This window comes from Pseudomonas sp. FBCC-B1667 (genome assembly GCF_059133255.1).
The window spans coordinates 6,329,508-6,444,850 of the sequence record NZ_CP101437.1 but is presented as its reverse complement, the minus strand read 5'-3'; the positions used below and the strand labels follow the sequence as shown (position 1 = coordinate 6,444,850).

92 protein-coding genes, 2 tRNA genes, 3 pseudogenes and 1 riboswitch (2 of these 98 cut by a window edge) are annotated in these 115,343 nt (G+C 59.3%); of the genes and pseudogenes, 70 read left to right on the top strand and 27 right to left on the bottom strand.

All coding sequences use genetic code 11. The features are described 5' to 3' along the window. From NL116_RS29750 to NL116_RS29725, 6 genes are all read left to right on the top strand, one after another. Positions 1-3,223 carry the 3' portion of an RHS repeat-associated core domain-containing protein gene (locus NL116_RS29750; RefSeq protein ID WP_494375171.1) on the top strand. It extends 1,559 nt beyond the left edge of the window, so only the last 3,223 of its 4,782 coding nucleotides appear in the window; its start codon lies beyond the left edge, outside the window; the stop codon is at positions 3,221-3,223. Continuing rightward, positions 3,223-3,582: a hypothetical protein gene (locus tag NL116_RS29745; RefSeq protein WP_494375170.1), complete on the top strand. Its 360-nt coding sequence runs from the start codon at positions 3,223-3,225 to the stop codon at positions 3,580-3,582. Before NL116_RS29750 ends, NL116_RS29745 begins: the two co-directional genes overlap by 1 nt. After that, on the top strand, positions 3,569-4,054 hold the full coding sequence (locus tag NL116_RS29740; protein ID WP_494375169.1) for a hypothetical protein: 486 nt from the start codon (positions 3,569-3,571) through the stop codon (positions 4,052-4,054). The genes NL116_RS29745 and NL116_RS29740 overlap by 14 nt, the downstream gene beginning before the upstream one ends. A gap of 201 nt (positions 4,055-4,255) precedes the next feature. After that, positions 4,256-4,891, top strand: a complete 636-nt coding sequence (locus NL116_RS29735) for a hypothetical protein (RefSeq protein ID WP_494375168.1) — start codon at positions 4,256-4,258, stop codon at positions 4,889-4,891. 366 nt (positions 4,892-5,257) lie between these two features. After that, complete coding sequence (locus tag NL116_RS29730) at positions 5,258-5,581, top strand: hypothetical protein (RefSeq protein ID WP_494375167.1); 324 nt, start codon at positions 5,258-5,260, stop codon at positions 5,579-5,581. Between the two features lie 385 nt (positions 5,582-5,966). Then, positions 5,967-6,803, top strand: coding sequence for a 23S rRNA (adenine(2030)-N(6))-methyltransferase RlmJ (locus tag NL116_RS29725; RefSeq protein ID WP_222589481.1), 837 nt, complete (start codon positions 5,967-5,969; stop codon positions 6,801-6,803). Positions 6,804-6,929: 126 nt separating this feature from the next. Here the strand turns inward: NL116_RS29725 and msrA are convergent, their stop codons facing one another. The 5 genes from msrA to aceE all read right to left on the bottom strand — a co-directional run bounded on the left by msrA (position 6,930) and on the right by aceE (position 16,819). After that, on the bottom strand, positions 6,930-7,577 hold the full coding sequence (gene msrA, locus NL116_RS29720; RefSeq protein ID WP_208670384.1) for a peptide-methionine (S)-S-oxide reductase MsrA: 648 nt from the start codon (positions 7,575-7,577) through the stop codon (positions 6,930-6,932). Positions 7,578-7,672: 95 nt separating this feature from the next. Further along, positions 7,673-10,366, bottom strand: a complete 2,694-nt coding sequence (locus tag NL116_RS29715; RefSeq protein WP_494375166.1) for a putative bifunctional diguanylate cyclase/phosphodiesterase — start codon at positions 10,364-10,366, stop codon at positions 7,673-7,675. 192 nt (positions 10,367-10,558) lie between these two features. Next, positions 10,559-11,953, bottom strand: coding sequence for an alkaline phosphatase D family protein (locus NL116_RS29710; protein ID WP_494375165.1), 1,395 nt, complete (start codon positions 11,951-11,953; stop codon positions 10,559-10,561). 271 nt (positions 11,954-12,224) lie between these two features. Further along, positions 12,225-14,162 carry a dihydrolipoyllysine-residue acetyltransferase gene (gene aceF / locus NL116_RS29705; RefSeq protein ID WP_494375164.1) on the bottom strand — a complete coding sequence of 646 codons (1,938 nt, stop codon included), beginning with the start codon at positions 14,160-14,162 and terminating at the stop codon, positions 12,225-12,227. A gap of 11 nt (positions 14,163-14,173) precedes the next feature. Further along, positions 14,174-16,819: a pyruvate dehydrogenase (acetyl-transferring), homodimeric type gene (gene aceE, locus NL116_RS29700; RefSeq protein ID WP_494375163.1), complete on the bottom strand. Its 2,646-nt coding sequence runs from the start codon at positions 16,817-16,819 to the stop codon at positions 14,174-14,176. Between the two features lie 383 nt (positions 16,820-17,202). Here aceE and glnE point away from each other — a divergent pair, with 383 nt between their 5' ends. The 15 genes from glnE (at position 17,203) to NL116_RS29625 (ending at position 35,205) form a co-directional block, all read left to right on the top strand. Beyond that, a complete protein-coding gene (glnE, locus tag NL116_RS29695) occupies positions 17,203-20,142 on the top strand; it encodes a bifunctional [glutamate--ammonia ligase]-adenylyl-L-tyrosine phosphorylase/[glutamate--ammonia-ligase] adenylyltransferase (protein WP_494375162.1) in 2,940 nt (979 codons plus the stop codon). Positions 20,143-20,274: 132 nt separating this feature from the next. After that, complete coding sequence (gene waaF, locus NL116_RS29690) at positions 20,275-21,309, top strand: lipopolysaccharide heptosyltransferase II (RefSeq protein ID WP_494375161.1); 1,035 nt, start codon at positions 20,275-20,277, stop codon at positions 21,307-21,309. A gap of 1 nt (position 21,310) precedes the next feature. Continuing rightward, on the top strand, positions 21,311-22,372 hold the full coding sequence (gene waaC, locus NL116_RS29685) for a lipopolysaccharide heptosyltransferase I (RefSeq protein WP_494375160.1): 1,062 nt from the start codon (positions 21,311-21,313) through the stop codon (positions 22,370-22,372). After that, entirely contained in the window at positions 22,372-23,493 is a 1,122-nt protein-coding gene (locus NL116_RS29680; RefSeq protein ID WP_494375159.1) for a glycosyltransferase family 4 protein, read from the top strand. Before waaC ends, NL116_RS29680 begins: the two co-directional genes overlap by 1 nt. Continuing rightward, positions 23,493-24,299 carry a lipopolysaccharide core heptose(I) kinase RfaP gene (gene rfaP, locus NL116_RS29675; RefSeq protein ID WP_494375158.1) on the top strand — a complete coding sequence of 269 codons (807 nt, stop codon included), beginning with the start codon at positions 23,493-23,495 and terminating at the stop codon, positions 24,297-24,299. Before NL116_RS29680 ends, rfaP begins: the two co-directional genes overlap by 1 nt. Then, the gene (locus tag NL116_RS29670) at positions 24,299-25,033 is read left to right on the top strand and encodes a lipopolysaccharide kinase InaA family protein (RefSeq protein WP_494375157.1); all 735 of its coding nucleotides are present in this window, start codon (positions 24,299-24,301) and stop codon (positions 25,031-25,033) included. The genes rfaP and NL116_RS29670 overlap by 1 nt, the downstream gene beginning before the upstream one ends. Next, the gene (locus NL116_RS29665) at positions 25,030-25,782 is read left to right on the top strand and encodes a lipopolysaccharide kinase InaA family protein (protein WP_494375156.1); all 753 of its coding nucleotides are present in this window, start codon (positions 25,030-25,032) and stop codon (positions 25,780-25,782) included. Before NL116_RS29670 ends, NL116_RS29665 begins: the two co-directional genes overlap by 4 nt. Next, positions 25,782-27,233: a lipopolysaccharide kinase InaA family protein gene (locus NL116_RS29660; RefSeq protein WP_494375155.1), complete on the top strand. Its 1,452-nt coding sequence runs from the start codon at positions 25,782-25,784 to the stop codon at positions 27,231-27,233. Before NL116_RS29665 ends, NL116_RS29660 begins: the two co-directional genes overlap by 1 nt. A 221-nt stretch (positions 27,234-27,454) precedes the next feature. Continuing rightward, positions 27,455-27,790: a YceK/YidQ family lipoprotein gene (locus NL116_RS29655; protein ID WP_494375154.1), complete on the top strand. Its 336-nt coding sequence runs from the start codon at positions 27,455-27,457 to the stop codon at positions 27,788-27,790. Between the two features lie 164 nt (positions 27,791-27,954). Next, on the top strand, positions 27,955-29,712 hold the full coding sequence (locus NL116_RS29650) for a carbamoyltransferase family protein (protein WP_494375153.1): 1,758 nt from the start codon (positions 27,955-27,957) through the stop codon (positions 29,710-29,712). Continuing rightward, the gene (locus NL116_RS29645; RefSeq protein ID WP_494375152.1) at positions 29,696-30,826 is read left to right on the top strand and encodes a glycosyltransferase; all 1,131 of its coding nucleotides are present in this window, start codon (positions 29,696-29,698) and stop codon (positions 30,824-30,826) included. The genes NL116_RS29650 and NL116_RS29645 overlap by 17 nt, the downstream gene beginning before the upstream one ends. Then, positions 30,826-31,722: an antimicrobial resistance protein Mig-14 gene (locus NL116_RS29640; RefSeq protein WP_494375151.1), complete on the top strand. Its 897-nt coding sequence runs from the start codon at positions 30,826-30,828 to the stop codon at positions 31,720-31,722. The genes NL116_RS29645 and NL116_RS29640 overlap by 1 nt, the downstream gene beginning before the upstream one ends. A gap of 8 nt (positions 31,723-31,730) precedes the next feature. Further along, positions 31,731-33,173, top strand: coding sequence for a PIG-L deacetylase family protein (locus tag NL116_RS29635; RefSeq protein WP_494375150.1), 1,443 nt, complete (start codon positions 31,731-31,733; stop codon positions 33,171-33,173). Then, on the top strand, positions 33,170-34,324 hold the full coding sequence (locus tag NL116_RS29630) for a glycosyltransferase family 4 protein (protein WP_494375149.1): 1,155 nt from the start codon (positions 33,170-33,172) through the stop codon (positions 34,322-34,324). Before NL116_RS29635 ends, NL116_RS29630 begins: the two co-directional genes overlap by 4 nt. Continuing rightward, positions 34,321-35,205, top strand: a complete 885-nt coding sequence (locus NL116_RS29625) for a glycosyltransferase (RefSeq protein WP_494375148.1) — start codon at positions 34,321-34,323, stop codon at positions 35,203-35,205. Before NL116_RS29630 ends, NL116_RS29625 begins: the two co-directional genes overlap by 4 nt. A gap of 49 nt (positions 35,206-35,254) precedes the next feature. On the opposite strand, the gene NL116_RS29620 is transcribed toward NL116_RS29625, so the two are convergent. Beyond that, complete coding sequence (locus NL116_RS29620) at positions 35,255-36,472, bottom strand: acyltransferase family protein (RefSeq protein WP_494375147.1); 1,218 nt, start codon at positions 36,470-36,472, stop codon at positions 35,255-35,257. Next, on the bottom strand, positions 36,469-38,334 hold the full coding sequence (locus NL116_RS29615; protein WP_494375146.1) for an O-antigen ligase family protein: 1,866 nt from the start codon (positions 38,332-38,334) through the stop codon (positions 36,469-36,471). Before NL116_RS29615 ends, NL116_RS29620 begins: the two co-directional genes overlap by 4 nt. Before the next feature lie 156 nt (positions 38,335-38,490). On the opposite strand from NL116_RS29615, the gene msbA reads away from it, so the two are divergent. Then, positions 38,491-40,293: a lipid A export permease/ATP-binding protein MsbA gene (gene msbA / locus NL116_RS29610; protein WP_494375145.1), complete on the top strand. Its 1,803-nt coding sequence runs from the start codon at positions 38,491-38,493 to the stop codon at positions 40,291-40,293. A 204-nt stretch (positions 40,294-40,497) separates the two neighbouring features. Beyond that, positions 40,498-41,922, top strand: coding sequence for a bifunctional D-glycero-beta-D-manno-heptose-7-phosphate kinase/D-glycero-beta-D-manno-heptose 1-phosphate adenylyltransferase HldE (gene hldE / locus NL116_RS29605; protein WP_494375144.1), 1,425 nt, complete (start codon positions 40,498-40,500; stop codon positions 41,920-41,922). 34 nt (positions 41,923-41,956) lie between these two features. Here the strand turns inward: hldE and NL116_RS29600 are convergent, their stop codons facing one another. From NL116_RS29600 to NL116_RS29585, 4 genes are all read right to left on the bottom strand, one after another. Beyond that, the gene (locus NL116_RS29600; protein ID WP_494375143.1) at positions 41,957-42,925 is read right to left on the bottom strand and encodes a metal ABC transporter ATPase; all 969 of its coding nucleotides are present in this window, start codon (positions 42,923-42,925) and stop codon (positions 41,957-41,959) included. Between the two features lie 32 nt (positions 42,926-42,957). Next, complete coding sequence (locus NL116_RS29595) at positions 42,958-43,770, bottom strand: aldo/keto reductase (protein ID WP_494375142.1); 813 nt, start codon at positions 43,768-43,770, stop codon at positions 42,958-42,960. Then, positions 43,767-44,942, bottom strand: coding sequence for an NAD(P)/FAD-dependent oxidoreductase (locus NL116_RS29590; RefSeq protein WP_494375141.1), 1,176 nt, complete (start codon positions 44,940-44,942; stop codon positions 43,767-43,769). The genes NL116_RS29595 and NL116_RS29590 overlap by 4 nt, the downstream gene beginning before the upstream one ends. Positions 44,943-45,075: 133 nt before the next feature. Next, positions 45,076-45,408 (bottom strand): DMT family transporter, encoded by a 333-nt coding sequence (locus NL116_RS29585; RefSeq protein WP_092274228.1) that lies wholly within the window; start codon positions 45,406-45,408, stop codon positions 45,076-45,078. 103 nt (positions 45,409-45,511) lie between these two features. Here NL116_RS29585 and NL116_RS29580 point away from each other — a divergent pair, with 103 nt between their 5' ends. Beyond that, positions 45,512-46,408, top strand: coding sequence for a LysR family transcriptional regulator (locus tag NL116_RS29580; RefSeq protein WP_494375140.1), 897 nt, complete (start codon positions 45,512-45,514; stop codon positions 46,406-46,408). 11 nt (positions 46,409-46,419) lie between these two features. Next, entirely contained in the window at positions 46,420-47,697 is a 1,278-nt protein-coding gene (gene waaA, locus NL116_RS29575; protein WP_494375139.1) for a lipid IV(A) 3-deoxy-D-manno-octulosonic acid transferase, read from the top strand. Positions 47,698-47,732: 35 nt separating this feature from the next. Here waaA and NL116_RS29570 read toward each other — a convergent pair whose 3' ends face one another. Then, positions 47,733-49,175, bottom strand: coding sequence for a TolC family outer membrane protein (locus NL116_RS29570; protein ID WP_494375138.1), 1,443 nt, complete (start codon positions 49,173-49,175; stop codon positions 47,733-47,735). A gap of 193 nt (positions 49,176-49,368) precedes the next feature. Further along, positions 49,369-49,474: riboswitch (TPP riboswitch) on the top strand. 168 nt (positions 49,475-49,642) lie between these two features. Here NL116_RS29570 and thiC point away from each other — a divergent pair. Together thiC and cytX are read left to right on the top strand one after the other, a co-directional pair. Beyond that, positions 49,643-51,532, top strand: coding sequence for a phosphomethylpyrimidine synthase ThiC (gene thiC, locus NL116_RS29565; RefSeq protein ID WP_494375137.1), 1,890 nt, complete (start codon positions 49,643-49,645; stop codon positions 51,530-51,532). Between the two features lie 151 nt (positions 51,533-51,683). After that, positions 51,684-52,976 carry a putative hydroxymethylpyrimidine transporter CytX gene (cytX, locus tag NL116_RS29560; RefSeq protein ID WP_494375136.1) on the top strand — a complete coding sequence of 431 codons (1,293 nt, stop codon included), beginning with the start codon at positions 51,684-51,686 and terminating at the stop codon, positions 52,974-52,976. Here the strand turns inward: cytX and NL116_RS29555 are convergent. Beyond that, the gene (locus tag NL116_RS29555; protein WP_494375135.1) at positions 52,945-53,691 is read right to left on the bottom strand and encodes an RsiV family protein; all 747 of its coding nucleotides are present in this window, start codon (positions 53,689-53,691) and stop codon (positions 52,945-52,947) included. The two genes, cytX and NL116_RS29555, sit on opposite strands and share 32 nt — an antisense overlap. A 228-nt stretch (positions 53,692-53,919) precedes the next feature. On the opposite strand from NL116_RS29555, the gene NL116_RS29550 reads away from it, so the two are divergent. From NL116_RS29550 to NL116_RS29505, 10 genes and pseudogenes are all read left to right on the top strand, one after another. Further along, a complete protein-coding gene (locus NL116_RS29550) occupies positions 53,920-54,537 on the top strand; it encodes an NUDIX domain-containing protein (RefSeq protein ID WP_494375134.1) in 618 nt (205 codons plus the stop codon). Next, positions 54,528-54,980, top strand: coding sequence for a DUF1249 domain-containing protein (locus tag NL116_RS29545; RefSeq protein WP_027922011.1), 453 nt, complete (start codon positions 54,528-54,530; stop codon positions 54,978-54,980). Before NL116_RS29550 ends, NL116_RS29545 begins: the two co-directional genes overlap by 10 nt. A gap of 99 nt (positions 54,981-55,079) precedes the next feature. After that, the gene (gene cpdA / locus NL116_RS29540) at positions 55,080-55,895 is read left to right on the top strand and encodes a 3',5'-cyclic-AMP phosphodiesterase (protein WP_494375133.1); all 816 of its coding nucleotides are present in this window, start codon (positions 55,080-55,082) and stop codon (positions 55,893-55,895) included. 937 nt (positions 55,896-56,832) lie between these two features. Continuing rightward, positions 56,833-57,003: pseudogene (locus NL116_RS29535) on the top strand (DUF6124 family protein); the annotation flags it as partial. A gap of 165 nt (positions 57,004-57,168) precedes the next feature. Beyond that, entirely contained in the window at positions 57,169-57,777 is a 609-nt protein-coding gene (locus NL116_RS29530; RefSeq protein WP_494375132.1) for a YqiA/YcfP family alpha/beta fold hydrolase, read from the top strand. Between the two features lie 41 nt (positions 57,778-57,818). Then, positions 57,819-59,723 (top strand): DNA topoisomerase IV subunit B, encoded by a 1,905-nt coding sequence (parE, locus tag NL116_RS29525; protein WP_059181733.1) that lies wholly within the window; start codon positions 57,819-57,821, stop codon positions 59,721-59,723. Continuing rightward, positions 59,723-60,712, top strand: coding sequence for an esterase-like activity of phytase family protein (locus tag NL116_RS29520; protein WP_494375131.1), 990 nt, complete (start codon positions 59,723-59,725; stop codon positions 60,710-60,712). Before parE ends, NL116_RS29520 begins: the two co-directional genes overlap by 1 nt. After that, on the top strand, positions 60,709-61,233 hold the full coding sequence (locus NL116_RS29515; RefSeq protein WP_494375130.1) for a retropepsin-like aspartic protease family protein: 525 nt from the start codon (positions 60,709-60,711) through the stop codon (positions 61,231-61,233). The genes NL116_RS29520 and NL116_RS29515 overlap by 4 nt, the downstream gene beginning before the upstream one ends. 7 nt (positions 61,234-61,240) lie before the next feature. Beyond that, positions 61,241-63,508, top strand: a complete 2,268-nt coding sequence (parC, locus tag NL116_RS29510) for a DNA topoisomerase IV subunit A (RefSeq protein WP_027922005.1) — start codon at positions 61,241-61,243, stop codon at positions 63,506-63,508. Positions 63,509-63,684: 176 nt separating this feature from the next. Then, positions 63,685-64,398 carry a PqiC family protein gene (locus NL116_RS29505; protein WP_494375129.1) on the top strand — a complete coding sequence of 238 codons (714 nt, stop codon included), beginning with the start codon at positions 63,685-63,687 and terminating at the stop codon, positions 64,396-64,398. 180 nt (positions 64,399-64,578) lie between these two features. On the opposite strand, the gene NL116_RS29500 is transcribed toward NL116_RS29505, so the two are convergent. Next, on the bottom strand, positions 64,579-66,111 hold the full coding sequence (locus tag NL116_RS29500; RefSeq protein ID WP_494375128.1) for an AhpA/YtjB family protein: 1,533 nt from the start codon (positions 66,109-66,111) through the stop codon (positions 64,579-64,581). A gap of 135 nt (positions 66,112-66,246) precedes the next feature. On the opposite strand from NL116_RS29500, the gene serB reads away from it, so the two are divergent. Further along, entirely contained in the window at positions 66,247-67,461 is a 1,215-nt protein-coding gene (gene serB, locus NL116_RS29495) for a phosphoserine phosphatase SerB (protein ID WP_494375127.1), read from the top strand. 136 nt (positions 67,462-67,597) lie between these two features. On the opposite strand, the gene NL116_RS29490 is transcribed toward serB, so the two are convergent. The 4 genes from NL116_RS29490 to NL116_RS29475 all read right to left on the bottom strand — a co-directional run bounded on the left by NL116_RS29490 (position 67,598) and on the right by NL116_RS29475 (position 72,770). Continuing rightward, positions 67,598-69,355 carry a cyclic-di-GMP receptor FimW-related protein gene (locus tag NL116_RS29490; protein WP_494375126.1) on the bottom strand — a complete coding sequence of 586 codons (1,758 nt, stop codon included), beginning with the start codon at positions 69,353-69,355 and terminating at the stop codon, positions 67,598-67,600. Between the two features lie 141 nt (positions 69,356-69,496). After that, positions 69,497-70,357 (bottom strand): archaetidylserine decarboxylase, encoded by an 861-nt coding sequence (asd, locus tag NL116_RS29485; protein WP_494375125.1) that lies wholly within the window; start codon positions 70,355-70,357, stop codon positions 69,497-69,499. Between the two features lie 16 nt (positions 70,358-70,373). Beyond that, positions 70,374-71,189 carry a rhodanese-like domain-containing protein gene (locus NL116_RS29480; RefSeq protein ID WP_494375124.1) on the bottom strand — a complete coding sequence of 272 codons (816 nt, stop codon included), beginning with the start codon at positions 71,187-71,189 and terminating at the stop codon, positions 70,374-70,376. 42 nt (positions 71,190-71,231) lie between these two features. Next, the gene (locus tag NL116_RS29475) at positions 71,232-72,770 is read right to left on the bottom strand and encodes an HDOD domain-containing protein (RefSeq protein WP_494375123.1); all 1,539 of its coding nucleotides are present in this window, start codon (positions 72,768-72,770) and stop codon (positions 71,232-71,234) included. Between the two features lie 166 nt (positions 72,771-72,936). Between NL116_RS29475 and motA the strand changes: the two genes are divergently transcribed. The 9 genes from motA (at position 72,937) to NL116_RS29430 (ending at position 83,435) form a co-directional block, all read left to right on the top strand. Further along, positions 72,937-73,788, top strand: a complete 852-nt coding sequence (motA, locus tag NL116_RS29470) for a flagellar motor stator protein MotA (RefSeq protein ID WP_027921997.1) — start codon at positions 72,937-72,939, stop codon at positions 73,786-73,788. A gap of 162 nt (positions 73,789-73,950) precedes the next feature. Next, positions 73,951-74,994, top strand: a complete 1,044-nt coding sequence (motB, locus tag NL116_RS29465; protein WP_494375122.1) for a flagellar motor protein MotB — start codon at positions 73,951-73,953, stop codon at positions 74,992-74,994. Between the two features lie 234 nt (positions 74,995-75,228). Continuing rightward, positions 75,229-77,301: a type VI secretion system Vgr family protein gene (locus NL116_RS29460; protein WP_494375121.1), complete on the top strand. Its 2,073-nt coding sequence runs from the start codon at positions 75,229-75,231 to the stop codon at positions 77,299-77,301. Between the two features lie 16 nt (positions 77,302-77,317). Then, positions 77,318-77,920: a DUF4123 domain-containing protein gene (locus NL116_RS29455; RefSeq protein ID WP_494375120.1), complete on the top strand. Its 603-nt coding sequence runs from the start codon at positions 77,318-77,320 to the stop codon at positions 77,918-77,920. Further along, positions 77,917-80,607, top strand: coding sequence for a toxin VasX (locus tag NL116_RS29450; RefSeq protein ID WP_494375119.1), 2,691 nt, complete (start codon positions 77,917-77,919; stop codon positions 80,605-80,607). The genes NL116_RS29455 and NL116_RS29450 overlap by 4 nt, the downstream gene beginning before the upstream one ends. Further along, a complete protein-coding gene (locus NL116_RS29445) occupies positions 80,598-81,557 on the top strand; it encodes a hypothetical protein (RefSeq protein WP_494375118.1) in 960 nt (319 codons plus the stop codon). The genes NL116_RS29450 and NL116_RS29445 overlap by 10 nt, the downstream gene beginning before the upstream one ends. Before the next feature lie 61 nt (positions 81,558-81,618). Next, positions 81,619-82,554, top strand: a complete 936-nt coding sequence (locus tag NL116_RS29440) for a hypothetical protein (protein ID WP_494375117.1) — start codon at positions 81,619-81,621, stop codon at positions 82,552-82,554. A 114-nt stretch (positions 82,555-82,668) separates the two neighbouring features. Then, positions 82,669-83,112 (top strand): hypothetical protein, encoded by a 444-nt coding sequence (locus NL116_RS29435; RefSeq protein WP_494375116.1) that lies wholly within the window; start codon positions 82,669-82,671, stop codon positions 83,110-83,112. A gap of 80 nt (positions 83,113-83,192) precedes the next feature. Then, positions 83,193-83,435 (top strand): hypothetical protein, encoded by a 243-nt coding sequence (locus NL116_RS29430; RefSeq protein ID WP_494378154.1) that lies wholly within the window; start codon positions 83,193-83,195, stop codon positions 83,433-83,435. A gap of 42 nt (positions 83,436-83,477) precedes the next feature. Here NL116_RS29430 and NL116_RS29425 read toward each other — a convergent pair whose 3' ends face one another. The 4 genes from NL116_RS29425 to rsgA form a co-directional block, all read right to left on the bottom strand. Beyond that, positions 83,478-83,963 (bottom strand): toll/interleukin-1 receptor domain-containing protein, encoded by a 486-nt coding sequence (locus tag NL116_RS29425; protein ID WP_494375115.1) that lies wholly within the window; start codon positions 83,961-83,963, stop codon positions 83,478-83,480. After that, positions 83,963-84,922 carry a caspase family protein gene (locus NL116_RS29420; protein ID WP_494375114.1) on the bottom strand — a complete coding sequence of 320 codons (960 nt, stop codon included), beginning with the start codon at positions 84,920-84,922 and terminating at the stop codon, positions 83,963-83,965. The genes NL116_RS29425 and NL116_RS29420 overlap by 1 nt, the downstream gene beginning before the upstream one ends. 2 nt (positions 84,923-84,924) lie before the next feature. Continuing rightward, positions 84,925-85,332 (bottom strand): TIR domain-containing protein, encoded by a 408-nt coding sequence (locus tag NL116_RS29415; RefSeq protein ID WP_494375113.1) that lies wholly within the window; start codon positions 85,330-85,332, stop codon positions 84,925-84,927. 212 nt (positions 85,333-85,544) lie between these two features. Then, the gene (rsgA, locus tag NL116_RS29410; protein WP_074873186.1) at positions 85,545-86,576 is read right to left on the bottom strand and encodes a small ribosomal subunit biogenesis GTPase RsgA; all 1,032 of its coding nucleotides are present in this window, start codon (positions 86,574-86,576) and stop codon (positions 85,545-85,547) included. A gap of 107 nt (positions 86,577-86,683) precedes the next feature. On the opposite strand from rsgA, the gene orn reads away from it, so the two are divergent. Together orn and NL116_RS29400 are read left to right on the top strand one after the other, a co-directional pair. After that, the gene (orn, locus tag NL116_RS29405; protein WP_007995036.1) at positions 86,684-87,226 is read left to right on the top strand and encodes an oligoribonuclease; all 543 of its coding nucleotides are present in this window, start codon (positions 86,684-86,686) and stop codon (positions 87,224-87,226) included. A gap of 194 nt (positions 87,227-87,420) precedes the next feature. After that, positions 87,421-88,032 carry a trimeric intracellular cation channel family protein gene (locus NL116_RS29400; RefSeq protein WP_494375112.1) on the top strand — a complete coding sequence of 204 codons (612 nt, stop codon included), beginning with the start codon at positions 87,421-87,423 and terminating at the stop codon, positions 88,030-88,032. Here the strand turns inward: NL116_RS29400 and queG are convergent. Next, positions 88,014-89,093, bottom strand: a complete 1,080-nt coding sequence (gene queG, locus NL116_RS29395) for a tRNA epoxyqueuosine(34) reductase QueG (protein WP_494375111.1) — start codon at positions 89,091-89,093, stop codon at positions 88,014-88,016. The genes NL116_RS29400 and queG overlap by 19 nt on opposite strands. 63 nt (positions 89,094-89,156) lie before the next feature. Here queG and NL116_RS29390 point away from each other — a divergent pair, with 63 nt between their 5' ends. The 13 genes and pseudogenes from NL116_RS29390 to NL116_RS29330 form a co-directional block, all read left to right on the top strand. Further along, positions 89,157-90,656 (top strand): NAD(P)H-hydrate dehydratase, encoded by a 1,500-nt coding sequence (locus NL116_RS29390; RefSeq protein ID WP_494375110.1) that lies wholly within the window; start codon positions 89,157-89,159, stop codon positions 90,654-90,656. Further along, complete coding sequence (gene tsaE / locus NL116_RS29385) at positions 90,644-91,114, top strand: tRNA (adenosine(37)-N6)-threonylcarbamoyltransferase complex ATPase subunit type 1 TsaE (RefSeq protein WP_494375109.1); 471 nt, start codon at positions 90,644-90,646, stop codon at positions 91,112-91,114. The genes NL116_RS29390 and tsaE overlap by 13 nt, the downstream gene beginning before the upstream one ends. Then, positions 91,115-92,557, top strand: coding sequence for an N-acetylmuramoyl-L-alanine amidase (locus NL116_RS29380; protein WP_494375108.1), 1,443 nt, complete (start codon positions 91,115-91,117; stop codon positions 92,555-92,557). Continuing rightward, positions 92,554-94,464 carry a DNA mismatch repair endonuclease MutL gene (gene mutL / locus NL116_RS29375; protein WP_494375107.1) on the top strand — a complete coding sequence of 637 codons (1,911 nt, stop codon included), beginning with the start codon at positions 92,554-92,556 and terminating at the stop codon, positions 94,462-94,464. The genes NL116_RS29380 and mutL overlap by 4 nt, the downstream gene beginning before the upstream one ends. Continuing rightward, the gene (miaA, locus tag NL116_RS29370) at positions 94,464-95,435 is read left to right on the top strand and encodes a tRNA (adenosine(37)-N6)-dimethylallyltransferase MiaA (RefSeq protein WP_494375106.1); all 972 of its coding nucleotides are present in this window, start codon (positions 94,464-94,466) and stop codon (positions 95,433-95,435) included. Before mutL ends, miaA begins: the two co-directional genes overlap by 1 nt. A gap of 93 nt (positions 95,436-95,528) precedes the next feature. Next, a complete protein-coding gene (gene hfq / locus NL116_RS29365; RefSeq protein WP_007902656.1) occupies positions 95,529-95,789 on the top strand; it encodes an RNA chaperone Hfq in 261 nt (86 codons plus the stop codon). 12 nt (positions 95,790-95,801) lie between these two features. Beyond that, entirely contained in the window at positions 95,802-97,103 is a 1,302-nt protein-coding gene (gene hflX, locus NL116_RS29360) for a ribosome rescue GTPase HflX (protein ID WP_494375105.1), read from the top strand. A gap of 96 nt (positions 97,104-97,199) precedes the next feature. Continuing rightward, a complete protein-coding gene (hflK, locus tag NL116_RS29355) occupies positions 97,200-98,369 on the top strand; it encodes an FtsH protease activity modulator HflK (RefSeq protein ID WP_494375104.1) in 1,170 nt (389 codons plus the stop codon). Beyond that, positions 98,369-99,238, top strand: a complete 870-nt coding sequence (hflC, locus tag NL116_RS29350) for a protease modulator HflC (RefSeq protein WP_140668302.1) — start codon at positions 98,369-98,371, stop codon at positions 99,236-99,238. Before hflK ends, hflC begins: the two co-directional genes overlap by 1 nt. 299 nt (positions 99,239-99,537) lie before the next feature. Next, positions 99,538-100,725: an ATP phosphoribosyltransferase regulatory subunit gene (locus tag NL116_RS29345; protein ID WP_494375103.1), complete on the top strand. Its 1,188-nt coding sequence runs from the start codon at positions 99,538-99,540 to the stop codon at positions 100,723-100,725. A 54-nt stretch (positions 100,726-100,779) separates the two neighbouring features. Next, positions 100,780-102,069 (top strand): adenylosuccinate synthase, encoded by a 1,290-nt coding sequence (locus NL116_RS29340; RefSeq protein ID WP_494375102.1) that lies wholly within the window; start codon positions 100,780-100,782, stop codon positions 102,067-102,069. Positions 102,070-102,555: 486 nt separating this feature from the next. Next, positions 102,556-103,248: pseudogene (locus NL116_RS29335) on the top strand (methyl-accepting chemotaxis protein); the annotation flags it as partial. A 390-nt stretch (positions 103,249-103,638) separates the two neighbouring features. Beyond that, positions 103,639-104,154: pseudogene (locus NL116_RS29330) on the top strand (methyl-accepting chemotaxis protein); the annotation flags it as partial. A gap of 121 nt (positions 104,155-104,275) precedes the next feature. Here the strand turns inward: NL116_RS29330 and NL116_RS29325 are convergent. From NL116_RS29325 to NL116_RS29310, 4 genes are all read right to left on the bottom strand, one after another. Then, on the bottom strand, positions 104,276-105,829 hold the full coding sequence (locus tag NL116_RS29325; RefSeq protein ID WP_494375101.1) for an ABC transporter permease: 1,554 nt from the start codon (positions 105,827-105,829) through the stop codon (positions 104,276-104,278). Next, a complete protein-coding gene (locus tag NL116_RS29320; RefSeq protein ID WP_494375100.1) occupies positions 105,829-106,839 on the bottom strand; it encodes an extracellular solute-binding protein in 1,011 nt (336 codons plus the stop codon). Before NL116_RS29320 ends, NL116_RS29325 begins: the two co-directional genes overlap by 1 nt. A 218-nt stretch (positions 106,840-107,057) precedes the next feature. Beyond that, positions 107,058-107,144, bottom strand: a tRNA-Leu gene (locus NL116_RS29315). A gap of 166 nt (positions 107,145-107,310) precedes the next feature. Beyond that, positions 107,311-107,397 (bottom strand) — tRNA-Leu (locus NL116_RS29310). Positions 107,398-107,623: 226 nt separating this feature from the next. Here NL116_RS29310 and rnr point away from each other — a divergent pair. From rnr to NL116_RS29270, 8 genes are all read left to right on the top strand, one after another. Then, a complete protein-coding gene (rnr, locus tag NL116_RS29305) occupies positions 107,624-110,254 on the top strand; it encodes a ribonuclease R (RefSeq protein ID WP_494375099.1) in 2,631 nt (876 codons plus the stop codon). Next, positions 110,251-111,018: a 23S rRNA (guanosine(2251)-2'-O)-methyltransferase RlmB gene (gene rlmB, locus NL116_RS29300; protein WP_494375098.1), complete on the top strand. Its 768-nt coding sequence runs from the start codon at positions 110,251-110,253 to the stop codon at positions 111,016-111,018. The genes rnr and rlmB overlap by 4 nt, the downstream gene beginning before the upstream one ends. A gap of 254 nt (positions 111,019-111,272) precedes the next feature. After that, complete coding sequence (gene rpsF / locus NL116_RS29295; RefSeq protein WP_003217491.1) at positions 111,273-111,695, top strand: 30S ribosomal protein S6; 423 nt, start codon at positions 111,273-111,275, stop codon at positions 111,693-111,695. A 28-nt stretch (positions 111,696-111,723) separates the two neighbouring features. Continuing rightward, positions 111,724-111,954 (top strand): 30S ribosomal protein S18, encoded by a 231-nt coding sequence (gene rpsR, locus NL116_RS29290; RefSeq protein WP_002551829.1) that lies wholly within the window; start codon positions 111,724-111,726, stop codon positions 111,952-111,954. Positions 111,955-111,990: 36 nt separating this feature from the next. Next, positions 111,991-112,884: a hypothetical protein gene (locus NL116_RS29285; RefSeq protein ID WP_494375097.1), complete on the top strand. Its 894-nt coding sequence runs from the start codon at positions 111,991-111,993 to the stop codon at positions 112,882-112,884. 19 nt (positions 112,885-112,903) lie between these two features. Further along, positions 112,904-113,350 (top strand): 50S ribosomal protein L9, encoded by a 447-nt coding sequence (gene rplI / locus NL116_RS29280; protein ID WP_003197251.1) that lies wholly within the window; start codon positions 112,904-112,906, stop codon positions 113,348-113,350. A gap of 122 nt (positions 113,351-113,472) precedes the next feature. Further along, the gene (gene dnaB, locus NL116_RS29275) at positions 113,473-114,867 is read left to right on the top strand and encodes a replicative DNA helicase (RefSeq protein ID WP_007947521.1); all 1,395 of its coding nucleotides are present in this window, start codon (positions 113,473-113,475) and stop codon (positions 114,865-114,867) included. Positions 114,868-115,049: 182 nt separating this feature from the next. Continuing rightward, positions 115,050-115,343 carry the beginning of a YgiQ family radical SAM protein gene (locus NL116_RS29270; protein ID WP_494375096.1) on the top strand. The gene runs 2,010 nt beyond the window's last position, so only the first 294 of its 2,304 coding nucleotides appear in the window; it begins with the start codon at positions 115,050-115,052; its stop codon lies off the right edge, out of view.

Genomic DNA, 115,343 nt, shown 5'->3' with positions numbered 1-115,343 from the left:
CACAGCGATCAGCGACGCCTACGACAATCGCCTGCGCATCACCCGCGACCGCCAAGAGCGCATCCAGCGCCTCGACAACGGCGCCGGTCGCGCCCTGCGCTTGCGTTATGAGCGCAGCCATTTGGTCGCCGTCGATTATCAGGTTTTCGCCCCGGCCCAAACCCAGGACGAAGCTTGGCTGACCGAGCAGACCCTGGTCGGTTACCGCTACGACGAACGCGGTCGACTCATCGAAGCCACCAACGCCGCCGGCGAAAGCGAGCGCTACGACTACGACGATCAGCACGTCATTCTCCAGCGACAACTGGCCGGTGGGGCGAGTTTCTTCTGGGCGTGGGAAAGGTCCGGCAAGGCCGCCCGATGCATCCGCCACTGGGCGTCGTTTGCGCAGATGGACGCGCGATATGCCTGGGATGACCAAGGCAGCGTCACCGTCCACAACCTCGACGGCAGCGAAGAGGTTTACGTCCACGACGACCGGGCGCGGCTGGTGCGCAAGGTCGAACTGGATGGCGGTGAACACCTCAAGGCCTACGACGACCAGGGTCGGCTGATTGCCGAGCAGGACCCGCTCGGCACGGTCACCGAATACCGCTACGACGAAGTCGGACGCTTGGTGGCGCTGATTCCGCCAGAAGATGAGCCCACGGCCTACGAGTATCGCAACGGTTTCCTGCACGCACGCTATCGCGGCAAAGCGGTGTGGAAGTATCAGCGCAATGCCCAGGGCGATGTCACCGAAGCGACCGATCCCGATGGCCATGTCACCCATTACCACTACGACGAAAAAGGTCTGCTGCTGTCGATCCGCTACCCGGACACCAGTCGGCATGTGTTCGTCTGGAACGGTTTGGGGCAACGGGTCGAGGAAACGCTGCCGGACGGCGGGGTGCGGCGCTTTTCCTACGATGCACTGGGTCGGCAGATTACCCGTCAGGACGAACATGGCTCGGTCACCCAGTCGCAATGGGACGCCGTTGGCCGACTGATCCAGACGACTTCGCCTACCGGCGCCAGTCGCACCTACCGCTACAACGCCTACGGAAAAATCACCGCCGAACGCGACGAACTCGGCCGCCTCACGCGCTACGAATACCTCGACGACCTGCACCTGGTCAGCCGCCGCCTCAATGCCGACGGCACCCAGCTGAAGTACCGCTACGACAACGCGCAACTGTTGCTCACGGAAATCGAAAACGAATCCGGCGACAAATATCGGCTGGACTACACGCCGGGCGGATTGATCCGACAGGAAACCGGCTTCGACGGCCAACGCACGGCGTATGCCTACGACCTCAATGGCCAACTGCTGGAGAAAACCGAGTTCGGTGCTGACGGTTCGCAACTGATCACCGCTTACGAGCGGGATTCGGCCGGGCGCTTGCTGGTCAAAACCCTGCCCGACGGCCTCAAGGTCGAATACCGCTACGACAGCCTCGGCCGGTTGAACGGCGTCGACGACGGCCACGACCATCCGCTGGAATTCGAGTATGACCAACAAGACCGACTAATCACCGAACATCAGGGCTGGGGCACCCTGCGCTATGGCTACGACGCCTGCGGCCAACTCAATCGCCTTCGCCTGCCGGACGGCAGCAAACTCGATTACCACCACGCCAAGGGCGGCGCGCTCACCGCCATCGACCTCAACGGCGCTCGGCTCACCGGCCACCGGTTTGCCTTCGGCCGCGAGCAACAACGCCAGCAAGGTCAACTGCTTAGCGACTATGCCTACGACGATCAGGGCCGACTGAAGGCTCACGCTGTCAGCCAACAGCAGCAACCGCTGTATCGCCGCGACTATGCCTACAGCACCAACGGCAATCTCGACAGCATCGCCGACTCCCGTCACGGCCAACGCAACTACCAATACGACCCGCTCAACCGCCTGACCCGCGTCCGCCACACGCGCGACACCCCGCCGGAATCCTTCGCCCACGACCCGGCCGGCAACCTGCTGATGCAAGACCGCCCCGGCGCCGCGAAGGTGCGGGGCAATCGGTTGCTGATGCAAGGCGACCGCCACTACGACTACGACGCCTTCGGCAACCTGATCCGCGAACGCCGCGGCACCGCGCAAAAACTCGTCACCGAATACCGCTACGACTGCCAACATCGCCTGATCGGCGTCACCACCCCGAATGGCCGCACCGCCAGCTACCGCTACGACGCCTTCGGCCGTCGCATCGCCAAAACCGTCGATGGCCACACCACCGAGTTCTTCTGGCAAGGCGACCACCTCGTCGCCGAAAGCAGCCGCGACCATTACCGCAGCTACGTCTACGAACCCGGCAGCTTCCGCCCGCTGGCCATGCTCGACGGCAAAGGCCCGCGCAAAGCCTGCCCGTTCTACTACCAACTCGACCACCTCGGCACGCCGCAAGAACTCACCGATTTTGGTGGCGAGATCGTCTGGTCAGCGAAGTACAACGCCTACGGCAAAGTCACTCGCCAGACGTTCGGCGGGGGCGAGCAACTTGAACAACCGTTACGGTTTCAGGGCCAATACTTCGACGCCGAGAGCGGCCTGCACTACAACCGGCATCGGTACTATGATCCAGAGATCGGTCGCTACCTGACGCCGGACCCCATCAAGTTGGCGGGTGGGCTGAACCCGTATCAATACACGCCGAATCCGACGGGGTGGGTTGATCCGTTGGGGTTGAGCGGGAATTGTCCGCCGCCGAATAAGCCAGGGTGTGGGGCGCCGGATGATACGACTGGCGTTAAGGTTGATGAGGGTGAGCCGGCGCTGCCGAAAATGGCGGCTGAGCAGCGACGAGCAAGAATTGATGAGTTATCAGAGTCGGTTTTTAAAAGGCGCTTGAAGGAAATGGAAGAATCGATTGATGGTGCCCATTTTCAGCAGAAACATGGAGCACAAACAACCCTGCAATCCCAGTTTGATCGGGTGAAGGAAGGCAGGAATCCCACGACAGGCGAAATAGAAAGGTACGCGAAAGGAAAGAAAAAAGGCGAGCCCGTCATTCCTTCAGCCGCGACGCGTTTTCTCAGTCATCGTGATCAATTTAATGCAATACAACGTGCTCAGTTAATTTTTAGGCAAAGTGGTATAGATGCTTCACGACAACCTATTGATATGGGTAAAAAAATAGGTGAAGGGTTTAAAAGGGAGGGGTTGCAGTATGGTGAGCAGACTAGAGCGGTCGTCATACTGGATAAAAATGGTAATGCAAAAACTTCATACACGGAATTTGACTGATGAATAGGCCCCACACACTGTGGAGTATACGAGGTCTGCTTTTCGTTTTTGATATTGAAAATACGCATGATTTGGAGCGGGAGGAGGTTATCGTTTCTAAGAATGTGAATGATGACAAAGAACTTGCCGAGCTTTTTGACGCCTTGCTACGCCCGGAATTTTTTATTTATAGTGAGCAAGAGCGCATTTCATTAATCGAAACCTTGTCTTATTTTTTAGAGGAAGGTAACAGTTTTGATGAGATTTTTTCAAAAATGGACACATATTTTGATGATGATGTTAAAGATCAAAGACGGTTTATGACAGTTCTTATTAATTGTTTGGAGCGGTATCAAGATCAAGGAGGTGGCGATAATTAGTTCTAAAGAAAGAAAAAATATGGTATCTGGACCGATTTTTACCAAAGAGGACTTTGAAGGGGCGGATTTATTTTGTTGCCAGCTTCGAAGGTGTTGTTATAGATCAACAAATAAGTTCGTCCCATTTTTCCTTAAAACGAAAGGCGTTCCATTTTCAGACGGCACCGTTGAAAAAATAACATGTGAGCGTAAGCGCATTTTTATAGAGTTTCTGGATTGGCAGGGAGTGCGTTGGATTATTACCTTTGAAAATGTTCTAGGCTTTAAGTCTGTTGGAGCTGTGGGGAGGGAGGTGTCAGAGATGTTTGTGAAGAATGTAACCCCTTTGTCGCAGGAATTGGCGTTGATCGAACCTTTGGATGTCGGGTTTAACTACTGCTTTACCTGTGCTCGCGAAGGCAACGTTATTCTGACTATAGTAGCTAGCGGATACACGACTGAAAAATGCATTGAGATGCGGCAGATACTTTAGCCAAGCAAATTTTCTCGTCTGGGAAAGAAGTGATAAAGGTAAAATAAATCCATCCCTTTTTTGAGATACAAGTTACGAAATTTACGTGCGAAGAGTAAATAAATTTGTCCTTCTTTATTTATTTCTCCTTGTTGTGAATTTTGTTTGTGAGTATTGACAGCGAAGAAGAATTTGTTTTGTTTCGGATAAGGTATATTTTTGGTGTTGAAAGTAATTGACGAAGAAAAAAGTAAATCGCTTCTTGATCGGATGGATGAAGCTGGCTGTGTTTTCAATTTTGTCGTGCTCCGCCCTGAGATAAATGTGACAGTCGACGAATCAATTCATCGGCAAGCTTTGACGAGGCTTCACGAAAAGCTCATGAAAGATTCGTGGGATTGGCATAACGATTTGATAAAAAATCCGGAGTATACAAATCCCGGAGATCCAGATATCAGTTGGGAGCTAGATAAGGCTGTGGCTACTGTTTTGAGTCGGGAGGAAATACATAATCTTATTTTAGTCGAAGATTATGAGCGAGGACGGCTGGCATTTTACGGTTCTTTCCGTGAGCCACCTTATCGAACTGAATTCAAACGAGGAGAGCTTGAGGCTCAGGAACTATTCCATGAGTGGTGTCAGGCTCTAGGCCTCGAAGAACAGGATGATGTTGTAGTAATAAATTGGGTTAAGGGATTTAAGCGAGAATGGGTTAATAACTCTGATGCAATTCCAGGGCGCGAATCATGGAGTGATTACTTCAACGAAGGTTTGGAGTGGTGGGGGGTGTGGTGTTTGACTATCTGGAATCCTAAACGTCGCATCATCAGCGCGTTGATTGCCAGTGCATCGGACTGAGTAGTAGTGTTTAAGGTGCTCTTGATAACTGAGAATTTTCCGGGCAAGCCCACCGGAAGTTTCCTTCAACTCGTATCGGTTTCCATGAACTGGTTTGAAATGCATTCCCTCGATAGTCTCTGGTGGTCACTGAAAACTCAGTGGCAGGGTGTAGGAACCCTTCAAGACTAGAGAGGACGCTTCGGCGTCGACACCTGAATTGCGGCCATCAACATGCGTCCGTAAGATCAGTTGCGGCGGCTGTGCGCGGGCACGCTTCGGTGTGGTCGAGTTCTCTGGTCTCGATATTCCTACCCCGCGTATAGCTGCCACCCAAGCCTGTAGGAAGGCCGATGGTAGCGCCCATTACTACCAGAGGTTTCAATCATGAAAAATCTTCACCCCGACCCACCCTACGAAAAACCAATCCCCCACCCCAAAAGCCGCTTCATGGCCCTCACCAGCAACTGCACCGACATGCCCACGTTGTTCGTCGATACCCACGCGCCGCTCGATGTTTTATACGACGCCGCCAACTATCGGATTCGCGCCGTCACGCAGGTGCTGGAGAACATGTCGATGCGCGGTTCGGTTGAGTGTGAGTCGTTCATTCTTAGTGATTTCGCTTTGCTCTGCGCCATCCCATTGCGCGATGGTTGTGATGTGTTGGACGTGATTGGGCGGCGGTTGCGGGCTCGATCTTCGGGCTAAGCGGCGTATGGATTTTGTGGCGAAGGAGCAAGGCTCCCTCGCCACAACAGCAAGATCAAAAGATCGCAGCCTCATTTCACTCGACAGCTCCTACAGGGGGTGTGTTGTGCAAAGTAGCTGCTTGGCTGTGAGGCCCTGACCTTGGCATAAGAGCGAGATCAAAAGATCGCAGCCTCGTTTCACACGACAGCTCCTACAGGGCGGGTGTTGGGCAGAGTAGCTGCTTGGCTGTGAGGCCCTGACCTTGGCATAAGAGCAAGATCAAAAGATCGCAGCCTCGTTTCACTCGACAGCTCCTACAGGGGGATGTGTTGGCCGCTCGGCTGTGAGGTCCTGACGTTCGGCGCCGTACAAGGTAAACTTCCCGGCCTTCGCAGGAGCAATCATGAATTATCGTCACGCCTTCCATGCCGGCAATCACGCCGATGTGTTCAAACACCTGACTTTGACCCGCCTCATCGCCCTGATGTCGCGCAAGGAGCAGCCGTTTGCTTATCTCGATACTCACGCCGGCATTGGTCTGTATGACCTGCAGGGTGATCAGGCGAGCCGTACCGGTGAGTACCTGGAAGGTATTGCGCGTTTGTGGGATCAGCCGGATTTGCCAGCGTTGACCGCCGACTATATGAAGGTGCTGCACGACATGAACCCGGATGGCCAGTTGCGCTATTACCCGGGATCGCCTGAGTTGGCGCGGCGCCTGACGCGGCCGCAGGATCGGGTGATGCTCAACGAGAAGCACCCCGAGGACGGTGTGTTGCTCAAGGACAACATGGCCGGTGACCGTCGGGTGAAAGTGCATCTGGGCGAGGGCTGGCATGTGCCGCGGGCGATGTTGCCTGTGCAGGAGAAGCGGGCGGTGATGTTGATTGATCCACCGTTTGAACAGCTCGATGAGATGCAGCGCTGTGCGGCTTCGCTGAAAGAGGCGATTGGCCGGATGCGTCAAACCGTGGCGGCGATCTGGTATCCGGTGAAGGACCAGCGCTTGTTGCGGCGTTTTTATCAGGATCTGGCTGGCACGGGCGCACCGAAGTTGTTGCGTGTGGAGTTGCTGGTGCATCCGCTGGATACGCCGAACAGTTTGAATGGCTCTGGACTGGCGATTGCGAATCCGCCGTGGGGCCTGGAAGAGGAATTGCGTGAGTTGCTGCCGTGGTTGTCCAAGAAGCTTGGGCAGACCCAGGGCGGGTGGCAGATGGATTGGTTGATTGCCGAATAGGGTCAATCGACAAGCAAGATCAAAAGATCGCAGCCTCGTTTCACTCGACAGCTCCTACATCGGAATGCGTATTCCCTGTAGGAGCTGTCGAGTGAAACGAGGCTGCGATCTTTTGCTTTCTGAGAATTAAATCGGGCAGGTCACGCCTGTACCGCCAATCCCGCAATACCCTTCAGGGTTCTTCGCCAGGTATTGCTGGTGATAGGCCTCGGCGAAGAAGAACGTCGGCGCTTCGTCGATTTCAGTGGTGATTTCGCCTTTTCCAGCCTTGGTCAGTTCGGCCTGGAACACGCCCTTGCTGTGCTGGGCGGCGGCCAGTTGCGTCGGGTTGGTGGCGTAGATCACCGAGCGGTACTGGGTGCCGATGTCGTTGCCCTGGCGCATGCCTTGGGTTGGGTTGTGCAATTCCCAGAACATCTTCAGCAGTTCTTCGTAGCTGACTTTCGCTGGCTCGTAGACCACCAGGACCACTTCGCTGTGGCCGGTCAGGCCCGAGCAGACTTCTTCATACGTCGGGTTCGGGGTAAAGCCGCCGGCGTAACCCACCGCCGTGCTGACCACGCCTTCGCGCTGCCAGAACTTGCGCTCGGCGCCCCAGAAGCACCCCAGGCCGAAGATCGCAAAATCCACGTCCATCGCGAACGGGCCCAGCAGCGGGGCGTCGTGGACGAAGTGTTTTTCCGGCACGGTCATTGGGGTTTCACGACCGGGCAGAGCTTGTTCTTTGGTAGGGAGCACGTTTTTGTTCACCAGAATTTCCGAGCGCAAGACCATCAGCAGTCCCCTCAGTCAGGTTGAATGTAAATTGTCAGACATGCAGTTTGCCCAATGCTGGGCAGTTACGCACTACCCCTGTGGGAACACAGCTGTCAGACGAGAGGGCCGCGCGGGTAGCGCTTGAGCTTTTCGATCAGCTCGGCGCCGGGGATCGGGCGGTCGAACAGGTAGCCCTGGCCGACGTCACAGCGGTGGCGGCGCAGGAACGCCAGTTGTTCGGCGGTCTCGATGCCTTCCGCCACGACCTTGAGTTTCAGGTTGTGGGCCATGGCGATCACCGCGGAGGTGATTTCCATGTCGTCCTGGTTGTCCGGGATTTCGTGGATGAAGCTGCGATCGATCTTGATGATGTCGATCGGGAATTTTTTCAGGTAGCTGAGCGACGAGTAACCGGTGCCGAAGTCGTCCATGGCCAGGGTCAGGCCCAGGCGCTTGAGCTGGTCGAGCTGCAAGTGGGTGTCTTCGGTCGCTTCCAGCAGCAGGCCTTCGGTCAGTTCCAGCTCGAGCAGGTTCGCCGGCAGCGCTTCTTCCTTGAGGATGTTGGCGATGGACGACACCAGGTCCGGGTCGGAGAACTGCTTGGGCGACAGGTTGATCGCCACTTGAAGATTGCCCAGGCCGGCGGCGCTCAGTTCTTTGCTCATGCGGCAGGCCTGGCGGGCGATCCACTTGCCGATCGGGATGATCAGGCCGGTTTCCTCGGCGACGCTGATGAACTGGTCCGGGCGGATCATGCCTTTGTCCGGGTGATTCCAGCGCAGCAGCGCTTCCATGCCCAGCAGGCGACCGCTGCGCAGGCACAGCTTGGGCTGGTAGAACACGTCCAGCTCGTTCTGGGTCAGGGCACGACGCAAATTGTTCTCGACGAACAGTTTGTAACTGGCCTCGGCATTCAGCGCTTCGGTGAACACCTGGACCTGATGCTTGCCGTTGGCCTTGGCCTTGTGCAGCGCCAGGCCGGCGTTGCGCATCAGGGTTTGCGGGTCGCGACCGTGCAGCGGCGCGCAGGCCAGACCCACGGAACCGGTGACGCTGATCAACTGGTTGTCGACGAACATCGGCTTGTCGAGGGTCATCAACAACTGGTGGGCGACCTGTTGACCGGTGCGCAGGTCGGTGTTGTCCAGCAGCACGGCGAATTCGTTACTGGCGAACCGCGCCAGGCTGCCGCTCGGGCTCAGGCTGTTGCGCAGACGTCGGGCCAGGCTGATCAGCAGTTTGTCGCCGGTCTGGTGACCGAGGCTGTCGTTGATCCGCTTGAAGTTGTCGATGTCCACCAGCAGCAGGCTGATCGGCGTATCGGTGTCGCGGGCGAAGCGTTCGTCTAGGTTGCGGATAAACGCCGGGCGGTTGCCGAGGTTGGTCAGGTTATCGGTGTAGGCCAGGCGCTCGATGCGCTGCTGGGCGAGTTTGGTCTGGGTGATGTCTTCGTAGATGCCGATGTAATGCGTCAGCTCGCGGTTGTCGCCGTAGACCTTGGAGATCGACAACTGCCCCCAATACGGTTCGAGGTTTTTGCGTCGGCTCTTGAACTCGCCCTGCCAACTGTTGCTCTTGGCCAGCGCCGAGGGCGCGTCGAACAGCAGTTCGCTGAGGTTTTCCAGTGCCGGCAATTCCGACAGCCGCTGGCCGTGGACTTCATCGGTGCTGTATTGGGTGATGGCGGTGAAGCTCGGGTTGACGTATTCCACCACGCCGTCGCAATTGACCAGCAAAAACGCGTTGGCGCTTTGCTCGACCGCACGCTGGAACAAGTGCAAGGCACTGGTGGCGGTGCGGCGGTTGTGGTTGTTGATGACCTGGGCGAACTGATCGGCCAGTTCGCCGGCAAAGGCGATTTCGTCCGACTGCCAGGCGCGGGTCGCCCCCGTCTGCTCCAGGCACAGCACGCCGACCACCTGGCCGTCGACGCGGATACTGGCGTCGAGCATCGCGTTCACATCGCGTGGGCGCAGGCTCTCGGCCATGTCCCGGGTGCGCGGGTCACGCATGGCGTTGTGGGCGTCGATGGCGCGGCTGCTCTGCAAGGCTTCGAGGTAATCGGGGAATCCGCTGACGTCGATCGGTTCCGGTAGCAGGTATTCGCCGTTTGCGCGGTGAAAAGCCGAAATTGGTACCAGCATCGAACCTTCCAGGTTCCACAGGCTGGCACAGTCGATTTCGTAGATGTCGCAAGCGCTGCGGGTGATCAGTTCGGCGGCTTCTTGCAGGGAGTTGTTGGTGCTGTAGCGCTGGCGGGTCAGCAACAGGATCAGGTCCTGTTGGGCGCGCACCCGGTCCAGATGCTGCAATTGTTCTTGCTGAGCGCGCTGGTTGAGTTCCAGGGCTATTTGCAGGCGCGAGTTCTGGGTTTCCAGATCCTGCGCGGGCTGTAGCTGAAAGCCCTCGAACAGGTCATCAACCACCAGCAGATAGCCGCGCAACAGGTGCCGATTGTGCTGTCTATAGGCTTCGCCCACTTCCAGCAGGTTCAAGGCGCCGGAGGCGGTGTGCAAGGTGTAGCGGATCTGGTAGTTCGGACTGTCGGTGAGTTGCTGCTGGACCGCGTCGTGCAGCTGATAGCGCGCTTCGGGCTCCATCAGGCTGGCATAGGGGGAGTCGACCAGCGCACACAGGTCTACAGCCGGCAGGCCGAAATGGCGTTCGCAATTAGGATCGAGAAACAGCAGCGCCCAGCTAGGCTCATTCAGCCGTTCGAAACGCAGCATGCCGAGCCGCGAGGGCACAGGCAACTGCGTCACTACCTCGGCCACCATACGGCTGGCGGCATCGGGTTGGCTTTTCATTGAGGGGAACTCACTTCGAATGTGCTGATCGCGCCGGGCTCTCGCCCTCTTAACTGTTGTCTGCGGCAAGGTTGCATCATTGCGGCCCCGACTGACAAGAGACATGAAGGCCAAGTGCTATAAGAATATGTCGGCAGGTCCGAAGTTTTCTCCAGCGCGGCCGCAAAACTAATGCATTTGGCCTCCGTTACCTTAGTGCAGCGGGATGTTTGCCGCTTGTAGTCGTTTACCGTCCCGGTCGTGGTAATTGACCTGAATGTGCTCGCCATCAACCACCAGATGGGCAAAGTTGTCCTCGCTGACCACTTGGCTGGTCAGTTCATGCCGGTAGTTCCCCGCAGCCGTTTGCGCCAAGGCTTGATCCAGAATGAACGTGGAGGCCTTGGCGTACGGCAGCAGTTTACTGTTGCACAGCGGTGAGGAAACGACGGTGTGCACCTCGAAGTCCGGGTCTTCGCTGTGGGTCAGGCGACTGGTCAAGGAGCCGTGGACATCGCCCGACACGAAGATGACGTTCTTGATGCGATGTGTGCGGATCGTCTCCAGCAATCGCAGGCGTTGTTCTGGAAAGGCTTTCCAGGCGTCGTCGCCATGGCGTTTGCGGTCGGGGTAGAACATCACACTGGTGACCACGAATTTGACCCGGGCCTGGCTGTGGATCAGCCATTTGCACAACGCCTGCTCCTGTTCGTCGTCCAAAATACGGCGATCATCGGTCGACAGGTTGCGCCGAGTACGGCTGTCGGTGACAAACCATTCGATATTGCCGTCGGTGAACTGATACCAATACTGTTCAAGCTTTCTGCTTATCTGCCCATTGGCTTGAAGTTCATGCGCTGGACTATGGCTGGCCTGATATAACTCATAAGCGGCCATGGCGTTTTTATATAAGACGGCGTCTGACTTGCTTTTGTTGGCTGGCCAGTTGTCTTCAATTTCGTGATCGTCGAGGATCATGTAAGTCGACAGGTTTGCCATGAGTCTGGCTATGTTCGGCTGGGAAAAAGCTGCACGGTATTTGCTGATTATTTCCTTGTACTCGCGGTCGGGTGCAATGAGGTTCAAGTCATCGACATAGATTTGATCGCCGGTCATTAACATCGCGCTGACAGGGGGATTGGCCCGCTGCGCCAGATCGCAGATCGAGCCGAAAATCCGGTCTCCCTTTTGTGGTGCCGAGGCAATGCCTGCCGTCATGCGCAGATAGCGGCAGGAACCGACGATGTACGATCGCGGCGAGCTGGCCTTGCTGGACCTCGTGCGAAAACGATAGATCTCCCTTGGCCATTGCAGTGGCAGTTCCTGGACCGTCTCTACGGTATGCACCGGGCTCATCGGGCTGAACCAGCCGGCTTGATATTCGTATTCGGTATCGCCGGCCAGATGATTGAGTGCGATCACATCTGACATGTCGCGCAAGATCGTCAGTTTTACAAATGCGCCCCGGGACCAACGCTCTTCACCCTGGCGTCTATAACGAACTCCAGCAAATACCAATGCACTATCTTGATGTTTTCCACGCAGGAAGATGCGCGCGTGATTAGTTGTAGTGTGGCCAATAGTCGGGCCGACAGTCGGTTTCAGCATGTTCGAATCCATTCGAAGTAAGTGCTAACTAAGCAGGAGATGGCTAATTAAGTTTTAACTAGAGTCAGTTGGACTAAGACTAGTTGCTGCGTCGAAAAAAATATCGGGAGGATGTGGACTTGAGCTGTGGGCAATGTAAGCCACTGGAGTAGGAAAATACTTTATTCAAGGCAAAAAAAGCCCCGCCAAATTGGCGGGGTTGAGGTACGAGCGTGGCGCTCGGAAAACGGGGTACGCGAGCGGCCCTCCGGTGAAGGAGGGCCAGCCGGTGTTACAGCAGGATGGTGCGGATGTCCGCCAGCAGGCTGCTCAGACGCTGGGTGAAGCGTGCGGCAGCGGCGCCGTTGATCACACGGTGATCGTAGGACAGCGACAGCGGCAGCATCAGTTTCGGCTGGAAGGTTTTGCCGTCCCAGACTGGCTGGATAGTTGCCTTGGAAACACCGAGGATCGCCACTTCCGGCGCGTTGACGATCGGCGTGAAGCCGGTGCCGCCAATGTGGCCGAGGCTGGAAATGGTGAAGCAGGCGCCTTGCATGTCATCAGCGGTGAGCTTTTTGTCGCGGGCTTTGGCGGCCAGCGCAGCGGCTTCGGCTGCCAGTTGCAACAGGCTCTTCTGGTCGACGTTCTTGATGACCGGTACCAGCAGGCCTTCAGGGGTGTCGACGGCGAAGCCGATGTTCACGTACTTCTTGCGAATGATCGCCTTGCCGCTTGGAGCCAGCGAACTGTTGAAGTCCGGCAGTTCCTTGAGCAAATGCGCGCAGGACTTGAGCAGCAGCGGCAGGATGGTCAGCTTGACGCCGGCCTTCTCTGCAACGGCTTTCTGAGCGATACGGAACGCTTCCAGCTCGGTGATATCAGCCGAATCGAACTGAGTCACGTGTGGAATGTTCAGCCAGCTGCGATGCAGGCTCGACGCGCCGATTTGCATCAGGCGAGTCATCGGCACTTCTTCGGTTTCACCGAAGCGGCTGAAGTCCACCACCGGAATCGGCGGGATGCCCGCGCCGCCGGTTGCGCCGGCAGCAGCGGCCGGTGCTTCCTTGGCCTTCTGCATCATCGCCTTGACGTAAACCTGCACGTCTTCCTTGAGGATGCGACCGTGCGGGCCACTGGCGCCGACGGCATTCAGCTCGACGCCGAACTCGCGAGCCAGTTGACGCACGGCCGGGCCAGCGTGAACTTTGGCGCCAGGCTTGGCTGGAGCAGCAACCGGGGCGGCGGCTGGTGCGGCGGCGGCAGGTGCAGCAGCGGCTTGAGCCGGAGCACTTGGTGCAGCAGCAGGCGCAGCGCCTTTGATTTTCAGCTTGAGGATCAGGTCGCCGGTACCGACTTCGTCATCCAGCTTGATGGAAACGCTTTCCACCACGCCAGCGGCAGGCGATGGGATTTCCATGCTCGCCTTGTCGGATTCCAGGGTGATCAGCGACTGGTCGGCTTCAACGGTGTCACCGGCCTTGACCAGGACTTCGATGATCTTGGCCTTGCCCGCCGAACCGATGTCCGGAACGTGGATGTCCTGAACGCTGTCGGCCACTGGAGCAGCCGGAGCTGCAGCGGCTGGCGCAGGAGCCGCGGCGGCCGGTGCAGCCGCCTGAGCTGGAGCGGCAGCCGGGGCCGCAGCACCTGCCACTTCCAGATCCAGAATCAGGTCGCCGGTGCCGACTTCGTCGTTGAGCTTGACGCTGATGGCCTTGATCACGCCAGCGGCGGGCGAAGGGATTTCCATGCTCGCCTTGTCGGATTCCAGGGTGATCAAGGATTGATCAGCCGCGACGGTGTCGCCGACCTTGACCTGGATCTCGATGATCTGGGCCTTGCCCGCCGAACCGATGTCCGGCACATGCACTTTCTGAATCGAAGCGGCAGCCGGCGCAGCAGCTGGCGCAGCGGCGGCAGCAGGAGCAGCAGCCGGTTTCGCTTCAGCTTTTGCAGCGGGTGCAGGGGCCGCCGCAGGGGCCGCCGCAGCGGCACCTTCGACTTCCAGCTCGAGCAGTTCGTCGCCTTCTTTCAGGCGATCGCCCAGCTTCACCTTGATGCTTTTGACGATGCCGGCTTTAGGCGCAGGAATTTCCATGCTCGCCTTGTCCGATTCCAGCGTCAGGATGCTCTGGTCGGCTTCGACACGGTCGCCGACCTTCACAAACAGTTCAATTACTTCACCTTCACCGCTGCCGATGTCAGGTACGCGAATGAGTTCGCTCACAGAATCTCTCCTCAGCAGTCCAGTGGGTTGAGTTTTTCCGGGTTGATACCGAACTTGGTGATGGCTTCAGCCACAACCTTAGGTTCGATGTCACCACGGTCAGCCAAGGCTTCCAGGGCTGCCAACACCACGAAATGACGGTCGACTTCGAAGAAATGACGCAGTTTCTTGCGGCTGTCGCTGCGGCCGAAACCGTCGGTGCCCAGGACTTTGAATTCCTTGGACGGGACCCACTGGCGAATTTGTTCAGCGAACAACTTCATGTAGTCGGTAGAGGCGATGACCGGACCTTTACGGCCGTTCAGGCACTCTTCGACGTAGCTCAGCTTAGGCTTCTGGCCCGGGTGCAAACGGTTGCTGCGCTCGACAGCCAGGCCATCGCGACGCAGTTCGTTGAAGCTGGTCACGCTCCAGACGTCAGCGCCGATGTTGAACTCTTCGCGCAGGATCTTCGCCGCTTCACGGACTTCACGCAGGATGGTGCCGGAGCCCATCAGTTGAACGTGGTGCGCCGCTTCGCGGGTGTCTTCTTCGAGCAGGTACATGCCCTTGATGATGCCTTCCTCGACACCGGCCGGCATGGCTGGCTGCTGGTAGGACTCGTTCATCACGGTGATGTAGTAGAAAACGTCCTGCTGCTCTTCGGTCATCTTCTTCATGCCGTCCTGGATGATCACCGCCAGCTCATAGCCGTAGGTTGGATCAAAGGTGCGGCAGTTCGGGATGGTGCCGGCCAGGATGTGGCTGTGACCGTCTTCGTGTTGCAGGCCTTCGCCGTTCAATGTGGTCCGGCCGGCGGTGCCGCCGATCAGGAAACCACGGGTACGGCTGTCGCCAGCGGCCCAGGCAAGGTCGCCGATACGCTGGAAGCCAAACATCGAGTAGAAGATGTAGAACGGCAGCATTGGCTGGTTGTGGCTGGAGTACGAAGTACCGGCAGCGATGAAGGAGCTCATGGCGCCCGCTTCGTTGATGCCTTCTTCGAGAATCTGGCCCTTCTTGTCTTCCTTGTAGAACATCACCTGGTCTTTATCGACTGGCTCGTAGAGCTGGCCGACGGAGGAGTAGATGCCCAACTGGCGGAACATGCCTTCCATACCGAAGGTACGGGCTTCGTCCGGGATGATCGGAACGATGCGCGAGCCGATTTCCTTGTCCTTGACCAGTTGCGCGAGGATCCGCACGAACGCCATGGTGGTGGAAATCTCACGGTCGCCCGAGCCATCAAGGATGGCCTTGAGGGTATCGAGTGGCGGCGTTGGCACGCTGATGCTCTTCGCGCGGCGCTGTGGTACGAAACCGCCCAGGGCAGTGCGGCGCTCGCTCAGGTAGCGGGCTTCGGCGCTGTTTGGCTCTGGCTTGAAGAACGGCAGGTTTTCCAGCTCTTCATCCTTGACCGGGATGTCGAAACGATCGCGGAACAGCTTCAGGCTTTCAACATCAACCTTCTTGGTGTTGTGCGCGGTGTTCTTCGCTTCGCCGGCACCGGTGCCATAACCCTTGATGGTCTTGGCCAGGATGACGGTCGGTTGTTCTTTGTGGTTGACCGCTTCGTGGTACGCCGCATAGACCTTGTACGGGTCGTGGCCACCACGGTTGAGTTTCCAGATCTCGTCGTCGGACAGATCAGCAACCATCGCCTTGAGTTCTGGCGAGTTGAAGAAGTGTTCACGCACGAACGCGCCGTCTTTGGCTTTGTAGTTCTGGTACTCGCCGTCGATGACTTCGTCCATGCGACGTTGCAGGATGCCGTCGACGTCCTTGGCCAGCAGTGGGTCCCAGAAACGGCCCCAGATGACTTTGGTCACGTTCCACTGAGCACCACGGAACACGCCTTCGAGTTCCTGGATGATCTTGCCGTTGCCGCGAACCGGGCCGTCGAGGCGCTGCAGGTTGCAGTTGATGACGAAGATCAGGTTGTCGAGCTTCTCGCGGCCAGCCAGCGAGATCGCGCCCAGGGATTCCGGCTCGTCACACTCGCCGTCGCCCAGGAAGCACCAGACTTTCTGCTTGCCTTCAGGGATGAAGCCACGGGCTTCCAGGTACTTCATGAAACGTGCCTGGTAGATCGCCTGGATCGGGCCCAGCCCCATGGATACGGTCGGGAACTGCCAGAAGTCAGGCATCAGCCAAGGGTGCGGGTAGGACGACAAACCGTGACCGTCGACTTCCTGGCGGAAGTTGTTCATCTGGTCTTCGGTGATGCGGCCTTCCATGAATGCACGGGCGTAAACGCCTGGCGAGGTGTGGCCCTGGAAGTAGATCAGGTCGCCGCCGTGTTCGTCGGTCGGGGCCTGGAAGAAATAGTTGAAGCCGATGTCATACAGGGTGGCGCTGGAGGCGAAGCTGGAGATGTGACCGCCCAGGTCAGAATCTTTCAGGTTCGTACGCATCACCATGGCCATCGCGTTCCAGCGTACCAACGAGCGAATGCGGCGTTCCATGAACAGGTCGCCAGGCATGCGTGCTTCGTGGGTAACAGGAATGGTGTTGCGGTATGGCGTGGTGATGGCGTAAGGCAGTTGCGAACCGCTGCGGGTCGCCAATTCGCCCATACGGGTCATCAGATAGTGAGCGCGGTCTTCGCCTTCTTTGTCGAGAACCGATTCCAGGGCGTCCAGCCATTCCTGGGTTTCGACGGGATCGAGGTCTTGCATGGCTTGCTCCAGGGCGGAAAGGCTTCCAGAATCGGTTGCCTGAGTTTGCGACTGGCCTTGTGGGCAGACGATATAAATTCTTGGATTGCCGAGAGGTTGTTCCGGCGGCGTGTAGTTTTACTACAAATCTTCGGGCATTTCAGCCCTTCGAATGTATATACGAGTAGTAAAACTACAGATGAATGGCTTGTGGCCTCCGGCTGCGTTGTGAGAATAATCGTTAAGGTTGGTCTTTTACCAATCACAAAAGGTGAAAGCTTGATGTTCACTGCCAAAAATAAAGAATTTTCAGCTATTTCTAACTTTTGTTCGACAGTCCTCCACGTAGTGCAATATGAAAATTCACTACATGCAACCCGTTCTACGCCGATCAAGGATAGACCATGAGCCTCCCAACGCTTGCCGAACTGCCCGCCATTCTCCTGCCGTTTGTCACCCGTGCCGAGCAATCGTTGCGTGCCGCCGTTGCGGCACTTGAAAACGACCATGGCCTGTCGACCTGGACGCCTGAACGCTGGGCGCAATTCGCCCGTGTCGCGGCGGCCAGCGACTTTGTGATTGAACAGAGTGTGCGTGACCCTTTGATGTTGCTGGCGTTGGTGCAGTCCGGCGAACTGGACCGCAGCTACGCGCCTGGCGAGCTGTGCGCACAGATTGCGGCGGCGGTGAGTGCAGCGCAAACCGAAGACGAACTTGGCCGCGTCCTGCGTCGCCAGCGCACCCGACATCAAGTGAGGATCATCTGGCGCGACCTGACCCGTCAGGCCGATCTGGTCCAGACCTGCCGCGACCTCTCGGACATGGCCGATGCGAGCATCGATCAGGCCTATCAGTGGTTGTATTCGCGTCATTGCCAGCAGTTCGGCGTGCCGACCGGTCGCCGCAGTGGCGAGCCGCAGCAGATGGTCATCCTCGGCATGGGCAAGCTCGGCGCCGTGGAACTCAATCTGTCGTCGGACATCGACCTGATCTTCGCCTACCCCGAGGGTGGCGAAACCGTCGGGGTGAAGCGTTCGCTGGATAACCAGGAATTTTTCATTCGTCTTGGTCAGCGCCTGATCAAGGCGCTGGACCCGATGACCGTCGACGGCTTCGTGTTCCGCGTCGACATGCGCTTGCGGCCATACGGTTCGGCTGGTGCGTTGGTCTTGAGCTTCAATGCGCTGGAGCAGTATTACCAGGATCAGGGTCGGGACTGGGAACGCTACGCGATGATCAAGTCGCGGGTGGTGGCCGGCGATCAGGTGGCCGGCGCGCAATTGCAGGACATGCTGCGCCCGTTCGTTTACCGGCGTTACCTGGACTTTTCGGCCATCGAAGCGCTGCGCACCATGAAGCAACTGATCCAGCAGGAAGTGCGGCGCAAGGGCATGGCCGACAACATCAAGCTCGGTTCCGGCGGCATCCGCGAAGTCGAATTTATCGCTCAGGCTTTTCAGCTGATCCACGGCGGCCGCGACTTGAGCCTGCAACAACGGCCTCTATTAAAAGTATTGAGCACGCTGGAAGGTCAGGGTTACCTGCCGCCGGCGGTCATCAGCGAGTTGCGCGAAGGGTACGAATTCCTGCGATACACCGAGCACGCGATTCAGGCGATCGCCGACCGCCAGACCCAGATGCTGCCGGACGGCGCGCAGGATCAGGCACGCATTGCCTTTATGTTGGGCTTCGTCGACTGGGACGCTTTTCACGAGCAGCTGATGTATTGGCGTGGCCGCGTGGCCTGGCACTTCGCTCAGGTGATTGCCGACCCCGATGAAGAGGAAGGCACAGAAAGCGAAGTAGTGGTGGGTGGCGAATGGCTGCCGCTGTGGGAAGAAGCTCAGGACGAAGAGGCGGCTTGCCGGCAGTTAGAAGAGGGCGGTTTCAAGGATGCTTCCAAAGCCCTGAAAGCCTTGGCCGGTTTGCGCAGCAGTCCGCAACTGCGGGCGATGCAGCGTCTGGGCCGGGAACGCCTTGATGCCTTTATTCCGCGGTTGTTGGCTCAGGCCGTTGAACATGCCAATCCGGATCTGGTGCTGGAGCGCGTGCTGCCGCTGGTTGAGGCCGTGGCCCGTCGCTCCGCGTATCTGGTATTGCTGACCGAAAACCCCGGTGCGTTGCGCCGCTTGCTGACCTTGTGCGCCGCGAGCCCGTGGATCGCCGAACAGATCACCCGTTTCCCGCTGCTACTGGATGAATTGCTCAACGAAGGCCGGCTATTCAAGCCGCCGCTGGCGCCAGAACTGGCTGCCGAGTTGCGCGAGCGCCTGACGCGGATTCCCGAGGATGACCTCGAGCAGCAAATGGAAGCCTTGCGCCATTTCAAACTGGCGCATCGCTTGCGCGTCGCCGCCTCGGAAATCGCCGGCAGCCTGCCGTTGATGAAAGTCAGCGATTACCTGACGTGGCTTGCTGAAGCGATACTCGAACAAGTGCTGGCCCTGGCCTGGCGCCAGACCGTGGCCAAGTACGGCACGCCGCTACGCACCGACGGCACGTTGTGCGATCCCGGCTTCATTATTGTCGGTTATGGGAAAGTCGGCGGGCTCGAACTCGGGCATGGTTCGGACCTGGACCTGGTGTTCATCCACGACGGCGACCCGCAGGCGGAAACCGACGGGCCTAAGCCGATTGATGGTGCGCAATTCTTCACCCGGCTGGGGCAACGGATTATTCACTTGCTGACGGCGCAGACCAACTCCGGTCAGTTGTATGAAGTGGACATGCGCCTGCGACCGTCCGGTGCATCGGGGTTGTTGGTCAGTTCACTGGGGGCGTTTGCCCGCTATCAGGAAAACGAAGCCTGGACATGGGAACACCAAGCGCTGGTGCGAGCGCGGGTGCTGGTCGGCAGTCAGGACGTCGGCCAGGCGTTCGAGAAAGTGCGTGCGGCAATACTCGGCAAGGCGCGGGACCTGTCGACCCTGCGTCAAGAGGTAAGCGAGATGCGCGCCAAGATGCGCGATAACCTCGGCAGCAAGAGCACCGCGGCCGGTACCGGGGCAAATGCCTTCGAGGCCACGGCGCCGTTCGATCTCAAGCAGGACGCCGGAGGTATCGTCGATATTGAATTTATGGTGCAATACGCGGCCCTGGCGTGGTCCGAAACACACCCGCCATTGCTTCGCTGGACCGATAACATCCGCATTCTGGAAGAGCTGGAACACGAAGGGCTGATGCCCGTCGAAGACGCCAACTTGCTGCGCGAGGCCTATAAAGCCTACCGCTCCGCCGCTCACCGGCAGGCCTTGCAGAAGGACGCCGGGGTGATACCAGGCGATCAGTTCGCGGACGAACGGCGACAGGTAGTGCGGATCTGGCGCGAGCTGGGGTTAAGCTGAAACAGGATGGTTGCAACACTCAATACCCAAGGCGGGAGCGAGCAAGCTCGCTCCCGCAGTAGATCTGCAGTGTTTTGTAGAATTATCGAGGCGGGGAGGCGTAGGCCTCCCCGGTTCGTTTTTGGAAACCACATGAAAATTCTGATCGTTGGGCCCAGCTGGGTCGGTGACATGGTGATGGCGCAGACACTGTTTCAGTGCCTCAAGCAACGCCACCCGCAATGCGAAATCGACGTCCTGGCCCCCGAGTGGAGCCGGCCGATCCTGGAGCGCATGCCCGAAGTCCGGCAGGCCTTGAGCTTTCCGCTCGGCCACGGTGCCTTGGAACTGGCGACTCGTCGGCGCATCGGCAAATCCCTGGCCGGCCAGTACGACCAGGCGATCTTGCTGCCCAATTCGTTGAAATCGGCGCTGGTGCCGTTCTTCGCCGGCATCCCGAAGCGCACCGGCTGGCGTGGCGAGTTCCGCTATGGCCTGCTCAACGATATGCGCACGCTGGATAAAGAACGTTATCCGCTGATGATCGAGCGCTTCATGGCCCTGGCTTATGAGCCCGGCGCCGAACTGCCGACCCCTTATCCACGCCCGAGCTTGCAGATTGACCCGGTCACCCGCGAAGCGACGCTGGCCAAGTTCGATCTGACCCTCGACCGCCCGGTGCTGGTCTTGTGCCCCGGCGCCGAGTTCGGCGAGGCCAAGCGCTGGCCGTCCGAGCATTACGCCAAGGTCGCCGAAGCGAAGATTCGCGAAGGCTGGCAAGTCTGGCTGTTCGGTTCGAAAAATGATCACGCGGTGGGTGAAGACATCCGCGCGCGGCTGATTCCCGGCCTGCGTGAAGAGGCGGTCAACCTCAGCGGCGGTACCTCATTGGCCCAAGCCATTGACCTGATGTCCTGCGCTGACGCAGTGGTGTCCAACGACTCCGGCCTGATGCACGTCGCCGCGGCGTTGAACCGCCCGCTGGTGGCGGTTTATGGCTCGACATCGCCAGGCTTTACCCCGCCGTTGGCCGAGCACGTCGAAGTGGTGCGCCTGGGTATCGAATGCAGCCCGTGCTTTGATCGCACGTGCCGTTTCGGTCATTACAACTGCCTGCGCCAGCTCATGCCGCCGGCAGTGAACGAAGCTTTGCAGCGATTGCAGGGCACTGTGGTCGAGGTCAAATAGTTTGCGCGTTTTGCTGATCAAGACTTCTTCGCTGGGCGACGTGATTCACGCGTTACCGGCGCTGACCGACGCGGCGCGGGCGATTCCCGGCATCAAGTTCGACTGGGTGGTGGAAGAAGGCTTCGCCGAGATCCCGACCTGGCATCCCGCCGTCGGCAAGGTGATCCCGGTGGCGATCCGTCGCTGGCGCAAGAGCCTCTGGCAAACCATCAAGAGCGGCGAGTGGAAGCGCTTCAAACAAAGTGTTCGAGCCGAAAAATATGATCTGGTGATTGACGCCCAGGGCTTGCTGAAAAGCGCCTGGCTGACACGCTACGTCAAGGCGCCGGTCGCCGGGCTGGACAAGGATTCGGCGCGCGAGCCGGTGGCTGCGCGTTTCTACTCCCGCCGTCTGGCAGTGGGCCGTGGACAGCACGCGGTGGAGCGGGTGCGCCAATTGTTCGCCTTGGCGTTGGGCTACGACTTGCCTAAAGGCCTGGGGGATTACGGCCTGAACGTCGAGCGCCTGGTCGAACTGCCGCGCAAGAATCCGTACGTGCTGTTCCTGCATGGCACCACATGGGACACCAAACACTGGCCGGAAGCCTACTGGCGTGAACTGGCCGAACGCGTCGGTTATCTGGGCGTCGGCGTGAAGCTGCCGTGGGGCAACCCGATCGAGAAAGCCCGGGCCGAGCGCATCGCCACCGGGTTCCGTCATGTCGAAGTGCTGCCCAAGCTGAACCTGGCCGGTGTCGGCAAAGTGTTGGCCGGCGCGCAGGCCTGTGTCGCCGTGGACACTGGCCTTGGTCACTTGGCCGCCGCCCTCGATGTTCCCACGCTGTCGCTGTTTGGCCCGACCAACCCGGGCCTGACCGGCGCCTACGGTAAAGCGCAGATTCACATCGCCAGTGACTTCCCCTGTGCACCGTGCCTGCAAAAGAAATGCACGTATCAACCGACGGAACAGGATGCCCGTCAGTTCAATCTGAAACGCGAGTGGCCGCTGTGCTTCACGCGTCTGAATCCCGAGCGTGTCGCGACCCGACTGAGCACGTTGTTACTGGCTGAGGAGCTGCGCTGATGCAATTGGCATTCGTCTTGTACAAGTACTTTCCGTTCGGGGGGCTGCAGCGTGACTTCATGCGCATCGCCCTCGAATGTCAGCAGCGCGGGCATCAGATTCGTGTCTACACGCTGATCTGGGAGGGCGACGTTCCGCCAGGTTTTGAAGTGCTGGTGGCGCCGGTCAAGGCGTTCTTCAATCATCGCCGTAACGAAAAGCTCACCGAGTGGATGGAAGCGGATCTGGCCAAGCGCCCCGTGGACCGTTTGATCGGTTTCAACAAAATGCCGGGCCTGGACGTTTACTACGCTGCCGACGGCTGCTTCGAAGACAAGGCGCAGAACCTGCGGCACTCGTTGTACCGGCGTTGGGGCCGTTACCGGCATTTTGCCGAGTACGAGCGCGCGGTGTTCGCCAAGGACGCCAAGACTGAAGTGCTGATGATTTCCGAAGTGCAGCAGCCGCTGTTCATCAAGCATTACGACACGCCGCTGGAGCGTTTTCACCTGCTGCCGCCGGGTATTTCCCAGGACCGTCGCGCACCGGCCAATGCTGCCGAAATCCGAGCCGGTTTCCGTGCCGAGTTCAACCTGAAAGACGATGAACTGTTGCTGGTGCAAATCGGCTCCGGGTTCAAGACCAAGGGCGTGGATCGCAGCCTCAAGGCATTGGCCGCGTTGCCCGCTGATCTGAAGAAACGCACCCGGCTGTTTGTAATTGGCCAGGATGACCCCAAATTATTCCAGATGCAGAGCACGGCATTGGGGCTCGGTGACAACGTGACGTTCCTGAAGGGGCGTAGCGATATCCCGCGTTTCCTGCTCGGTGCCGACCTGTTGATCCACCCGGCGTACAACGAAAACACCGGGACCGTGTTGCTCGAAGCGCTGGTGGCCGGGTTGCCGGTGTTGGTGAGTGCGGTCTGTGGCTACGCCCATTACATCGCCGAAGCCGACGCCGGCCTGGTGCTGGACGAACCCTTCGATCAGGCACAATTGACCCAGTACCTGACCGGCATGTTGAACGACGCTCAAGCACGAGCGGCCTGGAGCCGCAACGGTCTGGCCTTCGCCGAGACGGCCGATCTCTACAGCATGCCGCAACACGCGGCCGATGTGATTCTGGCGGAGCACGCTTAATGAAGTTGATGCTGGCTGAACCGTTCAAGAGCCTTTGGGCCGGACGCGATGCGTTCACCGAAGTCGAGGGCCTCGAGGGCGAGGTTTACCGTGAGCTGGAAGCGCGCCGGACTTTGCGCACTGAAGTGAACGGCAATGGTTTTTTCGTGAAGATCCACCGGGGCATTGGCTGGGGCGAGATCTTCAAGAACCTGCTGACGGCCAAGCTGCCGGTCCTCGGCGCGGGTCAGGAATGGAAGGCCATTCAGCGCCTCCAAGAAGTCGGCGTGCCGACCATGACCGCCGTGGCTTACGGTGAGAAAGGCAGCAATCCGGCGGATCAACACTCGTTCATCGTCACCGAAGAACTGGCGCCGACCGTCAGCCTCGAAGACTTCAGCATCGACTGGGTCAAGAACCCGCCTGCGCCCACGCTCAAGCGTGCGTTGATCGCCGAAGTCGCGCGCATGACCGGCATGATGCACCGAGCCGGGGTCAACCATCGCGACTGCTACATCTGCCACTTCCTGCTGCACACCGACAAACCGGTGGCGGCGGATGATTTCAAACTCTCGGTGATCGACCTGCACCGTGCCCAGACCCGCCCGGCAATCACCCAGCGCTGGCGCAACAAAGATCTGGCGGCGCTGTACTTTTCGGCCCTGGACATTGGCCTGACCCGGCGCGACAAATTGCGTTTCCTCAAGGGCTACTTCCAGAAGCCACTGCGCCAGATCCTGGCCGAGGAAGCGTCATTGCTCGCCTGGCTTGAAGGCAAGGCCAATAAACTCTATGACCGTAAACAGCGATATGGGGATGCGCTCTGATGGCGGGTTGGAGACTGGAGCCAGCTTACAGCGATTTGGCAGAAGATTTTGGCAGCCTTGAAGCAGTGTTCGCGCTGCAAGGTGAACGGCTGACCCGCGACCTGTTGTCCGAGGTCATCCGCGTTAATCGCAACGGCGTCAATTATTACGTCAAGCGCTACGTTGGGGCCGGCAAAGGCTTGCGTCGTTACCTGGGCAAACCCCGGGTGAAGGCCGAATGGCAGAACCTCAAGCGCTTCGCCAAGTGGGGCATTCCTACCGCCGAAGTGGTGGCCTGGGGCCTGGAACGACGTGGCGCGGCGTACGATCGCGGGGCGATGATCACCCGCGAGTTGCCCAACACTGAAGACTTGTCGGCCCTCGCTGATCGGCGCGATCCGAAGTTGGCGGACCGCGCCTGGGTCGATTCGCTCAGTCGGCAGTTGGCCGGTTACACCCGGACCATGCACGACAATCGCTTTACCCATAACGATTTGAAGTGGCGCAACTTGCTGGTCGATGATCAAGCCCGACTGTTCCTGATCGATTGCCCCAATGGCGATTTCTGGCACGGCTTCTGGCTTAAGTACCGCATCACCAAAGACCTGGCCTGCCTCGACAAGGTGGCCAAATACCACCTGTCGGCGACCCAGCGCCTGCGCTTTTATTTGCAATACCGCCAGCGTGACCGGTTGAATGCCGCCGACAAGAAACGCATTCGGCACGTGATGAGATTTTTCGAGGGACGCGAATGACTGATTTTCTGGCCGCTGAAGACCGTGCGCTGCTTGAGCGCCATGGCCTCGGCACGTTCGATGCGCTCTGGGCCAAACAGCTCGAGGCTGTGGATGAGCCCAACACCGTTGGCGATGGCTGGAGCAGTGTGTTTCGGCTGGATCTGGAAGGACGTGGCTTCTACCTCAAGCGCCAGAGCAACTACCTGACGCGTACCTTCCACGCGCCCTTCGGCGAGCCGAGTTTTGCCCGTGAATTTCGCAACATCAGCCGCTATGAAAAGCTCGGCATTCCGGCGCTGAAGGCGACTTTTTTTGGTGAGCGAAAAATCAACGGCGAAGTCCGGGCGGTACTGTTGACTCGCGCGCTGGACGGTTGGGATGACTTGGATTCGCTGTTGCAGCGCTGGTCGGACCTGAGCGAGGCACAGCACTCGGCGATTCTCAAAGCCTGTGGCGAACTGGCGCGGCGACTGCACGGGGTACGTCAGGTGCATGGCTGTTTCTACCCCAAACATATTTTTCTGCAGGCCACAGGCGACGGTTATCTGGCTCAGTTGATCGACCTGGAAAAAACCCGGCCGCTGCTGTTCGGTCAGCGTGACCGAGTCAAGGATCTGGAACCGTTGCTGCGTCGTGCGCCGGAGTGGACCGACGCGCAGTTGCGCGAATTGCTGGCGGTCTATGTCGATCAACCCTCGGACAGTTCACTGGTGGACAGTTGGGTGTCGCGCCTGACTGCGCGTCGCAGTCGCAAGGAGACGCGCTGATGCGCTTGTCCGAACTGAAAAACGGCGGCCGCAGCCCGAGCCTGCCGATGAGCATTTCCCTGGCCGATGCCGCAGGTCCCGCCGATTTGCAGTTGTTGAGTCTGCTGCGGGTTTTACCGGGGCAGCGTTATGTCGGCGCCGGTGTCTGGCGTGGCCGTCCGGTGCTGGCCAAATTATTGGTTGGCAGCAAGGCGGCGCGGCACTTTCAGCGTGAACTGGACGGCGTGCGTTTACTCTCCGATCAGGGTCTGACTACGCCGCAACTGCTGGCAGATGGGCTAAAGGATGGCGAAGGCGGCTGGCTGTTGTTCGATTTCCTCGAAGGCGCCGAGAGCCTGGGAGAGACTTGGAAAAAGGTCGAGCACTTGCCCGTGTTGGCGGATATGCAAGGGGCCGTGATCGCCGAGGCGCTGGGCGCAATCGGCCAAATGCATCGCAAGGGACTCTGGCAGGAAGACCTGCATCTGGACAACCTGCTGCGTCAGCGCGGCCGTTTGTACCTGATCGACGGCGGCGGTGTCTGTGCTGAAACGCCGGGCCAACCGCTGTCACGCAATAAAGTCCTGGAAAACCTCGGCGTATTTTTTGCGCAGTTGCCCAAGTCGCTGGAGCCGTTTATCGAAGAACTGCTGGTGTATTACCTGCTGAGCAACGGCGAGCACGCCTTGCCCATGGAAGCCTTGCAGAAGCAGATCGATAAGGTTCGCGCCTGGCGCTTGAAGGACTTTCTGATCAAGGTCGGCCGCGAATGCACGCTGTTCAGCGTCCAGCGCGGGGCGTTCCGTCTGCGGGCGATTCGTCGCGAGGAAGAGGCCGCGATGCTGCCGGTGCTGGGGCAGGCCGATGCGTTGCTCGATCAGGGCCATTTGTACAAGACCGGCGGCGCGGCGACTGTAGGAAAATTCGAGATCGATGGTCGGACGCTTGTGATCAAGCGCTACAACATCAAAGGCTTTGCTCATTGGCTCAAACGCTTCTGGCGCCCGAGCCGTGCCTGGCACTCGTGGCGCGAAGGCAATCGACTGGCGTTCCTCGGAATCGCCACGCCCAAGCCGCTGGCATTGCTGGAAACGCGGTTTTTCTGGCTGCGCCGTCGGGCCTATCTGGTGACCGAGTATTTGCCGGGGCCGGACATCATAGAGCGTTTCGCCCCCTACGTTGAAAGCGGCAATGCACCGGAATCAGAATTGCTGGCGCTGGATCATCTGTTCGCCGAGCTGATCGGCGCGCGCATCAGCCATGGCGACTTCAAGGGCCACAACCTGTTCTGGCAGGAAGATCGCTGGGCGCTGATTGACCTGGATTCTATGTGTCAGCATGGCTCGGTGGGCAGCTTTGCCCCGGCGTATGCTCGGGATCGGGCGCGGTTTATGCGCAATTGGCCTGAGAGCAGTGCGCTGTATCAGGTCATTGATCAGCGTCTTCCCAAAGACATCTCCAGCGCGGCCTGAAAAGGGTCTTCGACGCTATCGCGAGCAGGCTCGCTCCTACAGTGGTTTCGTGCACGGCGTAGATTTAGTGCAGGGGTGAGCCTGCTCGCGATGGGGGAGACCAGCCGCGGAGATCCAGGGGACAAGATCTGATGAATCGTCCTACATGATCTACAGACCCCATGAACTGTGCCCTGAACAGCCTCAATGCTAGTTTGCCTGACGTTCACGGAGGGCAAATCTTGACCATAAAAATGGCTGTTATGTTGGGTGCTTTTTCGCTCGCGCTGACCGGCTGCGGGACCGCTATGACGGTGCTGCAAGACGATGAAGACGCAGCCCGCAGTCTCAGAAAGCAAAAAACCTACTGTCAGTCCATTCCTCGCATTTATAGCGGCCTGGCCTATGACTTTTGCATATTGAACGCCCCGCCCGATCCTACCGGCTTTCTCGTGCCGTTCGTGCTGCTGGACCTGGGCCTGTCGGGTGTCTTCGATACCGTGTCCTTGCCGCTTACGATCTACCGCCAGGCTACAGACGGCAATCTCCGCATTTACTGGCGCCCGGGCCGTGGATAAGCAGGGCGCCGTGCTGTCCTCCCAGGCAGGACAATAAGCGCTGGGTCATTCCCGCCCTGTTTACGCTATAATCCCGCCCTTTAGCTGTCTCTCGCCGCTTGCGAGGGCACATTAATTTTTGAGGCGCTTGTCGCCTGCATGCAGACTAAAGAGGCTAGACCCCTGTGGCATTGACGATTCTTGGCCTGTCCGGCGCCCTTAGCCATGATCCTTCCGCAGCTTTGTACATCGACGGCAAGCTGGTCGCGGCGGCTGAAGAAGAGCGTTTTGTGCGCGATAAACATGCAAAGAACCGCATGCCCTACGAATCGGCGAAGTTCTGCCTGGAACAGGCAGGCATCAAGCCGTCCGACGTTGATGTGGTGGCGATTCCATTCGCACCGATCAGTATTTTTGGTAAGGCTCGCTGGCAGTACGCCAAGCGTTATTGGTACGCCCCGGACCGCGCGCTTGACGCGATCCTGATGGGCAACCGTCGCTACAAGCGCTATCGCAACAAGATTGTCTGGTGCCTCGAGCAACTGGGCTTCGATCCGAAGAAAATCAAGATCGAGCCGGTCGAACACCACCTGGCCCACGCCTCCAGTGCTTACCACTGCTCCGGTTTCAAAGAGAAAACCGCGATCCTGGGGATCGACGGCAAGGGTGAGTACGCCACGACCTTCTTCGGTTACGGCGAGAACGGCAAGATCCACAAGATCAAGGAATTCTTCGATCCGGACTCCCTCGGCGGCCTGTATGGCGCGATCACCGAGTTCCTCGGTTTCGATATGCTCGACGGCGAATTCAAGGTCATGGGCATGGCGCCGTACGGCGACGCCAGCAAATACGATTTCTCGCGCCTGGCTTCGTTCGAAAACGGCGAACTGGTGATCAACACCGACTACGCCAACGTCATCGGCCTGCGTCGCTACAAAGAGAAGGGCAAAGGCTACTACTTCTCGCCGAAGCTGATCGAGTGGCTGGGTCCGAAGCGCGAAGGCGACATCGCCGACGAGCCTTACATCCACTACGCCGCGAGCATTCAAGCGCTGTTCGAAAAAATCGCGCTGCAGATGATCGACCACTATCTGGGCGACGTGCTCAAGGAAACCGGCAAGCTGGCCTACGCCGGTGGCTGTGCGTTGAACGTCAAGCTCAATCAGAAAATCATTGCCCGCGACGACGTCAAGGAGCTGTTTGTGCAACCTGCCTCCGGCGATGCCGGTACGGCGGTCGGTGCGGCGGCTTATGTGTCTAACGCCCGTGGCGTGCCGGTCGAGAAGATGGAACACGTCTACCTCGGCCCGTCGTACACCAACGAAGACGTCCTCGCTGCCTGTGCCCGTCACCCGAGCAAGCCGGTCTGGCGCAAGCTCGCCAACATGCCGGAAAACATCGCCAAAATCATGGTCGACGGCAACCCGGTGGCCTGGTTCCAGGGGCGCATGGAGTTTGGTCCGCGTGCCTTGGGTGGTCGTTCGATCATCGGTTGCCCGAGTGCCGTTGGCGTCGCTGACCGTATCAACCACCAGATCAAGTTCCGCGAGCGCTGGAGGCCTTTCTGCCCGTCGATGCTCGACACCGTGGCCCCGCAGATGATCAAGATCGATCATCCAGCGCCGTTCATGACCTTCACCTTTGAAGTGGCTGAAGAGTGGAAGACCCGCGTGCCGGAAGTCGTCCACGAAGACGGTACGTCCCGGGCCCAGGTGCTCAAGCGCGAGTACAATCCGCGCTATTACGACATGATGAAAGCGCTGGAAGTGCTGACCGGCAACGGCGTGTCGCTGAACACCTCGCTCAACCGTCGTGGCGAGCCGATGATCTGCTCGCCGACCGATGCCCTGAACATGTTCTTCGGCTCTGACCTACAGTATCTGATCATGGAAGACATCCTGGTGGTTAAAGAGGGCGCTGACGCATATGACTCGCTCGGCTGAACGCCATGTGTTGCAGTTCTGTCACGGCTATGACGGCCCGTTTCTGGACTGCGCCCGGCAGTACGCCAGCCTGTTCGCGGGGACCGGCTATCGAGTGACCACGGTCTTTCTGACCGGGGCCGCCGACAGTGAAGTCGCTGCGGGCTGCGCTTCCGATGAAGTGCTGTTCATGGAATACAGCTCCAAGGCCATTCGTGGCCTGAAGCTGGGCGCCATCGGCGATCTGCGCAAGATCGCCGCATCGCGCAATTTCAGTTTCTGCATTGCCCACCGATTCAAGCCGATCTACATCGCACTGCTCGGCACTTCGCTGCCGGTCATCGGTGTGCATCACGGGTTTGACGATTACAAGCGTGGCTCTCGCAAACTGTTCGCCCATATTTTCCGCAAGCGGCTGAGCCTGCTTGGGGTCTCTGATGCGGTGCGTGACGACATGCGCAGTTGCCTGCCGAAATGGCCGGCCGGGCGGATACAGACGCTCTATAACCGGATCGATGTGCCGGCGTTGCAGACCAGCCAGGTGTCGGTTCGCGAGGCTCGGGAAACCCTCGGCCTGTCAGCGGACGCCTGGATTGTCGGCAACGTCGGGCGACTGCACCCGGACAAGGATCAATCCACGCTGCTGCACGGTTTTGCCTTGGCATTGCCGCAGTTGCCGGCCAATAGCCAACTGGTGATTCTCGGTAGCGGTCGACTGGAACAGGACCTCAAGGAACTGGCCCGGGAACTGGGTATCGGCGATCGCGTGCTGTTCCTCGGTCAAGTGCCGGATGCTCGTCGCTACTTCCGTGCCTTCGATGTGTTTGCCCTGAGCTCCGATCACGAGCCGTTCGGCATGGTGCTGCTCGAAGCCATGGCCGCTGGCGTGCCGTTGCTCGCGACCGCGTGCGGTGGCGCGCGGGAAGTCGTTGAAGGGGTCGGCATCCTCTTCCCGTTGGGCGATGCCGAACGTCTGGCTCAAGGGCTGCACCATCTGGCCGCGATGGACGCGCAGCAACGTCACCAGTGTGCCGAGATGATGCTCGACCGCTTGCGTGAGCGCTTCTCCGACCGCGCCGTGCGCGAGGCCTTCTGGCATTTGCCACACGTCACAGAACTGGCACCGAGGGGCTGATGCTCAACCGATTTCAAGGCTGGCGCGAACGGGGCTGGACGGTGGTCGACGCCTCGACTTATGCACAGGCCTGGCAACGTTTTGGCGGTAGCGTCGCGACGCATCCCATGGTGGTCGAACGCCTGGCGCAGTTGGCCGACATCCCGGTGCGCTATTTGGCCTGGGAGCACAACGGTGAAGTGAAAGCCGCCATCCCGACCTGGGGACGCGACTTGGCGCTGTCCAAAGACGTGCTCAAGCGCCGTGGCAAAAAAGGGTTGTTCGACCTCGGCAATGCCGAGGTGATCCTGCCGGCGGCTGCCGATGCACAAGCACCGCTGCGCCATCGCGGGCGTTATCTGTCAGCCCTGAGCGAAGGCCGTTTCAGCGATATCAAGCTTCAGGCCGAACAACTGGCCATGGCACGCACGCCCGAAGAACTGTCGAAAAAATTCCGCTACAACCAGCGCCGTGAATTGCGCCTGCTGGAAGAAGCCGGTGGCGTTGTGCGAGCGGTCGCCGAGTTTTCCAGTGCCGAACTGGCCGCGATTTATTGCGACCTGTTCCAGCGCCGCTGGGGCTTCCCGGCCACGGGGGCCGAGCGCATGGGCGAGGTGATCGAGCTGCTGCGCGACTTGCTGATCGGCTCGGTGATTTTCCTCAACGATGCACCGATTGCGATTCAACTGGTGTACCGCGTCGAAGCGCCGGAATGGATCAGCGTCGAGTACATCAACGGTGGCGTCGACCCTGAAACCCGCGAGTTCAGCCCCGGCAGTGTGCTGAGTTTCCTCAACACGCAAAGTGCCTGGGAACACGCTCGCGCCCTCGACAAGCCTTTGCGGTTTTCCTTCGGCCGCGCCGACCGGGAATACAAAGACCGCTGGTGCAATCCTGTGCCGGTTTTTACCGTGTGAGTGAACCCATGAGCCGCAAACAGCAACTGCTCAAGCGCCATCGGCGCAACAAACGCATAAGCCTGTTGATCGCCCTGGTGCTGTTGATTGCCCTTGGCGTGCTGGTGGCCTGGTGGCTGCCATTGGTACTTGCCGTGTTGGGCTGGATTGCCCATGAGGCCTGGTTTGCGGACCACCTGTTTTATTCCCCCCAAGACGATTACCAGTACAGCTTCCCGCCCTACACTCCACAACCCAAAGTGCATCTGGACGGCGAGCGTTTGCGTCTGGATGAAGGCGTGATGTTGGTCGACGACGCCACACTGGTGTTGGCGCTGCGGGTCAAAAGCAGCTGGCTGGGTCGCTTTATCGACCCGATGGTGGAGCTGTTGGGTGGCGACAACCCGGACCGTCAAACCTTCGAGCGTGGCGTCAACGGCCTGCGTTACCTGAACCTCAGCGGTCAGGCGCCAGTGCTGTCGCGCGGTGAATTGCGTCTGCGAGGGCGCTTCTGCCGATTGCTCGGCGAGCCGGTATTGTGGGCGCTGGAACAACCGGATTTCCGCCGTCAGCGGGTGATGGTGATCGCGCCCCACGCCGACGATGCCGAGCTGGCCGCCTATGGTCTGTACAGTCAGGCCGATGAAGCCTGGATTGTCACGCTGACGGCGGGTGAAATCGAAGCCGAACACTATCAACAGTTCGGCCTGGACAAGGTCGAGGCGGCGCGCCTCAAGGGTCGCTTGCGGGCCTGGGATAGCATTGCCGTACCTCGTTGGGCGGGCGTACCTGAAGCGCATTGCGTGCAGCTGGGTTATTTCTGTCTGCAACTGGCGGCGATGCAGGCCGCACCGACGCAACCGGTCGCTTCGCGGGAAGCGGACCTGAGCGACACACGGCTGTTCCGCCAGTTGAACCCATTTGCCCTGCCGGGCGATGCCGACGGCGCACCGACCTGGAACAATCTGTTGGCCGATCTGCGTGAATTGCTGTTGCGCGCACGGCCCGAAGTGATCGTGCTGCCGCACCCGACACTCGATCCGCACCCCGATCATATCTGTGCCCAACAAGCAGTCCTCGAAGCCTTGAAAGGCCTGGAGTGGCAGCCGACCACATTGCTCGGTTATGCCAATCATCTGCACGACAACGACCGCTGGCCTATGGGTGACGCCGGTCATGGCATCGCGTTGCCGCCCGCCTTCGACCCGGCCACGCCGATGCAGCCTTGCTGCCTGCCGTTGCCGCTGGAGCTTCAGCGCGATAAAGCCATGGCCCTGGGCATGATGCATGACTTGCAGCCGCCGATGCCGTTCAAGCGTCGTCTGCGCCGGTTGATCCAGCGACTGTTGGCCAGGCGCAAGCCGCCGGCTTACGGCCAGAACGAATTCTTTCGCAAGGCGGTTCGACGTCACGAGCTCTTGTGGATACTCAAGCACACACCAATAAGCGCTTCTCAGCGGGGAGAGTTATGAGCCAGCGGCTAAAGGTTCTGCAGTTGCAGCCTGACTATAACGTCAAAGCCCATGATTTTGCCGACCTCGCAGAGCAGATCGTCAAGGCCTTGCCGAGCGAGCGCTATGAAGTGACAGCGGCGTTCCTGCGCGGCAAGCCGGGGCCTGGCGAGGCGATAAGCCGAGCCGACCGTTCGGTGTATTTCGAGTTTTCCGACAAGTCCCTCAAAGGCATGCGCCTGCGGGCGATGTGGACGTTGTACAAGTTTTGCCGCGCGGAAAAATTCGACGTGGTGATCTGCAACCGCTTCAAGCCCGTGAACATGATGCTGACGCTGAACCGGTGGTTGAAAGTGCCGCTGTGCATCGGCATTTCCCACGGTTTTGGCGAGTACGACCGGTTTTACCGACGCCGCCAGACTCAGCGCCTGATTGATCATCACTGGCGTTTTGTCGGTGTATCGCCGGCGGTCAAACAGTACCTGCTGGACTGCGATTGCGGCTTCACCGATCAGAATACCTACGCGATCACCAATGCCATCGACATCGAGCAGGCCGAAGGTTTGCAGCACAGCCGCGAGCGCGCCCGAGAAATGCTCGGCATCGATCCGTCGGTGCGATTGATCGGCGCGCTGGGGCGTCTGGTGCCGGTCAAGGGCCACACCTATCTGTTGCAGGCGTTTGCCGCACTCAAAGACAAGTACCCGAACACTCAATTGGCGATCATTGGTGCCGGACGTGAGGAATCACGCCTGAACGCCGAGATCGAACGCCTGGGCCTGACCGGGCGCGCGCACTTGCTGGGCTTCAAGGAAATCGCCTTGCAGTACATTCGCGCGTTTGACATCTGGACCATGCCGTCCCTGGCAGAAGGCCTCGGGTTGGCGCTGCTCGAAGGCATGAGCGGGCATCTGCCGGTTATCGCCTCCAACGTGCCGGCCATGTTGCCACTGATTGAAGGGGCAGGCGGGTTGGCGATTACGCCCAAGGATGTGCCGAGCCTGGTCGCAGCGTTGGATAACTACCTCGCGCTGTCGGATGACCAGCTCAAGGCCAAGGGCGAGCAGGCCTACCGTTATCTGCAGGAACAACATGACATCGAGGTGTTCCGTCAGGAGTACCTGAACCTGATCGACTCCGGCTTGAAACAGGCCCGCAAGGAACAACCATGAGCGCCGCGCAACCTCTCGTCACGGTCATCATCGCGTCGTACAACCACGCTCCCTATATTGAGGAAAGCATTCTCAGCGTCCTCAACCAGACTTACAAAAACATCGAACTGCTGGTGGTTGATGACGGCTCCAAAGACGACAGCGTCGAACGCATCAACGTGCTGCAGGCACAGTATGGATTCGACTTTCGGGTTCAGCAGAATCAGGGCCTGACCAACACGCTGAACGGCGCCATTGCGCGCTCAAGTGGCAGTTTGATCGTGCCGTTCGGTTCCGACGACATCATGTTGCCGGAACGCATCGCTACTCAGGTTGAGTACATGGATGGCAAGCCCGAGGTCGGTATCTGCGCCGGCAACATCGAGCTGATCGACGCCGACGGCAATCTGTACCCGGAGAAGCGGCAGCGCCGGGACGTGCCGTTCCGTCGCCTGGATTTCGATGACATGTTTCTGGAGCGTAAACCCTATCCACCGGCCCCGACCCTGATGATCCGCCGGGAAGCACTGGACAAGGTGGGCGGGTTCGATCCGGACATTCGCCTGGAAGATTTGGCGATCGAGTTGAAGGTGACCCATGCCGGTTACTTTATCGACGGCCTGAATGTGCTGATGGCGCGCTATCGCAAACACGCCACCAACTCCTACAAGAACCACCGGTTCATGATCGACAACATCCTGCGCACCTACGCGCTGTTCAGCGATCATCCGCTGTACGACGAGGTTCGCTACAAGTCCCTCAATTCGATGTTCCTCAAGACTGCCAACCGCGATCGCAAGCTGGCCCGCGAACTGCTGGCGCAGATCCCGTTCAAGGCCTGGAACAAAAAGACCTGGCGTGGTTTGGGGCGTCTGTACTTCTCGCCGCTGGAAAAAAACTGACACTGATGCGCTTTGTGCAGCCACTGGCGAAGCCTGCGCCAGCGGCTACTTAGCGAGCGATTTTCTCAGTCAGAGCCTTATCGACCTTTTTGCGTTGCCGCAGCCACTGCAACACCTTTCTGCCGGCCGTGATGCCCGGCTTCTCGATGTACAGGAACGTCAGGCTGCTGATGATGATCAGCAGGCAGCTGCACACGGCCAGCAGCGGCAGGAAGGTCCAGATGTCGCGAACCTCCAGATGAAGCATCAGCGGCAATCGCTGGACTAACACCCACAGCACAAAGCCGTGCAGCAGGTAGGTGCTGTAGCTGATTTCGCCGAGCCAACGGATGCTGCGAGGTTTAAGGACGCCAAACAGGGTGTTGCCGGACGCCACGATCACGAAAAACAACGACATGAGCAGCATTGGCCGCAGGCTAAAGGCACGGTTGAATGCCGTGAAGGCAATCGCCAATGCCAGCAGCGCGACAATCCCCGCCATTCGCGTCTGACCCCAAGCCACCAATTGCGGCCTGCGAACCCAGTACGCAGCGCCGATACCGCCGAGAAAACTCGCCAGAAAGTGCTTTTTCAGCGAGTGTTCCAGGCCGACCAATTTATACAGGGCGACAATGCCTATCAGGCACAACATGACCTGCATCCAACTGCCCCGGTAGATAAACACCATGGCGGCAAGGGGCAATGCCAGATAGAAAAACACCTCGTAGCCCAGGGTCCAGGTGACGTTGGAGATCAGCATGCCGGTTTGGTAGTACTGATTGACGTCGGGTCGGTCGAAGGTCAGCCAGGCCAGTATCTGGCCAATGAAATGGATGCCGGAATCCTTGAATTCCCAGTTCTGCAGGTAGAACACCGTGACAAACACGATCAGCATCAGCGGCAGGTACAACGGGTACAGGCGAAACACCCGTGATATGGCAAATGCCAGCCAGTCGTGTTGACGCCCCTGAGTGAGCAATCGGCTCCAGAACAGAAAACCGGTGATCATGAAGAACAGCGCAACACTGCCTTGTCCGAGCTGCGAGTAGAAATTGCTGGGGGGGAAATCAATCACGCCCGTGCGCAGGAAGATCAAGGTAATGATCGAGTGGTGCACGAACACGCCGAATGCCAGATAGCCACGTAGCCCATCAATGCTGGCATAACGGCTTTCACCGGAATGTTCGATGTGTCGGGCGATTTTCGGTACTGCGCGCAATAGCAGGGCCGAGGTCGCAATGGCCAGCAGATAAGCGGCCAGCGCTATGAGCGGGTTGGTTTCAGTCATGAATGAGCCCGGACCGGGGAACTCCCGGCCAGCACTTGCCTGTGCAGATTGTCGACTGCGGACTTCGGTGCCGTCATCGCGTAACCCTGAAGCAGCGCTTCAAAGTGCTCTTCAAACAGCCAGCGCCGGTCCACGGTGTAACGTTGCATGTGGCGCAGATTGCGCTGACGCAGGGCCAGGCTCAAGGAAGAAGGGTAAATGCGCAGGTCGGCGACATCGATCAAGCCAAACTCGCCATCTTCAAGCACCAGTACGTTCCCCAGGTGCAGCGAACGGAAATAGACGCCTCGTTCATGCAGTTGAGCCATGAACTTGCCGAAACGCTCCACCAGCGCCTGGCGCACCGCCGGTGCGGTAATGCCTTGCAGGACCTGGCGCAGCGTATTGCCGGGCAACGGCGAATAGTGCACGGCGCTGCTGCCATCTGCCAGGCGATACAGGTCAAGAATAGGCGGGGCAGGAATCCCCAAGTTGCGCAGTTGCTCGCTATTGACGGCAAAGCGTTCGGAGTACGGGTTGAAACTGCCTGAGGTGTACCAGCGGCGGCCGCGAAACAGCTTGAGGAAGCTACCATCGGCCAGGCGCAAGACTTTTGGGCCCAGGCCATCTTCTTCGATCACCTGCGCATTGGCGGCCAGTTGTTGCTGGGCGGCCGGCGTCAGTGCCTTGATAGGCATCGCCAGCAGGCGTCTGGCGCGTTGGTTGACGCTGAGCGCGACGATCAATGCCAGCGGGATCCACAGCAGGAACCAGTGTTCCTTGGGCCGGGAGATAATGCCACCGCCCTCGGTCAGGCCCGCGCCGATACCGAATATCAGCCAGGTCGAAGCGATGATGAACAGCGGTTGCAGACGATTGCGCCAACTGCTGTACAAGCTCCAGAACTGGAAAAACAACCACGGCAGCAAACCAAAAATGCCCACGTAATAGAGCACGCCCAGGACGAAGCTGTGGGGTTCCTGAAAGCTGACGCCTACACCGGGATCGATGGCCAGATTGGCGTTATAGCCATGACCGATCCAGGGGTGATCGGCAATTTTCTGCAAGGCCAGCTGCCAGATTTCAAAGCGGTAAGAGTCGCCGCGTTGAATGATCATCTGCGAAAACAGCGCGTAAACCGTGGCACCACTGGCAAACAGCGCACCCAGTAATACGACGGAGCGACGGTTCCAGCAAATGAAGCCCAGCCAGAGCGCTGCCATCGTCAGCGCGACCAGCGGTGTCCTGGAGCCGGTGGCGATCACAGCAGCGAACATGATTGCCATCGCCGGGATGCTCACCCAGAGCATCCGGCGTTGTTTGCAGATCATGCTCATGCTCAGCCAGTAGGCAGCATAGAAACCATACATATGAGAGCTCAGCAGCGGGTTGTCGAACGCACCGCCGCCGATCAAGCGCAAGCCGGGCTCGTACACGCGAGCGAACATGAACAGGTCGTGGGCGCTGCCTATCAGTCCGACCAATGCCGCGGCGAACAGCAACGGCTGAATGATTTCAGTGCGATAGCGCACCAGCAGGTAGCAGCCAGCGAACAGCAGCAGGGTATGCAGCGGTGGTTTGAACTGGCCGACGAAGCTTTCCTTGCCCGGCCCCCAGCACAGGCTCAACAGCGCCCAGGCCGCGAACACCAGCACGGCGACGAAGATCGGTTCGCGGACCAGCTCCTTGAGTTCACGGGGACGCAGAAACAGCGCGATCAACGCTGGAATGCTGAACAGCCCATAAAAAAGCTTGTGGTGCAAACTTCGGCCCGGCAGGAAGAACAGGGCACACAGGAGCAAGAGATAGCCGAGTGGAAGAATCCAGAGGCAAATGAAATCGAAAACTCGATTTGACGCACTATTGAAACCGCTGAGTTGCATGCTGAGAGATTCAATCCTGAAGTTGATCGGCCATTTCGGGGTGATGGCTATTTGATGCTTAATTCGAGGCCTAACAATAACAGCCTTTATGCGATTGCCAGAACCCAGAAGAAGCTGTGCTAAAGTCAGCGTCCTTTTTATCGACAAACGCGTGATATGACCGACTCCAGTCTCTCCGCAAGCCCATCGAGCTTGAAAATCTACTTCCGCCTGCTTGGCTATGTCCGGCCATACATCAGTCTGTTTCTGATCAGCATCGTCGGCTTTCTGATTTTCGCTTCGACCCAGCCGATGCTCGGCTACATTCTCAAGTACTTTGTCGATGGCCTGTCCAATCCTGAGGCAGTGCTCTTTCCGACGGTGCCTTACCTGCGCGACCTGCAACTGTTGCAGGCTGTGCCGCTGCTGATCATCCTGATCGCCGCTTGGCAAGGGCTGGGATCTTATCTGGGCAACTACTTTCTAGCCAAGGTTTCCCTGGGTCTAGTCCATGATCTGCGAGTACAGCTGTTCAATAACCTGTTGGTGCTGCCCAACCGGTATTTCGACAAGCATAACTCGGGTCATCTGATTTCGCGTATCACCTTCAACGTGACGATGGTCACCGGGGCGGCCACAGATGCGATCAAGGTCGTAATCCGTGAAGGCATGACGGTAATTTTCCTGTTTGCCTCGCTGCTGTTCATGAACTGGCGTCTGACACTGGTCATGGTCGCCATCCTGCCGTTGATCGCCGTCATGGTGCGTACCGCGAGCAAGAAATTCCGCAAGCAGAGCAAGAAAATCCAGTTGGCCATGGGTGACGTGACGCACGTCGCGTCGGAAACCATTCAGGGGTATCGCGTGGTGCGCAGCTTCGGTGGCGAAGTCTACGAAGAAAAACGCTTCTTCGAGGCCAGTCAGGGCAACACCGACAAGCAACTGCGCATGACCCGCACCGGTGCCATCTACACGCCGCTGCTGCAACTGGTGATCTACACCGCCATGGCAGTGCTGATGTTCCTGGTGCTGTACCTGCGCGGCGATGCCTCGGCCGGTGACATGGTTGCCTACATCACCCTGGCCGGCCTGTTGCCCAAGCCAATCCGTCAGCTGTCCGAAGTCAGCTCGACCATCCAGAAAGGCGTGGCCGGTGCGGAAAGTATTTTCGAACAACTGGATGTTGCGCCTGAAGTCGATACCGGCACCGTCGAGCGCGATGCCGTCACCGGGCGTCTGGACGTACGCAACCTGAGCTTCACCTACCCTGACACCGATCGCCAGGTGCTCAATGACATCACGTTCTCGGTCGAGCCGGGGCAAATGGTGGCACTGGTCGGACGCTCAGGCAGTGGCAAGTCGACCTTGGCCAACCTGATTCCACGCTTTTATCACCACGACACGGGCGAGATCCTGATCGACGGTGTTGAAGTGGAGCGGTACAAGCTGCTGAACCTGCGCAAGCACATCGCCCAGGTGACCCAACACGTGACGCTGTTCAGCGACACCGTGGCCAACAACATTGCCTATGGCGATCTGGCCGGCGCACCGCGTGAAGACATCGAGAAAGCGGCGCGAGATGCCTACGCCATGGATTTCATCGCGCAGTTGCCCGAAGGTCTGGACACTCAGGTCGGCGAAAACGGCGTGCTGCTGTCCGGCGGTCAACGTCAGCGCCTGGCGATTGCGCGAGCCTTGTTGAAGAATGCGCCGTTGCTGATTCTCGACGAGGCCACCTCGGCGCTCGACACCGAATCCGAGCGCCACATCCAGGCAGCGCTGGATCAAGTGATGAAAGGCCGGACCACGCTGGTGATCGCTCACCGACTGTCGACTATTGAAAAGGCTGACCTGATCCTGGTCATGGATCAAGGTCGTATCGTCGAGCGCGGCACCCATGCCGAACTGCTGGCGCACAACGGTTACTACGCCCGCCTGAATGCCATGGGCCTCGACGCCCCGGCTGAAGACATCGCCTGACCCCTGCTCGCCGGGCGCGTCATGCGCCCGGCGATTTTTATCCAGACCTTTACCCTTCTTGATCAAACCCGTCTTTTATAAACATATCTGCTCAATAACTGAACAGATTTGCCTGCAAAATCATCCCGTTGCAGCCGTCACGCAAGCCAGCGCCAACCCTGTGGTAATATCGCGCCCCTGTTCATTTTGTATGTGGGTTGCTCCATGAAGTTGTCCATGCCGCGATTCGATCAAGCCCCTGTCTTGGTGGTCGGCGATGTCATGCTCGACCGTTACTGGCATGGTGGTACCTCACGGATTTCCCCTGAGGCGCCGGTGCCAGTGGTCAAGGTCGAGCAAATCGAGGACCGCCCGGGCGGTGCCGCCAACGTTGCGTTGAACATTGCCGCGCTCGGTGCTCCGGCTTCGCTGGTCGGCGTGACCGGCGACGACGAAGCGGCGGATAGCCTGGCCAATAGCCTCCAGGGCGCAGGCGTCCGGGCGATATTCCAGCGCATTGCGCACCAGCCGACCATCGTCAAGCTGCGGGTCATGAGTCGTCACCAGCAATTGCTGCGTATCGACTTTGAAGAACCCTTCGCCACCAACGCGTTGGCGCTTGGCGAGCAAGTCGATGAGTTGCTCGAAGGCATCAAGGTGCTGGTGCTGTCCGACTACGGCAAAGGCGCGCTGAAAAACCATCAGGTGTTGATCCAGGCCGCCCGTGCCCGCGGCATTCCGGTGCTGGCGGATCCCAAAGGCAAGGATTTCTCGATCTACCGCGGTGCCAGCCTGATCACCCCGAACCTCAGCGAGTTCGAAACCATCGTCGGTGGTTGCGCCGATGAGCACGAGTTAGTGAGCAAAGGCGCGCAGCTGATGCACGACCTCGACCTCGGCGCTCTGTTGGTGACCCGCGGCGAACACGGCATGACCTTGCTGCGTCCGGATCATCCGGCGCTGCACCTGCCGGCCCGTGCCCGCGAAGTGTTCGACGTGACCGGTGCCGGCGATACCGTGATTTCTACCCTGGCAGCGGCGATTGCCGCTGGCGAAGAATTGCCCCATGCGGTGGCCCTGGCCAACCTGGCGGCGGGCATCGTGGTCGGAAAACTCGGTACGGCAGCCATCAGCGCCCCGGAACTGCGTCGCGCCATCCAGCGCGAAGAAGGTTCCGAGCGCGGTGTGTTGGGCCTTGAGCAGCTCTTGCTGGCCGTCGCCGATGCGCGAGCGCACAAAGAGAAAATCGTGTTCACCAATGGCTGCTTCGACATTCTGCATGCCGGCCACGTGACCTACCTCGAGCAGGCACGGGCCCAGGGCGATCGTTTGATCGTTGCGGTCAATGACGATGCTTCGGTCAGCCGCCTGAAAGGGCCGGGTCGTCCGATCAACAGCGTCGACCGCCGCATGGCAGTACTGGCGGGTTTGGGGGCGGTGGATTGGGTGATCAGCTTCCCTGAAGGCACCCCGGAAAACCTGCTGCGCGAGGTCAAGCCGGACGTGTTGGTCAAAGGTGGTGATTACGGGATCGATCAAGTGGTCGGCGCAGACATCGTGACGGCGTATGGCGGGGCGGTGAAAGTGCTGGGGCTGGTAGCGAACAGCTCGACCACGGCGATTGTCGAAAAAATCCGTCAATCCGAGTGAGACGCTGATCGTTCCCACGCTCTGGTGGGAACGATCAAGAGCTGACTTTTTTATGCGGCACGATTTTTTTCAGCAATTGCTTCGCCTTTCCGCGTAACCGCGCCAGACCCGAATCCTTCCCCGGCGGGCTCAGCCCCTGCTGGCGCACCCAATCCTTCCAGCGAATCCGCTCATCACGCACCACCCAGCCTTCCTGTCGGGCAAAGCTCTCCGCCAGAAACAACCCGCGAGTGCTCGCCGGGTAGAGTTGATCCTTCTTCAAGGTATACAACTCGGCCATCGGCTGGCCGTCCTGCAAGGGCATCAGGTACAAGTCGGGGCGCTTGCGGTCGAGGCGGGCCACCAGTTGATCACCTTCAAGCCGCTCATCGACATGAAACAGGCTCAGGGATTTGGCTTCCTTGGGCACGTCGAGGCGTAAGTCATAGATCAATTGCAACGACGCGGTGGGCAAATGCACGTAAGCCCGCGGACGTTCGATCAGCTGCAGGTTGGCGCACCGCACCGGCCGCGCCGAACCGGACAACGGCGTCAGGCGAAACGGTAGCGCCTCGCGGTAGTGCAGGGCGCTGGCATAGGGCGCTGGCAGCCAAGTGTCATTAAAACGTCCGCCGAGCCAGCCTTCCGGGGTTTCCAGCAGGCACTCTTCGGCAATTTCCTGGATCGCCGTGTGCAATGGCAGGTTCAGCTCATGGGCCGGCACGTACCCGGAGATCAGCTTGAGCACCACGTCGCCACGGTCTTGCCGACGCTGACGCACCAACACCCAGTAATCGCGATTCTGCCAATGCAGGGTCAGGCGCACCGAGACCCCGAGGTTGGCCAGTTCCAGCGCAAACCGCTCGGTGCTGGCCACCGTCACGGGGCGGCGACGCTGCAGGGTCTGGGAGAAATTGAGCGGCATCCCGACGCTCTGATAGCTCAAGCCTTCGGGGGTCGCTTCGACGTACAACGGCAGGGTCTTGAAGTTGCTCGGGTTCTTTCTAATGAGCGTACGCGGCATGTCGGCTCCTGCTTAAGGCCGCGTGGGCGGCATCAGTTTCTACGGAGGACCTGGGCAACGGTCGCAACGTTGTGGGCGAGGTGCAGCGGATTGATGGTCCCGACAATAGCACTGGCCACACCCGGATGTTCAAACAACAACTCGAAGCTGGCGCGCACCGGGTCCACGCCTGGACTCAGGCACACATGACCGCTGGCGAGGGCTTTTTTGACCAGAATGGCTTTGCCGTGAGCAGCAGCATAGTCAATGACAGGCTTCTCGTTCTGCTCGTTCAGATTGTAGGTGACCATCGCGCAATCACCCTGCTCCAGAGCCTTCAAACCACCTTCGACGGTTTTACCGGAAAAACCGAAGCCGCGAATCTTGCCTTCGGCCTTGAGCGCGGCGAGGGTTGTATAGACCTCGCAGTCAGTGAGAATCGCCAGGTCGTTGCCGTCGGAGTGCACCAACACCAAGTCGATAAAGTCAGTTTCCAGACGTTGCAGGCTGCGCTCCACGGAAAGTCGCGTGTGGGCGGCACTGAAGTCATGGCTCGACTGGCCGTTTGCAAACTCTTCACCGACCTTGCTGACGATCACCCAGTCCTGGCGCTGGCCACGCAACAACGGTCCGAGGCGTTCTTCGCTGCAGCCATAGGCCGGGGCGGTGTCGATCAGGTTGATGCCCATGTCGCGGGAAAGTTTGAGCAACCGGCGTGCATCGTCGTCGTCGGGAATCTGGAAGCCGTTGGGATACTTCACGCCCTGGTCACGGCCGAGCTTGACCGTGCCCAGGCCCAGCGGCGAAACCAGCAGGCCGGTGCTGCCCAGTGGGCGGTGCAGATCGTGCAGGGTGGGTTGGCTCATGGCAGCAGTTGCTCCCAGGCCGGCACGGCCATGGGCGGTTTCGGCAATTCCGGCAGTGGCGCTGGATGGCTTGGCTGAATGCCGTCACGCGTCAGGCTGGCGATGACCCGGTCGGCGAAGTCTGGCGCCAGCGCCAGTTTGGTCGGCCAGCCCACCATCAGGCGACCTTGTTCGGCGAGGAAGGCGTTGTCAGGACGGGTAAGTCCCGATTGCAGCGGCTCTGCGCGTTCCACACGCAAGGTCGCCCATTGCGCGGTACTCAGGTCGATCCATGGCAGCAACTGGCCGAGCTCTTGCTGCGCCGTGGCGATTTGCTCGGCAGGTTCGCGGGCTACGCCTTCGGCCTCGGCAATGTCGCCACCCATGTACCAGACCCACTGACCGTCGGCCGCCGGGTGAGTGGTCACGGTCAGGCGTGGTTTGGTGCCGCCGCCCAGGCAATGGGCGTACAGCGGTTTGAGGCCCGGGCCTTTGGCGATGATCATGTGCAACGGCCGGCGCTGCATGGCGGGTTGGCTCAGGCCCAGCGCTTCGAGCAATGACGCGGTGCCGGCGCCGGCGCTCAGGACGATGCGTTGGGCACGAATCTCTCGATCGTCGACCTTCAGGCCGACAAGAATTCCACCTTCCAGCAGCGGCTCGATCTTCTGCCCGGCGAGCAGGCCATCACCGGCCAGATCGGCCAGACACTGGATCAGGCTTGGTACATCCACCACCAATTCCGCCAGGCGATAGACCTTGCCCTTGAAGCGTTTGTCTTGCAGGGCCGGCGGCAGTTGCTCGCCCTTGACCTGATCAACACGACCGCGCACAGCCTTGCTGGCGAAGAAACTGGTGAGGTTGCCGGCAAGTGTGCCGGGGGACCAGAGATAGTGGGCTTCGGACAACAGGCGCACGCCGGACAGGTCCAGTTCGCCATCGCCCGCCAGCGCTTCACGCCAGCGGCGCGGCATGTCGGCAATCGCTTCCGACGCCCCGGTCAGGGCACCGTGCAACGCGTACTTGGCGCCGCCGTGAATGATGCCCTGGGACTTCATACTCTGCCCGCCGCCGAGGCTGGCGCTTTCCACCAGCACGGTCGAAAAACCCTGTCGGCGCAGACGGGCATTCAGCCAGAGGCCGGCGACACCAGCGCCGACAATCAGAACGTCGGTGGAAATAACGGATGGCATGCGGCGACCTCAGTGTTCAAGACGAGGGCGCAGTATACAGACTCGACGAAAAGGGAATTTGTCGGTGATCAACTGGAGGGATGCAAAAACCTGTAGGAGCGAGCAGGCTCACTCCTGCATTCTGTTTCAGGGTTTAGTGCCCGGCGGTTTTCGAGAACAGCTGGATGACAACGACGCCCAGAACGATAAGCGCCATCCCCAGCATTGCTGGCACATCCAGTTTCTGCCCATAGATAAACAGCGCCGCGACGCTGACCATCACAATGCCCATGCCGGCCCACACCGCGTAGGCGACTCCCACCGGAACGCTGCGCACCACGAGGGTCAGCATCCAGAAGGCGATACCGTAGCCGACAATCACCAGCGTCAACGGCAGCGGCGTGCTGAAACCTTTGACGGCTTTCATCGATACAGTCGCGATCACTTCGGCGCAGATGGCGATGGCCAGGTAGTAGTAAGCGGTCATGGGTGCATCCTCGTGTGAAGTGTTGCTTTCTGAGGTCGGCATTTTAGAGGCTCTACAGATGCGGTAAAGTCATTACCTATCTGCCATGAAGATGGGTTGGTGTATGCAATGGAATCTTGAGCAACTGCGGTTGTTTGTCAGCGTAGCGGAGCACCGCTCGTTTTCAGCGGTAGCACGCAATCAGCGCAAGGCGCAGTCAGCGGTCAGCAGTTCGATTGCGCTGTTGGAAGAAGATTTGGGCGTGAGCCTGTTCGATCGCAGCAGCGGCCGTCAGCCGAAACTCACCGCGGCCGGCAATGCCTTGCTGGACGAGGCGCGAGAAGTGTTGCGCCAGTGCGAGCGCCTCAACGGCCGCGCGTTGGCCATGATGCGCGGCCAGGAAGCTCGATTGCGTGTGGCTCAGGATGAGGCCATGCCCTATCAACCGATCATTGAAAGCTTCGAAGCCCTGGCGGAAAAATTTCCCAGCCTCGAAGTGCAACTGACCAGTGCTGCTCAGGGCGATGTGGCACGCAAACTGGTAGAACGCCGGGCCGATCTGGGTTTGCTGTTCTATCACGACCAGATCCCCGAAGCCCTTGAACGGCGCGTGCTGGGCAGCGTCGAGATGGTCACCGTGTGCGGCGTCGGGCATCCGCTGGCGAAACAGGCTCAGGTCGATTGCCAGGCACTGGCACAGCATCGGCAGTTACTGATGTCCACCCAGTCCAGCGTCTATCCCGGCAGCGAACCGGCCAGCCCGCAAGTCTGGCGTGCTGACAGTTTCTACGTGATGGCCGAATGGCTGGTGCGTGGCCTCGGTTGGGCCTGGCTGCCACGTCACGTGGTGCAATACCCGGCGTACCAGGGCCTGATGGTCGAACTGGACAGCGAATGGACCCCGCCGGCGCTGGTGGTGGAGTTGGTGTGGCGTCGCGATGAGCCGCTGGGCCCGGCGGCTCGTTGGTTGGCAGAACGTTTTGCCGTGCACTTGCAGGCGATCGGCGAGAAAAGCCGATAAACTCCGCCGCCATGAATAGAACTCTCTATACCGCGCTGTTTTACCTGGGGCTGCCACTGGTAGCGATTCGGCTATGGCTGCGGGCGCGAAAGGCGCCGGCGTACACCAAGCGTATTGGCGAGCGTTTCTCCCTCGGACTGCCGGTGATGAAGCCGGGCGGTATCTGGGTACACGCGGTGTCGGTGGGCGAAAGCATTGCCGCGGCACCGATGATTCGCGCGTTGCTGCAACGTTATCCACAGCTGCCGATTACCGTGACCTGCATGACCCCGACCGGGTCCGAGCGTATCCAGGCGTTGTTCGCCAATGAACCGCGCATTCAGCACTGCTACCTGCCTTACGATTTGCCCTGCGCCGCTGCGCGGTTCCTTGACCGGGTCCGGCCAACGCTGGCGGTGATCATGGAAACCGAACTCTGGCCCAACCACATTCACCAATGCGCCAAACGCGGGATTCCCGTAGCGCTGGCCAATGCGCGACTGTCCGAGCGCTCTGCCAAGGGTTATGGCCGCTTCCGCAAACTGACCCAGCCGATGCTCGCCGAGATGAGCCTGTTCGCGGTACAGACCGAGGCCGAAGCCCAGCGCTTTCGTGAATTGGGTGCGCGTCCTGACACCGTGGAAGTCACCGGCTCGATCAAGTTCGACCTGACCATCGACCCGCAATTACTGCAACGCGCCGTCGAGCTGCGTACCCATTGGCAGACGCTTGAACGGCCGGTGTGGATCGCTGCCAGTACCCATGAAGGCGAGGACGAAGTAGTCCTCGCGGCCCATCGTCAGTTATTGACCAACCACCCCGATGCATTGTTGATTCTGGTGCCGCGCCATCCGGAGCGCTTCAACGCGGTGTTCGAGCTGTGCCAGCAGCAGGGTTTTGCAACGTTGCGCCGTTCTACAGACGAACCGGTGACGTCGACCACATCGGTGCTGGTGGGCGACACCATGGGCGAGTTGCTGTTTCTCTACGCCTTGGCCGACAGCGCGTTTGTCGGTGGCAGCCTGGTACCGAACGGCGGACATAACCTGCTGGAACCGGCCGCGTTGGCCAAACCGGTACTCAGCGGCCCGCACCTGTTCAACTTCCTCGAAATCGCCGCGCAGTTGCGCAGTGCCGGGGCGTTGCAGGAAGTGGAGGATGCTGAAGGCCTGGCACTGGCGGTGCAGCGGCTGTTCGAATTGCCGCGCGATGCGCAACGGATGGCAGAGGCGGGGCTGAAGGTGATGCGCACCAATCAAGGGGCGTTGCAGCGGTTGCTGGATGGGCTGGGACGTTTGATCGGCCGCTAATGTGTGCGAGGGGGCATGCCCCCTCGCCGCACGCATTACTGGGTGGGTGGTCTTGACTTGAGTTGCTGTTCCGCCGCCTTGGCCAAATCGGGTGGCAGGAAGTCCTTGTCGGGGTTGTAGTCAGCCTTGAGGTAGCGCTTCAAGTCTTCCAGATCTCCCGGGCTCAACGTGCCGGCCTGTTGTTTCAATTTCAGGTTGTCGAGGATGTAGTCGTAGCGGGTGTTGTTGTAGTCGCGCACCGAGGTGTACAGCGAGCGCTGCGCATCCAGCACGTCGACGATGTTGCGTGTGCCCACTTGATAACCGATTTCGGTTGCGTCCACCGCACTCTGGTTGGAGATGATCGACTGCTTGCGCGCCTGCACCTGCTCAACGTCAGTGTTCACCGCGCGATGCAGGTCGCGGGTGTTTTCGACGATTTGCCGACGTAGCGCTTCGCGTTGCTGCTCGGTCTGATCCAGTTGCGCATACGATTGACGCACTTGCGAGGTGGTCAGGCCGCCGCTGTAGATCGGGATGTTCAGCTGCAGGCCCACCGTCGTTTGCTCGACGTTGCCGCTGTACGGTTGACCAAAGGCACTCGGGTTGCTGAAGCCCAGTGCGTCGTTGTCACCTTTTTCGTACTTCGCTACCGCGTCCAGGGTCGGCAGGTGACCGGACTTACGCTGCTTGAGGGTTTCTTCGGCGGCACTGACCGCGTAGTTGCTGGCCAGCAGATTCAGGTTCTGGCGGGCGGCCGTATCGACCCAGGCTTTGGCCTCGTTCGGTATCGGAGCCAGGATGGGCAATTGATGGCTGACACCCCAGATCGAGTTGTACTGACGGTTGGTCAGGGTGACCAGTGCTTCAAACGCATCATCGACCTGGCGCTGGGCAACGATCCGGTTGGCGCGTGCGGTGTCGTAGCTGGCTTGAGAGTTGAGCACGTCGGTCTTGTCCGACAGGCCGACGTCGAAACGCTCGTTGGACTGATCAAGTTGGCGTTTGAACGCGGCTTCTTCCGCCTTGGTCGACGCCAGGTTGTCCTGGGTGCGCAGCACGTTGAAGTAATTTTGGGCAGTCTGCAGGATCAGGTTTTGCTCAGTGGCCGAGAGTTGCAGGGCAGCCTGTTCGTTGACGTCTTTGGCGGCCTGGAACTGGAACCAGCGATCGGCACGGAACAGTGGCTGCGCCAGGGTGGCCTGATACGAATTTGCACTGCGATTGGCTGTCGACGAAGGCTGGTCGATCGCGGTACGGATGCTGGCCACTTCGGCACCACCCGACAGATTGGGCAGCAGGCCGGCGCGGGCCTGGGGCACGACTTCCTTCTGCGCGCCATATTGCGCGATGGCCGCCGCGAGGTCGGCGTTGTTGGCCTTTGCTTCCTGGTAAACGCTGACCAGGTCGTTCTTGGTCGATAAGGGCGCTTCTGCTGCCCAGCCCGTTCCACAAGACGCACAAGACACGGCAAGGGCCAGTGAAAGTTTGCGCAGCATAGGCGTTCCCTAGAATTAATATTACACAAGTAATTTGAGCGCCAAGGCTAAGGCGCGGCACGTACCACGTCAACGCATGGCTTGGCGTAGCGAGTGTAGTTGTGCAATCGGGCGGCAACAATCCTGTATCTGCCATTCATCAAGGTGTTTTGTTCGGCGTTGGCGTTCTTCGTCAGTTGTGTCTAGACTGGCCGGGTTCTTGTCGGGGTGCCTTGCTATGAGGCTGAGATCGAATAATTTCGGATCCCGTTGAACCTGATCAGGTTAGCGCCTGCGTAGGGAACAAGATTTCTCGTCACCCGGCGAGTCCTCTTGTGCTTCGTCCGGGATGTTGTTCGACAATCGAACACCCCTCGAGCACTGAGCACAGCACCAACAGCTTCTTTATGGCTGATTGGTCGCGTCCATTCGTTACAGGTTCGCTCCGACAAAATTCCACTGCCTGGATGCTGTCTGGAGAGCCCGTGATGACGATAAAACCAAAAAATACGATGAACCTGAGTGATTCGGCCCAAGTCGATCAACAGTCGGTTCAACCGTTTACCCGCTCGCAAAAAATCTATGTCCAGGGTTCGCGCCCCGACATCCTCGTACCCATGCGCGAAATCAGCCTGGATGTAACACCGACCGACTTCGGCGGCGAGATCAATGCGCCGGTGGTGGTTTACGACACCTCGGGCCCGTACACCGATCCCAATGTCATTATCGACGTGCGCAAAGGCCTGGCCGATGTGCGTTCCGCGTGGATCGAATCCCGTGGCGATACTGAACGTCTGCCCGGCCTGAGCTCCAACTTCGGCCAGGAACGCCTCGCCGATGCCGAGCTGACCAAGCTGCGTTTCGCCCACGTCAACAACCCGCGCCGTGCCAAGGCCGGAGCCAACGTCAGCCAGATGCACTATGCCCGCCAAGGCATCATCACCGCCGAGATGGAATACGTCGCCATCCGCGAAAACATGAAGCTGGAAGTGGCCCGCGCCGCCGGCCTGCTGGATCAGCAGCACGCCGGCCACAGCTTCGGCGCCAGTGTGCCGAAAATCATCACCCCCGAATTCGTCCGTGACGAAATCGCCCGTGGCCGCGCGATCATTCCGGCCAACATCAACCACACCGAACTGGAACCGATGATCATCGGCCGTAACTTCCTGGTGAAGATCAACGGCAACATCGGCAACAGCGCACTGGGTTCGTCCATCGAAGAAGAAGTGGCGAAACTGACCTGGGGCATTCGGTGGGGTTCGGACACGGTCATGGACTTGTCCACCGGCAAACACATCCACGAAACCCGCGAGTGGATCATCCGCAACTCGCCAGTGCCGATCGGTACGGTGCCGATTTATCAAGCTCTGGAAAAAATCGGCGGCGCCGCCGAAGACCTGACCTGGGAGCTGTTCCGCGACACGCTGATCGAGCAAGCCGAGCAGGGCGTCGACTACTTCACCATCCATGCCGGCGTTCTGCTGCGTTATGTGCCACTGACCGCCAAGCGCGTCACCGGCATCGTCTCTCGTGGCGGTTCGATCATGGCCAAGTGGTGCCTGGCGCACCACAAGGAAAACTTCCTCTACACCCATTTCGAAGACATCTGCGAAATCATGAAGGCCTACGACGTCAGCTTCTCGCTGGGCGATGGCCTGCGTCCGGGTTCGATTGCCGACGCCAACGACGCCGCACAATTCGGCGAACTGGAAACCCTCGGCGAGCTGACCAAAATCGCCTGGAAACACGACGTGCAATGCATGATCGAAGGCCCGGGCCACGTGCCGATGCAATTGATCAAAGAGAACATGGACAAGCAGCTCGAGTGCTGCGACGAGGCGCCGTTCTACACCCTCGGGCCGCTGACTACCGACATTGCTCCAGGCTACGACCACATCACCTCCGGGATCGGTGCGGCGATGATCGGCTGGTTCGGTTGCGCGATGCTTTGCTACGTGACGCCGAAGGAACACTTGGGCCTGCCGAACAAGGATGATGTGAAGACCGGGATCATCACCTACAAAATCGCCGCGCATGCCGCCGATCTGGCCAAAGGACATCCGGGTGCGCAGATTCGCGACAATGCCTTGAGCAAGGCGCGCTTCGAATTTCGTTGGGAAGACCAGTTCAACCTCGGCCTGGATCCGGACACCGCCCGTTCATATCACGATGAAACCCTGCCGAAGGACTCGGCCAAGGTCGCGCACTTCTGCTCCATGTGCGGGCCGAAATTCTGCTCGATGAAGATCACTCAGGAAGTCCGCGAATACGCGGCCAACCAGCGGATCGAAACCGTGGATGCCGAGGTCGCCCAGGGATTGGCGGAACAGGCCGAGCGGTTCAAGCAGGAAGGCAGTCAGCTGTACAAGAAGGTTTGATCTGACCTGAAACGGTGGGGCCTGCACAGGCCTCATCGCCAGCAGGCTGGCTCCCACATTGGATCTGTGGCGTTCACACGTCCCCTGTGGGAGCCAGCCTGCTGGCGATTGAGATCTACACAACAACAAATGTCCCTCTGAGATAACACCCTTGAGCATTCAACCCAGTACTTATTCTCCAGACATCGCCGTACCCACTGAAAAACGCGTCTTCGGCGGTCGTGATCTGTTTTCCCTGTGGTTCTCCCTCGGCATCGGTCTGATGGTGCTACAGACCGGCGCACTGCTCGCGCCAGGCCTGGGTCTGTCCGGCTCGCTGCTGGCGATTTTCCTCGGCACCCTGGTCGGCGTTCTGCTGCTGGCCGCTGTCGGCGTGATCGGCAGTGACACCGGCCTGTCGTCGATGGCTGCGCTCAAACTCAGCCTCGGCAAGCGTGGCGCGAGCCTGCCGGCCGTGCTGAACCTGCTGCAGCTGATCGGTTGGGGCTCGTTCGAAATCATCGTCATGCGCGATGCCGCCAGCCTGCTCGGTGCGCGTGCATTCAGCGAAGGCAGCCTGCTGTCGAATCCGCTGCTCTGGACAATTGTCTTCGGTGGTCTGGCGACCTTGCTGGCGGTCAGCGGTCCTCTGACATTCGTGCGGCAGATCCTGCGCAAGTGGGGTATCTGGCTGTTGCTGGCTGCGTGCATCTGGCTGACCTGGAACCTGTTCGCCAAAGCCGATCTGGCTGCCTTGTGGGCGCAGGCCGGTGATGGTTCGATGCCGTTCGCCGTGGGCTTCGACATTGCTATCGCCATGCCGCTGTCGTGGCTGCCGCTGATTGCCGACTACTCGCGTTTCGGCAAACGTGCGAAAAACGTCTTCGGCGGCACGGCGCTGGGCTTCTTTATCGGTAATTTCTGGCTGATGAGCCTGGGCGTGGCCTATACGCTGGCGTTCGCGCCGAGCGGTGAAGTGAATGCCTTGTTGCTGGCGCTGGCCGGTGCCGGGCTGGGCATTCCGCTGTTGCTGATCTTGTTGGACGAGTCGGAAAACGCTTTCGCCGACATTCACTCGGCGGCCGTCTCCAGCGGGATTTTGTTGCGCTTGAAAGTCGAACATCTGGCGTTGGCCATCGGCGTGATCTGTACGCTGATTGCCTGCCTGGCGCCATTGGCCCAGTACCAGAACTTCCTGCTATTGATCGGTTCGGTGTTTGCGCCGCTGTTCGGCGTGGTGCTGGTGGATCACTTCATCCTGCGCAAACGTTCAGCTCACGTGGCGTCAGCCGCGTTGCGCTGGCCGGCGTTGCTCGCCTGGTTGGGCGGGGTGAGCACTTATCACTTGCTGGCCAATCTGTATCCGGACATTGGCGCAACCCTGCCGTCATTGATTCTGGCAGGGCTGCTGCAGCTGGTGTTGGGCCGGGCCTTCAGTTACGGCCGGGAAACAGCTCGGGCTTGATGATGCCGTTCAGGCGTGGGTAGGGGATCTTCAGTTCGACATGGCCCAGCGCGTAAGGCGCGATGGTGCTGGTTTCGTACTTGAGGATCACCCCGCCGTAGGTCAGCGCCACGTTCTGGGTTTTCTGGAACGGCCACTGCTTCACGAACTCCGGCTCCTGATCGAGCTTGGTGCTGATCAGCCAGCTGTTGTGCGCCACTTGCGCTGCTTTCCAGAACGCTTCTTCCTGCCCCGGCACCAACATGTCCGACAGCGTCAGCACTTTGTGCTGCTGGCGTGAATAGTTGATAAAGCTGCGGCCCGGGGTGCCATGGGCGCCGCCAGTGTCCAGGTAGCTGGAAAATTCAACGATCACCAAGCCGTCATGCTGTTCACGTACCTTGGCTTGCAGGTAACTGCTGTAGCGCGGACCGGCGGTGCGCAAAAATTCATCGCGATAGGCCGTCAGCGTCGGTGCCACCGGGGTGTCCGGTGTGGTGCGGGTCATTTGCAACAGACGTTTTTCGACGATGCCGTCAAGCTGCGGTTCGGCGGGGAAGCGCAGCGTATCAATGTTCACCAGCGGGCAATCGGGGGTGGTGCAACCCGGTTTCAGGGTTTCAGTAGCGTCGCGGGTGGTTTCCAGCGGCGCCCGGTAGTTGGGCTGAAACAGACTCTGGCAGGCGCCCAGCGTCAGGGCGATTGCGGCCACGGAGGCGATTTTAAAAAGCGACATGGTCGTCCTTTGTAAAACAGGGAAAAGCAAAAAGTTATCCGCTTCGACTCTCAACGAAGCAGTCAGTTCGCCACTAAGCTAATTAGAGTTGGTTTCGCCCTCACCGTCTATCTCGCTGACGGGAAAGGGGCTGCATCAAATGTCTTGGGCGCGTTAGGATGGCGCGAAGTCGAGGTTGCAATTCACAAAAAGGAGCCTCGTAACGGATTTGCAGTAAAGAGGATTGTCATGACTGATTTTGCCAACGCCATTCCGACCGCCGTTGATATCGTTCGGCGCGAAAAGTGCTACGAGGGCTTTTACAAGCTCGACCGTGTGCACTTGCGCCACGAACTGTTCGCCGGCGGCATGAGCCGTGAAATCAATCGTGAAGTGTTCGTGCGCCACGATGCAGTGTGCGTGCTGCCATACGACCCGCAGCGTGACGAAGTGGTGCTGATCGAGCAATTTCGCGTCGGCGCCATGGGCAAGACCGACAACCCTTGGCTGATCGAACTGGTCGCTGGTCTGATCGACAAGGAAGAAGTGCCGGAAGAAGTTGCTCACCGCGAAGGGCAGGAGGAAGCTGGGCTTGTGTTCGGGGCGCTCTGGCCGATGATCAAATATTTCCCGTCGCCGGGCGGCAGTAATGAGTTCGTGCACCTGTTCCTGGGGCGTTGCGACTCTACCGGGGTTGGCGGCCTGCATGGGCTGGAGGAAGAAGCTGAAGATATCCGCGTCACGGTCTGGGCGTTCGAAGATGCCTTGCAGGCCGTACGTGATGGACGAATTGCCAACGCGGCCAGCATCATTGCCTTGCAATGGTTAGCTTTAAACCGCGCTGAAGTGAGGGGGTTATGGTCGTAAACAAGCTGCGCGATCGCTATCGGGTGGACCTTGCGGGTCTGCAAGCTTCCTGCGAGGCGAATTACGCGCGTTTGATGCGACTGCTACCGGACATGCGCGACGAGCCCGCGGCGCGGCGCATTGCCGTGACCCACGGCGAGCAGATGCTCGGCGTGCTGGCGCTGGAAGTGTTGCAGGTCTGTCCGTACACCACGACCCTGCAAGTGCGCCAGGAACACAGCCTGCCATGGCTGCCGATTCCGCAGCTGGAAGTGCAGGTCTATCACGATGCCTGCATGGCCGAAGTGGTCAGCGCCGAGCATGCGCGGCGTTTTCGCGGCATCTATCCTTACCCGAACGCCTCGATGCACCAGCCAGACGAAAAGGCCCAGCTGAATATGTTTCTGGGCGAATGGCTGAGCCATTGCCTGGCGTGCGGACACGAATACGCCGTCGTTCGCTAGTTGTGAACTGCGTCAGGTTCACAGGTTTCCTCTTTTGAGCGTCCCCCAGCATAATTGCGGCACCTATCCACCCCCGTGATTCAGCCCAGGGAGAACGCCTTGCCGAGCGTATCCACATTGACCACCGCCGATCCGGCGTTGCTGGTGCAACTCTCCGACAGCCATCTGTTCGCCGAAGCGGACGGCACGTTGCTGGGCATGAACACCCGCGAGAGTCTGCAAAAGGTCATTGATCTGGCGCGGCTGCAACAGCCGCAGATCGATCTGATTATTGCCAGTGGCGACATTTCCCAGGACGGGACGCTGGAGTCCTACCAGCAGTTTCGTGACCTGACCCGGCAGATTGACGCTCCGGCGCGATGGATCCCCGGCAATCATGATGAGCCGATGATCATGGCCGAGGCTGCCGTGCAGAGTTCGCTGCTGGAGCCGGTTGTCGATATTGGCAACTGGCGAGTGACCTTGCTGGATTCGGCGGTGCCCGGTTCGGTGCCGGGGTATTTGCAGGATGAGCAGTTGCAGTTGCTCGTGCGTTCATTGAGTGAGGCGCCGGAGCGGCATCATTTGGTGTGTTTTCATCATCACCCGGTGTCGATTGGCTGTGCGTGGATGGAGCCGATCGGGTTGCGTAATCCTGAGGCGTTGTTTGCGGTGCTGGATCGGTTTCCGCAGGTGCGGGCGGTGTTGTGGGGGCATGTGCATCAGGAGATTGACCAGATGCGCGAGGGGGTACGGCTGATGGCTTCGCCTTCGACGTGTATTCAGTTTGAGCCGGGAAGTCAGGATTTTAAGGTGGGGGAGCAGGCGCCGGGTTATCGGTGGTTGCGGTTGTTGCCGAGTGGGCTTCTTGAGACGGGTGTGGAGCGGGTGACGGGGTTCGACTTTACGGTTGATTATGGTTCTGACGGGTACTGACGTTTTGTGTGCATATCCGTTGCTGCGGTAACGGCGGCTGGCGGTTTCGCCCTTACGGCGAGTCCCTTTGGCAAACGCCCCAAAGGAACCAAAGGTCTCGCCCCGGCGCCCGGCCCCTCGCTTGGGCTCGGCGTTCCTTCGTTCCGGTATTCATCTGGGGGCATCGCCTCCGGTCGGCTTCGCTTCGACCTCCTCTCGATGTGTGCGACTCCGTCGCACGGCGCTTCGCGCCTACCCCCCAGATAAACACCTCCACTCAGCCTCCCGAAGGGGCGGGCAGAGCAAGATCAAGAGCAGGCGAGCTAACGCTCGGCCTAATGAGTGGTGAAAAGCGCTGCGGTGTGCGCCGGTCTGCTTTTGATTTTGTAGGAGCGAGCGGTGCGACGATTCGACTTGCCCGCGATGGCGGCCTGACAGCCGACCAATCTCACCCAGCCACACATCAATCCCCTGTGGGAGCGGGCTTGCTCGCGAAGGCGGCCTGACAGCCGACCTAATTCTCCCGGATGTACTCAGTCCAATTGGAGGAGCGAGGCTTGCCCGCGAAGGCGGCTTGACAGTCGACCAATCTCTCCCAGCCATCCATCAATCCCTGTGGGGGCGAGCCCGCTCGCGAAGGCGCCCTCTCAAACGACGCTGTTTAATGATCAGCAAAGTTTTCAGAACCGTCCCGCAAGGTTTTCAGGTTGCCTGTCGGACGTGGCGTCTCTAGCCTTTTGTCTGTCGCTGACACATTCAGCGTCCGGGCTTCGCGGTCCGTTTTCTCAGGCATAATCGCCCCCGCCTTACGACAGCGCTTTCGGCTGTCTGTCGTTTGGTGTCATGGCGGCTGTGCGCGGGATACCTTCGGGTATGCCGAGTTGCCAGAGGATCGGTCCGCGAACCTGCGTACAGCTGTCACCCAAATTGCTTCGCGGTGATTTGTCAGTGGCTCCATTCCTTCCTCTGGAGTACCTGCGAATCCCTGGCATCGGCGAGTGTGATGGCCAGTGATTTTGCTGCGCGCCTGGAATGGCCGGACCGGCAAGTGGCGTTGGCGATTCAGCAGCTTGTGATGCTGGCGGAACTGGCGGTGAATCGGGCACTGGATAACGTCGCCCCCGCATAGACCGCGTCATCGTTCATCGCGAGCAGGCTCCCACAGTAGACCGCGTCCGTCCGGACAACCCGGTTTCCCGTACAGGGTGGCGTTCATTTCGATGGATGACGGCCCCCAACACGCCTCGACTCCCTGTAAACTGCGCCTCTTTCACCCGACGCACAGGGAGTTCAAATGTCCGGTTCGATCCTTTATATCCACGGTTTCAACAGCGCGCCTTCGTCGAAAAAGGCGACTCAGTTGATGGAAGTGATGGACCGTCTGGGCTTGAGCGACCGGTTGCAGGTTCCGGCGTTGCACCACCACCCGCGCGAGGCCATCGGTCAGCTGGAACAGGCGATTGAAGCGCTGGGGCGGCCACTGCTGGTCGGCAGCTCACTCGGCGGCTACTATGCGACTCACTTGGCCGAGCGTCATGGCCTCAAGGCTTTGCTGATCAACCCGGCCGTCAATCCGCACCGGATGTTCGACGGGTACCTGGGAACACAGAAAAACCTGTATACCGATGAGGCCTGGGAATTGACCCACGACCACGTGACGGCCCTGGCCGAGCTGGAAGTGCCGGCGCCCCAGGACCCGCAGCGGTATCAGGTGTGGTTGCAGACCGGTGACGAAACGCTGGACTATCGCCTCGCCCAACAGTATTACCGGGCCTGTGCCTTGCGCATCCAGGCCGGCGGCGACCATGGTTTTCAGGGTTTTGCCGGGCAATTGCCGGCCATGTTGAGTTTTGCCGGCATTGGCGTAGATGTGTATCAGGCGATCGATTTCACAGCACTGTGAACCCTCGCCCCTTTTCATAGAACATTTGACGACGAGACCCCATGGCCACTCCCAGCGCTAGCTCTTATAACGCAGACGCCATCGAAGTCCTCTCGGGCCTCGACCCGGTGCGTAAACGCCCCGGCATGTACACCGACACCAGTCGGCCGAACCACCTCGCCCAGGAAGTCATCGACAACAGTGTCGACGAAGCCTTGGCCGGGCATGCGACTTCGGTGCAGGTCATCCTGCACGCCGATCACTCCCTGGAAGTCAGCGATGACGGCCGTGGCATGCCGGTGGACATTCACCCGGAAGAGGGTGTGTCGGGCGTTGAACTGATCCTCACCAAGCTTCATGCGGGCGGCAAGTTTTCCAACAAGAACTACCAGTTCTCCGGCGGTCTGCACGGGGTGGGTATTTCCGTGGTCAACGCCCTGTCGACCGAAGTCCGGGTGCGCGTCAAACGTGACGGCAACGAATACCAGATGACCTTCGCTGACGGGTACAAGAAAACCGAGCTGGAAGTGGTCGGCACCGTCGGCAAGCGCAACACCGGCACCAGCGTGTTCTTCGCGCCGGACCCGAAATACTTCGACTCGCCGAAATTCTCCATCAGCCGCCTCAAGCATGTACTCAAGGCCAAGGCCGTTCTGTGCCCGGGGTTGCTGGTCAGTTTTGAAGACAAAGCCACCGGCGAGAAAGTCGAATGGCATTACGAAGACGGCCTGCGCTCCTACCTGGTCGACGCCGTCAGCGAATTCGAACGCCTGCCGGACGAGCCGTTCTGCGGCAGTCTGGCCGGTAATAAAGAAGCGGTCGACTGGGCGCTGTTGTGGCTCCCGGAAGGTGGCGACGCGGTTCAGGAAAGCTACGTCAACCTGATCCCGACGGCCCAGGGCGGTACTCACGTTAACGGTTTGCGTCAGGGTTTGCTCGATGCCATGCGCGAATTCTGTGAGTTCCGCAGCCTGCTGCCACGCGGCGTGAAGCTGGCGCCGGAAGACGTCTGGGAACGCATCGCTTTCGTGCTGTCGATGAAAATGCAGGAGCCGCAATTCTCCGGCCAGACCAAAGAACGTCTGTCGTCCCGTGAAGCGGCGGCGTTCGTCTCCGGTGTAGTCAAGGACGCGTTCAGCCTGTGGCTCAACGCCAACCCGGAAACCGGCATGCTGCTGGCGGAATTGGCGATCAACAACGCCGGCCGCCGACTCAAGGCGAGCAAGAAGGTCGAGCGCAAACGCATCACCGCAGGTCCGGCGTTGCCGGGCAAACTGGCCGATTGCGCCGGGCAGGACCCGATGCGTTCCGAACTGTTCCTGGTGGAAGGTGATTCCGCCGGCGGTTCTGCCAAGCAAGCACGGGATAAAGAGTTTCAAGCGATCTTGCCGTTGCGCGGCAAGATTCTGAACACCTGGGAAGTCGATGGCAGCGAAGTGTTGGCCAGCCAGGAAGTGCACAACATCGCCGTAGCCATTGGCGTCGATCCGGGTGCGGCGGACATGAGCCAGCTGCGTTACGGCAAGATCTGCATCCTCGCCGACGCCGACTCCGACGGTCTGCACATCGCCACGCTGCTGTGCGCGTTGTTCGTCCAGCATTTCCGCCCGTTGGTGGATGCCGGTCACGTCTACGTCGCCATGCCGCCGCTGTATCGTATCGACCTTGGCAAAGAAATTTACTACGCCCTGGACGAAGCCGAGCGCGATGGCATCCTCGATCGTCTGGTCGCCGAGAAGAAACGCGGCAAGCCGCAGGTCACCCGATTTAAAGGCCTGGGTGAAATGAACCCGCCGCAGCTGCGAGAAACCACCATGGACCCGAACACCCGGCGTCTGGTGCAGTTGACCCTGGACGATTTCGCCGCGACCTCGGAAATGATGGACATGCTGCTGGCGAAAAAACGCGCCGGTGATCGCAAGTCCTGGCTGGAATCCAAAGGCAACCTGGCCGAGGTTCTTGGTTGATGCGGCTTGGCTTTGCCCTGGCGTGTGCGTTGCTTCTGACCCCGGTTCTGGCATTGGCTGAACCGGCGCCGGAATTGCGTGTGGTCTCCGAACACCCCGTTGATGGCATGCGCGGCGGCAACCTGTCGGGCCTTGCCCAATGCGGCAAGGACTTGTGGACGGTCTCGGATCGCGATGACGATCAGATTTACCGCCTCGACACCCGTGAAAACACCTGGCAAGCCGAAACCGTACGCATCGACGTTCCGCCCGTGCCGGACACCGGATTGCCCTGGGGGTTGCGCTCGCGGAACTGGGCGGCGTCTTTCGTACGTGGCGGTGACTTGGACTTCGAAGGCATCACCTGTGACAGCATCGGCAATCGTTACGTCGTCAGCGAAGGCCACGCGGCCGTCCTGCAAGTGCCGGTAACAGGTCCGGCAAACTGGTTGAAAATTTCGCCGATGATGGTTCGTGAAGCGCGGGCCAGAGGCATGCTGCTGCAATTCAACGCGATATTTGAAGGGCTGGCGATCAACCCGGCGGGCGATCAGATGTGGCTCGCCGCCGAACGCCAAAGCCGTGGCTTGTTGACGATCAAGCGCAAACAGACGGTTTGGGATTGTGACGGTGGCTGTGTGCTGCTCAGCGAAGCGGGCATGGAAATGCAGCCGCCGCAGTTCCCTCATGCCAGACCGGTTAATCGGGATTTCTCCGACCTGTCATTGTTCGAGGGCAAGTTGTTTACCCTTGAGCGCAACGCCTATCAGATCTGTCGCCGCGACCCGCAGACGGCCAAGGTCGAACGCTGCTGGTCGTATGCGGCCGAGCTGTTGCAGGAAAACCGTCGGTATTCGCAGAATTACGGTTTGGAAGAAGCGTTGATCGTCGACGCTGAGGGTGCCTGGGTCGGCGTCGACAACAATTTCGGGCCCCGCGCCGATGGCGAGGTCCGCCCGGTCGTCTGGCGCTTTGCCGCGCCTGAAGGTGGCTGGAGTGCCAAGCCTTGAGCCAGCAACCGCCGGGCAAACGCGCCGGTCGAGTGTTGATGGTGCTGGCCTGGTGCGCCGCGCTGTTTCTGGCCACGCGTTTTTTCGGTCAGTGGGAGGCGCGACAGCAAAACCCGAATGGGGTGGTCAGCTCCGAGCAGGGCGATGGGTTTATCGAAGTGAAACTGGTCAGCAACGGCCAGGGCCATTTTGTCGCCAGCGGCGCGATCAACGGCCACCCGGTGGATTTCATGCTCGACACCGGGGCGACAGATGTGTCGATTCCGGCCAGTGTGGCGCAGGGATTGAAACTGGAGCAAGGCTTCGGGGTGACCCTGAGCACGGCCAATGGTCTGAGCGAGGGCTATCGAACCCGCATCGACCGGCTGCAACTGGGTGACATTGTGCTGCGTGATGTTCGCGCGCTGGTCGCGCCAGGCCTGGAAGGTAAACAGGTGCTGCTCGGCATGAGCGCACTGAACAAACTTGAATTTACACAGCGCGGTGGCACCATGCTGCTGCGCCAGACAACGAACCGATGAGGCCCGCATGAGCGACTCCCTTGATCTCAGCCTGGACGGTGTAGAGCGCCGGTCACTGGCTGACTTCACCGAAAATGCCTACCTCAACTACTCCATGTACGTGATCATGGACCGCGCCTTGCCACATATCGGCGACGGCCTGAAACCGGTACAGCGGCGCATTATCTACGCGATGAGCGAGTTGGGGCTGGATGCCGATTCCAAGCACAAGAAATCGGCGCGTACCGTCGGTGACGTGCTCGGCAAGTTCCACCCGCACGGCGACTCGGCCTGCTACGAAGCCATGGTCCTGATGGCCCAGCCGTTCAGCTACCGCTACACGCTCGTCGACGGTCAGGGTAACTGGGGCGCGCCGGATGATCCCAAGTCCTTCGCCGCCATGCGTTATACCGAAGCGCGGCTATCGCGTTATTCCGAAGTGCTGCTCAGCGAACTGGGCCAAGGCACCGCGGACTGGGGCCCGAACTTTGACGGCACTCTCGACGAACCATTGGTGTTGCCGGCACGTTTGCCGAACATCCTGCTCAACGGCACCACCGGCATTGCCGTGGGCATGGCCACCGACGTGCCGCCGCACAACCTGCGTGAAGTCGCGACCGCGTGCGTGCGTTTGCTCGATGAGCCCAAAGCCACGGTCGAACAGCTCTGTGAACACATCCAGGGGCCGGATTACCCGACCGAAGCGGAAATCATCACGCCGCGTGCCGACCTGCTGAAAATGTACGAAACCGGCAAGGGCTCGGTGCGCATGCGCGCCGTGTACCACATCGAAGACGGCGACATCATCGTCACCGCGCTGCCGCATCAGGTGTCGGGTGCCAAGGTGCTGGAACAGATCGCCGCGATGATGCAGGCCAAGCCGTCCAAGGCCCCGCAGATCGCTGACCTGCGCGACGAATCCGACCACGAAAACCCGTGCCGCATCGTGATCATTCCCGGCGCGCGCAAAAACTTTGACCACGATGCGCTGATGACGCACCTGTTCGCCAGCACCGAGCTGGAGTCGAGCTACCGGGTCAACATCAACATCATTGGCCTGGACGGCAAGCCGCAGCTAAAAAACCTGCGAGCGCTGCTGGTCGAGTGGCTGGAATTCCGGGTGCAGACCGTGCGTCGTCGCCTGCAATTTCGCCTCGATAAGGTCGAGCGTCGCCTGCACCTGTTGGACGGCTTGCTGATTGCGTACCTCAACCTGGATGAAGTGATTCACATCATCCGAACCGAGGAGCATCCAAAAGCCGCCCTGATCGCACGTTTCGCCCTGAGTGAAATCCAGGCCGATTACATCCTCGACACCCGTTTGCGTCAGTTGGCGCGACTGGAAGAGATGAAGCTGCGTGCCGAGCAAGATGAACTGCTCAAGGAACAAGCCAAGCTGCAAGCGCTGCTGAGCAGCGAAGCCAAGCTGAAAAAACTGGTGCGCACTGAGCTGATCAAGGACGCTGAAACCTATGGCGACGACCGTCGTTCGCCAATCGTCGAGCGTGCCGAAGCCAAGGCCCTGACCGAGCACGACCTGCTGCCGAACGAGAAAGTGACGGTCGTGCTGTCGGAAAAAGGCTGGGTCCGTTCGGCCAAAGGTCACGAAATCGACGCCACCGGGCTTTCCTACAAGGCCGGGGACGGATTCAAGGCCCTGGCGGCCGGGCGCTCGAACCAGTTTGCGGTATTTATCGACTCCACCGGTCGCAGTTATTCGGTGGCGGCGCACACGTTGCCATCGGCCCGTGGCCAGGGCGAACCGCTGACCGGTCGTCTGACGCCACCGCCGGGCGCGAGTTTCGAATGCGTGCTGATGCCGGAAGACGATTCGCTGTACGTGATCGCCTCCGACGCCGGGTATGGTTTCGTGGTCAAAGGTGAAGACTTCCAGGCCAAGAACAAGGCCGGCAAGGCGCTGCTGAGCCTGCCGAGCAACTCGAAAGTCATTCTTCCGCGCCCGGTCGCCGATCGCGAGAGCAACTGGCTGGCCTCGGTCACGACCGAAGGTCGCCTGCTGATCTTCAAGATCAGCGACCTGCCACAATTAGGTAAGGGCAAAGGCAACAAGATCATCGGTATCACCGGTGAACGTGTGGCCAATCGCGAAGAGTATGTCACGGACATCGCCGTGCTGCCGGAGGGGGCCACTTTGGTATTGCAGGCCGGGAAACGTACCTTGTCACTGAAAGCAGACGACCTCGAACACTACAAAGGTGAGCGTGGACGTCGTGGTAACAAATTGCCACGTGGCTTCCAGAGGGTAGATGCGCTGCTCGTCGAAAACCTCAATTAATCGTCCTAGAGCGCTCGATCTACGATTTAACGCGTAGATCGGCGCATTGGCGCTGGAGTCGGAACGCATATTCACGGATGATATGGCCTTTCAAGCGCCGGCGTGGCTGAGCGTTCTTCATATTTATTGAGTATTTTCACTGTGGTCAGCCTTGTGGCGGCCACCTGGATGGGACGATGACTGCTCTGCGCCTTCCTTTTATTGTGATGCTCGCTGGCGTTTTAGGCCTGGCGGGTTGCAGCGTTCACCAGCCGGTGTCGCTGTATCAACTGGACAGCGGAAGTCCGGTTGCGCCTGCGCAAAGCACAGGCATGGCCGTATTGTTGGGGCCGGTAACGGTCGCTGATTATCTGCAACGCGAAACCCTGTTGCAGCGTCAGCCCGATGGCAGCCTTCAGGCATCGACCGACGGTCGTTGGGCCGGGAGCTTGTCTTCGGACATCGATCAGTTGTTGCTGCGTCAGGTTGCCGGCCGTCTGGACAGCCAGCGCGTGGTGCTGGCGCCTGCGACCCTCGGCTTTACCCCGGATGTTCAAGTACTGCTGACGATTACTCGCCTGGACTCCGGTGAGTCGCAACCGGCAATCCTGGATGCGCAATGGCGTTTGATCGACCGTCGTGGCCAGGTTCGCGATAACCGCATCATTCATTTGCAGGAACAGCACGCGGGCGGTACAGCGGCGCAGGTTCAGGCTCAGGGCGTGTTGTTGCAGCGGCTGGCGGAACAATTGTCGGTGGCGTTGAAACCATTGGCTAACCAGCCACCGATTGCTGAAGCGCCAAAGAAGCCGGCGGCCAAGCCCGTAGCGCCGGCGACAGAGCAAGAGAAACAACCGAAGATCCCGATGGCTTCGCCGATCCGGACCGATATGGAAGTGTTCAGGTTCTAAGCCAGGACTGATCCAAAGCAAAGCCCGCCTTGTGCGGGCTTTGTTGTTTCTGCGGGTTGTAGATCTTCGGTGCTGCTGAGGGCCCTTGCGCGAGCGGGATCGCGGAGGGGCCAGAACAGGCAACAAAAAACCCGCAGATGATCATTCGTCTGCGGGTTTCTTTTGCATCTGCGCCAGTGCTTAAGCCCGACGCTCGTGCATGCGCGCCAACTGCCGCTCCAGCATCGATGGATAAGGCTCCATCAGCCGCTCCACGCAGCAAGCGCCCTCAGGGCTGGCAATCGGACGAATCCGTGCACGCTGACGGATCAGCGCATCGTCACTGATCTTGCGCTCCACCAGCAACAGGTTGCGGCTGTGTTGCGACAGGGCCAGGGCGTCCTGGGCAGATTCGGTCAGCAGCAAGTCGATCTGACTCATACCGAACAATTCTTCACCCAGCGTCAGACCCAGTTGCAATTGCAGAGTGATGCCACTGTCTGCGACCTCGATCTGCAATTGATGGCCCAGGGCCCGCAGCAGCTCACCGCAGCAGATGGCATTGGTCAGGTAGTCGTCGCCGCTGTCTTCGGTGTGGAACAGCATCAGTGTGCTGCCATCGTTCAGGGTATGCAGTTCGCTCTGGTAGAGCGAAGCAGCCTGATCGAGGCAGTCGCGATAGCGTTTCAGCAACTCTTCCAGACGCGTGCGAGGCAGGCGACGCAGTTGGTCTTGGGCGCCCAGTTGCACAGCCAGGACCGCGCTGTGTTGCGGCACGTTCGAGATCACCGGTTTGACGGCCGGTTTCGGCGCGCTGGCGACGGACTCGTCACGCAGATCGGCAAACGCATCATCGTCGTCATCGTCTTCGGCGGTGCTGACAATATGCCGTGGCGCCGGTTTGAGGGCCGCCACAGGCTTGGTTTCATCGAAACTCGGGTCGCGCAGGTTGCGTACTTCGAAGGTCGGCTCGTTGTCGTCCGCGTCTTCGTAGTCGCTGTCGTCATACTCGGGTTCTGGCGCTGGCTCGGGTTCGGCCGGCTCCGGCGCGAAATTGGCGTGCAACTGTCGGGCAAGGTCGCCGATTTCGTCCTGACGCTCGGTGGCCGGGGTGTATTCGTCGATATTGCGCAGCCATACGCGCAATTGCAGCAGCGGTGTGGAGATGTGCCGACCCAGTCGCAGACTCAAGGCCAGGGACAGGGCCAGCAGAATCGCGCTCAAAATGCCCATGCTTTGCAGGCTGATGGTCATCGGTTGCTGGAACTGATCCATGTCCAGGCTGATGCGCAGCTGCCCGGCGGTCACGTCCTGGAACGTGATCTTGCTCTGGTACATGCCCTCGGCTTCGCCCAACAGGCTGTGCTTGGGGCGCTGACCGGCTTCGGCGAGGATGCGGTTATCCACGCTATAAATGGCGGCGTGGGCCACCAGTTTATTCTTGGTCAGGTTGTTGAGCAGCACGTTGAGGCTGAGGATGTCGTTGGACACCAACAGCTCCGTGGCGGAGGTGGCGGTCTGCGTAGTCAGGCTTTCGCCCAGCGCATCGGCCTGCTCGTGCATGGCCTGCTTGAACTGCAAACCCATCACGCAGGCGTAGATCACCAGGGCCAGAGCGACCAGGATCACGTTATGGCTGGCGATGCGCAATGCAATCGGTACACGGCGATGGCGCAGTGCCCGGAAGATCAGCAGAAAGAAGTTATCGGTTTTTACTGGCGTGGGCCGGTTCACTTGAGCTCGGCTCTTTTGTCCGTGAAGTTGACGCGCAGTATAGCGACAGGCCCTAGACCGGCAAAGCGCTCACGGTGCCCGATGGTCACTGAAAGTGGGTAGAATGCGGTTTTTTTCCACTTGCGGGGGTGCGCCTTGCGCGAAATCGTCCTGATAAACATCACGGGAGTCGACCGTCCGGGTCTGACTGCGGCCATTACCGGCGTTCTGGCCCAGGGTGGTGTGAACATTCTCGACATCGGTCAGGCGGTGATCCACGACACCCTGTCGTTCGGCATCCTGGTTGAAATTCCGGATACCGAGCAAGGCAAATCGGTGCTCAAGGACATCCTGTTCAAGGGCTACGAGCTCGACCAGCAGGTCCGCTTCACGCCGGTGTCGGAAGAGGATTACCAGCAGTGGGTCGGCAACCAGGGCAAAAAACGCCACATCGTGACGCTATTGACCCGCAAAGTGACGGCCGGACAATTGCAGGCCGTGAGCTCGATCACCGCTAAATATGGCCTGAACATCGATCACATCGATCGCTTGTCCGGGCGCATGCCGCTGGACACCCCGGCCGACAAGGGAAAGGGCTGCATCGAGTTTTCCGTGCGTGGCGAAGCGGCCGATCCGCAGGCCCTGCGGGCCGAGTTCCTCAGCGTTGCGCAGGAACTGAACGTCGACATCGCCTTCCAGGAAGATTCGCTGTTCCGTCGCAACCGTCGGCTGGCGGTGTTCGACATGGACTCGACATTGATCGAAGCCGAAGTGATCGACGAACTGGCCAAGGCCGCCGGTGTGGGCGATCAGGTGTCTGAAATCACCGAGCGGGCGATGGCCGGCGAACTGGATTTCCGTGCGAGCTTCAAAGAACGTCTGGCGTTGCTCAAAGGTCTGGACGTCAGCGTGCTGGACTCGATTGGCACGTCCCTGCGCCTGACCGAAGGTGCCGAAACCCTGTTCGCCGAACTCAAGCGCCTGGGCTACAAGACCGCCATTCTGTCGGGGGGGTTTACCTACTTCGCCAAGCAATTGCAGGCCAAGCTGGGTATCGACTATGTGTTTGCCAACGAACTGGAAGTGGTCGACGGCAAGGTGACCGGTGTTGCGGTCGAGCCGATAGTCGATGCGCAGCGCAAGGCGGATCTGCTCCGTGAGCTCGCTCATAAAGAAGGTTTGCGTCTGGAGCAGACCATCGCGGTCGGCGATGGGGCCAATGATCTGCCGATGCTGGCGATTGCCGGGTTGGGCGTGGCGTTCCGGGCCAAGCCATTGGTGAAACAGTCGGCGAAGCAGGCGATTTCCACGCTTGGGCTGGATGGCGTGTTGTACCTGTTGGGTTTCAGGGATCGTGACGGGCAGCTCTGAGTTTTGTAGCGCCTGATAGTCAGTCTTCGCGAGCAAGCCCGCTCCCACATTCAACCGTGTTCCACAGGGATAACGCGGTTAAATGTGGGAGCGGGCTTGCTCGCGAAGGGCGCGCCGCGGTCTCAAAGACTGACCCTCACAGCGAAGGCCACAACGAATCAAACACCTCCTCAACGCCGCTCCCCGCGGCGTTGTCGTTTCTGCCCGCCTCCAGCGACCGATACGCAAACTGATTAAAACTGTGGGTGCTCGCCACCCGCCGATCCAGCCCGGCCCGGTGCTCCTGGCCGTTGGTGTTGATGAGTACCTTGTTGCCTTCCTGAAACGGCAAGCGCGGGGCGAGGACGGTGGCGGGCAGGTCGATGGCACTGATTTGCGGCAGCAACAATCCGCGTAAGTACTGGCTGTGGTCATCCCGGTTGCGCACCAATTGCAGCCCGCAAGGCTCGGCGAAGGGCGCGACCAGCTCGATGCCCATCTGCGTACCGCCGCCGCGCACCTGACGAATCCAGCGCACGACCGCAATGCTCCAGCCTTTATTGGTTGAATCCTCGATTCCGACCATTTCACCGGCCTGTAACTCGGCGGGCACCGCGTGGGGCCAGGCTAGGCAATAACCACCGGGACTGTGATTGATGACGGGCAGGGCATAGGTCGGAAAATGCCGGTGGCTGTCGGCCTCTTGGCTGTCGTCGTTCTGCAGGTGCGGGTATTCAATTTCTTCGTAGGGCAGCAAGTCATCGCCAGTGCCCTGGGACGCGGCATCGAACGCCTGATGCCATGGGTCGTTGCCCCGACTGGCCGCAGGCAGTGCCGAAAACTGCGCGAGTCGGTTGCCAGGGTTTTTCAACAGGTCGCTGAATGAGCGCTGCCCGCCCAGATAAAAGTGCAGCGCGCTCATCCCCACGCACAGGGTCAACGTACCTTGACCGGCCGTTCGTTGAAAACTGCGCTCGGCCGCTTGGCCCCAGGCGGCGTGCAGGTGTTGCAGCGTGTCCGCGCTAAGGCCCGCCGGCACGGGCAAGTTGTCGTTACTACCTTGCAAGTGCGTTTCGATGGCGTCGACCAGTGGCTGCGGATCAATCCCCAGCAAACCGGCCTGCTGTTCGGCCCGGAACTTGGCGCGGTAGCGCGGGCCGGTGTCGAGATCCGGGGCGACGGCGAACAATCCATCGGCCTGCAGTTTGACCCGATGACTCCAGCCTTCCAGCGCTTCGGCGAGGCGGGCGATCTGGTTCTGGCGCAATTGATTGCAGCGTGAAGCGCCCAGCAGCAGGGCGACGGCGTAAGTCTGTTCGACGTTCAGGGAGGACGTCTGGCTGGCCAGTTCATCGCGCAGGCTCAGGTGTTGCAGCCGATGTTCGCAGCCGATCCGGTACAGCTGATGCAACTCCAGCCACACACCGTCCGGCACCGGGCAGTAGAGCTGAGTGGCGCGGATCAACTGACCATTCAAGCAATGAATGGCCCGCTGCAACGCTTGCGCCAGCAGCGGCGCACGGTCCTTGCTGAAACGTGGAGAGATGCGGATGACGATCTGTTTGTAGCCAATCGCCAATTGACCTTGCAGGGCCTGGCAGAGGTTGGCGATCTTGCGCGAACGCTCGTCGAGAACAATCGCCTGGTGCAGGAAATGCCGCTCCAGGTGTTTGCAGACGTAATACACCTCGGGCCTGAGCAGCTCGAGCAGGGGCAGGCGATTGGCACTGGGTGTCAGCAGTTGGTTGAGTTCGCCCAGGGCTTGATAGAGCAGGCGGGCGGTTTCGCCGATGTTGGCTTTGGGCAGGGCGGCGATCCAGCGCTTGAGGTCGCGCGGGGTGGCTTCGCAGAACGTCAGGCGCAGTTGCGCGGGGACGGGGGCGCTTAGCAGCAGGTGGGGACTGGTCTCATTCATGCCGTGGAAAAACTCCAGCCGGTCAATGGGCAGTGAATGACCTGACTGTAGCAGCTATGTCCATCAGCGCGGACAACCAAAAAGGCTCGCCACCGATGATGTCCGCCCTGTCGAAGTCGCTCGAAAGGGCGGATCAATGAATCAGGCGTTTGGCAGACCTATGCCTTGGCCCATCTGCACCGGCGAACCGGCCGCCAGTTCTTCAGCCCACTTGACCTGGTCCGGGCCGAACAGCACGACAGCGGTCGAACCCAGTTTGAAGCGACCCAGTTCCGCACCTTTCTCCAGATGGATCGGCGCGCGGGCGGCTTCGTCGTAGCGGAAGGTTTTCAGTTCGCGTTTCGGCGGCGTGACCAGCCCGGCCCAGACGGTTTCGATCGACGCAACGATCATCGCGCCCACCAGCACCACGGCCATCGGCCCGCGCTCGGTGTCGAAAATGCACGCCACACGCTCGTTGCGGGCAAACAGTTCCGGCACGTTTTCGGCGGTGGTCTGGTTGACCGAGAAAATCCGGCCCGGGATGTAGACCATTTCGCGAAGGGTGCCGGCCAGCGGCATGTGCACGCGGTGGTAGTCCTTCGGCGACAGGTAAATCGTCGCGAAATCACCGCCCATGAACGGCGCGGCGTTGGCCGCGTCACCGCCCAGCAACTCCAGCACGCTGAAGCTGTGGCCCTTGGCCTGGAACACGCGACCGTGTTCGATCGGGCCGAGCTGGCTGACCGCACCATCGGCCGGGCTGAGGATCGCGCCCGGGGTATCGTCCAGCGGACGAGCGCCGTCTTTCAAGGCGCGGGTGAAAAAGGCGTTGAAGTGCTCATAGGCAGTCAGGTCTTCGACCAGCGCCTGGGACATGTCCACCTGATAACGCTTGGCGAACCAGGCGGTAAAGGCGTTCTTGAACCAGCGCACGCGGCATTCGGCAATGCAGCCGGCCAGTCGCGAGAGCAAGTGATGGGGCAACAGGTATTGGCTGAGGATAAACAGACGCTTGTTCATTAACTGTCCTTAAACCTTAAATCTCTACGGGGGTGTCGGGGTGGTTGCCCCATTCGCCCCAGGAACCGGCGTAGCCTTTGACCCGCGGATAACCGAGGGATTTGGCCACCAGATAAGTGAAGCCAGAACGGTGGTGAGTCTGGCAGTGGGTAATGACTTCTTTGTCTTTGCTGATCCCTAGCTGTTCGAGGATCTGCGGCATGTCCGAGCGGATGCGCAGGTTGCGCGCCTGATCCATCCCCGCAGTCCATTCGAAATTGACGGCGCCCGGAATGTGCCCGGCCTTGGCCGCCAGCACTTTTTCGCCGGAGAATTCCAGGGGGCCGCGTGCGTCCCAGATCGCCAGGTCGGCGGCGCCAAGACGGCTTTGCAGGTACTCGCGCGTCGCGGTGGGTTCGTCGTGCAGGGTCAGTTTCACCGGGCCGCCAGCGGGGGGCGGGATCTGGATCGACATCGGCATGCCTTCTGCCAGCCAGGCCGTCAGCCCGCCGTCGACATAGTGATACTTGCTGTGGCCGATGACGTCCAGCAGCCAGATGAAACGCCCGGCCCAGCCGCCACCTTCATCGTCATACACCACGTACACCGCGTCGGGGTTGTGGCCCAACTCGCCGAACAGCGCTTCAAGGGCCGCTTGCGGCGGCATCAGCCCCGGTGCCGGCGCCTGACCGAGTTGCGTGCGTTTCGGATCGACAAAACGCGCGCCGGGAATATGCCCTTCGGCATAGCGGGCACTGCTGGTCAGGTCTACCAGAATCAGATTGCGGGCCTCGAGGCGAGGGAGCAAGTCGCTCGGCTCGATCACCAGCGGCAAGCCAGAGAAGTCAGACATGTGAGGTCTCCAGGGCACAAAAGGGAGGATTGTAGCGCAGCGTCATTGGCCGCGGTGGCTAAAGGTGTTCAAGGCTTTCTCGATGCACTGCGCGGTTTTGCCGAAGGCTTGCACGGTGATTTCCGAGAACGGCCCGCCGCCCTGATCCGCCACCACGACCATGATCACCCGACCATTATTGACCAGCGAACGCAGGATCACGTGTTCGCCACGGAACTGCGCGCGCAGGTTGCCAGGCAACAACGCCGAGAACTGCGCGGTGTTGGCCGGTGTCAGGCGCACCTGGGCTTGCTGGGAGAGCAATCGCTGCAGCACGGAGCTTTGGTTCACCACGAAATTCAGTCCAGCCGTTTCTGTTGGCAAACCGGCAACCTGATGTACCCGCAGATTGGCGTGCGTGCGGTCAGCCATCAAGATCATTACCCGACGCATGCCACACGCGACCAACGCGTCCCGGGCGGAGGTGGTCAAGTGCATCGCGTTGGTGAACGGGCTTGGCTCCACCAGCAACTCGGCGCATTGGCTGCGCCATTTCGCCAGGTCTTCGGTGGTTGGCGCCGGGGCCGGTAACAAGGCGGCATGGACACGGTTCATGCCCGACGGCCAGAGCAGCGAAACAGCGGGGTGCCAGAGGTCCGGCATGGCATGCAGTCGGGCGCTATTAGCGGCCTGCTGGTGCAATTGCTGTTGCACCTCGGCCATGGGCATTTGCAGGTAAAGGCTGGTCAGGTATTGCCAGCGCTCGCTGTGCGGACTGTCCCAGGCCTGTTGCGCCGACAGCGCCAGACCGTTGGCCAGCAGCACGGTATTGGCCGGCTGATTGAGCCAACGGCGCAGGGTCGGATCGTCATCGAGGCGGTTTTGCTGGCGCAACGGATGATCACTGTCGCGGGCAATGCGCAGCACTTTGACCAGTTCACGCTGCTCGGTCAGCAGCAGCCGATAACCCTGTTCCACCCAGACCGGCAGGCGCCAAATGGTCACCAGGGCCTGGCAAATATCGAGCAGGCGCACCCCGAACAACTGTTTTTCAACCTTGCGCGCCGATTCACCCTTATGGATGACTCGCAGTTCCCACTCTTCAAGCAATTGCGGATAGGTCAACGCCATCGGCCACAGCGGCGAGAGGAACAGCAGGCTGCCCCAATGAATGTCTTGCCACAGCCGCGCCAGGCGACTGGCAAAAAAACCATTGGCCTGTTGCGTCGCGTGCTGGCTGATCAACTGCAACTGACGCAAGGCAAGCGGGATCTGCGATTGGGGTTCGGCCGGGAGACGGGCGAGCAGTTCTTCGGTGCGCTTCAAACCAAGACGATTGATCGCCACTTCCAGGTTTTCCGCAGGCTCGGTCATGCTGCCATGGGTATGGCGGTTGGCTTCACGAATGATGCTCAAGGCCAGGGCCGGGCTGTCTTGCATCAGTTCGGCGATATCGCGCAGCGAGCTGCGGTTATCGGCGATGGCCTTGCAGACACGGTCATGGCTGTCTTGCGGGACCGGCAGGCGCACGGCATCGAGAAGCTTGACCCAGCCTTCAAGTGTCGTTGGTTTTTGAGTGGGAATGTTCGTCTGGTTAGCCATGGTTGGACGCAATCTTCGTCTGCATTACCTATGCCCGGAGTAGGCTAAATTAGCTTTTCGCTCGATCGGGCTATAGTCTGGCGCAGTTTTGCCGATAAGGAGAAGAAGAGATTTTTCGACCTCCGAATATGACCTTGAACCCGACTCAGTAAGTGCTCTCCTACCTATGGCTAAAATTCTCGGCATCATTGTCGTATTCGCGAGCGTGCTCGGCGGGTACGTGCTCTCCCACGGCAAGATTGCTGCCCTTATCCAGCCTTTCGAGGTGATGATTATCGGTGGTGCAGCCTTTGGCGCATTCCTGCAAGCCAACCCTGGCCACATGGTCAAAAACGTTCTGAAGAAAGCCTTCGGGATGTTCAGCTCGCGCTTCAACCACACTTTTTACCTTGAAGTGCTGGGGCTGATTTACGAGATCCTCAACAAGAGCCGCCGCGAAGGCATGATGGCCATCGAAGGCGACATTGAAGATGCGGCCGCGAGCCCGATCTTCGCCAAGTACCCGGCGGTGCTCAAAGATGACCGCATGACCGCGTACATCTGCGATTACCTGCGCATCATGTCCTCCGGCAACATGGCGCCCCATGAGCTGGAAGGCCTGTTCGACATGGAACTGACCAGCCTCAAGGAAGACCTCGATCACCCGTCTCACGCAGTGAACGGTATTGCTGACGCCATGCCAGGTTTCGGTATCGTCGCGGCGGTACTGGGTATCGTGGTGACCATGGCTTCTCTGGGTGAAAGCGATCAGAAAATGATCGGCGTGCACGTCGGTGCGGCACTGGTGGGGACCTTCTTCGGTATTCTCGCCGCCTACGGCTTCTTCGGCCCGCTGGCCCATGCCCTGGCCCACGATGCCAAGGAAGAGCTGAACGTCTACGAGGCCATCAAGGCTTCGCTGGTGGCCTCGGCGTCCGGCATGCCGCCATCGCTGGCCGTGGAATTCGGTCGCAAGGTCCTGTACCCGGCGCATCGTCCTAGCTTCGCTGAGCTGGAACAAGCGGTTCGCGGTCGATAGTGCTCTGTTTTGCAAATACGTTCCTTTTTTGGCGAGTGACTGTTGTTGCCAGACAAGGCGCCGCGACGAGTCATAGCTTGCTATGGCGAGGAGCGGCAACGCCGTATGGCGACAACAGGCACCGTCAAAAAGGAACAGTATTTGTGAGACAGAGCACTCTGTATGGAAAATAACCAGCCGATCATCATTAAGCGCGTCAAGAAATACGCGGGCGGGCATCACGGCGGTTCCTGGAAAATCGCTTTCGCGGACTTCGCGACGGCGATGATGGCGTTCTTCCTGGTGCTGTGGCTGCTGTCCACCGCCACACCGGAACAGAAGATTGCCATCGCCGGTTACTTCAAGGACCCGGTCGGCTTTACCGAAAGTGGCACGCCGTACATCATCGATCTGGGCGGTTCCCCAACTCTGGCGCCGGAGAAAACCCTCAACCCCGAAGTGAAATCCCAGCCGCAGCCAGACCGCGTCACTGTCGACACCGAACAGGTCGAAGGCATGGCCGAGCAGGTTGAGAAGGAACGCCTGGAACTGTTGCTGCAAGAATTGCAGAACAAGGTCGACGAAAATCCGCAGCTGCAGAAATTCAAGGACCAGATCCTGTTCGAGATCACGCAGGACGGTTTGCGCATCCAGATCATGGACGCCGAAAACCGCCCGATGTTCGACTCAGGCTCAGCGCGTCTGAAACCGTACTTCGAAGACATCCTGCTGGCCATGGCCGACACCATCAAAGCGGTGCCGAACAAGATCAGCATCAGCGGCCACACCGATGCCAAGCCGTACTCGGGGACCGGTGACTTCGGCAACTGGGAACTCTCGGCCAACCGTGCCAACGCCGCGCGTCGTGCGCTGGTCGCCGGCAGCTATCCGGATCAACAGGTTGCGCGAGTGGTCGGTTACGCCTCGTCGGCGCTGTTCGACCGTGAGAACCCGTTCAATCCGGTCAACCGCCGCATCGACATCGTGGTTCTGACCAAGAAAGCCCAAAAGGCCATCGAAGGTTCGCAAGGTGCAGAACCTGCGCCAGAGCCGCCACATACCCCCGCAGCACAAGGGCAGGGCGGTCCGGGCGAAGTGCCGGCCAAACCAGTTGATCCGAACGCTTTGCCGGCGGATAAAGAACCGCTGCCGGCCCATGAGCTTCGCGAACGTCTGAATATCTTTGAAAACCCGGCACCGAAACCGGCTGAACCGCCGAAGCAGTGACCCACAAAAAAGCCGACAGCGATGTCGGCTTTTTTGTGCCTGTCGTTTGTGAGGGCGATTGTCGGCCATTCTCCCGTGTCGATCTGAGGTCGGGAAAAATCTTACGCGTTTTGCGGAGTTGTCCGGCATCAATGTATTGCCCCCCGTTGGTACCGTGCGCGCCCATTTCGCGTGCACGGACCATGAACGGTTTGGACATCGCGCTTCATTTCCTCTTTGCTTAAGGATAAGCGTATGTTCGGCTCGGCCAATACGGCGCATTTCACGCTATACATCCCGGCTGTTCGCAATGATTTCAAAGTCCTCGCCTTTGACGGTGTAGAGGCCATCAGCGCCTTGTACGCGATCCGCGTTGAACTGGTCAGCGAACACCCGGATTTTGATCTGGAGAGCCTGCTCAGCCAACCCGCCTTTCTAGAATTCGGTCATCACGGCGAAGGTCTTCACGGCTACATCGAAGACGTGCTTGTCGGCGAATCCGGCAAACGTCTGACCCGCTATCAGCTGACCCTAGTGCCAGCGCTGCATTATTTGCAGTTCAGCTACGACCAACGGATTTTCCAGCACCTGACCGTGCCGCAAATCATTACCAAGGTGCTCAAAGGCCATGGCATTCAGGCCGATGCCTTTACCTTCCATGTCAGTACCAGCCCCGAGCGCGAGTACTGCACGCAATATGGGGAAAGTGATTACGAGTTCGTCCAGCGGCTGTGCGCCGAAGACGGCATCGCGTGGCATTACCAGCATTCCCCTCAAGGCCATGTGCTGGTGTTCACCGACGATCAGACCTGGTTTCCCAAACTGGGCGAAACCGCTTATCAACAAGACTCCGGCATGGTGGCTGACGAACCGGTCGTCAGCCAGTTCTCGATGCGCTTCAGCACCCGCACCAGCACCATCACGCGCCGGCACTACGACTTCCAACACCCGAATCTGCTGCTGGAAAACCGCTTCACGGCCGAGTTCACGCCTGAGCTTGAAGACTACCGTTACCGGGTTTTGACCGATAACGAACAACGCGGCAAACAACATGTTCGCCAAGCGCTGGAGCGACACCGTGCCGACTACCAGTTGATCGAGGGCCAGAGCGATCAGCCGAGCCTGCGCAGTGGCCACTTTTTTGACCTGACCGAACACCCGCGCAAAACCTGCAACGAGCTGTGGCTGTTGCTCAGCGTGACGCACTGCGGAAAGCAGCCTCAGTCACTGGAAGAGGCCATCACCAGCGACGTCCAACCCGCAGACGGCTTTACCCAAGGCTACCGCAACAGCTTCAGCGTCCTGCCATGGGACGTGATTTACCGGCCGCCGATGCGCTCACGCAAAACGCTGCTGGTGAGTCAGACCGCCCGCGTCACCGGGCCCGCCGGCGAAGAAATCTACTGTGATGAATATGGTCGCGTGAAGGTCGAACTGCCTTGGGACCGGGCCGAATTCAACAGTGAAAAAAGTAGCTGCTGGCTGCGCGTCTCGACGCACTGGGCGGGGCCACATTTTGGCGCGATGACGATTCCGCGTGTCGGCATGGAGGTTATCGTCACTTTTCTGGACGGCAATCCCGATCATCCGTTCATTACCGGGTGCGCGCCGAACAAGGTCAATGCGGTGCCATACCCCTTGCCCGAACATAAAACCAAAACCGTCTTGCGCAGCCAAAGCTCCCCGCACACCGGGGGTTACAACGAACTGTCGCTGGAAGACCGCGCCGGGCAGGAGAAAATCTACCTGCGCGCCCAACGCGACCTCGAACAACTGATCCTCAACGACAGCGATACCAAAATTGGTAACGACCGCCGCGAACAGATCACCCGTGACAGCCACAGCCTGATCAGCAACGACCGCTTCGAGCAGGTCGACCACCACAGCGCCAGCTTGATCAAGGGCGATGAGTTGCACACCACCGAAGGTGCGCGCAACACCGTGATTGGCGGCAATGAATTGACCACCATCAGCGGCAACAGCAGCACGACGGCAGAGGGCACGCTGGTGATTCAGGCAGGCCCTCACGCGCATGTCACCGCCAGCCATGTGGTGATCAAGGGCGATTCGAGCTTGACGCTTGAGTGTGGCGGTCAGCACATCGTGATCAACGCCGCCGGGATTTTCAGCAGCGTGGCCATTGTTGAAGGTGGCTCGCCGGTCGCGGGTCTGCCCGGGCAGACGGCACTGTCAGTAGTTCCCCACGCTGCCGAGGCAATGGTTATCGACACCTCCCGATGGAAGCCCTGCTCAAACAGAACATCGTCTTTCGTGAGGCCGAATCCGGCATTTGCCCGGTATGCGATGCCGCCCAGGAACATCTGGTAACAGAGAGGGCTGAAGCATGACCCCGATCACCCCGATCACCCCGATCACCCCGATCACCCCGATCACCCCGAACAAAGGCCTGCTCCTGATTGACGGTGCCCAGTATGAGGACGCTATCGATTGGCTTCATCAGCACTACGGCGCCGACGCTCCTCAATCGCTTTTCAAGGGGACCGCCTACGAGCCGATTGGCGCAGCGGGGCCATTTCTGCTCAATGCCTCACTGGGTAGCGCAGCCTACGCCGCTTGGTGGGGTGGCTCTGATTTGCAACACAGTGTTTGGCTGGCTACACCACAAAGTGCCCAACAATGGCTGCCGATCCTGCAGCGTCGGTTGCGCATATTTGATGCATACCAGCGAGAGCTATGGCTGCGCCTGGCGGATGGCACGGTTCTGCGACGTGCCTGTTTGGCTGGAGCGCAATGGCCAGCAGGCTTTTGGTTTGGTGTGGAAAGCGTCTGGCTGCGCCATGACAACGCGTCAGTGTGCGCCTGGGAAAACGAAGCGCCGGAATTCGACTCAGCACCGGCCAATAAAGGTCTGGCCCCGCAAATCACCCTGCCTGAGCCGCTTCTGCATGCACTGAGCCTTCCCGCCAACCCGGAGAAAAACCCATGAGCGCCCAGAATAAAATCCGCGTTGGAAGCTGTCCGTTGTTCGCTGCCGTTTTGCCCCTGCGATACGCTCTCGGCCCAACCGTCGCTGTCGATACGGATGCCTACGACTTGCCGGCGTTGAGCGGCTCGTTTCCCAAGTTAGGGCCTCGTCATCCTGATTTGACCGGGCATGCGCTCAATTACACCTCGCGTTTATTGCGCGACGGTTGGCTCTACGTCTGGGAGAGCAGTCCATCCAAGTTGGTGGAGTATCAGGTCGAAAAAGCACAGCTCACCCAAACCCCGCGAGCGGGCAAGGTGATCGACACCCGAGTCAAACCTCACCTGGTGTTGAGAGCGGGCGATCCTGCCGGCTTGGTTTGGTCGCCCATTCGCTGGAGTGAGGCGCAATACCAGGCTGCCAGAAAAGATCCCGTCGTCCGGCAGCGCATCATGCGCAGTTTTGTGCCGGGCGTTGCTCCGTTCAGTGGTCAAGTCGACACCGTCGTCAAGCAGATTGGCGAATACAACGATGCGACGAGCTATGGTTGGAGCGGGGAGCCCGAAACGGAGCATGCCCCCGACTGGTTGAAAGTGCTCAAACAGATGGGGCGCTGCGAACAGCAGAGTTACGCCGTCATTGATGATGCATGGGGCGTGCTGCTCGACCTTGCTGCGTTAATGCGTGTGCGAAAAGAGGCGTTCGACAGTTACCAGGAACATCACGCTGAAACGTGGGCAATGGCCGGTGTCATCAAGTCACTGAGCGAAGGCGACCGCCAATTGAGCGCACAGTTGCCGTCCATCACCCGCTATGACGAACTCCAGCGAGCGTGGAAAGATCAAGAAATCCAGAATGATCGATATGCCGTTGATATGCGGCGTTTGGCCCAACTCTGGGTGGCGTGGTTCAACACCCTGCAATTGGCTGGACCGTCGAGCATGGACACGGCTTGTGGCCATTTCGACATAACCCAGTCGATGGCGCGTGAGGCACTGGAGTTGCATTTCGCCGAGGCCTGCCTCGGGCCGGCCAGCACCAGTATCGGAGCCGAGGCCATTACCCTCAGCCTGGAAGGTGACAAGGCCGGCAAGCCATGGCTGCTTTGGGCATTGCTCGGGTTACCGTCACGGCTGGGTGTTGGCGAAATCAAATACCTTGTGGATCTGAGCGATGTGGCTCGCGACAACAACCAAGCCCTGCAAGAGGGCGCCAGTAAACTCGCCAGAGCCTTTGGTTATGCCGATGCGCTGAACAAGACCGCCGACAAACTGAAGCAACACAAGCCTGCCTCAAGCATTGAGGCCCTATTTCTGTCCATTGCCCCGGTGGCTGGGCTGCAATTGCATCAGGGTGAAAAGGGCACTGGTTCGGCGGGGCGTTTGTACATGGCGGCAGCGCTGGCCCGCAGCGACCAGCGCATCCAGACTTCGGGCGTCACGCCGCGTCAGTTGGGCGAGTGGTACAGCGATTTGATGGGGACTCGCCAGTCAATGCCCGCGCATTTGAGCGTCGCACCGCTGCCAAGTGGGGTGGCTGACGGTATCCCGTTCATGCATTTGGCCCCGGCCAGCACCAAGCTGCCACCGTTGCCGGTGAATTTGGCGGCGGGGGTTGAATTGAGCAGTGTGTTTGATTTGAAAAGTGCGCTGAGTAAGGCGCCGATCAAGTCGATTGTGACGCTGGTGGCGGGAGGAAATTTTGTTTGGGCGGGAGATCAGCTTTTTGATAAGCGGACTTACAAAAGCGTATTTAGCACTGCCGGGGCAGCGATTGGCATTGGTGCCGCAGTTGCTGCTGTATTTCAGCGAATGGCCGAGGTTGATTGGGCATCAGCCGTCCGCCAGAGCGGTAGCGCTTCAGTTTCATCACGGTTATTTTTGGTCAAGGCGTTAGGGCGGGCGGCCACTACTGCTTGGGCGCAAGGCGTCTTTCTGGCATTCGACGTCGTGCTTTACGGGGTAGACGCGTTTGAGGCCTACAAGGCGGGTGACTTCGATGCCATGACGGCGAACTTGGTTGTGGCTGGGGCTTCGCTGGCCAGTATCAAGATTCAGGCTCAGGCGTTCCGGGCGCTACGAGTCGCGCGGGCTGCTGTGATAGCCGGGGATGCAGCGACTATTGCCAGAGGACTCAACGTAGTACCACACCTGGGTTTCAAGCTACTGGGTCTCGCGTTTGTGATTGTAGGCGGGGTCATTGCTCGGCTTTATATGGCAGACTCGCCGCTGGAGCAGTGGGTGAAGAACAGCCGCTTTGGTATCCGTCCACACGACACTTGGTCCCACAGCTATAGCCTGTCCATGGATGAGCTGTACCCCGTCCTGTTTCCCATAAGTTTTGATGCCTTCCGACTGTCAGAGATGAGCCCTTATCAAGGGCAAGTCACCTCTACGTATCTGATGCTGAAACTACCGGAAGAAAATCCACTTACCGACGCCATGATTCACTTCAAGGGCATTGAAGTTTGGGGCGACACACTTGGCTATCATTCCGATCAGGTAAAAAAGGTCGAATGGACGGGCAAAGACTTTGCCCGACACAGTGGTACCCGCATTCCTATGCCGGCTGACGTCACCCTATATCGTCGTGTGTACCATGAGGATGGTGTGAGGGACTTGCGACGTATCGAAGGCGAGTTGATCTATTCCCCACAAGAAGGACTGACGCTGCCAGCGGTAAAAATCATGGAACGAGCATGGATATGAATACGCAAGAGACACTACGTAACAGTGCTACACCCACTGTCACGCTTGAAGGGGATAAACCTTCAGGGGAACAGCCGATGGAGCTGTTTGTTACCGATGAGCACACCGAGCATTACTTGGCCCTGCAGGCCGGTGGCGACTCTGATCGAGGAATGCTAACAGGTGTGTTAGGCGGAATGGGGGGCTGCGCATTGGTGGGACTTGGCCTTATAGGGGCAATGCAAGGCAAGTTCGACATCACCTATATGACGTTTTCTGCAGGTGTAACCCTATTTCTGGTGCCTTTCCTTTGGGAAATCCTTCGCCCCTTGCCATTGCCCATCCTGTTTAACCGCCGAACTCGCGAAGTGTACTTCGATCATGAGGGCGATCTTTACCACGCTCCATGGGATGGCATTTCAGCCGTTGCCAATGAATTCCAACTGGTCGGCACCCAAATAGGGGGCATGCAAAACGCTTCATTGGAAATTAGGGTGTGGAAATTTGAAGAACCGGAAAGGGCTCTGATGATCGGCCTCGGTGCGCCCTTCGGCAAATCATTGACGATGCAGAAAGGCTTTTGGGAATACATCCGTTCATACATGAACAATGGTCCTTATTTCGACGAGAACGGTAATCACAGTGAGTCGGATGCATTTGTAAAAAGCCAGCTATCCGTGCGACCCAAAATGAGCGACAGCTTCAAGCAAACACTGGCGCAGTTAAAACAGGCGAAGAAGGATGCGGGTGGGAAAAACTACTTAGGCGCCGGTGATGTTGCAAAACTGATAATCGAGCCACTGCTCTACCCTCAGGATCGAATTCAAGAACTCACCTACAGTCTTGCCAAACGGCGCTCCCGCAACCTTTGGCCAAAAGTTGTCGCTGAACGCCTGAAGGCCAGCGGCCCCACTACACGCCTTGTCGATATGGAAAATGAGCAGGGTTGTGCTCTATCGAAGGAAAGTTGATCTGCTTTCTACTCGTTGGTCCGAAGCTAACAATGATGTACATCATGGAATGAGCATGTATATGAATAAGTCAAAACAACTGCACGATAGTGCCTCTGCCGTAATACTTGAAGCTGACAAGCCCACTGGTGAACAACCAATAGCGTTATTTATTACCGATGAGCACAGGGAGGATTACTTAACACTGCAAGACGCCGGTGATCCGGATCGAGGGCGTCTGGCCGGTTTCTTTGGGTGGTTAACAGTCGCAATGATATGTCTGGAACTGCTATTGATGCTCTACGGAATATCGGAGAGTGTCCTCATAGAATTGGGGGTAACGACTCTGTTGTTTTTGGTGGTATTTCTATGGGAAGTCCGTCGCCCTTTACCACTGCCGATTGTGTTTAATCGCCGCGCTCAGGAAGTGTACATCGATCACGATGGCGTTCTGTTTCACGCCTCATGGGAGGGCCTTTGCGCCGAGGTCGACGAATTTCAGCTGGCCGGCACCCACTTAAGTGGTATCCAAAACGCTTCGCTTGAAATTCGGGTGTGGAAATTCGAACAACCGGACAAGGTATTGATGGTCAGTCTCGGTGCGCCATTTGGTAAAACACTGAGGATGCAAAAAGGCTTTTGGGAGTACCTACGCGCCTATATGAACAATGGTCCCTGGTTCGATGAACAGGGTTATCACAGCGAGTCGGATACGTTTGTGAAAAGTCAGTTGTCTATGCGACCTAAAATAAGCAACAGCTTTATGCCGATACGGATGCCAATAAAACAGGTGGAAAAGGAGGCTGGCGACGAAAACTACATAAGCGGGAGTGACGCAATAAAAATAATATTAAAGCCGATTTTCTACCCCATGAATCGAATCCAAAAACTGGTTTACAGCCTCGCCAAACATCGCTCTCACAATTTGTGGCCCCGTGTTGTCACCGAACGCCTGAAATCCGACGGGCCTACTACACGACTTGTCGATTTAGAACACGAAAAAATGCTGGATATTTAGATCTTGTTGTTTTTTCATTGCCGCTAAGGCTATCGAGGTTTGCTGTAAATACAATTTGCAGGCGCTCATATTAATGTGGTGTTGTCTCGTGCACTATAAACTCAAGGAAAAATTATGCGTGCAGTTTGGAATCCTTATGTCGGCTTTACACACCTTTCTTGGGCGTGTGTAAGTTATGTTGTTACTTTCGCAATGCTTGGGCTCATATTTTTTCCTTTCTTGTCGCTAGGGCGCTACGTGATAGGGTGGCCCATTGGAGTTTCGATACTCGTGAGTGTTGCCCTGAGTGTGATTTTTAGTTTTTCAAAGCGTGATTATAAAGTTAGTATTTCAGTGGTCCCGCAAGGGTTGATGTTTCGCGATGAGGCTGTTGGTTATAAGCGGCAGGAGTTGATCCGTAGGGAGGAAATACGTTCAGTCCATGTTCGTCGAAACCTCTTTTTCAAGTCGCTTGTCGTTAATATGAAAGAGAAAAATCAACGATTTTCTTTAAGTAACGTGGCTTTAACTGACGACTTTCTTGCGCGCATGCACGCTCACATTCATGTTGAAAACTAAGGTTGTCGCCTGATGCGTCGTGATTCTGCCGGTGCTTCCGAAGGCTGTATGTTTGCTTAGTGGCTGTAGGAATGATCTGAATTTTCAGCGTCGGCCCTACGCTGTACATCGACACCGAAGCCCGCGCTTCCGATCTTCTTGAAAGCGCCACACACCGCATGAAAGCTGCCCGTAATCTGCTCAACAGCGTCGTGTGTCTGTGTATAAAAGACGCCGAAGGTCACGACCTGGAGCATTTCGCCAATGCAGCCCACGTGTTGATCCAGGACGGTTGTGATGCCTTGGATGCCTTAGGCTGGAGGTTGGAAAAAGCCGCACGCTGAAGGTCAGAAAGCCGCGAGATGATCGCGGCTTTTTTGTCTCTGTCAGAAACCCCGTCGAATGCGGTTCTTGAGCTGGTCGTGGAACAGATCGGCATCACGCCTATAAGTGCCGCGAACGGATTCGCTGAACGACTCCAGCCCCATTGAGCGCTTGGAGAGCAACTCCTCGCGATAGGCATCGATAAAGAAGTTGATATCGTTCTCACCGCTCAACTTTGGCCATTTATCGAGGTACAGCGGCAGTGCGCTGGCCCCGATCTTGTAAGAGCAGATCCGGCGATTGCTGATGGTCGCTTCGCCGATTTCAAACGGCACCCACCACGACTGCGCGGTCTGCTCCGACACCACGGCCATCAGGTGTGTACATTCGGTGATGTTGCGGGTGATGACGGTGGTGATGTCTTCGGTGGTCTGCGATTCCGCGTCCAGCACATCGAGGTAGGTCTTGATGTTTGCCTGCGTCAGGCGGGTGTTAATGGCCATCGCATGGACGCGATCGGTGTGGCGGTAACTGATAAACACTGGCATCAGAAATGTCCCTTGATCGCGAGTTCGCGGTAATAGGCGCCGAGGGCGGTGAGTCGGCAGCCGGTGGAATGGATGGCGGCGTAGTACATGTGCTCGGCGTCTACCGGTTCGATCAGGCTGTGGCGATTGCACTTTTGCAATTGGGCGAAGACTTCGCCGTGTTCCGGGTCGAACGATGTTTCGGTGGGTTCGTAGCTGGGGTCGAGTGCAAAGACATGGCTGGGCTCCGGGAACCAGTCCTTGAGTTTGCGCAGGGTCTCTTCGGCGATCAGTGGCGTGACCTCGCGCAAGGGGACAAATTGCGAGACGTTGGTCTTGAACACCGGCCGTTGTTCCCATGCGCCCAATGCATTGTCGACGAATGAATACACGCTGCCGGGAGTGACCTTGCCCAGCACATTGGCGGCTCCGCCGTGCAACGCTTGCAGCAGCAGATCGGTAAACACGCCGTGGCCGCGACCTTCGAGTGCAACCTGGTCTTTTTTGCAGGCCGTGAGAATGGTCATGCCTTCGCTGATCACGCTGCTGCCACCGCGCAACCCGCGCATGGCTGCCGCGGCACCGGCCTGGCAGCAGTCGAGGATGATGATTTTGTTCTTGATGTGGGGGGCGTTTTCCGCCCAGTTGAGGATGTCGCTGATGCGGATGCCTTCAACACCTTGGCCGAAATCCTGAGGGATCAGCAGGCCTTCATCGATGCTGGTATCAAACTGGCCGTGACCGGCGAAGTACAGCAGCGCCACATCGCAGTCACCGGAAAACAGGCTCTGGATCTGCTGCTTCAGGTGGTTGTGAGTGAGGTTTTCCTCTGCCGAGGTCAGCACCTTGCTGCTGAAGTTCGGACGCCCGTTGGCGTGGCGTTCCAGCACCGAGGCCATGGCCATCGCGTCGCTGTTGCAACCGCTCAATTGCGAAACATGGCTGTAGTTATTAATGCCGATGAACAGTCCCTTGCGCATGGTTACACCGCCGTGTGCAGACGAATGGCGCTGACAATGCTGTTGGTGTTCCACGCACATTCGGCGTGCGCCGCCTCACGCACCACCGTGGAAATCCGCTCTGCCCCAAACGGTTTGACCGCAATGATCACCTTGCCCATCCGCTTGGCGATCTCGATTTCCTTGTTGATCCACTTGCTGTAGGTGGAATACATGCCGGCCATGATCAGCACGGCCGAGCAGGGGCGGATTTTGTTTTCGATGGCTTCCAACAGTTGTTTGTCGGTTTTCGCGCCGAGAATCGGGTTGTCCTCGGGCACCGAAAAATTCTTGAAGCTGAAGCCTGCCTGCGCGTTGAGCAGTCGCACCAGATTGTCGTGGGCGTGGGGGTAGTTCCACGAGTGGCTGATGAACAAATGATAGGTTTGCATGGGTGTCCCTCGGTATCGCCGGAATGCGAAGAGGGCTTGAATGTATGCACTTGAGAGGCCGCAACAAGGCCTGCGCGGTGAAAGAGACGAGTCCTTCAAGTGGGCGCGCCGAAGTCTTACAGAGGTGTCTGACGTTTAATCCGTGGGGAAGTGTGTAGGTCGCAACAAGCGGCCCACCGTCCCGTCAGTGTCGGGGCGGTGGGCGCGACTGTTTAGTAGCTGGTTTCCGGCAAACTGGCGATGATCGACCGATAACTGTTCATCCGTTGCTGCTGCACGCGACCTTCTTCCAGCGCCTTGAGCAGGGCGCAACCCGGTTCGCGGTCGTGCTTGCAGTCGCGGAAGCGGCAGGTGCCGATCAAGTCGTTGAACTCGATGAAACCGGCTTCGACGTCGGCACGGCTGACGTGACCCAGACCGAATTCACGAATACCCGGGGAGTCGATCAACTCACCGCCACCGGGGAAGTGGAACAACCGCGCGGTGGTGGTGGTGTGGGTGCCCTGGCCGGACAGCTCGGACAGCGGGCCGACACGGGCTTCGACTTCAGGCAACAGAGTGTTGACCAACGAGGATTTGCCGACGCCGGACTGGCCGACGAACACGCTGATGTGCCCGTCCAGTTGCGCCTGTAATTGCTCCATGCCATTACCGTGGTGCGCCGAGACTTCCAGCACCGGATAACCCAGCGTGCGGTAAACCGCCAGCAAGGCATTCAGCGCCGGGGCGTTCTGCTCGTCGATCAGGTCGAATTTGTTCAGCAGCAGCAGCGGACGAATCCCTGCGTGCTCAGCGGCGACGAGGTAACGGTCGATCAGGTTCGCGTGAGGCTCGGGCAGCGGAGCGAAGACGATGACAATCATGTCGACGTTGGCCGCAACAGGCTTGAGCTGGCCACGGCTGTCCGGACGGCAAAGTTCGGTTTTACGCGGCAGTTGCGCCACGATCACGCCGATGCCCTGGTTGCCGGCACGCCACACCACCTGATCGCCGGTCACCAGCGCAGGCAGGTTGGCGCGCAAATGGCAGCGGAACACCTGGCCCGCCAAATCGCCATCGAGCGCTTCGACTTCGACCTGCACACCAAAGTGCGCGATCACCAGGCCCGTCTGTTCGGGGCCCAGGTCGCCACCCTCAAGTGCCTCGACAGCTGAGGACTCGCGTTTGGCGGCGCGGGCAGCGCGTTCGCCCTGAATCTTTTCGATGCGCCAGTTTTGACGACGATTGAGTTGGCGTTTGGCCATGGGTGTTCCGTATCAAGAATGCAACGATTAGGTAAAACGGCCGCGAGTTTAGCACGCCCCGCCGGTTGCCTAGGCTAAACTGCGCAGCATTGCCTAGGAGCCGACACATGCAAAACCCGCAGAATCTGATCTGGATCGACCTGGAAATGACCGGTCTGAACCCTGATACCGACGTCATCATCGAGATGGCCACCATCGTCACCGACAGTGACCTGAACACCTTGGCCGAAGGCCCGGTGATCGCCATCCACCACAGTGACGAGATCCTCGCCGGCATGGACGAGTGGAACACCCGTCAACACGGCGGCTCGGGCCTGACCCAACGCGTTCGTGACAGCCGCATCAGCATGGCCGAGGCCGAAGCCGAGACCATCGCCTTCCTAGAGAAATGGGTGCCAAAGGGCAAATCGCCGATCTGTGGCAACAGCATCTGCCAGGACCGTCGCTTCCTTTATACGCACATGAAATCCCTGGAAAGCTACTTCCACTACCGCAACCTCGACGTATCGACTCTCAAAGAGTTGGCCGCACGCTGGGCACCGGACGTGCGCGACAGCTTCAAAAAGGGCAGCACCCACTTGGCCCTAGACGACATCCGCGAATCCATCGCCGAGCTGCAGCACTACCGCAAGCATTTCATCAAGTTCTGATTCAGCGGGCTCTGTGCTGGCCCCATCGCGAGCAAGCTCGCTCCCACAGGTACAGCGCCGTCCCTGTGGGAGCGAGCTTGCTCGCGATGGCGTCTTTACAGTCACCATTGATGATTGGCTAGATTCTCTGATGCCCTCTTTTGGGGCTTCGGTGAAGTGAGTAGACTGCGCGCCTTTCTGCAAGGACCGCCCCCATGTTGCTGATGCTCTACCTGATCGCCATCACCGCCGAAGCCATGACCGGCGCGCTGTCTGCCGGCCGTCGCGGGATGGACTGGTTTGGCGTGGTGCTGATTGCATGCATAACAGCGTTGGGCGGCGGCTCGGTGCGTGACGTACTGCTCGGCCATTACCCGCTGACCTGGGTCAAACACCCGGAATACCTGGTGCTGACCTCGGTCGCCGCCATGGTGACCGTCTTCACCGCACGCTGGATGCGTCACCTGCGCTCGCTGTTCCTGGTGCTCGACGCTGTGGGCTTGGTGGCGTTCACCCTGATCGGTTGCATGACCGCGTTGGAAATGGGCCACGGCATGCTGGTGGCGTCGGTCAGTGGCGTGATCACCGGCGTATTCGGCGGTATCTTGCGCGATATCTTCTGCAACGACATCCCGCTGATCTTCCGCCGAGAGCTCTACGCCAGTGTCTCGTTCGCGGCGGCGTGGTGCTACATGCTCTGCATCTATCTGGAATTACCTGGCGAACAGGCGATTTTGATCACGCTGTTTGGCGGTTTTCTACTGCGATTGCTGGCGATTCGTTTCCATTGGGAAATGCCGAAGTTCGTCTACAACGACGAAGCCTGACGGTTGGCGTGTTGCTTGAGCGCCCATTCGACGTGTTCGCGCACCAACTCCGAGGGGTAATCCCTGCGGGCTTTCAGCGCTTCCAGCACGGGAATGCTCGACGGCGCATTGCCCAACCCCACCGCCAGGTTACGCAACCAGCGCTCATAACCCGCCCGGCGTAACGGCGAGCCTTCAGTGCTGCTGAGGAATTTATCCTCGTCCCACATGAACAGCTCAGCCAGTTCCGCATTGTCCAGATTGTGCCGGGGCTTGAAGTCGCTTTCGCCGGACGGGCGGGCGAAGCGGTTCCACGGGCAGACGATCTGGCAGTCGTCGCAACCAAACACCCGATTGCCGATCAGTGGCCGCAGATCTTCCGGAATTGCACTTTTCAGTTCGATGGTCAGGTAGGAAATGCAACGCCGGGCGTCCAGTACGTAAGGGCCGACGAAGGCATTGGTCGGGCAGATGTCGAGGCACGCGGTGCAGCGGCCGCAATGTTCGGTGGCGTGGGGCGGATCGACCGGCAACGGCAGGTCGACAAACAGCTCGCTGAGAAAGAAGTAACTGCCGGCCTTGCGATTCAACACCAGGGTGTTTTTGCCGATCCAGCCGAGACCGGCCTGTTCGGCGATGGCTTTTTCCAGTACCGGGGCGCTGTCGACGAAGGCGCGGAAACCAAACGGGCCAATTTGCGCCTGAATTTTGTCGGCCAGTTGTTGCACGCGTTTACGAATCAATTTGTGGTAATCGCGTCCCAAAGCATAACGCGAGACGTAGGCTTTTTCCGGTTGCGCCAGCAATTGCGCCATTTGGGTGTCGCCGGGCAGGTAGTCCATGCGCAGGGAAACCACGCGCAAGGTGCCGGGCACCAGCTCTTCGGGATGGGAGCGTTTGCTGCCGTGGGCGCCCATGTAGTCCATTTCGCCGTGATAGCCGGCAGCGAGCCAGCGCTCCAGATGCTGCTCATGCTCGGCCAGGTCCAGGCCGCTGATGCCGACTTGCTGAAAGCCCAGCTCGCGGCCCCAGTCCTTGATGGATTGGGCGAGGGCGGGCAGGTCTGTAGTAATTGCGGGCATGAGGCGAGAGAAACCGGAGCTGAGGTGCGTATAATTCTGCCAGACATCGGAGCCCGAAGACGCATGCCGCACACTAAAGATAATTTACCCGACGCGCTGTATAGCGCTGCGCAGGTCCGTGGGCTGGATGCGAGTCTGATCGCGGCCGGCACACCGGGCTTCGAGTTAATGCAGCGCGCGGCGCGGGCGACCTGGCGGGCGATGGTCCGGCAATGGCCGTCGGCCAATGAATTGACGGTGCTGGCCGGTCATGGCAATAACGCCGGCGACGGTTATCTGGTGGCGGTACTGGCCAGGCGTGCGGGTTGGTCGGTTCGCGTGTTGGCGGTGGGCGATCCCCAGCGTCTGCAGGGGGATGCAGCGTTGGCGTATGCCGAGGCGGTGTCGCAAAAAGTAAAGATCGAACCCTGGTCTGCACAATCCGGATTGCGCGGCGTCGTGCTCGATGCTTTGCTCGGCACCGGTCTGACGGGTGAGGTGCGTGCGCCTTGCGCTGATGCTATCGCGGCGATCAATACCTGCGGGTTGCCGGTGGCGGCGGTGGATATCCCTTCGGGCCTTTGCGCCGATACCGGTCGAGTCCTCGGTGTGGCAGTGCAAGCCGATCTCACCGTAACCTTCATCGGCTTGAAGCTGGGGCTGTTCACCGGTGATGCTGCAGACTGCGTCGGTGAACTGGTTTTCAATGATTTGCACGCCGATCCACGGTTGGTCGAGGCTGCTGCGATCAGCGCCCGGCGTCTGACGGCCGGCAACCTGCCGCGTCTTGCGCCGCGAGCGCCGACATCCCACAAAGGCAAATTCGGCCATGTGTTGCTGATCGGGGGCGATCTCGGCTTGGGTGGCGCGATCCTGCTGAGCGCACAGAGCGCCCTGCGCACCGGCGCCGGTATGGTCTCCGTGGCAACCCGCAGTGAGCATGTACCAGCCGCGCTGGCGAGACTGCCTGAAGCCATGGTGCTGGGGGCTTCATCGGCCAACCAATTGATGGAACTGCTGCAAAAGGTTTCCGTGCTGGTGGTCGGCCCCGGCTTGGGGCAGGCTTCCTGGGGGCGCAGTTTGCTGTCGGCGGCGGCCAATGCACCCTTGCCGCAAGTCTGGGACGCCGATGCGTTGAACCTGCTGGCCGAAGAACGGGTGAGTTTGCCCAAGGACTGCGTGATCACGCCGCATCCGGGCGAAGCGGCGCGGTTGCTGGGGGTCAGCACCGCTCAAGTGCAGGCTGACCGCCCGGCAGCGGCGCATGCATTGAGCAAAAAATATACAGCGGTCGTGGTGTTGAAAGGCGCCGGCAGCCTGATCGCCGGTCCCGATGGGCGCCTTGCCGTGTGTCATCAAGGTCATCCGGCCATGGCCACCGCGGGGTTGGGTGATGTGCTGGCCGGTTTGGTGGGGGCGCTGCTGGCTCAAGGCATGCAGGCGTTTGACGCTGCGTGTCTGGCAGTCTGGCTGCACGCCAATGCCGGTGAGCAACAAGGTAAAAATGGCCGTGGGCTGGCGGCCAGTGATCTGATTCCGGCCATTCGTCTGTTGTTGGAGGAGCAAGCACCGTGTCTGAAGTAACCCTGTACCTGGCTGATGAAGAGGCGATGACAGACTTTGGTGCGCGCATCGCAAAAACCACCCAAGGGCACGGTCTGATTTTTCTGGAAGGGGACCTGGGGGCGGGTAAAACCACGTTGTCGCGGGGTATCATCCGCGGTCTGGGGCATGAAGGGGCCGTGAAAAGTCCGACCTTCACCTTGGTCGAGCCCTATGAGATCGGCGACATCCGCGCCTTCCATTTCGACTTGTACCGATTGGTCGATCCGGAAGAGCTGGAGTACCTCGGCATTCGCGACTATTTCGACGACGACGCGCTGTGCCTGATCGAATGGCCCGATAAAGGTGCAGGCTTTTTGCCAAAGCCCGACCTGACCATTACCATTAGCCCGCAAGACAGCGGGCGTTCGCTGAAAATTTTATCCCGGGGCTCGCGCGGCGAGGCCTGGTGTGCCGCTTTGGCATTGGAATTCAATTAAATGATGGGGTCAGGTATGCGCTTTCGCGCGATGGTAGCTGCCGTAGGAGTGTTGTTTTTGGCGGTGACCGTCGACGCTGTGGCCGATACAAAGGTCAACAGTGTTCGCCTGTGGCGGGCGCCGGACAACACACGGCTGGTGTTCGACCTGACCGGGCCTGTGCAGCACAGCGTGTTCACCCTCACCGCTCCGGATCGACTGGTGATCGACATCAATGGCGCGACACTCGGTGCGCCGTTGAACGTCAACACCTCCAATACCCCGATTACTGCGATGCGCTCGGCTCAACGCACGCCGACCGACCTGCGGGTAGTGATCGATCTGAAAAAGGCCGTGACCCCGAAAAGCTTCTCCCTGGCTCCAAACGCTCAGTACGGCAACCGGTTGGTGGTCGATCTGTTTGATAACGCCGCCGACGCGTCGCCGTCGCCAACCCCGAGCCCGACGCAGACCCCTTCGGTCGCCACGATGCCGGCCGTGCCCGTCACGCCTGTTGAGCCCGCTATCAAGCTCCCACCTGCACCGGCTGGCAAGCGCGACATCCTTGTGGTGATTGACGCCGGCCACGGTGGTGAAGACCCGGGCGCCTCAGGTTCTCGTGGTCAGAAAGAAAAAGATGTGGTCTTGGCCATCGCCCGTGAGTTGCAGCGTCAAGTCAACGGCATGAAAGGCTTCCGCGCCGAACTGACCCGTACCGGCGACTACTTCATTCCGCTGCGCGGCCGAACCGAAATCGCCCGTAAGAAAGGCGCTGACCTGTTCGTTTCGATCCACGCCGACGCCGCGCCGTCGGCCGCCGCCTTCGGTGCGTCGGTGTTCGCCCTGTCTGATCGCGGTGCGACTTCGGAAACAGCCCGCTGGCTGGCGGACAGTGAAAACCGCTCCGACCTGATTGGCGGTGCGGGCAACGTCAGCCTCGATGACAAGGACCGTATGCTCGCGGGCGTGCTGCTCGACCTGTCGATGACGGCGTCGTTGACGTCCAGCCTGAACGTGGGCCAGAAAGTCCTGAGCAACATTGGTCGGGTCACGCCGCTGCACAAGCAGCGTGTGGAACAAGCCGGGTTTATGGTGCTGAAGTCGCCAGATATCCCGTCGATCCTGGTGGAAACCGGGTTCATCTCCAACTCCAACGAAGCGTCCAAACTGGCCTCCTCCAATCACCAGCAGGCGCTGGCGCGTTCGATCAGCAGCGGCGTGCGCCAGTTCTTCCAGCAGAATCCACCGCCGGGCACTTACATTGCCTGGCTGCGCGACTCCGGAAAAATCGCTCAAGGCCCACGTGATCACCGGGTCAGCCCGGGTGAGACCCTGGCAATGATTGCCGTGCGCTATCAGGTGTCGCCGGCCACGCTGCGCAGCGCCAACAACCTGTCCAATGATGAGCTGAAAATCGGTCAGCACCTGACCATTCCGGGCACCGAGCTGGCGGCGAAAGAATGAACCAGGTCGTGATCAACAGTGCGCGCATCGAGCTGCTCAGCCCGCGACTGGCGAACCAGATTGCCGCCGGCGAGGTGGTCGAACGTCCGGCTTCGGTGATCAAGGAGCTCCTGGAAAACAGCCTCGACTCCGGCGCCAAGCGCATCGATGTCGATGTCGAACAGGGCGGCGTCAAGCTACTGCGCGTGCGCGACGATGGCAGTGGTATTTCTGCCGATGACCTGCCGCTGGCCCTGGCGCGACACGCCACCAGCAAGATTCGTAATCTGGAAGACCTTGAGCAGGTCATGAGCCTCGGGTTTCGGGGCGAAGCACTGGCATCGATCAGCTCCGTGGCGCGCCTGACCCTGACGTCCCGCACCCGCGATGCCGATCAGGCCTGGCAGGTCGAAACCGAAGGCCGGGACATGGCGCCGCGCGTGCAACCAGCGGCCCATCCGGTCGGCACCTCAGTGGAAGTGCGCGACCTGTTTTTCAATACCCCGGCGCGTCGCAAGTTTCTCAAGACCGAAAAAACCGAATTCGATCACCTGCAAGAAGTGATCAAACGACTGGCGCTGGCGCGGTTTGATGTCGCGTTTCACCTGCGCCACAACGGGAAAACTATTCTCAGCCTGCATGAAGCCCATGACGACGCTGCCCGCGCCCGGCGTGTGGCGGCAATTTGCGGTTCAGGTTTTTTGGAGCAGGCGCTACCGATCGAAATCGAGCGCAACGGCCTGCATTTGTGGGGCTGGGTAGGATTGCCGACCTTCAATCGCAGCCAGGCAGACTTGCAGTACTTCTTCGTGAATGGCCGCGCGGTGCGTGACAAGCTGGTGGCCCACGCGGTGCGCCAGGCCTATCGCGACGTGTTGTTCAATGGCCGGCATCCGACGTTCGTGCTGTTTTTCGAAGTGGATCCTGCAGGCGTCGACGTCAACGTGCACCCGACCAAGCACGAAGTGCGCTTTCGTGACGGGCGCATGGTTCACGATTTCCTCTACGGCACCTTGCACCGCGCCTTGGGCGATGTGCGGCCGGAAGACCATTTGACCGCACCGGTAGCGACGGCCATCGTCCGACCGACCGGCCTCGATGCCGGTGAGTTCGGTCCGCAGGGCGAAATGCGTCTGGCGGCCAATGCGCTGCTGGAGCAGCCCCAGGCTCAGCCGTCGTTCAATACCCCGGCCGGTTCAGGGGCGGGCGCCGGTTATCAGTATCAATACACACCACGGCCTCAATCCGGCGTGCCGGTCGCCGAGGCCCAGGCCGCGTATCGTGAATTCTTCGCGCCGTTGCCCGAGGCCAATGCAGTCGCACTGCCGGCCGGGCAGGATGATATTCCGCCGCTGGGTTACGCATTGGCGCAGCTCAAAGGCATCTACATCCTTGCGGAAAATGCTCAGGGGATGGTGCTGGTGGACATGCATGCGGCTCACGAGCGGATCATGTATGAACGCCTGAAAATCGCCATGGCCAGCGAAGGCCTGAGCGGCCAGCCGCTCCTGGTGCCGGAATCCCTGGCGGTGAGTCAGCGTGAAGCCGATTGCGCCGAAGAGCACGCTGCGTTGTTCCAGCGTCTGGGCTTTGAATTGCAGCGCCTGGGGCCTGAATCCCTGGCCATCCGACAGATCCCGGCCTTGCTCAAGCAGGCGGAAGCCAATCGACTGGTCAGTGATGTCTTGGCAGATTTAATGGAATATGGCACCAGCGATCGGGTCCAGGCGCATCTGAATGAATTGCTCGGGACCATGGCCTGCCATGGCGCGGTTCGTGCGAATCGGCGCCTGGCGATCCCGGAAATGAACGGTCTGCTGCGCGACATGGAAAACACCGAGCGCAGCGGTCAATGCAACCATGGCCGACCGACCTGGACCCAATTGGGCCTGGACGATCTGGACAAACTGTTCTTGCGCGGTCGTTGATGAGCCAGCTTCCTCCAGCGATTTTCCTGATGGGCCCGACTGCTGCGGGCAAGACCGACCTGGCCATCGAGCTGACCAAGGTCCTGCCGTGCGAACTGATCAGTGTCGATTCGGCGCTGGTCTATCGGGGCATGGATATCGGCACCGCCAAGCCTTCGAAAGAGATCCTCGCTGAATTTCCGCACCGTTTGATCGACATTCTCGACCCGGCCGAGAGCTATTCCGCCGCCGATTTTCGTCGTGATGCCCTGGAAGCGATGGCCGAGATCACGGCGCGGGGAAAAATTCCGCTGCTGGTGGGCGGAACAATGCTCTATTACAAGGCGTTGCTCGAAGGACTGGCGGACATGCCGGCGGCGGACCCGCAGGTGCGTGCGCAGATCGAGGAGGAGGCTGCACGCCTTGGCTGGCAAGCGCTGCACGAACAATTGGCAGTGATTGACCCTGAGTCTGCTGCGCGCATTCATCCAAACGATCCGCAGCGACTCAGTCGGGCACTGGAAGTTTATCGCGTCAGCGGTCAGAGCATGACCGAGCTGCGACTGAGACAATCTGTGCAAAGTACCGAAGCAGCCGCTTCGGGACTGCAACAATTGCCCTATACTGTCGCGAACTTGGCCATTGCTCCGGCAAATCGCCAGGTACTGCACGAGCGAATTAAACAAAGATTCACGAATATGCTGGAACAGGGATTCATTGACGAGGTCGTAGCCCTGCGTAAGAGAAGTGACCTGCATTCCGGGTTGCCGTCTATACGTGCGGTAGGCTACCGACAAGTCTGGGATTACCTGGATGGCAAGCTGACGCAAGCCGAGATGCAGGAGCGGGGAATCATTGCCACGCGCCAATTGGCAAAGCGTCAGTTCACCTGGCTGCGCAGTTGGGCTGATATACACTGGCTGGACAGCCTTGATTGCGACAATCTGCCGCGCGCCTTGAAATACTTGGGGACCATCTCCATATTGAGCTGAGTCCTTGCAATTGCCGTCTATCCTTGGGGGTGTGACGGCTAAAGTCATCTGTTTACCTATTTTTTATATTGAATCCTTAAAGGAGTGCGGCACATGTCAAAAGGGCATTCGCTACAAGACCCTTACTTGAATACTTTACGTAAAGAGAAAGTTGGGGTGTCTATCTACCTGGTCAACGGGATCAAACTGCAAGGCACGATCGAGTCTTTCGACCAGTTCGTTATCCTGCTGAAAAACACCGTGAGCCAAATGGTTTACAAACACGCTATCTCGACAGTGGTGCCGGTTCGTCCAATTCGTCTGCCAAGCGCAACCGAATCCGAAGCAGGTGACGCTGAGCCAGGTAACGCCTGATAGGAGTCTCCTTTGTTCTTTGAGCGCCACGGTGGTGGTGAGCGAGTGATCCTCGTTCACTTGGATGGACAGGACCCTGAGGCGCGCGAAGATCCGCAGGAGTTTCAGGAACTGGCTAATTCGGCGGGCGCCGAGACCGTTGCGTTTTTTAACGTGCCGCGTCATCGGCCAACCGCCAAATTCCTCATTGGCAGTGGCAAGGTCGAGGAACTGCGCGACCTGGTCAAGGCCGAAGAGGCCGATCTGGTAATTTTCAATCACATCCTCACGCCCAGTCAGGAACGTAACCTCGAACGTGTTTTCGAGTGTCGCGTGATCGACCGTACCGGTCTGATTCTCGATATTTTCGCCCAACGCGCCCGCACCCATGAAGGCAAGCTCCAGGTAGAACTGGCCCAGCTTGACCACATGAGCACCCGGCTGGTTCGTGGCTGGACTCACCTCGAGCGCCAAGGTGGCGGTATCGGCATGCGTGGCCCCGGTGAAACCCAGCTTGAAACCGACCGTCGTTTGTTGCGGGTTCGCCTGCGACAGATCAAGGGCCGGCTGGAGAAGGTGCGCAGCCAGCGTGAACAGTCGCGACGTGGCCGTATGCGTGCGGATATCCCTACCGTGTCGCTGGTGGGGTATACCAACGCCGGTAAATCCACGCTCTTCAATAACGTGACGAAATCCGACGTATACGCGGCTGATCAATTGTTTGCCACGCTGGACCCGACCCTGCGCCGTCTGGATCTGGACGACCTGGGGCCGATTGTCCTGGCGGACACGGTAGGTTTCATTCGTCACTTGCCCCACAAGCTGGTCGAGGCATTTCGGTCTACCCTCGAAGAGTCGAGCAACTCCGACCTGTTGTTGCACGTGATCGATGCGGCCGAGCCGGATCGCATGTTGCAGATCGAGCAGGTAATGGTGGTACTGGGCGAGATTGGTGCCCAGGACTTGCCGATACTCGAGGTCTATAACAAACTCGATTTGCTTGAAGGCGTTGAGCCACAAATCCAGCGCGACGAAAACGGCAAACCCCTGCGGGTGTGGCTGTCGGCGCGTGATGGCACGGGCTTGGAATTGCTTGAACAAGCCATTGCAGAATTACTCGGCAGTGATCTGTTTATCGGTACCTTGCGCTTGCCGCAACGATTCGCTCGATTGCGTGCGCAATTTTTCGAGCTCGGAGCGGTGCAGAAAGAAGAACACGACGAAGAAGGCATCAGCTTGCTGGCCGTTCGCTTGCCACGGATCGAGTTGAATCGATTGGTGAGCCGCGAAGGTTTGCAGCCGAATGAGTTCATCGAGCAACACACTTTGCAATAAAAGCCTGAGAAAGCGGTTGTGCCGTGGTGACAGGCATTCTGTAGCATTGGTCGGCGCGCCGTGGGTGCGTCTTTGCTTTATCAGATGGAGAGCGCTATGGCTTGGAATGAGCCGGGTGGCAACTCGAATAATCAGGATCCTTGGGGTGGCAAGCGCCGCAATAACGGCGACCGCAAGGGACCACCGGATCTCGACGAGGCCTTCCGAAAGCTGCAGGAAAGCCTGAACGGGTTGTTCGGTGGTGGTAAGAAACGTGGTGATGACGGAGGTGGTTCGGGCAAGAGTGGCGGCTTGGGCGGCATTCTTGGTGTCGTACTCGTCGTGCTGGCGGCTGTCTGGCTGTACAGCGCGGTCTATGTCGTCGACGAGCAGGAGCAAGCCGTGGTGCTGCGCTTCGGCAAGTACTACGAAACCGTCGGCCCGGGCCTGAACATCTATTTCCCGCCGATCGACAAGAAGTACATGGAGAACGTGACGCGCGAGCGTTCGTACACCAAGCAAGGCCAGATGCTGACCGAAGACGAGAATATCGTCGAAGTGCCGCTGACCGTGCAGTACAAGATCAGCAACCTGCAGGATTTCGTACTGAACGTCGACCAGCCGGAAATCAGCCTGCAGCAGGCGACCGACAGTGCCTTGCGCCATGTGGTGGGTTCCACCGCGATGGACCAAGTGCTAACCGAAGGTCGTGAGTTGATGGCCAGCGAAATCAAGGAGCGTCTGCAACGCTTCATGGATACCTATCGCACAGGCATCACTGTTACACAGGTGAACGTTCAGAACGCCGCGGCGCCCCGTGAAGTACAGGAAGCCTTTGATGACGTGATTCGTGCCCGTGAAGACGAGCAGCGTTCGCGCAACCAGGCTGAAACCTACGCCAACGGCGTTGTGCCGGAAGCCCGTGGTCAGGCCCAGCGCATTCTTGAAGACGCCAACGGTTACCGTGATGAAACAGTATCGCGCGCCAAGGGTGAGGCTGATCGCTTCACCAAATTGGTCGCCGAATACCGCAAGGCCCCTGAAGTCACCCGAGAACGTCTGTACCTGGACACCATGCAGGAAGTCTTCACCAACACCAGCAAGGTCCTCGTGACCGGCAACAAGAATGGCCAGAGCAATCTGCTGTACTTGCCGCTGGACAAGATGATTCAGAGCGGTTCTGGCGGTAATGCACCGGTAACCGGTTCGGCAGCAGCCAGTAGCAATTCGGATGTCGCGCCACATGTCACTGACCAGCCGCAAGCGCGCACAAGGGAGACCCGCTGATGAGCAATAAATCGCTGATCGCCCTGATTGTTGGCGTCGTTGTGGTGTTGGTAGGCTGGAATTGTTTCTACATCGTGGCTCAGACCGAGCGCGCGGTGTTGCTGCAGTTCGGTCGCGTGGTCCAGGCGGATGTTCAGCCAGGGCTGCATGTGAAAGTGCCTTACGTTAACCAGGTGCGCAAATTCGACGCACGCCTGATGACGCTGGATGCACCGACACAGCGCTTCCTGACGCTGGAAAAGAAAGCCGTCATGGTCGATGCCTTTGCCAAGTGGCGCGTGAAAGATGCCGAGCGCTTCTACACCGCGACTTCCGGCCTCAAGCAGATTGCTGACGAGCGCCTGTCCCGTCGTCTCGAATCGGGCCTGCGTGACCAGTTTGGCAAGCGCACCCTGCACGAAGTGGTTTCCGGTGAACGTGACGCGCTGATGGCGGACATCACCGCTTCGCTGAACAAAATGGCGGAAAAAGAACTGGGCATCGAAGTTGTCGATGTTCGGGTCAAGGCCATCGACCTGCCGAAAGAAGTGAACCGCAGCGTGTTCGAACGTATGAGCACCGAGCGTGAGCGTGAAGCTCGCGAGCACCGCGCCAAGGGTAACGAGCTGGCAGAAGGCATCCGTGCCGACGCTGATCGTCAACGCCGCGTGTTGCTGGCTGAGGCTTATCGTGAATCTGAAGAGGTTCGAGGTGACGGTGACGCCCAGGCTTCTTCGATTTACTCCAAGGCCTACGGCCAGGACCAGGAGTTCTACGCGTTCTACCGTAGCCTGCGTGCCTACCGTGAAAGCTTCGCGAACAAATCCGACGTATTGGTCCTCGACCCAAGCAGCGACTTCTTCCGTTACCTGGAAAAAGCCAAGCCTTGATACTGCGTTGACCTGAATCATCCCCCGCCTGGCGGCTAAAGTCTCGGGCGGGGTGATCCTTTGGGAAAACGTGTGTATGATGCGGCAGCCGGGAAATTCCCGGCTTTTTTGCGTCTGCACGGTTGATTGCTGTTTTTATGCAGGCTCAACAGGTTATTCGAGGAAAGTGATTGGCGAAGCCGGTTCAAGGCTTTTCGCCGTGTCGTCCATGCGCGTGGTTTGCACATGAGCCGATCATTTTCTGCTTCACTCAAGGCTCGCCCGAGGGCTTGCCGCCCGGATCATAGGGGAATGGCGTAATGGCAACGGTAGACCGCTGGCTGCTGCCAGATGGCATCGAAGAAGTACTGCCACCAGAAGCGTCGCGCATTGAAGTCGCGCGTCGTCAGGTGTTGGATCTGTTCCAGAGCTGGGGTTACGAGTTTGTCGTGACTCCCCATATCGAGTACCTGGAATCCCTGCTGACCGGCGCGGGCTCTGACCTCGATTTGCGTACCTTTAAGGTCATCGACCCGCAATCGGGCCGGCAAATGGGCTTCCGTGCCGACATCACGCCGCAAGTGGCGCGCATTGACGCGCACACCTTGCGCCGCGAAGGCCCGAGCCGCCTGTGCTATGCCGGTAGCGTGCTGCACGCCCAGCCTCGTGCCTTGTCGTCCTCGCGCAGCCCGATCCAGTTGGGTGCCGAGTTGTACGGCGACGCCAGCCCGAGCAGCGACGTGGAAGTCATTAGCCTGATGTTGGCTATGCTGCAACTGGCCGATGTGCCGGATGTGCACATGGACCTCGGTCATGTCGGCATCTACCGTGGCCTGGCTCGCGCTGCCGGTTTGTCTGGCGAAGTCGAGCAACAATTGTTCGATGCGTTGCAACGCAAGGCGATCGACGAGGTCATTACCTTGACCGAAGGCCTGCCTGCCGATGTGTCGGGCATGCTGCGCGCATTGGTTGATCTATGTGGCGGCCGTGAAGTGTTGGGCGCCGCCCGCGAACGTCTGGCGAATGCGCCGGCGCCTGTTCTGGCGGCTCTGGACGACCTGCTGGCGATTGCCGAGCGTCTGTCCGTGCGTTTCCCGGAGCTGCCGCTGTACTTCGATCTTGGCGAGTTGCGCGGTTACCACTATCACACCGGTGTGGTGTTCGCGGTGTTCGTGCCGGGCGTTGGCCAGTCCATCGCCCAGGGCGGTCGCTACGATGACATCGGCGCCGACTTCGGTCGCGCGCGTCCGGCCACTGGCTTCTCTACCGATTTGAAAACCCTGGTGACCCTGGGGCGTGCTGAAATCGAGCTACCGTCTGGCGGTATCTGGATGCCTGACAGTACGGATGCGGCACTCTGGCAGCAGGTTTGCCAGTTGCGCAGTGAGGGTCAGCGTGTCGTTCAGGCTTTGCCTGGGCAACCATTGGCCGCCGCCCGTGAAGCGGACTGCGACCGGCAATTGATTCAGCAGAACGGGCTTTGGCAAGTATTGCCGCTGGCTTCTTGAGTTTTCCCGCCGGCGGCTGCCGGCACCAAGTTTGCGCGAATGAGGACAAGTGTTATGGGTAAGAATGTCGTAGTCCTGGGCACCCAATGGGGTGATGAGGGCAAAGGCAAGATCGTTGATCTGCTGACCGAACATGCTGCCGCCGTAGTGCGCTACCAGGGTGGCCACAACGCTGGTCACACTCTGGTGATCGACGGCGAGAAAACCGTCTTGCACCTGATCCCGTCGGGCGTACTGCGCGAAGGCGTGCAGTGCCTGATCGGTAACGGCGTGGTGGTTGCACCTGACGCCTTGTTACGCGAGATCACCAAGCTGGAAGAGAAAGGCGTACCGGTGCGCGAGCGCCTGCGTATCAGCCCGTCCTGCCCGCTGATCCTGTCCTTCCACGTGGCGCTGGACCAGGCCCGTGAAAAGGCCCGTGGCGAGCTGAAGATCGGTACCACCGGTCGTGGCATCGGCCCGGCGTACGAAGACAAGGTTGCTCGTCGTGGCCTGCGCGTTGGCGACCTGCTCAACATGCCGCGCTTCGAAGACAAGCTGCGTGAACTGGTGGACTACCACAACTTCATGCTGGTGGGTTACTACAAAGAGCCTGCCATCGAGTTCGAGAAAACTCTGGCCGAGTGCAAGGAATACGCAGAGCTGCTGAAGCCGTTGATGCTGGACGTGACGGCCGAGCTGCACGACCTGCGCCGCGCCGGCAAAGACATCATGTTCGAAGGCGCCCAGGGTTCGTTGCTCGACATCGACCACGGCACCTACCCGTACGTGACCAGTTCCAACACCACCGCTGGTGGCGTGGCGACCGGTTCGGGCGTTGGCCCGATGTTCCTGGATTACATCCTGGGCATCACCAAGGCTTACACCACTCGCGTCGGTTCGGGCCCATTCCCGACTGAGCTGTTTGACGAAGTGGGTGCGCACCTGGCCAAACAAGGTCACGAGTTCGGTGCTACCACCGGCCGTGCCCGTCGTTGTGGCTGGTTCGACGCCGTTATCCTGCGTCGCGCAATCGATGTGAACAGCATCTCGGGCATTTGCCTGACCAAGCTGGACGTACTCGACGGCCTGGAAACCATCAACATCTGCGTCGGCTACAAAGATGCGCAGGGCAACGCCGTTGCTCCGACTGACGCTGACAGCTACGTAGGCCTTCAGCCTGTGTACGAAGCAGTGTCGGGCTGGACCGAATCGACCGTGGGTGCCAAAACCCTGGAAGAGCTGCCCGCTAACGCTCGTGCCTACATCAAGCGCGTTGAAGAGTTGATCGGCGCGCCGATTGACATTATTTCGACGGGCCCGGACCGCAACGAAACCATCGTTCTGCGTCATCCGTTTGCTTGATAAGTCATTGAAATGAAACACAAAGGGCCCTTAATAGGGCCCTTTGTCGTTTATGCCTCCTGGACGGCATGACCTTTGCTGTGATGTTGAATAAAAGCATCGCTTCCAGCGCGCCATCAATTTAATGGCGCCAAAGCAGAGGGATTTTAAGTGTCGGCCGTTCTCTCATTGTTACAAAGCCGTTTGTTGCGGCCCGTGTTCGTTACCCTCGGTATCGCCCTTTTGGTGCAAGTGCTGGTGGCTGTTGCTCTGACCCGGAGCACAGTGACTGCATTGGAAGCCGATCTGGGTGTGCGCCTGGGTGCCGACAGTCAAAAACTCTCTGGCGAACTTGAGCAGGCAGGACGTGAAGTCACGTCGAGCCTCGACAACCTCTCGACCAGCACGCGTCAGCGCCTCACGGCCGGTTTGTCCTCGCGTTTGAAGGACGAGCAGGCTCAGTTGCGTGCGACGCTGGAAAAAGACCTGAAGGACTCCGCCAATGACATGGCGCAGCTTCTGGCCTCGGTCGCGCCCCGCGCGATGTGGGACAGCGACGTTCCAACCCTGTCCGAATTCGCCCGCCGGGCCCAGCGCAATCCCAGCGTCTTGTTCGTGGTGTACGACGATGCAACCGGGCAGCATCTGACGCGCTACCTCAATCGTGAAAACCCGATCAACAAGGCCCTGCTGGAAAAAGGCCAAGGCGAGCGCGCGCTCGACAAAGTGCTGGATGCGGCGAAAAACGACTCGTCGGTTTATTACCTGGAGGCCTCGATCAATCCCAATGGCGTGGAAATCGGCAAGGTAATAATGGGGGTCTCCACCGCCTCGGTGGAAACCGACCTCGCGGCCTTGGACAAGCGCTTCTCGGCGCTGATTGCCAGCAGCGATCAACTGGTGGGCGACAGCCTCAAAGGCGCTGCTGCTGACAGTGCCGCGGCGATGGGCGCGCGTTTGCAGTCGGCGCAGTCCACGGCGTCTGAAATGAAAGCTAACACCACCAGCACTGTCCAGGAAGCTGCAGCGACCTTGCGCTGGCGCATTGGCCTGGGCCTGGCGCTGGTCGGTTGCGGCGTGCTGCTGTTGCTGGCCGTGGTACTCGGGCGTCGCGTGGTCAACCGCTTGAAGCTGCTGATCAGCGCCATGGATGATCTGGCGGCAGGCGAGGGTGACCTGACCAAGCGCGTGCAGATCAACAGTCAGGACGAAATCGGTGACATGGCGTCGGCGGTCAACCGTTTTGTGGATAAGTTGCAGCCTATTGTGCGTGAAGCGGGCGATGTGGCTCAGCGTACTGGCGTGGAAATCGGTGCCATGACCCTGCGTAATGCCGGGGCTGACAAAGCGGCGGGTATGCAGCGTGATGAAGTGGCCGAGAGCCTGCGCGCGTTGTCGCAAATGGCTGATGAAGCCCAGTCAGAAAGCCACGCCATGCAGGCGGCTTTGCGGCAGGTGGTGGATATTCGTTCGGCGACTGATGAGAACACCCGGACCTCGGCGAAAGTCGGCAGCTTGATCGAAGCGTTGGCCGGGCAAGTCGACACCGGGGCGAAAGTCATCGAGCGGCTGGCGCAGCAGAGCGAGCAGATCGAGGTGGTTCTAACCGTGATCCACGGGATCGCCGAGCAAACCAACCTGCTGGCACTAAACGCGGCCATCGAAGCGGCGCGCGCGGGCGAGACCGGTCGCGGTTTTGCCGTGGTCGCTGACGAAGTGCGGGCGCTGGCGAGCAAAACACAGAGTTCGACCGGCGACATTCAGGCGCACATCGTGGCCTTGCAACAAGGTGCGCGTGAAGCGGTGGCGGCGATTGGTCAGGCCGGGCGTCAGGCCAGCGAAGGTTTGTTGGTGTTGCGCGACAGTGCGCGGTTGCAGCAGTCGGTGCAGGAGTCGGTCGAGCAAGTGCATGCAGCCATTGGCCTGGCGACTCAGGCAGCGGCGCATCAGGCGCAAGGTGCGCAGGCGGTGCGCGGACGGGTTGAAACCATTCATGCGCAAGCTGAGAAAGCAGCTCAGGCAGTGGTGGAAACCACGGCCAGCGGTAAAGTGCTGGATGGGCTCGCGGCGCAGTTGAAGGCGAGTCTGGGGCAGTTCAGGGCGTAATCGGTTGTCCGGGCTGGCCCCTTCGCGAGCAAGCCCGCTCCTACATTTGATCTCAGGCGCGCACAAATAGTGAGCTCACAGTAGATCCAGTGTGGGAGCGGGCTTGCTCGCGAAAGCGGTCTCAACGGCTCAAATACATTCGAGTCGTGAGTAGATAAACCGGCACCCCCGACACCACTATCAACAACGCCGCATAAGGCGCCGCCGCCGCAAACTCCACATTTGCGGTATGCGCCCACACTTCTGTCGCCAAGGTATTGAGCCCGGTCGGGCTCAGCAGCAATGTCGCCGTCAGCTCCTTCATCGCATCCAGAAATACCAATGCAAACGCCGCACCCAGCGCCGGGAAAATAATCGGCAGCGTGATCCTGCAAAACGCGCTGAATGACGTAGCCCCCAGCGTGCGTGCTGCCTCTTCCAGTTGCGGCGCAGCCTTGTTCAGAGCTGTCCGAATCGGGGCCTGGGCCAGTGGCAAAAACAACAGCGCGTAAGCGATCAGGAGCAAGGCGGACGTCTGGTACAGCACCGGCACGTAATGCAGCGCGAAATACACCAGCGTCAGCGCAATCACCAAACCCGGCAGCGCATGCAGCAGATAGGGCAGGCGCTCGGCCCAGATTGCCAATGGACCCTTGTAACGGACCACCAGCAAGCCCACCGGCACGGCCAGCACCAGGCAAAGCGCTGCGCCACCCAGCGACAGTGCCAGTGATGAGAGCAGTGCTTCACCGATTGCAGCGACCGGGAAGGCTGCTGAGGAGCCGACCGCCAGCCAATACCCCAGCATCCCCAGCGGAATGCCGCTGCCGATGATCGCGAGCGCCAGGCAATAAAGCTGTCCCACGCCAGTCCAGCGCCCCAATCGAACCTGTTCCGCATGCCGCGCCGCACCCTGGCCAGTACGAACATGCCGGCCCTTGCCGCGAACGCGCAGCTCCAGCCATAGCAACGCCAGGCACAGCGCCAGCAACACCGCCGATAGCATGGCCGCGTTGGCATTACTGAATTCCAGTTCGAACTGCTGATAGATGGCCGTGGTAAAGGTTTGCAGGCCAATGATCGATAGCGCGCCGAACTCCACCAGCATGTGCAGCGCGATCAGCAGTGAGCCCGCCAGTAACGACGGCCAGAGTAGCGGCAACGTGATTCTGAAAAACACGCCCCAGCGATTCTGTCCAAGTGTCCGGGCAGATTCTTCAAGGGAAGGATCAAGATTGCGCAGGGTCGCTGCGACCGGTAGAAAAATCAGAGGGTACTTGGACAGCGTCATCACCAGAATGGCCCCGCCCAGGCCTTCGAAGTGAGCGCTGAGCGATACCCAGGTAAAACTGCTGACAAATGCAGGAACGGCGAACGGCAAGCAGAGGATGACGCCCCACAAACGCCGTCCCGGCAGATTGCTGCGTTCCAGCAGCCAGGCCAGCGACAGGCCGATCGCGGCGCAGGCCAACGTCACGCCGGCCATCAGCGCCAAGGTATTGCGCAGCAGTCCAAGCACATAAGGTCGCCACAGCAGATGCAACGCCTCGGCCCAGCCTGCTTGCCAGGCCTTGAGTCCGACGTACATCAGCGGCAACAGGCTGAGCACAACCAGCGACAGCACCGGCAGCAACAGCCAGATCGACGGCCGCTTGCGCCGTGGCACGCAGCTCCCGGCGGATAACGATGCGCTCATCAGTTCAAGCCAACGTCGCGTTCCAGGTCGAGGGCTTGTTCGGCGTTACCGAGATCGGCTGGCGTAACGTCGGGTGCTTGCAGTTCGCTGAACGGCTTGAGGCCGCGATCCGATTCCATACCTTTGTGCAGCGGGTATTCAGCGGTGGTCTGGGTGATCACACGCTGGCCTTCTTCGCTGGCCATGTAGGCCAGAAATGCCTGGGCTTCTGCTGGGTGTTTGCTGGATTTGAGCACAGCTGCGCTGGAAACGGTGATCAGTCCGCCGACATCGCCGCCGGTGAAATAATGCAGTTTGGAATCCAGTTGGCCTTTCTCGCGTTGCAGGGCGAACCAGTAATAGTTGTTCACCAGCACCGTGGCGACCTCACCATTTTCCACGGCCTTCAGGGCGACCATGTTGTTGCTGTAGGTCTTGCCGAACGCGCGCAGGCCGGTCAGCCATTCTTCTGCCGCATCCATGCCGTGCACTTTGATGATCGCGACCGCTTGTTCCTGGAAGGCGCCGCTGGTGGGCACGAAGCCGACCTTGCCTTGCCATTTTGGGTTGGAGAATTCCATTACCGATTTCGGTAAGTCTTTCTCTTCAATCAGCTTGGGATTAAATGCAACGACCCGGACCCGAGCTGTAATGCCGATCCAGGTGCCGTTGCCCGCTACATAGTCCTTGGGTAGAACCGCCAGGGTGGCGTCGTCGGTCTTGGCCAGGAAACCTTGCTCGCCGAGTTTGTTCAGCGGCGGCGACTCTTCGGTGTAGATCACATCGGCGGGGGAGCGGTCACCTTCTTCCATGATCTGGCTGGCGAGCTGATTGCTGCTGCCTTTGCGCACGTTCACATGGATGCCGGTCTTGGCTTCGAACGCCTTGGCGATGGCGTCGCCAACTTCCTTGTGTTGACCGTTGTAGAGCGTCAGGGAAACCGGATCGGCAGCCTGGGTGAGGGGGGTGGCGAGCGCCAGGCCGAGCAGGGTGAAGGTCAGGCCGCGGCGCAGGGTATTTCGAAACATCATTCGCAGGGTTCCTCACAGTCGCATTGCAAAAACTTGCAACAATGATAAACGATATTGTTTCTCAAGTGCGTCTTGGGGTTGGGAAGTCTTTTTTAGACGACCTGGGACAGATCCCTTGCCACAGAGGAAAGCGCTGTCAGATTTCTGGATGCCAGAAACGCAAAAACCCGCTTTCGCGGGTTTCTGTGAAATTCAGGGTCGTGACCTTGAATTTGAATTGGTGCCCAGAAGAAGACTCGAACTTCCACGACCTTGCGGTCACCAGCACCTGAAGCTGGCGTGTCTACCAATTTCACCATCTGGGCAATTATCTTCAGCGTTGCCGCTGTTGATGTGGCGCACTATACGGAGAGCGTTTTGATCTGTAAACCCCTGATTTAGATTTAATAAATCAGATGCTTAGAATGCAAAAACCCGCTTTCGCGGGTTTTTGTGTGAGCCTTGAAATTGATCTAATCTCAAGCTCGGAATTGGTGCCCAGAAGAAGACTCGAACTTCCACGACCTTGCGGTCACCAGCACCTGAAGCTGGCGTGTCTACCAATTTCACCATCTGGGCATTATCGACAGCGCGTCTGCGTCGTCGATGGCGCGCACTATACGGAGCGTCTTTTTAACTGTAAACCCCCGGCATCGAAAAAACCTGGAAAATTTCGCAAGTGGTCTTCAAATCAGCGCTGCGATGTCGATAAAGGGCTTTAGAAGGGCTGTCATAGCTTGAAATTTCCCGTTTCATTACGCCTATGCCAAACTAACCCGCATATAGACAAGGTGAAAACTCTCTAATGGCCGATTGGCAGTCCCTCGATCCCGAGGCCGCTCGTGAAGCGGAAAAATATGAAAACCCTATTCCTAGCCGCGAACTGATCCTTCAGCACCTTGCTGATCGAGGTTCGCCTGCTAACCGCGAACAGCTGGTCGAAGAGTTTGGTCTGACCACAGAAGACCAGATCGAAGCCCTGCGTCGCCGCCTGCGCGCCATGGAGCGCGACGCTCAACTCATCTATACCCGTCGCGGCACGTATGCGCCGGTGGACAAGCTCGACTTGATCCTGGGCCGCATCAGCGGTCACCGTGACGGTTTCGGCTTCCTGGTTCCGGATGACGGCAGTGACGACCTGTTCATGAGCCCGGCGCAGATGCGCCTGGTCTTCGATGGCGACCGTGCCCTGGCCCGCGTTTCCGGCCTCGACCGTCGCGGTCGCCGTGAAGGCATGATTGTCGAAGTGGTTTCCCGTGCTCACGAAACCATCGTCGGTCGTTACTTCGAAGAAGGCGGCATTGGTTTCGTCGTTGCGGATAACCCGAAGATCCAGCAAGAAGTGTTGGTTACGCCGGGTCGCAATGCCAATGCACAGATTGGCCAATTCGTTGAGGTGAAGATCACTCACTGGCCGACACCACGCTTCCAGCCGCAAGGCGATGTGGTCGAAGTCGTGGGCAACTACATGGCGCCGGGCATGGAAATCGATGTCGCCCTGCGCACCTACGACATTCCTCATGTCTGGCCGGAAGCGGTCTTGAAAGAAGCCGCCAAGCTCAAGCCGGAAGTCGAAGAGAAAGACAAAGAGAAGCGCATCGACCTGCGTCATCTGCCGTTCGTGACCATCGACGGTGAAGATGCGCGCGACTTCGATGACGCGGTTTACTGCGAATCCAAGCCGGGCAAGCTGCGGCTGTTCTCCGGCGGCTGGAAGTTGTACGTGGCGATTGCCGACGTTTCCAGCTACGTGAAGATCGGTTCGGCGCTGGACAACGAATCCCAGGTTCGCGGCAACTCGGTGTACTTCCCCGAGCGCGTCGTGCCGATGCTGCCTGAGCAGCTGTCCAACGGCCTCTGCTCGCTGAACCCGCACGTCGACCGTCTGGCCATGGTTTGCGAGATGACCATCTCCAAGTCTGGCGAAATGACCGACTATTGCTTCTATGAAGCAGTGATTCACTCCCATGCCCGCCTGACCTACAACAAAGTCAGCGCGATGCTGGAAACGCCGAAACTCACCGAGGCACGTCAGCTTCGTGGCGAGTACAACGACGTTCTGCCACACCTCAAGCAGCTTTACGCACTGTACAAAGTGCTGCTGGCCGCTCGTCACGTGCGTGGCGCGATCGATTTCGAAACGCAGGAAACCCGGATCATCTTCGGAACCGAGCGCAAGATTGCCGAAATCCGTCCGACCGTTCGTAACGATGCGCACAAGCTGATCGAGGAATGCATGCTGGCGGCCAACGTGGCCACCGCTGAATTCCTGAAAAAGCACGAAATCCCAGCGTTGTATCGCGTCCACGATGGTCCGCCACCGGAGCGTCTGGAAAAGCTGCGCGCGTTCCTCGGTGAACTCGGCCTGTCCCTGCACAAAGGCAAGGACGGCCCGTCGCCGAAGGATTACCAGGCATTGCTGGCCAGCATCAAGGACCGTCCGGATTTTCACCTGATCCAGACCGTCATGCTGCGTTCGTTGAGTCAGGCGGTGTACAGCGCTGATAACCAGGGCCACTTCGGCCTGAACTATGAAGCCTATACCCACTTTACCTCGCCGATTCGCCGCTACCCGGACTTGCTCACGCACCGGGCGATCCGCAGCGTGATCCATTCCAAGCAGAACACCCCGCACGTTCGCCGTGCTGGGGCGATGACCATTCCGAAAGCGCGGATCTACCCGTACGACGAAGCGGCGCTGGAGCAACTCGGCGAGCAGTGCTCGATGAGCGAACGCCGTGCTGACGAAGCCACCCGCGATGTCGTGAACTGGCTCAAGTGCGAGTTCATGAAAGATCGCGTGGGCGAGTCGTTCCCGGGTGTGATCACCGCCGTGACCGGTTTTGGCCTGTTCGTCGAGTTGACCGATATCTACGTCGAAGGCTTGGTGCACGTCACCGCGCTGCCAGGCGATTACTACCACTTCGATCCTGTGCACCACCGCCTCGCCGGTGAGCGTACGGGGCGCAGCTTCCGCCTGGGCGACACCGTTGAAGTGCGCGTCATGCGCGTTGACCTCGACGAGCGCAAGATCGACTTCGAGATGGCTGAAAAAACCATCAGCGCGCCAATTGGCCGCAAGAAGCGCGGAACTGAAACAACAGCTCCAGCAGCTAAAACCGCTGCAGAGCCGGCGCCGGCAAAAACCGGTCGTCGTCCTGCGAAGGAAAAGGCTGTCGAAGCCTATCGCCCAAGCGATGCTGCGGCCAAAAACGCCGAACTGCGTAAAAGTCGTGAAATGAAACAGGCGTTGCTGTCTGAAGCGAAAAGCGGCGGTAAAGCGGCGTCTGGGGGAAAGACCGGACGGTCGGCGCCTGACAAGGCCCCCGGCGGCAAGCCAGCAAAACCGAGCAAACATCGTAAAGGCCCGCCAAAAGCGGGTTCCGCTCCAGCTGCCAAAAGTGGCGGAGCGCGTAAACCTAAGGCCAAGTCATGAGTAATCTGGAAAAAATCTACGGCGTACACGCGGTAGAGGCGTTGCTGCGCCACCACCCGAAACGCGTCAAGCAGATTTGGCTGGCCGAAGGTCGTAGTGATCCGCGCGTGCAAACGCTGATCCAGCTCGCAGCTGAAAACCGCGTTGCGGTCGGTAATGCCGAGCGTCGCGAGCTGGATGCGTGGGTTGAGGGCGTGCACCAAGGCGTGGTGGCGGACGTGAGTCCAAGCCAGGTCTGGGGTGAGGCGATGCTCGACGAGTTGCTGGACCGTACCGAAGGCGCACCGCTGTTGCTGGTGCTCGACGGCGTGACCGATCCGCACAACCTCGGCGCCTGTCTGCGTTCGGCCGATGCGGCCGGTGCGCTGGCGGTGATCGTGCCCAAGGACAAATCAGCGACGCTGACCCCGACGGTGCGTAAAGTGGCCTGTGGCGCCGCGGAAGTGATTCCGTTGGTCGCCGTGACCAACCTGGCGCGCACGCTGGAAAAGCTCAAGCAGCGTGGCTTGTGGGTTGTCGGTACGGCGGGCGAAGCTGAGCAGAGCCTGTATCAGCAAGACATGACCGGCCCGACCATCCTGATCATGGGTGCGGAAGGCAGTGGCATGCGTCGCCTGACGCGTGATCTTTGCGACTACCTGGTGCATTTGCCGATGACGGGCAGCGTCAGCAGTCTCAACGTTTCCGTGGCGACTGGCGTTTGCCTGTTCGAAGCTCAGCGTCAGCGCAGTGTCAAAGCTGCCGCGGGCGGCAAAAAGTCCTGATCTGCTGCAAATCCCGTGTGGGAGCGAGCTTGCTCGCTCCCACAGTGGTTTGTGTCAGGGCGAAAAGTTGTGGTGCGAACGAACTGTTCAAATAATCACCAATTGCCTTGCACCTCTCTTGTCCCTTCTCTACAATTGCGCCCCTTGCTGTGACGGCAGGCACGCATGTGTCTATCGCAAGCAAGTCCATAAGTGTCATTCACTCCTTGTCTGACCGCTTTTGAGCGGCAGGCTACAACCCGTAAGGAGCATTCATGCGTCATTACGAAATCATCTTTTTGGTCCACCCGGATCAAAGCGAGCAAGTCGGCGGCATGGTAGAGCGTTACACCAAGCTGATCGAAGAAGACGGCGGCAAAATCCACCGTCTGGAAGATTGGGGCCGTCGTCAACTGGCCTACGCAATCAACAATGTTCACAAGGCTCACTACGTGATGCTGAACGTTGAGTGCACTGGCAAGGCCCTGGCCGAGCTGGAAGACAACTTCCGCTACAACGATGCAGTGATCCGTAACCTGGTCATCCGTCGCGAAGAAGCCGTTACCGGCCAATCCGAGATGCTCAAGGCTGAAGAAAACCGCAGTGAGCGCCGTGAGCGTCGCGACCGTCCTGAGCACGAAGGCGCTGAAAGCGCTGATAGTGATGACAGCGACAACAGCGATAACGCTGACGAGTAATCCACGGACCTTTTGAGGAGCCTATTACATGGCACGTTTCTTCCGTCGTCGTAAATTCTGCCGCTTCACCGCTGAAGACGTGAAAGAGATCGATTACAAAGATCTCAACACTCTGAAAGCTTATGTATCCGAGACCGGCAAAATCGTTCCAAGCCGCATCACCGGTACCAAAGCACGTTATCAGCGTCAGCTGGCCACCGCTATCAAGCGCGCCCGCTTCCTGGCCCTGCTGGCCTACACCGACAGCCACGGCCGCTGAGACCGGGCAGTCGACACGTAGCAAAGGATTGAATGTATGCGCGCCATAGCTGAGTTCATCATGCGCGGCCGCATGCAGGCCACTCTCGTAGTGGCTGGATGCGTAACATTGCCGTTGTTGTATTGGTTGGGTGCTGCCGCGGGATGCCTTGTGCTTCTGCGGCGCGGATTGAAGGACGCCCTTGGCGTTCTTGCCCTGGGAATGCTGCCGGCGTTGATCTGGTGGCTCTACTCGGATGACCCTCGGGCGCTTCTGGTGCTGTTGGGTTCTTCGAGCCTTGCGTTGGTTTTGCGCGCAAGCGAATCCTGGGACCGCGTGCTGCTGGTCAGCATAGCGATGGGAGTGGTGTTTTCAGTGGTGCTGGGGGCGACGTTTGGTCCCCAAATCGAGATGCTGGCGCAGGCTTTGATAAAAGTCATGCCGTCGCTACTCGGTGATGTCTACGAGAAGTTGTCGGTAGACGAGCAAGCGCATTTTGCGTCCCTGATTGCACCGGTCCTGACCGGCCTGATTGCGGCCTTGTTGCAAATCGTCAGTGTGCTGAGCCTGCTTGTCGGGCGCTACTGGCAGGCGTTGTTGTACAACCCGGGTGGTTTTGGTCGCGAGTTTCGCGCCATCCGATTCCCGCTTTTGCCGGCGATGTTGCTGCTGGCGTGCATGCTTCTGGGGCCGAACATCGGTCCGCAGATGGCCATGTTAACGCCGTTGTGCAGCGTACCGCTGGTGTTCGCCGGGCTGGCCCTGATTCACGGGCTGGTGGCGCAGAAGCGACTGGCCAGGTTCTGGCTGGTGGGGTTGTACGTCACGCTGTTGCTGTTCATGCAGCTGATCTATCCGTTGCTGGTGGTCTTGGCCATCGTCGACAGCCTGATTGATTTTCGCGGTCGTTCGGCACCGAAAGATGCCGATAACGCGAACGGTGAAGGTTAAAAGTTAAGAGGATTTTCACATGCAACTGATCCTTCTGGAAAAAGTCACCAACCTGGGCAACCTGGGTGACAAAGTGAACGTTAAGGCTGGTTACGGTCGTAACTACCTGCTGCCTTACGGCAAAGCTACCGCTGCGACCGCTGCCAACCTGGCTGCGTTCGAAGAGCGTCGCGCTGAGCTGGAAAAAGCCGCAGCAGACCGTAAAACTTCGGCTGAAAGCCGTGCCGCCCAACTGGCTGAGCTGGAAGTGACTATCACTGCCACCGCCGGTGACGAAGGCAAGCTGTTCGGTTCGATCGGCACTCACGACATCGCTGATGCACTGACCGCCTCTGGCGTTGAAGTTGCAAAAAGCGAAGTTCGTCTGCCGAACGGCACCATCCGCAACGTAGGCGAATTCGACGTAGCCGTGCACCTGCACGCTGAAGTTGAAGCCACCGTACGCGTTGTCGTGGTAGCAGCTTAAGTAGTACTTGTCGGCTGGCACCCTTGGGTGCTTGCCGGTAACATCGGGCACGATCCTGTTTACAGGTCGTGCCCTTTGTCTTTCTGCAGTTCCTGATTTTCACACACTCAATTCAAGTGGCCATGAACGATATCTCCGCACCCGAGCAATACGATCTGCAAACCGCTTCCCTGAAGGTGCCGCCGCACTCCATCGAGGCCGAACAGGCCGTGCTCGGTGGTTTGATGCTGGACAACAACGCCTGGGAACGCGTGCTCGATCAAGTGTCGGATGGCGATTTCTATCGACATGACCACCGTCTGATCTTCCGCGCGATCGCCAAGCTTGCCGACCAGAATTCCCCGATCGACGTCGTGACCCTTGCCGAGCAATTGGACAAGGAAGGCCAGACCTCGCAAGTCGGTGGTCTCGGTTACCTTGGCGAATTGGCGAAAAACACGCCGTCCGTTGCCAACATCAAGGCTTATGCACAGATCGTTCGTGCCCGGGCGACGTTGCGCCAGCTGATCGGCATCGCCACCGAGATTGCCGACAGCGCCTTTAACCCGGAAGGCCGCACGGCTGAAGAGATTCTCGACGAAGCTGAGCGGCAGATCTTCCAGATCGCCGAGGCCCGGCCAAAAACCGGCGGCCCGGTGAGCGTGAATGACCTGCTGACCAAAGCCATCGACCGCATCGACACCCTGTTCAACACCGACAACGCCATCACCGGCCTTTCCACCGGCTACACCGACCTCGATGAGAAAACCAGCGGCCTGCAGCCGTCCGACCTGATCATCGTCGCCGGCCGTCCGTCCATGGGTAAAACCACCTTTGCGATGAACCTGGTGGAAAACGCCGTCTTGCGCAGCGACAAGTGCGTGCTGGTTTACTCGCTCGAAATGCCAGGTGAATCGCTGATCATGCGTATGTTGTCGTCGCTGGGTCGTATCGACCAGACCAAGGTCCGTGCTGGCCGCCTGGACGACGACGATTGGCCGCGCCTGACCTCGGCGGTCAATCTGCTCAACGACCGCAAGCTGTTCATTGACGATACGGCCGGTATCAGTCCGTCGGAGATGCGTGCGCGGACCCGTCGATTGGTGCGCGAACACGGCGACGTCGCCCTGATCATGATCGACTACCTGCAATTGATGCAGATTCCAGGTTCCGGCGGTGACAACCGGACCAACGAAATTTCCGAGATCTCCCGTTCCTTGAAGGCCCTGGCCAAGGAATTCAACTGCCCGGTGGTGGCGCTGTCCCAGCTCAACCGCTCCCTGGAACAACGACCGAACAAACGCCCGATCAACTCCGACCTCCGGGAATCCGGAGCGATCGAGCAGGATGCTGACGTGATCATGTTCGTGTACCGGGATGAGGTTTATCACCCGGAAACCGAGCACAAAGGCATCGCTGAGATCATCATCGGCAAGCAGCGGAACGGTCCAATCGGTACGTCACGACTGGCGTTCATCGGCAAGTACACCCGCTTCGAGAACCTGGCGCCGGGCAGCTACAACTTCGACGACGAGTAAAAACCTGTGGGAGCGAGCTTTTGGGGTGAGGGGGCAAGCCCCCCTCACCACAGGGGGTCTGCTTTGCCTCAGGGGCCTTGCGCAACGAGCCTCCGACATTTCCGACCATAGCCGTCGGAATTGGTTATTTTTTGTGCTATATTCCGCGCCCGCGATTTTTCATCTCAACACCGGTCATCGTCATGCAAACAGCCAAGCCGTTATTTGACTATCCCAAGTACTGGGCCGAATGTTTCGGTCCAGCGCCATTCCTGCCGATGAGCAGGGAGGAGATGGATCAGCTTGGCTGGGATTCCTGCGACATCATCATCGTCACCGGTGATGCGTACGTTGACCATCCGTCGTTCGGCATGGCGATCATCGGCCGGCTGCTGGAGTCGCAAGGCTTCCGCGTCGGGATCATTGCCCAGCCAAACTGGCAGTCCAAAGACGACTTCATGAAGCTCGGCGAGCCGAACCTGTTCTTCGGTGTCGCG

Bases quoted from the DNA above. Each gene is read 5' to 3' on its own strand.
- NL116_RS29745 (WP_494375170.1), top strand. From the start codon at position 3,223: ATGAATAGGCCCCACACACTGTGGAGTATACGAGGTCTGCTTTTCGTT.
- NL116_RS29730 (WP_494375167.1), top strand. From the start codon at position 5,258: ATGAAAAATCTTCACCCCGACCCACCCTACGAAAAACCAATCCCCCAC.
- NL116_RS29725 (WP_222589481.1), top strand. From the start codon at position 5,967: ATGAATTATCGTCACGCCTTCCATGCCGGCAATCACGCCGATGTGTTC.
- msrA (WP_208670384.1), bottom strand. From the start codon at position 7,577: ATGGTCTTGCGCTCGGAAATTCTGGTGAACAAAAACGTGCTCCCTACC.
- NL116_RS29715 (WP_494375166.1), bottom strand. From the start codon at position 10,366: ATGAAAAGCCAACCCGATGCCGCCAGCCGTATGGTGGCCGAGGTAGTG.
- NL116_RS29710 (WP_494375165.1), bottom strand. From the start codon at position 11,953: ATGCTGAAACCGACTGTCGGCCCGACTATTGGCCACACTACAACTAAT.
- aceE (WP_494375163.1), bottom strand. From the start codon at position 16,819: ATGCAAGACCTCGATCCCGTCGAAACCCAGGAATGGCTGGACGCCCTG.
- glnE (WP_494375162.1), top strand. From the start codon at position 17,203: ATGAGCCTCCCAACGCTTGCCGAACTGCCCGCCATTCTCCTGCCGTTT.
- waaF (WP_494375161.1), top strand. From the start codon at position 20,275: ATGAAAATTCTGATCGTTGGGCCCAGCTGGGTCGGTGACATGGTGATG.
- NL116_RS29680 (WP_494375159.1), top strand. From the start codon at position 22,372: ATGCAATTGGCATTCGTCTTGTACAAGTACTTTCCGTTCGGGGGGCTG.
- rfaP (WP_494375158.1), top strand. From the start codon at position 23,493: ATGAAGTTGATGCTGGCTGAACCGTTCAAGAGCCTTTGGGCCGGACGC.
- NL116_RS29670 (WP_494375157.1), top strand. From the start codon at position 24,299: ATGGCGGGTTGGAGACTGGAGCCAGCTTACAGCGATTTGGCAGAAGAT.
- NL116_RS29665 (WP_494375156.1), top strand. From the start codon at position 25,030: ATGACTGATTTTCTGGCCGCTGAAGACCGTGCGCTGCTTGAGCGCCAT.
- NL116_RS29660 (WP_494375155.1), top strand. From the start codon at position 25,782: ATGCGCTTGTCCGAACTGAAAAACGGCGGCCGCAGCCCGAGCCTGCCG.
- NL116_RS29645 (WP_494375152.1), top strand. From the start codon at position 29,696: ATGACTCGCTCGGCTGAACGCCATGTGTTGCAGTTCTGTCACGGCTAT.
- NL116_RS29640 (WP_494375151.1), top strand. From the start codon at position 30,826: ATGCTCAACCGATTTCAAGGCTGGCGCGAACGGGGCTGGACGGTGGTC.
- NL116_RS29635 (WP_494375150.1), top strand. From the start codon at position 31,731: ATGAGCCGCAAACAGCAACTGCTCAAGCGCCATCGGCGCAACAAACGC.
- NL116_RS29630 (WP_494375149.1), top strand. From the start codon at position 33,170: ATGAGCCAGCGGCTAAAGGTTCTGCAGTTGCAGCCTGACTATAACGTC.
- NL116_RS29625 (WP_494375148.1), top strand. From the start codon at position 34,321: ATGAGCGCCGCGCAACCTCTCGTCACGGTCATCATCGCGTCGTACAAC.
- NL116_RS29620 (WP_494375147.1), bottom strand. From the start codon at position 36,472: ATGACTGAAACCAACCCGCTCATAGCGCTGGCCGCTTATCTGCTGGCC.
- NL116_RS29615 (WP_494375146.1), bottom strand. From the start codon at position 38,334: ATGCAACTCAGCGGTTTCAATAGTGCGTCAAATCGAGTTTTCGATTTC.
- msbA (WP_494375145.1), top strand. From the start codon at position 38,491: ATGACCGACTCCAGTCTCTCCGCAAGCCCATCGAGCTTGAAAATCTAC.
- hldE (WP_494375144.1), top strand. From the start codon at position 40,498: ATGAAGTTGTCCATGCCGCGATTCGATCAAGCCCCTGTCTTGGTGGTC.
- NL116_RS29600 (WP_494375143.1), bottom strand. From the start codon at position 42,925: ATGCCGCGTACGCTCATTAGAAAGAACCCGAGCAACTTCAAGACCCTG.
- NL116_RS29595 (WP_494375142.1), bottom strand. From the start codon at position 43,770: ATGAGCCAACCCACCCTGCACGATCTGCACCGCCCACTGGGCAGCACC.
- NL116_RS29590 (WP_494375141.1), bottom strand. From the start codon at position 44,942: ATGCCATCCGTTATTTCCACCGACGTTCTGATTGTCGGCGCTGGTGTC.
- NL116_RS29585 (WP_092274228.1), bottom strand. From the start codon at position 45,408: ATGACCGCTTACTACTACCTGGCCATCGCCATCTGCGCCGAAGTGATC.
- NL116_RS29580 (WP_494375140.1), top strand. From the start codon at position 45,512: ATGCAATGGAATCTTGAGCAACTGCGGTTGTTTGTCAGCGTAGCGGAG.
- waaA (WP_494375139.1), top strand. From the start codon at position 46,420: ATGAATAGAACTCTCTATACCGCGCTGTTTTACCTGGGGCTGCCACTG.
- NL116_RS29570 (WP_494375138.1), bottom strand. From the start codon at position 49,175: ATGCTGCGCAAACTTTCACTGGCCCTTGCCGTGTCTTGTGCGTCTTGT.
- thiC (WP_494375137.1), top strand. From the start codon at position 49,643: ATGACGATAAAACCAAAAAATACGATGAACCTGAGTGATTCGGCCCAA.
- NL116_RS29555 (WP_494375135.1), bottom strand. From the start codon at position 53,691: ATGTCGCTTTTTAAAATCGCCTCCGTGGCCGCAATCGCCCTGACGCTG.
- NL116_RS29550 (WP_494375134.1), top strand. From the start codon at position 53,920: ATGACTGATTTTGCCAACGCCATTCCGACCGCCGTTGATATCGTTCGG.
- NL116_RS29545 (WP_027922011.1), top strand. From the start codon at position 54,528: ATGGTCGTAAACAAGCTGCGCGATCGCTATCGGGTGGACCTTGCGGGT.
- NL116_RS29530 (WP_494375132.1), top strand. From the start codon at position 57,169: ATGTCCGGTTCGATCCTTTATATCCACGGTTTCAACAGCGCGCCTTCG.
- parE (WP_059181733.1), top strand. From the start codon at position 57,819: ATGGCCACTCCCAGCGCTAGCTCTTATAACGCAGACGCCATCGAAGTC.
- NL116_RS29520 (WP_494375131.1), top strand. From the start codon at position 59,723: ATGCGGCTTGGCTTTGCCCTGGCGTGTGCGTTGCTTCTGACCCCGGTT.
- parC (WP_027922005.1), top strand. From the start codon at position 61,241: ATGAGCGACTCCCTTGATCTCAGCCTGGACGGTGTAGAGCGCCGGTCA.
- NL116_RS29505 (WP_494375129.1), top strand. From the start codon at position 63,685: ATGACTGCTCTGCGCCTTCCTTTTATTGTGATGCTCGCTGGCGTTTTA.
- NL116_RS29490 (WP_494375126.1), bottom strand. From the start codon at position 69,355: ATGAATGAGACCAGTCCCCACCTGCTGCTAAGCGCCCCCGTCCCCGCG.
- asd (WP_494375125.1), bottom strand. From the start codon at position 70,357: ATGAACAAGCGTCTGTTTATCCTCAGCCAATACCTGTTGCCCCATCAC.
- NL116_RS29480 (WP_494375124.1), bottom strand. From the start codon at position 71,189: ATGTCTGACTTCTCTGGCTTGCCGCTGGTGATCGAGCCGAGCGACTTG.
- NL116_RS29475 (WP_494375123.1), bottom strand. From the start codon at position 72,770: ATGGCTAACCAGACGAACATTCCCACTCAAAAACCAACGACACTTGAA.
- motA (WP_027921997.1), top strand. From the start codon at position 72,937: ATGGCTAAAATTCTCGGCATCATTGTCGTATTCGCGAGCGTGCTCGGC.
- motB (WP_494375122.1), top strand. From the start codon at position 73,951: ATGGAAAATAACCAGCCGATCATCATTAAGCGCGTCAAGAAATACGCG.
- NL116_RS29460 (WP_494375121.1), top strand. From the start codon at position 75,229: ATGTTCGGCTCGGCCAATACGGCGCATTTCACGCTATACATCCCGGCT.
- NL116_RS29455 (WP_494375120.1), top strand. From the start codon at position 77,318: ATGACCCCGATCACCCCGATCACCCCGATCACCCCGATCACCCCGATC.
- NL116_RS29450 (WP_494375119.1), top strand. From the start codon at position 77,917: ATGAGCGCCCAGAATAAAATCCGCGTTGGAAGCTGTCCGTTGTTCGCT.
- NL116_RS29445 (WP_494375118.1), top strand. From the start codon at position 80,598: ATGGATATGAATACGCAAGAGACACTACGTAACAGTGCTACACCCACT.
- NL116_RS29440 (WP_494375117.1), top strand. From the start codon at position 81,619: ATGAATAAGTCAAAACAACTGCACGATAGTGCCTCTGCCGTAATACTT.
- NL116_RS29435 (WP_494375116.1), top strand. From the start codon at position 82,669: ATGCGTGCAGTTTGGAATCCTTATGTCGGCTTTACACACCTTTCTTGG.
- NL116_RS29425 (WP_494375115.1), bottom strand. From the start codon at position 83,963: ATGCCAGTGTTTATCAGTTACCGCCACACCGATCGCGTCCATGCGATG.
- NL116_RS29420 (WP_494375114.1), bottom strand. From the start codon at position 84,922: ATGCGCAAGGGACTGTTCATCGGCATTAATAACTACAGCCATGTTTCG.
- NL116_RS29415 (WP_494375113.1), bottom strand. From the start codon at position 85,332: ATGCAAACCTATCATTTGTTCATCAGCCACTCGTGGAACTACCCCCAC.
- rsgA (WP_074873186.1), bottom strand. From the start codon at position 86,576: ATGGCCAAACGCCAACTCAATCGTCGTCAAAACTGGCGCATCGAAAAG.
- orn (WP_007995036.1), top strand. From the start codon at position 86,684: ATGCAAAACCCGCAGAATCTGATCTGGATCGACCTGGAAATGACCGGT.
- NL116_RS29400 (WP_494375112.1), top strand. From the start codon at position 87,421: ATGTTGCTGATGCTCTACCTGATCGCCATCACCGCCGAAGCCATGACC.
- queG (WP_494375111.1), bottom strand. From the start codon at position 89,093: ATGCCCGCAATTACTACAGACCTGCCCGCCCTCGCCCAATCCATCAAG.
- NL116_RS29390 (WP_494375110.1), top strand. From the start codon at position 89,157: ATGCCGCACACTAAAGATAATTTACCCGACGCGCTGTATAGCGCTGCG.
- NL116_RS29380 (WP_494375108.1), top strand. From the start codon at position 91,115: ATGATGGGGTCAGGTATGCGCTTTCGCGCGATGGTAGCTGCCGTAGGA.
- mutL (WP_494375107.1), top strand. From the start codon at position 92,554: ATGAACCAGGTCGTGATCAACAGTGCGCGCATCGAGCTGCTCAGCCCG.
- miaA (WP_494375106.1), top strand. From the start codon at position 94,464: ATGAGCCAGCTTCCTCCAGCGATTTTCCTGATGGGCCCGACTGCTGCG.
- hfq (WP_007902656.1), top strand. From the start codon at position 95,529: ATGTCAAAAGGGCATTCGCTACAAGACCCTTACTTGAATACTTTACGT.
- hflK (WP_494375104.1), top strand. From the start codon at position 97,200: ATGGCTTGGAATGAGCCGGGTGGCAACTCGAATAATCAGGATCCTTGG.
- hflC (WP_140668302.1), top strand. From the start codon at position 98,369: ATGAGCAATAAATCGCTGATCGCCCTGATTGTTGGCGTCGTTGTGGTG.
- NL116_RS29345 (WP_494375103.1), top strand. From the start codon at position 99,538: ATGGCAACGGTAGACCGCTGGCTGCTGCCAGATGGCATCGAAGAAGTA.
- NL116_RS29340 (WP_494375102.1), top strand. From the start codon at position 100,780: ATGGGTAAGAATGTCGTAGTCCTGGGCACCCAATGGGGTGATGAGGGC.
- NL116_RS29325 (WP_494375101.1), bottom strand. From the start codon at position 105,829: ATGAGCGCATCGTTATCCGCCGGGAGCTGCGTGCCACGGCGCAAGCGG.
- NL116_RS29320 (WP_494375100.1), bottom strand. From the start codon at position 106,839: ATGATGTTTCGAAATACCCTGCGCCGCGGCCTGACCTTCACCCTGCTC.
- rnr (WP_494375099.1), top strand. From the start codon at position 107,624: ATGGCCGATTGGCAGTCCCTCGATCCCGAGGCCGCTCGTGAAGCGGAA.
- rlmB (WP_494375098.1), top strand. From the start codon at position 110,251: ATGAGTAATCTGGAAAAAATCTACGGCGTACACGCGGTAGAGGCGTTG.
- rpsF (WP_003217491.1), top strand. From the start codon at position 111,273: ATGCGTCATTACGAAATCATCTTTTTGGTCCACCCGGATCAAAGCGAG.
- rpsR (WP_002551829.1), top strand. From the start codon at position 111,724: ATGGCACGTTTCTTCCGTCGTCGTAAATTCTGCCGCTTCACCGCTGAA.
- NL116_RS29285 (WP_494375097.1), top strand. From the start codon at position 111,991: ATGCGCGCCATAGCTGAGTTCATCATGCGCGGCCGCATGCAGGCCACT.
- rplI (WP_003197251.1), top strand. From the start codon at position 112,904: ATGCAACTGATCCTTCTGGAAAAAGTCACCAACCTGGGCAACCTGGGT.
- dnaB (WP_007947521.1), top strand. From the start codon at position 113,473: ATGAACGATATCTCCGCACCCGAGCAATACGATCTGCAAACCGCTTCC.